Annotated in this window: 110 protein-coding genes, 2 tRNA genes and 1 other annotated feature (1 of these 113 only partly in view); of the genes, 3 read left to right on the forward strand and 109 right to left on the reverse strand. The window is 29.9% G+C overall.

The window, feature by feature from the left end:
* The 88 genes from CPJCM30710_RS02680 to CPJCM30710_RS03115 all read right to left on the reverse strand — a co-directional run.
* Nucleotides 1-708: the 5' portion of an MFS transporter gene (locus CPJCM30710_RS02680; RefSeq protein WP_407644970.1), read on the reverse strand. 90 nt of this gene lie to the left of the window's left edge; 708 of the gene's 798 nt are visible here — the first part of the coding sequence; its start codon is at nucleotides 706-708; its stop codon lies off the left edge, out of view.
* The gene (locus tag CPJCM30710_RS02685) at nucleotides 705-1,106 is read right to left on the reverse strand and encodes a hypothetical protein (RefSeq protein WP_212902632.1); all 402 of its coding nucleotides are present in this window, start codon (nucleotides 1,104-1,106) and stop codon (nucleotides 705-707) included. The genes CPJCM30710_RS02680 and CPJCM30710_RS02685 overlap by 4 nt, the downstream gene beginning before the upstream one ends.
* A 317-nt stretch (nucleotides 1,107-1,423) precedes the next feature.
* Nucleotides 1,424-1,828 carry a poly-beta-1,6-N-acetyl-D-glucosamine biosynthesis protein PgaD gene (gene pgaD / locus CPJCM30710_RS02690; protein WP_212902633.1) on the reverse strand — a complete coding sequence of 135 codons (405 nt, stop codon included), beginning with the start codon at nucleotides 1,826-1,828 and terminating at the stop codon, nucleotides 1,424-1,426.
* Complete coding sequence (gene pgaC, locus CPJCM30710_RS02695; protein ID WP_212902634.1) at nucleotides 1,825-3,057, reverse strand: poly-beta-1,6-N-acetyl-D-glucosamine synthase; 1,233 nt, start codon at nucleotides 3,055-3,057, stop codon at nucleotides 1,825-1,827. The genes pgaD and pgaC overlap by 4 nt, the downstream gene beginning before the upstream one ends.
* A 227-nt stretch (nucleotides 3,058-3,284) precedes the next feature.
* On the reverse strand, nucleotides 3,285-3,881 hold the full coding sequence (locus tag CPJCM30710_RS02700) for a sugar O-acetyltransferase (protein WP_212902635.1): 597 nt from the start codon (nucleotides 3,879-3,881) through the stop codon (nucleotides 3,285-3,287).
* A 13-nt stretch (nucleotides 3,882-3,894) separates the two neighbouring features.
* Nucleotides 3,895-4,926, reverse strand: coding sequence for an ROK family protein (locus CPJCM30710_RS02705; protein ID WP_212902636.1), 1,032 nt, complete (start codon nucleotides 4,924-4,926; stop codon nucleotides 3,895-3,897).
* A gap of 514 nt (nucleotides 4,927-5,440) precedes the next feature.
* Nucleotides 5,441-5,516 (reverse strand) — tRNA-Pro (locus tag CPJCM30710_RS02710).
* Between the two features lie 55 nt (nucleotides 5,517-5,571).
* The gene (gene spoIVA, locus CPJCM30710_RS02715; protein ID WP_212902637.1) at nucleotides 5,572-7,050 is read right to left on the reverse strand and encodes a stage IV sporulation protein A; all 1,479 of its coding nucleotides are present in this window, start codon (nucleotides 7,048-7,050) and stop codon (nucleotides 5,572-5,574) included.
* A gap of 93 nt (nucleotides 7,051-7,143) precedes the next feature.
* Entirely contained in the window at nucleotides 7,144-8,136 is a 993-nt protein-coding gene (locus CPJCM30710_RS02720; RefSeq protein ID WP_212902638.1) for an NAD(P)H-dependent glycerol-3-phosphate dehydrogenase, read from the reverse strand.
* A 4-nt stretch (nucleotides 8,137-8,140) separates the two neighbouring features.
* Complete coding sequence (der, locus tag CPJCM30710_RS02725) at nucleotides 8,141-9,457, reverse strand: ribosome biogenesis GTPase Der (protein WP_212902639.1); 1,317 nt, start codon at nucleotides 9,455-9,457, stop codon at nucleotides 8,141-8,143.
* 2 nt (nucleotides 9,458-9,459) lie between these two features.
* The gene (locus tag CPJCM30710_RS02730; protein ID WP_212902640.1) at nucleotides 9,460-10,794 is read right to left on the reverse strand and encodes a DUF512 domain-containing protein; all 1,335 of its coding nucleotides are present in this window, start codon (nucleotides 10,792-10,794) and stop codon (nucleotides 9,460-9,462) included.
* Nucleotides 10,795-10,984: 190 nt separating this feature from the next.
* Nucleotides 10,985-11,641, reverse strand: a complete 657-nt coding sequence (gene phoU, locus CPJCM30710_RS02735; RefSeq protein ID WP_212902641.1) for a phosphate signaling complex protein PhoU — start codon at nucleotides 11,639-11,641, stop codon at nucleotides 10,985-10,987.
* 21 nt (nucleotides 11,642-11,662) lie between these two features.
* Nucleotides 11,663-12,412, reverse strand: coding sequence for a phosphate ABC transporter ATP-binding protein PstB (gene pstB, locus CPJCM30710_RS02740; RefSeq protein WP_212902642.1), 750 nt, complete (start codon nucleotides 12,410-12,412; stop codon nucleotides 11,663-11,665).
* 11 nt (nucleotides 12,413-12,423) lie between these two features.
* Nucleotides 12,424-13,323, reverse strand: coding sequence for a phosphate ABC transporter permease PstA (gene pstA / locus CPJCM30710_RS02745; protein ID WP_212902643.1), 900 nt, complete (start codon nucleotides 13,321-13,323; stop codon nucleotides 12,424-12,426).
* Nucleotides 13,323-14,213 (reverse strand): phosphate ABC transporter permease subunit PstC, encoded by an 891-nt coding sequence (pstC, locus tag CPJCM30710_RS02750; protein ID WP_212902644.1) that lies wholly within the window; start codon nucleotides 14,211-14,213, stop codon nucleotides 13,323-13,325. The genes pstA and pstC overlap by 1 nt, the downstream gene beginning before the upstream one ends.
* A gap of 68 nt (nucleotides 14,214-14,281) precedes the next feature.
* The gene (locus tag CPJCM30710_RS02755) at nucleotides 14,282-15,181 is read right to left on the reverse strand and encodes a phosphate ABC transporter substrate-binding protein (protein WP_212902645.1); all 900 of its coding nucleotides are present in this window, start codon (nucleotides 15,179-15,181) and stop codon (nucleotides 14,282-14,284) included.
* Nucleotides 15,182-15,502: 321 nt separating this feature from the next.
* Nucleotides 15,503-17,203 (reverse strand): two-component system histidine kinase PnpS, encoded by a 1,701-nt coding sequence (gene pnpS / locus CPJCM30710_RS02760; RefSeq protein WP_212902646.1) that lies wholly within the window; start codon nucleotides 17,201-17,203, stop codon nucleotides 15,503-15,505.
* A gap of 2 nt (nucleotides 17,204-17,205) precedes the next feature.
* Nucleotides 17,206-17,904 (reverse strand): response regulator transcription factor, encoded by a 699-nt coding sequence (locus CPJCM30710_RS02765; protein WP_212902647.1) that lies wholly within the window; start codon nucleotides 17,902-17,904, stop codon nucleotides 17,206-17,208.
* Nucleotides 17,905-17,916: 12 nt separating this feature from the next.
* Nucleotides 17,917-18,636 carry a peptidoglycan editing factor PgeF gene (gene pgeF, locus CPJCM30710_RS02770; RefSeq protein WP_246503434.1) on the reverse strand — a complete coding sequence of 240 codons (720 nt, stop codon included), beginning with the start codon at nucleotides 18,634-18,636 and terminating at the stop codon, nucleotides 17,917-17,919.
* A 326-nt stretch (nucleotides 18,637-18,962) separates the two neighbouring features.
* Nucleotides 18,963-19,415 carry a transcriptional regulator NrdR gene (nrdR, locus tag CPJCM30710_RS02775; RefSeq protein ID WP_212902648.1) on the reverse strand — a complete coding sequence of 151 codons (453 nt, stop codon included), beginning with the start codon at nucleotides 19,413-19,415 and terminating at the stop codon, nucleotides 18,963-18,965.
* 59 nt (nucleotides 19,416-19,474) lie between these two features.
* Nucleotides 19,475-19,735, reverse strand: coding sequence for a YlmC/YmxH family sporulation protein (locus CPJCM30710_RS02780; RefSeq protein ID WP_212902649.1), 261 nt, complete (start codon nucleotides 19,733-19,735; stop codon nucleotides 19,475-19,477).
* Nucleotides 19,736-19,886: 151 nt separating this feature from the next.
* Complete coding sequence (gene sigG / locus CPJCM30710_RS02785) at nucleotides 19,887-20,660, reverse strand: RNA polymerase sporulation sigma factor SigG (protein WP_212902650.1); 774 nt, start codon at nucleotides 20,658-20,660, stop codon at nucleotides 19,887-19,889.
* Between the two features lie 85 nt (nucleotides 20,661-20,745).
* The gene (gene sigE, locus CPJCM30710_RS02790; protein WP_212902651.1) at nucleotides 20,746-21,453 is read right to left on the reverse strand and encodes an RNA polymerase sporulation sigma factor SigE; all 708 of its coding nucleotides are present in this window, start codon (nucleotides 21,451-21,453) and stop codon (nucleotides 20,746-20,748) included.
* A 12-nt stretch (nucleotides 21,454-21,465) separates the two neighbouring features.
* Nucleotides 21,466-22,272 (reverse strand): sigma-E processing peptidase SpoIIGA, encoded by an 807-nt coding sequence (spoIIGA, locus tag CPJCM30710_RS02795; RefSeq protein WP_212902652.1) that lies wholly within the window; start codon nucleotides 22,270-22,272, stop codon nucleotides 21,466-21,468.
* A gap of 215 nt (nucleotides 22,273-22,487) precedes the next feature.
* On the reverse strand, nucleotides 22,488-23,594 hold the full coding sequence (gene ftsZ, locus CPJCM30710_RS02800) for a cell division protein FtsZ (protein WP_212902653.1): 1,107 nt from the start codon (nucleotides 23,592-23,594) through the stop codon (nucleotides 22,488-22,490).
* 13 nt (nucleotides 23,595-23,607) lie between these two features.
* Nucleotides 23,608-24,909 (reverse strand): cell division protein FtsA, encoded by a 1,302-nt coding sequence (gene ftsA / locus CPJCM30710_RS02805; protein ID WP_212902654.1) that lies wholly within the window; start codon nucleotides 24,907-24,909, stop codon nucleotides 23,608-23,610.
* A gap of 144 nt (nucleotides 24,910-25,053) precedes the next feature.
* The gene (locus CPJCM30710_RS02810; RefSeq protein ID WP_212902655.1) at nucleotides 25,054-26,328 is read right to left on the reverse strand and encodes a glycosyltransferase family 2 protein; all 1,275 of its coding nucleotides are present in this window, start codon (nucleotides 26,326-26,328) and stop codon (nucleotides 25,054-25,056) included.
* A gap of 467 nt (nucleotides 26,329-26,795) precedes the next feature.
* A complete protein-coding gene (locus tag CPJCM30710_RS02815) occupies nucleotides 26,796-27,848 on the reverse strand; it encodes a type IV pilus twitching motility protein PilT (protein ID WP_212902656.1) in 1,053 nt (350 codons plus the stop codon).
* 93 nt (nucleotides 27,849-27,941) lie between these two features.
* The gene (gene sigK, locus CPJCM30710_RS02820; protein ID WP_212902657.1) at nucleotides 27,942-28,640 is read right to left on the reverse strand and encodes an RNA polymerase sporulation sigma factor SigK; all 699 of its coding nucleotides are present in this window, start codon (nucleotides 28,638-28,640) and stop codon (nucleotides 27,942-27,944) included.
* Between the two features lie 66 nt (nucleotides 28,641-28,706).
* Nucleotides 28,707-30,329 carry a penicillin-binding transpeptidase domain-containing protein gene (locus tag CPJCM30710_RS02825; RefSeq protein ID WP_212902658.1) on the reverse strand — a complete coding sequence of 541 codons (1,623 nt, stop codon included), beginning with the start codon at nucleotides 30,327-30,329 and terminating at the stop codon, nucleotides 28,707-28,709.
* Nucleotides 30,330-30,385: 56 nt separating this feature from the next.
* Nucleotides 30,386-31,603, reverse strand: a complete 1,218-nt coding sequence (locus tag CPJCM30710_RS02830) for a peptidase U32 family protein (RefSeq protein WP_212902659.1) — start codon at nucleotides 31,601-31,603, stop codon at nucleotides 30,386-30,388.
* A gap of 4 nt (nucleotides 31,604-31,607) precedes the next feature.
* Nucleotides 31,608-32,252, reverse strand: coding sequence for an O-methyltransferase (locus CPJCM30710_RS02835; protein WP_212902660.1), 645 nt, complete (start codon nucleotides 32,250-32,252; stop codon nucleotides 31,608-31,610).
* Nucleotides 32,253-32,369: 117 nt separating this feature from the next.
* A complete protein-coding gene (gene mltG, locus CPJCM30710_RS02840) occupies nucleotides 32,370-33,386 on the reverse strand; it encodes an endolytic transglycosylase MltG (RefSeq protein WP_212902661.1) in 1,017 nt (338 codons plus the stop codon).
* Nucleotides 33,387-33,463: 77 nt separating this feature from the next.
* Nucleotides 33,464-35,284, reverse strand: coding sequence for a translational GTPase TypA (typA, locus tag CPJCM30710_RS02845; protein ID WP_212902662.1), 1,821 nt, complete (start codon nucleotides 35,282-35,284; stop codon nucleotides 33,464-33,466).
* Nucleotides 35,285-35,386: 102 nt separating this feature from the next.
* Nucleotides 35,387-35,743, reverse strand: coding sequence for a YlbF family regulator (locus tag CPJCM30710_RS02850; protein ID WP_212902663.1), 357 nt, complete (start codon nucleotides 35,741-35,743; stop codon nucleotides 35,387-35,389).
* Nucleotides 35,744-35,762: 19 nt separating this feature from the next.
* Nucleotides 35,763-37,430 carry a ribonuclease J gene (locus CPJCM30710_RS02855; RefSeq protein WP_212902664.1) on the reverse strand — a complete coding sequence of 556 codons (1,668 nt, stop codon included), beginning with the start codon at nucleotides 37,428-37,430 and terminating at the stop codon, nucleotides 35,763-35,765.
* Between the two features lie 69 nt (nucleotides 37,431-37,499).
* Nucleotides 37,500-37,952 (reverse strand): Fur family transcriptional regulator, encoded by a 453-nt coding sequence (locus CPJCM30710_RS02860; RefSeq protein ID WP_212902665.1) that lies wholly within the window; start codon nucleotides 37,950-37,952, stop codon nucleotides 37,500-37,502.
* 17 nt (nucleotides 37,953-37,969) lie between these two features.
* Nucleotides 37,970-38,230 (reverse strand): DUF1292 domain-containing protein, encoded by a 261-nt coding sequence (locus CPJCM30710_RS02865; protein ID WP_212902666.1) that lies wholly within the window; start codon nucleotides 38,228-38,230, stop codon nucleotides 37,970-37,972.
* Between the two features lie 54 nt (nucleotides 38,231-38,284).
* Nucleotides 38,285-38,701, reverse strand: a complete 417-nt coding sequence (gene ruvX, locus CPJCM30710_RS02870; protein WP_212902667.1) for a Holliday junction resolvase RuvX — start codon at nucleotides 38,699-38,701, stop codon at nucleotides 38,285-38,287.
* A 42-nt stretch (nucleotides 38,702-38,743) separates the two neighbouring features.
* Nucleotides 38,744-39,001, reverse strand: a complete 258-nt coding sequence (locus CPJCM30710_RS02875) for an IreB family regulatory phosphoprotein (protein ID WP_212902668.1) — start codon at nucleotides 38,999-39,001, stop codon at nucleotides 38,744-38,746.
* A 175-nt stretch (nucleotides 39,002-39,176) separates the two neighbouring features.
* Nucleotides 39,177-41,816 (reverse strand): alanine--tRNA ligase, encoded by a 2,640-nt coding sequence (alaS, locus tag CPJCM30710_RS02880; protein ID WP_212902669.1) that lies wholly within the window; start codon nucleotides 41,814-41,816, stop codon nucleotides 39,177-39,179.
* 46 nt (nucleotides 41,817-41,862) lie between these two features.
* Nucleotides 41,863-42,038, reverse strand: a binding site (T-box leader).
* A gap of 61 nt (nucleotides 42,039-42,099) precedes the next feature.
* Complete coding sequence (locus tag CPJCM30710_RS02885; protein WP_212902670.1) at nucleotides 42,100-43,125, reverse strand: AI-2E family transporter; 1,026 nt, start codon at nucleotides 43,123-43,125, stop codon at nucleotides 42,100-42,102.
* Nucleotides 43,112-43,609 carry a PRC-barrel domain-containing protein gene (locus CPJCM30710_RS02890; protein WP_212902671.1) on the reverse strand — a complete coding sequence of 166 codons (498 nt, stop codon included), beginning with the start codon at nucleotides 43,607-43,609 and terminating at the stop codon, nucleotides 43,112-43,114. The genes CPJCM30710_RS02885 and CPJCM30710_RS02890 overlap by 14 nt, the downstream gene beginning before the upstream one ends.
* Before the next feature lie 202 nt (nucleotides 43,610-43,811).
* Nucleotides 43,812-44,888, reverse strand: a complete 1,077-nt coding sequence (mnmA, locus tag CPJCM30710_RS02895) for a tRNA 2-thiouridine(34) synthase MnmA (protein WP_212902672.1) — start codon at nucleotides 44,886-44,888, stop codon at nucleotides 43,812-43,814.
* 14 nt (nucleotides 44,889-44,902) lie between these two features.
* Nucleotides 44,903-45,334 carry a Fe-S cluster assembly scaffold protein NifU gene (gene nifU, locus CPJCM30710_RS02900; protein ID WP_212902673.1) on the reverse strand — a complete coding sequence of 144 codons (432 nt, stop codon included), beginning with the start codon at nucleotides 45,332-45,334 and terminating at the stop codon, nucleotides 44,903-44,905.
* Between the two features lie 2 nt (nucleotides 45,335-45,336).
* Nucleotides 45,337-46,521, reverse strand: a complete 1,185-nt coding sequence (nifS, locus tag CPJCM30710_RS02905; protein WP_212902674.1) for a cysteine desulfurase NifS — start codon at nucleotides 46,519-46,521, stop codon at nucleotides 45,337-45,339.
* Entirely contained in the window at nucleotides 46,514-46,975 is a 462-nt protein-coding gene (locus CPJCM30710_RS02910; RefSeq protein ID WP_212902675.1) for an RrF2 family transcriptional regulator, read from the reverse strand. The genes nifS and CPJCM30710_RS02910 overlap by 8 nt, the downstream gene beginning before the upstream one ends.
* Before the next feature lie 135 nt (nucleotides 46,976-47,110).
* Entirely contained in the window at nucleotides 47,111-48,379 is a 1,269-nt protein-coding gene (locus CPJCM30710_RS02915) for a replication-associated recombination protein A (protein ID WP_212902676.1), read from the reverse strand.
* Between the two features lie 195 nt (nucleotides 48,380-48,574).
* The gene (locus tag CPJCM30710_RS02920) at nucleotides 48,575-49,090 is read right to left on the reverse strand and encodes a flavin reductase family protein (RefSeq protein ID WP_212902677.1); all 516 of its coding nucleotides are present in this window, start codon (nucleotides 49,088-49,090) and stop codon (nucleotides 48,575-48,577) included.
* A 452-nt stretch (nucleotides 49,091-49,542) separates the two neighbouring features.
* On the reverse strand, nucleotides 49,543-50,211 hold the full coding sequence (locus tag CPJCM30710_RS02925; protein ID WP_212902678.1) for a Type 1 glutamine amidotransferase-like domain-containing protein: 669 nt from the start codon (nucleotides 50,209-50,211) through the stop codon (nucleotides 49,543-49,545).
* 184 nt (nucleotides 50,212-50,395) lie between these two features.
* Nucleotides 50,396-50,707, reverse strand: coding sequence for a hypothetical protein (locus CPJCM30710_RS02930; RefSeq protein WP_212902679.1), 312 nt, complete (start codon nucleotides 50,705-50,707; stop codon nucleotides 50,396-50,398).
* A 216-nt stretch (nucleotides 50,708-50,923) separates the two neighbouring features.
* Entirely contained in the window at nucleotides 50,924-51,469 is a 546-nt protein-coding gene (locus CPJCM30710_RS02935) for a DUF402 domain-containing protein (RefSeq protein WP_212902680.1), read from the reverse strand.
* 728 nt (nucleotides 51,470-52,197) lie between these two features.
* On the reverse strand, nucleotides 52,198-53,502 hold the full coding sequence (locus CPJCM30710_RS02940; RefSeq protein WP_212902681.1) for a pyrimidine-nucleoside phosphorylase: 1,305 nt from the start codon (nucleotides 53,500-53,502) through the stop codon (nucleotides 52,198-52,200).
* Between the two features lie 295 nt (nucleotides 53,503-53,797).
* Nucleotides 53,798-54,427 (reverse strand): stage II sporulation protein M, encoded by a 630-nt coding sequence (spoIIM, locus tag CPJCM30710_RS02945; RefSeq protein ID WP_212902682.1) that lies wholly within the window; start codon nucleotides 54,425-54,427, stop codon nucleotides 53,798-53,800.
* Nucleotides 54,428-54,527: 100 nt separating this feature from the next.
* Entirely contained in the window at nucleotides 54,528-55,052 is a 525-nt protein-coding gene (locus CPJCM30710_RS02950; protein WP_212902683.1) for an NUDIX hydrolase, read from the reverse strand.
* A gap of 149 nt (nucleotides 55,053-55,201) precedes the next feature.
* Nucleotides 55,202-55,606: a YkvA family protein gene (locus tag CPJCM30710_RS02955; RefSeq protein WP_212902684.1), complete on the reverse strand. Its 405-nt coding sequence runs from the start codon at nucleotides 55,604-55,606 to the stop codon at nucleotides 55,202-55,204.
* A gap of 375 nt (nucleotides 55,607-55,981) precedes the next feature.
* Entirely contained in the window at nucleotides 55,982-56,797 is an 816-nt protein-coding gene (gene spo0A / locus CPJCM30710_RS02960; RefSeq protein WP_212902685.1) for a sporulation transcription factor Spo0A, read from the reverse strand.
* Nucleotides 56,798-56,988: 191 nt separating this feature from the next.
* Nucleotides 56,989-58,179 (reverse strand): SpoIVB peptidase, encoded by a 1,191-nt coding sequence (spoIVB, locus tag CPJCM30710_RS02965; protein ID WP_212902686.1) that lies wholly within the window; start codon nucleotides 58,177-58,179, stop codon nucleotides 56,989-56,991.
* A gap of 187 nt (nucleotides 58,180-58,366) precedes the next feature.
* Nucleotides 58,367-60,061: a DNA repair protein RecN gene (gene recN, locus CPJCM30710_RS02970; RefSeq protein ID WP_212902687.1), complete on the reverse strand. Its 1,695-nt coding sequence runs from the start codon at nucleotides 60,059-60,061 to the stop codon at nucleotides 58,367-58,369.
* 22 nt (nucleotides 60,062-60,083) lie between these two features.
* Complete coding sequence (locus tag CPJCM30710_RS02975) at nucleotides 60,084-60,536, reverse strand: arginine repressor (protein WP_212902688.1); 453 nt, start codon at nucleotides 60,534-60,536, stop codon at nucleotides 60,084-60,086.
* An 11-nt stretch (nucleotides 60,537-60,547) separates the two neighbouring features.
* Nucleotides 60,548-61,387 (reverse strand): NAD(+)/NADH kinase, encoded by an 840-nt coding sequence (locus CPJCM30710_RS02980; protein ID WP_212902689.1) that lies wholly within the window; start codon nucleotides 61,385-61,387, stop codon nucleotides 60,548-60,550.
* Between the two features lie 12 nt (nucleotides 61,388-61,399).
* Entirely contained in the window at nucleotides 61,400-62,209 is an 810-nt protein-coding gene (locus tag CPJCM30710_RS02985; protein ID WP_212902690.1) for a TlyA family RNA methyltransferase, read from the reverse strand.
* A gap of 14 nt (nucleotides 62,210-62,223) precedes the next feature.
* Nucleotides 62,224-64,083, reverse strand: coding sequence for a 1-deoxy-D-xylulose-5-phosphate synthase (dxs, locus tag CPJCM30710_RS02990; RefSeq protein ID WP_212902691.1), 1,860 nt, complete (start codon nucleotides 64,081-64,083; stop codon nucleotides 62,224-62,226).
* 389 nt (nucleotides 64,084-64,472) lie between these two features.
* A complete protein-coding gene (locus CPJCM30710_RS02995) occupies nucleotides 64,473-65,342 on the reverse strand; it encodes a polyprenyl synthetase family protein (RefSeq protein WP_212902692.1) in 870 nt (289 codons plus the stop codon).
* Nucleotide 65,343: 1 nt separating this feature from the next.
* The gene (locus tag CPJCM30710_RS03000; protein ID WP_212902693.1) at nucleotides 65,344-65,559 is read right to left on the reverse strand and encodes an exodeoxyribonuclease VII small subunit; all 216 of its coding nucleotides are present in this window, start codon (nucleotides 65,557-65,559) and stop codon (nucleotides 65,344-65,346) included.
* Between the two features lie 10 nt (nucleotides 65,560-65,569).
* Nucleotides 65,570-66,769 (reverse strand): exodeoxyribonuclease VII large subunit, encoded by a 1,200-nt coding sequence (xseA, locus tag CPJCM30710_RS03005; protein ID WP_212902694.1) that lies wholly within the window; start codon nucleotides 66,767-66,769, stop codon nucleotides 65,570-65,572.
* Entirely contained in the window at nucleotides 66,759-67,607 is an 849-nt protein-coding gene (locus CPJCM30710_RS03010) for a bifunctional 5,10-methylenetetrahydrofolate dehydrogenase/5,10-methenyltetrahydrofolate cyclohydrolase (RefSeq protein WP_212902695.1), read from the reverse strand. Before CPJCM30710_RS03010 ends, xseA begins: the two co-directional genes overlap by 11 nt.
* 19 nt (nucleotides 67,608-67,626) lie before the next feature.
* Entirely contained in the window at nucleotides 67,627-68,031 is a 405-nt protein-coding gene (gene nusB, locus CPJCM30710_RS03015; protein ID WP_212902696.1) for a transcription antitermination factor NusB, read from the reverse strand.
* A gap of 106 nt (nucleotides 68,032-68,137) precedes the next feature.
* Entirely contained in the window at nucleotides 68,138-68,530 is a 393-nt protein-coding gene (locus tag CPJCM30710_RS03020) for an Asp23/Gls24 family envelope stress response protein (protein ID WP_212902697.1), read from the reverse strand.
* An 86-nt stretch (nucleotides 68,531-68,616) separates the two neighbouring features.
* On the reverse strand, nucleotides 68,617-69,120 hold the full coding sequence (locus CPJCM30710_RS03025) for a SpoIIIAH-like family protein (RefSeq protein WP_212902698.1): 504 nt from the start codon (nucleotides 69,118-69,120) through the stop codon (nucleotides 68,617-68,619).
* Nucleotides 69,121-69,157: 37 nt separating this feature from the next.
* On the reverse strand, nucleotides 69,158-69,751 hold the full coding sequence (spoIIIAG, locus tag CPJCM30710_RS03030) for a stage III sporulation protein AG (RefSeq protein ID WP_212902699.1): 594 nt from the start codon (nucleotides 69,749-69,751) through the stop codon (nucleotides 69,158-69,160).
* Nucleotides 69,752-69,763: 12 nt separating this feature from the next.
* Nucleotides 69,764-70,324, reverse strand: coding sequence for a stage III sporulation protein AF (spoIIIAF, locus tag CPJCM30710_RS03035; RefSeq protein ID WP_212902700.1), 561 nt, complete (start codon nucleotides 70,322-70,324; stop codon nucleotides 69,764-69,766).
* Between the two features lie 2 nt (nucleotides 70,325-70,326).
* Nucleotides 70,327-71,487: a stage III sporulation protein AE gene (gene spoIIIAE / locus CPJCM30710_RS03040; RefSeq protein ID WP_212902701.1), complete on the reverse strand. Its 1,161-nt coding sequence runs from the start codon at nucleotides 71,485-71,487 to the stop codon at nucleotides 70,327-70,329.
* A gap of 9 nt (nucleotides 71,488-71,496) precedes the next feature.
* On the reverse strand, nucleotides 71,497-71,880 hold the full coding sequence (spoIIIAD, locus tag CPJCM30710_RS03045; RefSeq protein WP_212902702.1) for a stage III sporulation protein AD: 384 nt from the start codon (nucleotides 71,878-71,880) through the stop codon (nucleotides 71,497-71,499).
* Between the two features lie 8 nt (nucleotides 71,881-71,888).
* The gene (gene spoIIIAC, locus CPJCM30710_RS03050) at nucleotides 71,889-72,086 is read right to left on the reverse strand and encodes a stage III sporulation protein AC (RefSeq protein WP_212902703.1); all 198 of its coding nucleotides are present in this window, start codon (nucleotides 72,084-72,086) and stop codon (nucleotides 71,889-71,891) included.
* Between the two features lie 15 nt (nucleotides 72,087-72,101).
* Nucleotides 72,102-72,620 (reverse strand): stage III sporulation protein SpoIIIAB, encoded by a 519-nt coding sequence (gene spoIIIAB / locus CPJCM30710_RS03055; RefSeq protein WP_246503435.1) that lies wholly within the window; start codon nucleotides 72,618-72,620, stop codon nucleotides 72,102-72,104.
* Entirely contained in the window at nucleotides 72,613-73,527 is a 915-nt protein-coding gene (gene spoIIIAA / locus CPJCM30710_RS03060) for a stage III sporulation protein AA (protein ID WP_246503436.1), read from the reverse strand. The genes spoIIIAB and spoIIIAA overlap by 8 nt, the downstream gene beginning before the upstream one ends.
* Nucleotides 73,528-73,663: 136 nt before the next feature.
* Entirely contained in the window at nucleotides 73,664-74,032 is a 369-nt protein-coding gene (locus CPJCM30710_RS03065; RefSeq protein WP_212902705.1) for a CD1247 N-terminal domain-containing protein, read from the reverse strand.
* Nucleotides 74,033-74,093: 61 nt separating this feature from the next.
* Nucleotides 74,094-74,651 (reverse strand): elongation factor P, encoded by a 558-nt coding sequence (efp, locus tag CPJCM30710_RS03070; RefSeq protein ID WP_212902706.1) that lies wholly within the window; start codon nucleotides 74,649-74,651, stop codon nucleotides 74,094-74,096.
* 279 nt (nucleotides 74,652-74,930) lie between these two features.
* Nucleotides 74,931-75,329, reverse strand: coding sequence for a hypothetical protein (locus CPJCM30710_RS03075; protein ID WP_212902707.1), 399 nt, complete (start codon nucleotides 75,327-75,329; stop codon nucleotides 74,931-74,933).
* A complete protein-coding gene (locus tag CPJCM30710_RS03080; protein ID WP_212902708.1) occupies nucleotides 75,326-75,754 on the reverse strand; it encodes a hypothetical protein in 429 nt (142 codons plus the stop codon). The genes CPJCM30710_RS03075 and CPJCM30710_RS03080 overlap by 4 nt, the downstream gene beginning before the upstream one ends.
* Complete coding sequence (locus CPJCM30710_RS03085; RefSeq protein WP_212902709.1) at nucleotides 75,744-76,406, reverse strand: hypothetical protein; 663 nt, start codon at nucleotides 76,404-76,406, stop codon at nucleotides 75,744-75,746. Before CPJCM30710_RS03085 ends, CPJCM30710_RS03080 begins: the two co-directional genes overlap by 11 nt.
* A 161-nt stretch (nucleotides 76,407-76,567) precedes the next feature.
* The gene (locus CPJCM30710_RS03090) at nucleotides 76,568-76,954 is read right to left on the reverse strand and encodes a hypothetical protein (protein WP_212902710.1); all 387 of its coding nucleotides are present in this window, start codon (nucleotides 76,952-76,954) and stop codon (nucleotides 76,568-76,570) included.
* Nucleotides 76,955-77,039: 85 nt separating this feature from the next.
* Nucleotides 77,040-77,489, reverse strand: coding sequence for a hypothetical protein (locus CPJCM30710_RS03095; protein ID WP_212902711.1), 450 nt, complete (start codon nucleotides 77,487-77,489; stop codon nucleotides 77,040-77,042).
* On the reverse strand, nucleotides 77,473-77,964 hold the full coding sequence (locus CPJCM30710_RS03100) for a prepilin-type N-terminal cleavage/methylation domain-containing protein (RefSeq protein ID WP_212902712.1): 492 nt from the start codon (nucleotides 77,962-77,964) through the stop codon (nucleotides 77,473-77,475). Before CPJCM30710_RS03100 ends, CPJCM30710_RS03095 begins: the two co-directional genes overlap by 17 nt.
* On the reverse strand, nucleotides 77,910-78,938 hold the full coding sequence (locus CPJCM30710_RS03105) for a type II secretion system F family protein (protein WP_212902713.1): 1,029 nt from the start codon (nucleotides 78,936-78,938) through the stop codon (nucleotides 77,910-77,912). Before CPJCM30710_RS03105 ends, CPJCM30710_RS03100 begins: the two co-directional genes overlap by 55 nt.
* Complete coding sequence (locus CPJCM30710_RS03110; protein WP_212902714.1) at nucleotides 78,935-80,344, reverse strand: GspE/PulE family protein; 1,410 nt, start codon at nucleotides 80,342-80,344, stop codon at nucleotides 78,935-78,937. Before CPJCM30710_RS03110 ends, CPJCM30710_RS03105 begins: the two co-directional genes overlap by 4 nt.
* Before the next feature lie 185 nt (nucleotides 80,345-80,529).
* The gene (locus tag CPJCM30710_RS03115) at nucleotides 80,530-81,543 is read right to left on the reverse strand and encodes a hypothetical protein (protein WP_212902715.1); all 1,014 of its coding nucleotides are present in this window, start codon (nucleotides 81,541-81,543) and stop codon (nucleotides 80,530-80,532) included.
* A 116-nt stretch (nucleotides 81,544-81,659) separates the two neighbouring features.
* On the opposite strand from CPJCM30710_RS03115, the gene CPJCM30710_RS03120 reads away from it, so the two are divergent.
* Nucleotides 81,660-83,381 (forward strand): Rqc2 family fibronectin-binding protein, encoded by a 1,722-nt coding sequence (locus tag CPJCM30710_RS03120; protein WP_212902716.1) that lies wholly within the window; start codon nucleotides 81,660-81,662, stop codon nucleotides 83,379-83,381.
* A 63-nt stretch (nucleotides 83,382-83,444) separates the two neighbouring features.
* On the opposite strand, the gene CPJCM30710_RS03125 is transcribed toward CPJCM30710_RS03120, so the two are convergent.
* The 20 genes from CPJCM30710_RS03125 to rsmH all read right to left on the reverse strand — a co-directional run bounded on the left by CPJCM30710_RS03125 (nucleotide 83,445) and on the right by rsmH (nucleotide 101,528).
* Complete coding sequence (locus tag CPJCM30710_RS03125) at nucleotides 83,445-84,569, reverse strand: THUMP domain-containing class I SAM-dependent RNA methyltransferase (protein WP_212902717.1); 1,125 nt, start codon at nucleotides 84,567-84,569, stop codon at nucleotides 83,445-83,447.
* Between the two features lie 26 nt (nucleotides 84,570-84,595).
* Nucleotides 84,596-85,135, reverse strand: coding sequence for a bifunctional pyr operon transcriptional regulator/uracil phosphoribosyltransferase PyrR (gene pyrR, locus CPJCM30710_RS03130; RefSeq protein WP_212902718.1), 540 nt, complete (start codon nucleotides 85,133-85,135; stop codon nucleotides 84,596-84,598).
* 14 nt (nucleotides 85,136-85,149) lie between these two features.
* Complete coding sequence (locus CPJCM30710_RS03135) at nucleotides 85,150-86,067, reverse strand: RluA family pseudouridine synthase (RefSeq protein WP_212902719.1); 918 nt, start codon at nucleotides 86,065-86,067, stop codon at nucleotides 85,150-85,152.
* Between the two features lie 46 nt (nucleotides 86,068-86,113).
* On the reverse strand, nucleotides 86,114-86,725 hold the full coding sequence (locus CPJCM30710_RS03140; protein WP_212902720.1) for a TraR/DksA C4-type zinc finger protein: 612 nt from the start codon (nucleotides 86,723-86,725) through the stop codon (nucleotides 86,114-86,116).
* 247 nt (nucleotides 86,726-86,972) lie between these two features.
* Entirely contained in the window at nucleotides 86,973-87,575 is a 603-nt protein-coding gene (locus CPJCM30710_RS03145) for a DivIVA domain-containing protein (RefSeq protein ID WP_212902721.1), read from the reverse strand.
* A 16-nt stretch (nucleotides 87,576-87,591) separates the two neighbouring features.
* Nucleotides 87,592-88,359 (reverse strand): YlmH family RNA-binding protein, encoded by a 768-nt coding sequence (locus CPJCM30710_RS03150; RefSeq protein ID WP_212902722.1) that lies wholly within the window; start codon nucleotides 88,357-88,359, stop codon nucleotides 87,592-87,594.
* 2 nt (nucleotides 88,360-88,361) lie between these two features.
* A complete protein-coding gene (locus tag CPJCM30710_RS18205; protein WP_407644971.1) occupies nucleotides 88,362-88,628 on the reverse strand; it encodes a YggT family protein in 267 nt (88 codons plus the stop codon).
* Nucleotides 88,629-88,652: 24 nt separating this feature from the next.
* Nucleotides 88,653-89,099: a cell division protein SepF gene (locus tag CPJCM30710_RS03160; protein WP_212902724.1), complete on the reverse strand. Its 447-nt coding sequence runs from the start codon at nucleotides 89,097-89,099 to the stop codon at nucleotides 88,653-88,655.
* Nucleotides 89,100-89,122: 23 nt separating this feature from the next.
* Entirely contained in the window at nucleotides 89,123-89,776 is a 654-nt protein-coding gene (locus CPJCM30710_RS03165) for a YggS family pyridoxal phosphate-dependent enzyme (protein WP_212902725.1), read from the reverse strand.
* Between the two features lie 74 nt (nucleotides 89,777-89,850).
* Nucleotides 89,851-90,582, reverse strand: a complete 732-nt coding sequence (locus tag CPJCM30710_RS03170) for a DUF881 domain-containing protein (RefSeq protein WP_212902726.1) — start codon at nucleotides 90,580-90,582, stop codon at nucleotides 89,851-89,853.
* Nucleotides 90,583-90,594: 12 nt separating this feature from the next.
* The gene (locus tag CPJCM30710_RS03175) at nucleotides 90,595-90,933 is read right to left on the reverse strand and encodes a small basic family protein (protein ID WP_212902727.1); all 339 of its coding nucleotides are present in this window, start codon (nucleotides 90,931-90,933) and stop codon (nucleotides 90,595-90,597) included.
* A gap of 13 nt (nucleotides 90,934-90,946) precedes the next feature.
* Complete coding sequence (locus CPJCM30710_RS03180) at nucleotides 90,947-91,660, reverse strand: DUF881 domain-containing protein (RefSeq protein ID WP_212902728.1); 714 nt, start codon at nucleotides 91,658-91,660, stop codon at nucleotides 90,947-90,949.
* Nucleotide 91,661: 1 nt separating this feature from the next.
* Entirely contained in the window at nucleotides 91,662-92,420 is a 759-nt protein-coding gene (locus CPJCM30710_RS03185) for a cell division protein FtsQ/DivIB (RefSeq protein WP_212902729.1), read from the reverse strand.
* Nucleotides 92,421-92,717: 297 nt separating this feature from the next.
* Nucleotides 92,718-93,839, reverse strand: coding sequence for a stage V sporulation protein E (gene spoVE, locus CPJCM30710_RS03190; protein WP_212902730.1), 1,122 nt, complete (start codon nucleotides 93,837-93,839; stop codon nucleotides 92,718-92,720).
* Nucleotides 93,840-93,860: 21 nt separating this feature from the next.
* Complete coding sequence (gene mraY, locus CPJCM30710_RS03195; protein ID WP_212902731.1) at nucleotides 93,861-94,823, reverse strand: phospho-N-acetylmuramoyl-pentapeptide-transferase; 963 nt, start codon at nucleotides 94,821-94,823, stop codon at nucleotides 93,861-93,863.
* A 37-nt stretch (nucleotides 94,824-94,860) separates the two neighbouring features.
* Nucleotides 94,861-96,228 (reverse strand): UDP-N-acetylmuramoyl-tripeptide--D-alanyl-D-alanine ligase, encoded by a 1,368-nt coding sequence (locus CPJCM30710_RS03200; protein WP_212902732.1) that lies wholly within the window; start codon nucleotides 96,226-96,228, stop codon nucleotides 94,861-94,863.
* Nucleotides 96,228-97,694 carry a UDP-N-acetylmuramoyl-L-alanyl-D-glutamate--2,6-diaminopimelate ligase gene (locus tag CPJCM30710_RS03205; RefSeq protein WP_212902733.1) on the reverse strand — a complete coding sequence of 489 codons (1,467 nt, stop codon included), beginning with the start codon at nucleotides 97,692-97,694 and terminating at the stop codon, nucleotides 96,228-96,230. The genes CPJCM30710_RS03200 and CPJCM30710_RS03205 overlap by 1 nt, the downstream gene beginning before the upstream one ends.
* A 98-nt stretch (nucleotides 97,695-97,792) precedes the next feature.
* Nucleotides 97,793-99,988: a stage V sporulation protein D gene (locus CPJCM30710_RS03210; protein WP_212902734.1), complete on the reverse strand. Its 2,196-nt coding sequence runs from the start codon at nucleotides 99,986-99,988 to the stop codon at nucleotides 97,793-97,795.
* A 70-nt stretch (nucleotides 99,989-100,058) separates the two neighbouring features.
* A complete protein-coding gene (locus tag CPJCM30710_RS03215) occupies nucleotides 100,059-100,568 on the reverse strand; it encodes an FtsB/FtsL family cell division protein (RefSeq protein ID WP_212902735.1) in 510 nt (169 codons plus the stop codon).
* Between the two features lie 24 nt (nucleotides 100,569-100,592).
* Nucleotides 100,593-101,528, reverse strand: coding sequence for a 16S rRNA (cytosine(1402)-N(4))-methyltransferase RsmH (gene rsmH, locus CPJCM30710_RS03220; protein WP_212902736.1), 936 nt, complete (start codon nucleotides 101,526-101,528; stop codon nucleotides 100,593-100,595).
* Nucleotides 101,529-102,239: 711 nt separating this feature from the next.
* Between rsmH and CPJCM30710_RS03225 the strand changes: the two genes are divergently transcribed.
* Nucleotides 102,240-102,336, forward strand: a tRNA-Sec gene (locus CPJCM30710_RS03225).
* 103 nt (nucleotides 102,337-102,439) lie between these two features.
* On the opposite strand, the gene ychF is transcribed toward CPJCM30710_RS03225, so the two are convergent.
* Nucleotides 102,440-103,537 carry a redox-regulated ATPase YchF gene (ychF, locus tag CPJCM30710_RS03230; protein ID WP_212902737.1) on the reverse strand — a complete coding sequence of 366 codons (1,098 nt, stop codon included), beginning with the start codon at nucleotides 103,535-103,537 and terminating at the stop codon, nucleotides 102,440-102,442.
* A 170-nt stretch (nucleotides 103,538-103,707) separates the two neighbouring features.
* Here ychF and pdaA point away from each other — a divergent pair, with 170 nt between their 5' ends.
* Entirely contained in the window at nucleotides 103,708-104,487 is a 780-nt protein-coding gene (gene pdaA / locus CPJCM30710_RS03235) for a delta-lactam-biosynthetic de-N-acetylase (protein ID WP_212902738.1), read from the forward strand.
* Nucleotides 104,488-104,644 lie beyond the last annotated feature (157 nt).

The following is a 104,644-nucleotide window of genomic DNA, read 5'->3' on the forward strand; positions in this document are numbered from 1 at the left end:
ACTTCCGAACTTGTCCCTAAATATACCTGAGATAGAAACTCCTAATACTGCTCCTACTCCATAGGCAGTAAAAATAAAGCCATAATTCTTACTATAGTGTTTTGAACCAAAAAATATTGCTGTAGCTGTAGGTTCTATAGCTAACCAACTTCCAAGGGTCATCCAAAGTAAAGCAAAAGAAACTACATACAGACCTACGGTTCCTTCCCTTGCCATCAGCATTAAACCTGATGAAACCATTATTGTTATATATGCTATTATAGAAGCCTTTAGAGGAGACAATTTATCTGTAAGCCAACCAAATAAAGATCTTCCAATGCCGTTGAAAACTGCAAACAATGACACCATAAATGCAGTTGTTTTAGAATCCATTTTAATAATTTCTTCTCCAACAGAGCTTGTTATTCCCACTGTCATAAGTCTAGTCAATGTTCCTATAGCATAGCATGTCCAAAGACCATAAAATTTTGGTTTGGTAAGCATTTCTTTTGTACTAACATCTAAAACTTTCAAATTATTGTTATTTATTGTTTGTTGTTTATCAAACAAATTTTCCTTAGGAAATCTAAAAGGTAAAGCTAATACTAAAATAATTACTAAAAATAGTGTTCCCAAAACTTTAAAAGTGTGAAGTGGACCATAAATATGTATGAACCATCGTGCTAAAGGTGCGGTTATCAAAGGGGATACTCTAAAAACACTCTTTATTCCTTATTTAATTTTATTAAATCCTTAAATATATCTTCTATTGCTTGTTCATTTATAAAATAATAACTTTTCGACTGTACGTTACAATTCATATAACTTACAGTAAACATACGACCTTTAGCAGATAACGATATCCAAACGTCACTTTTTTTATCAACGCTAAACCATTTTAATGAAAAAGCTACATTTTTACCTTTATCATCGTATTGAATTTCTATTCTTGCATAATTTTCAATTTCTACATAGCTATATAAATCTGATGAAACCACTTTATTTATTCCATAACTATCAAAATATTTTTTTATTTCATCTATAGTATTTTGAATAGCTCTAATAACATTATTTTTATCAATCTTCACCACTCTAAAGTTTAATACTAATTCTTCTTTCGGGTTCATAATACCAACATCCCTTCACAAAATCTTATATCAATTATACCATAATGTTTATTGTTTTTTTACATAATAAGCTCTAGTATTCACATTTAAGCAGATACTAGAGCTTATTATTTAATCGACATTCTACCATTTTATTTGTTGTTGTAAATTATCTTCTCATTATACCAAGTTGTTGAAATAATACTAAATATAACAAAAATTCCTAGAGTGATCCAGAGCTTCTTTGTATTATAAGATGATATTTAACTTTTGTCATCTATTAAAAATATTATGTCACTATACATTAAAATGTTTACAGGTAAAATACTTTATATAAGTTATACTATAGTCTTTTCTAAAATAATAATCTTATCATTCTGCATTTTTTCTACAAGTGAAGATGGTAAACCAAAATATAGTTCGATTTCATCATTATTTACATTTTTGGAGAATTTCCTTCTATTTAAGTGTGCATATCTTTTATAGTTATATTTCCCCCAGAAATATATTAATATAAAAATACACATCGCAATAGCAACTGTAATTAGCAAAATATGTATTGTTGTCTGAATATTATCTAAAATAAATAACTTATGATAAAAATTAGATAAATTAAATAACCAAAGTACTATAGATAATAGGATTTGAAATATATATCCTAACATAAAAAGCCAGCCAATTGTAGTTATTAATTTTTCTAATATTTTAATAGTTCTCTTTTGCAATCCATCAATAATATTCATATTGAAATCCCCCTATCAGGACTATCCCATATTGCAAATTTTTTTCTTTTATCCCTGAATAATGTTTTAGGGATAGCTCTTAATATTACTAGAGCATTGAAATACCAATAAAAAATTGGATACCAAATAGCCCATAAATAATATTTAAGTAATTTTTCATCATATCGTTTATCTAAAGACATTGCTACAACGAATTGTACTAAGCACAATAAGGACAAATATTGACCCTGCCAAAACATAGGAAAAAAGGTCTGTTTTCCGGTAATAATCTGTATTATAGTTATTATGAATAATATACTCCATGCGATTGCCCAAAATATACTAAATATTTGTTCTATATATACAGGTAACAAACGTCTATATCTCCAATCTAAAAATATATCCCAATGACGCATTATAACTTCAAGACCACCTTGAGCCCACCTTACTCTTTGCTTCCACAACCCAACAATTGTTTCCGGTACTAACATCCAACAAATAGCTCTAGGCTCATATCTAATATCCCAAAAACGTTTCTGAAGTTTCCACGTTACTCCTATATCTTCGGTAATTAAGTCTCTGTCCCATAATCCACAATCTATTAATGCTCTCTTTCTAAACATTACAACAACACCTGAAACAGTCATTACTTTACCTAGTAGCCTTTGTGTGCGTTTAATCAAACTAATAATACTTGAAAATTCGCATAACTGAATTCTTGCTAGTAATGAACTACGATTCCGTACTCTCGGATTTCCCGTAACAGCACCAACTCTCTCACCATAATGAGGTGTAATAAAATGAGGTATCATGTAACTTAAAGCATCTACGTCAAGATAAGCATCTGCATCTAATCCAACTAAAAACTCTCCTTTTGATGCAATCAATCCTAAATACAATGCATTTGCCTTGCCGGTATTAGTTTTAAGCTGAATAACTCTTAACTTTTTATATTTTTTTGATAGGTTTTCCAATATTAATTCTGTCATATCTTTGCTTCCATCATTAATAGTTATAATTTCATAGTTAGGATAGTTTAGTTCATTAAGTTGTTCTATTGTATTTTCTATTGTATCTTCTTCGTTATAACACGGTATTAAAATAGATACCATAGGAGTTTCAGTAAGAGGTACTCCAGGTTTTTTTTCTCTTCTATGATAAAATAAAATTCCACCAATAATCCAAACTGTACTCATTACAAGTGGATACCAAAATACAAACAATGAAACATACATCGTAAAGTTATCCATAAAGCCCCTTTCGATTATGATAAAATTTATATCAATATTCTACAGCATAGTGGACAACTTTGAAACTTGATATTTCTGTAAGAATTACTGCACAATAAATATTTGCCCGGTTTCCTTGCAAGAAACCAATTCTTACTTCCTCACTAAATGTAAAGAGGCTGGCACCTTACTATACAAAATAGCACAATTTCCTAATAGATTGTGCTATTTCATATAATGAAAATTTGTTATTTAATTGTAAGATTTTTAAAGTATTTATTTTTATCCTCATCAGTAATCGCCCTTATAATCTTGCAAGGATTCCCTGCAGCAATAACATTACTTGGAATATCTTTTGTCACTACACTCCCAGAACCAATTACAGTATTGTCACCAATAGTAACACCTGCATTTATAATAACGCCACCACCAATCCAAACATTATTACCTATTGTAATTGGAAAGGCATATTCAACCCCACTATTTCTTAACTCAGGATGTACGGGATGACCTGCGGTAAAAAGACTTACATTTGGTGCAAACAAAACATTATCTCCAATTGTAACTTTGGCACAATCTAAAATAGTACAATTATAATTGGCATAAAAATTCTCTCCAACTGAAATATTATAACCATAGTCACAACGGAAAGGTGGCTCAATAAAAAATTCATTTTCCGTTTTACCAAAGAGTTTTTTAATAATTTCATTACGCTTTTCAATCTCAGTTGGACGTAAACCATTAAAATCAAACACCAATTCTTTAGCATATTGGCGTTCTCCTAGAAGCTCCTTACCAAAAGCTTTATATGGTTTACCAGCTAACATTTTTTCTTTCTCTGTCATAATTACTCACTCCTTATATTCTTTTTTCAACCAATTGAATATTATAGCTCAAACTTTCTAATGTAATAGAAATAAGCCCATTCATATAATCATCATGTATATTTTCTCGCAAAAAAATTTGTGGCATATGTTCTTTTGGTATTATTTCAAGACAATGATTATAAATATCGTCTAATTGATCAGACTTAAACAATTCTCCTGTTAAAGCTATTGTTTCAGGGTTAATAATTGCTATTATAGATACAATTGCTTTAACTGCTAAAGGTATAAATCCATCTTCACTATTTAATCGTTTTAATTGTTCTTCTCGTGATAGATCTAAAGGCAAGAAAGACAATTCACCTGCAAATTTAGTATTTCCTTTTAAAATATGTCCATCAACAATAATACCTGCACCTGGAAAGTTACCTTTTGGAAAGAATACAATTGCAATTGTTCTATCTCTATCATAATTTTGTTTTTTATAGAAGCCATATACTGTAAAGTTCATATCATTTTCAATTGTAATTTCTAATTGATATTTTTCTTTAAGCTTATTTCCTAATGGAACATTGATTAACTCCTTAATATCGCAAACACCAATTACACCTTGGCGGACAACCCCAGGAACACCAATACCCACAGCCTTAATATTTTCATATCTTTCAATCAATTCCCCGATAAGACTGTCTATAACATCATAATTTATACTATTAAAAATTTTTGACCCTTCTTCAATAATTTCGCCGATCAAATTTGTAACAGCATAGTTAATTGTATAGATGCCACCCTCATTTTTTAAGTATAAACAAGCAATAAAAGCGTAGTTAGCATTATACACAAAACGTCTTGCTGGTCGTCCACCATTAGGTTGTTCTAATTCGATCTCGAGAACTTCTCCAGATTCTAAAAGCTCCTTTAGTATATTGCCACAAGTTGCTACACTTAGCCCTGTTGCATTAGCTATTGTTAGCTTAGTGCCATATGATAAGTTTTTTAATGCCACTTTAACAAGTTCAGTATTTATCTGTTTGACTCTAATAGTATTGTTAGTTATTTGAAGCATTTTCTCCCTCCCTAAGACTTTTGATAAGTGTTATTAAAAGTCTTATGTTAATATATATTATAATGTGCAAATAAATTATTGTAAACAATTAAATAACTATAAAGTGGAAATAATAAAAACAGTTAATAGATTAGTCATGGAACATTCTTATTCCTAATCCCTTAAATCATAGTATCCTATTCTGTTCATTCTAAAAGAAAAAGGACATCAGTTAAAGAGCACCCTAAAACTAACCTCCATAATTCTAACTTCTATTTTATGATTGGTCCAAAATCAATAGCAACTCTATCACTTTCTATTCTGATACTAACTTTACTAGAAGTAACAGCTCTATTGCAATAACACTAGATACCTATTCTCATGTGTTCCCAATCATATAGCAAATAGTAACAGAAAAACTAAATGGATATTCAATGTCCCACAAAAATTTGCTCCTATTTTGCTCTCAGGTGACAAGTTACCCCTCCCTATAAAAAAATAAAAACCTTGATGAAATCAAGGTTTTCATATGCTTTGGTCTGGGTAACAGGATTTGAACCTGCGACCTCTAGAACCCCATTCTAGCGCGCTACCACCTGCGCCATACCCAGAGATTATAATAATATTTTCCAATATTATTATAATCAATTATGAAAAATTTTACAACTATAAAATTATACAGATTAATCCACCGTTGCCCTCATTAATTATTTTTTGAAGAGTCTTTTGAATCTTAACCTGTACGTCTTCTGGCATCTTGTAGAGTTTATTTTGAAGGCCTTCTTTAACAAGAACCTCAAGGGACTTACCAAACATATTACTCTGCCAAAGTTTTGTAGGATCACTTTCAAATTGTTCTAATAAGGACTTAAATAATTCTTCTGTTTCCTTTTCAGTACCCATAATAGGTGAAATTTCAGTTTGAATGTCTGCCTTTATAAAATGGAGACTAGGAGCACTGGCTTTTAGCTTAACAACATATTTTCCACCCTGTTTTACAAACTCAGGATCTTCAAATTTCATTTCTGCAAGCTGTGGTGCTACAAGACCATAACCACTTTCTTTTACATCTTTTAAAGCTTCTTCAACCTTATCATATTCAATTTTAGCACGATTTAAGCCTTTTATAAGGGTAAGAAGTTCACTTTCTGAAGATATATCATGGTCACATATTTCACTTAAAATCCTGTAGAATATACCATGCTTTGGACTCATTGTTATCCTTGCAGTACCGTCTCCTAAATTCATTTCACATATTTCTGTTGTACCTAAAAACTCTTCTCCTTCATATCCATCTATGAAACTTTTTATATCTCTTACTTTAAATATGTTTTTGCACATATCCTTTACTATGTTTAAGAAATTCGTTTTTAACCAGTGTGATGGCTCAAGTTTTTCAATCCATTCAGGCATGTCTATGTTGATTTCCTTCACTGGGAATTCCTTAAGTACTTTTTTGAAGATTTTATTTATGTCTTCTTCATTCATATTTACTACATCCATAATTTGTACAGGAACATTGTGCCTCTTTTCTAGCTGAGCTTTAAGCTCTTTTGTCTCTGGATCATTTACTTTAGATGAATTAAGTACAATTATAAAAGGTTTATCAATAGATTTAAGTTCATTAATAACCCTTTCCTCTGCTTCAACATAATCTTCTCTGGTTATCCCTGTTATGCTTCCATCTGTAGTTACCACAAGACCTATAGTTGAATGGTCATTTATAACCTTTCTTGTGCCGATTTCGGCAGCATCTTCAAAAGGTATTTCATACTCAAACCATGGAGTAGTTACCATCTTAGGTTGCTCTCCTTCAAGATATCCCAGAGCTCCTTTTACGATATAACCAACACAATCAACCATTCTAACCTTAAATTTTAAACCCTCATCTAATGAAATTTCTATTGCTTCATTAGGAACAAACTTCGGCTCAGTGGTGTGTATGCTTTTACCTGAACCAGACTGTGGCAATTCATCCTTAGCCCTCTCCTTTTTATATGCATTTTCTATCTTTGGAATAACCATTAAGTCCATGAATCTTTTTATAAAAGTAGATTTACCAGTTCTAACAGGTCCTACAACGCCTACATAAATGTCTCCCTGTGTTCTTTCAGCTATATCTTTATATATGTTAAAACTGTCCAAGATATATCCTCCTGTATATATTATTAACACTACATATATATTAGATAATTAATAAAATTATACATAAAAAAAGAGATAGAATTTAATCTATCTCTAGTATGTCTCATCTTTTTTATCTCTTGACATAAGTTCTTTAACACCTTGTACTGCATCTTTACCTTCAAAAAGAACTTTATAAAGCAAATCTGTAATAGGCATACAGATATCAAGTTTTTCCTTTAGTTCGTAAAAGGCTTTACAGGCTTTAATTCCTTCAACAACCATTCCAACTTCTTGAATAGCTTCTTTAGCTGTCTTTCCTTGACCAATAAGTATTCCCGCTCTTCTATTTCTTGAGTGCATACTAGTACAAGTAACTATTAAATCACCCATACCTGTTAATCCATAAAAGGTTTCTATTTTCCCGCCAAGCTTTACGCCGATTCTGCTTATTTCCTTCATACCTCTTGTCATTAATGCAGCCTTTGTATTATCTCCATATCCTATACCATCAGATATTCCAGCTGCTAGAGCTATGATATTTTTTACAGCTCCGCCTATTTCAACTCCTACTAAATCATCATTAGTGTAAACTCTAACAGTTGAAGCCATGAAGAGATCCTGAACTTTTTCAGCATTGTTCATATCCTTTGAAGTTACAACTAATGTAGTTGGAATTTCAACTGCTACCTCTTCTGCATGAGAAGGTCCCGACATTATAACTACTGGATTTGGCAATTCCTGTTCTATAACTTCTGAAATTCTAATATCTGTACCTTCTTCTATGCCCTTAGCAATACTTACTATTATTACATCTTCTGCTAGTCTACCTTTTAATGATTTACAAACTAATCTAATAACATGTGAAGGAACTGCTAAAACAACACACTCAGTTCCTTCTAAAGCTCTATCTAAATCATTATAAGCTGTGACATTTTCAGGAATATTTAACCCCTTTATATATCTATCATTTTTTTTGTTTAGGTTAATATCGTCTACTACAGCTTTATCTCTATCCCAAACCTTAACCTCTATTCCCTTATTGGCTAGTAATATGGATAGTGCTGTACCAAAACTTCCTCCTCCTAAAAAAGTCACCTTATTCATCTATTTATTCCTTCCTTTCCCTATACTCAATTTCTATACCAGTACCCTTAAAATCAAAGCTTTCTCTTAATTGATTCTCTAAATATCTACCATATGAAAAATGTACTGTGTTAGAATCATTTACAAAGAATATAAACTTAGGTGGTTTATTAGCAACTTGAGTTGCATAATAAATTTTTAGCCTCTTTAAACCAACAACTGGTGGTTCTTTCATAAGAACTGCTTTATTAATAACTTCGTTTAATATGCCAGTAGATACTCTCTTAGAATAGTTATTATAACACATTTTAGCAATTTCTAAAACCTTATGCACTCTTTGACCAGTAAGAGCAGAAATAAATAAATAATGTGCATACGGCATAAATGATAGATTACTTTGAATATCTTTAAGGTATAGATTCATAGTTTTATCATCTTTTTCTACTAAGTCCCATTTATTTACTATTACCATTATAGCCTTATTTAGCTCGTGTGCATAGCCTATAATTTTCTCATCTTGATCAGTAACACCTTCTTGTGCATCAATCATAAGAATACATACATCTGCTCTTTCAATAGCAGCGTAAGTTCTTATTACACTATATCTTTCTATTTCTTCCTTAACCTTGCTCTTTCTTCTAAGCCCAGCTGTATCTATTAAAATAAATTTGCCTTCTTCTGTTTCAAGATAACTATCTATAGCATCTCTCGTAGTACCCGGAACATCACTTACGATAACTCTTTCTTCTCCAAGAAGCTTATTTATAAGTGATGACTTTCCTACATTTGGTTTTCCTATCATTGCAATTCTTATGTATTCGTCTTCTTCTTCATCTGCCCCTGCTGTATCGAAGTGTTTTACAACTTCATCAAGCATATCACCTAGTCCAAGTCCCTGTGAAGCTGAAATAGTTACAGGATCTCCGATACCTAAGTTATAAAATTCAAAGGCATTAGCTTCATCTTTCAATGAATCAATCTTATTTACAACAAGTACTACTGGTTTTTTACTCTTTCTAAGCATTTGTGCTACTTCTCTATCAGCTGCTGTTAATCCTTCCTTACCATCAACGATAAAAACTATAACATCTGCTGTTTCGATAGCTATCTGTGCCTGTCTCCTCATTTGTTTTACAATTGTGTTTTCACTTTCTGGTTCTATACCTCCAGTATCAATCATTGTAAAATTATGAGTTAACCATTCTGCTTCAGCATATACTCTATCTCTTGTAACACCTGGAGTATCCTGTACGATAGAGATTCTCTTACCTGCCAATTTATTAAATAAAGTCGATTTACCCACGTTTGGTCTTCCTACTATAGCTACTATAGGTTTTCCCATGATTACGCCTCCTCACAATGTTCATTTATTAATTTTATTAAGTCTTCACCTGTGTAATCACAAACTATGACTTTTACACCTAATTCTTGTTCTATATTCTTGATCTTTAAATCATCAAGCATAACTCTCTCTTTTATATTTCCCAATTCATACCCTTTTCTAAACATATTATCAGCCATAATGAGATATTTGGATGAAATCTTATTCTTTGTTTGATTAATTATATCTTGACCTGTTAAAAGCCCTGATACTGTTATGGTTTCACCAAAAAACTCATTGGTTATCTTAAAAACATCAATTTTTATATTTTGATTTTTTTTCATAATTTTTTCACTAACATTTTTTATTTCATTATAAGCAGATACACCAGTTACAATTGAAAAATGTCCTTTTAAATTTTGATTCAATATATCAAGATCACGATCTATCGTATCTCTAAGAAGTCTTATAACTCCAACACCATCTTCTAACTGCTCATAATTGTCATAAAAATTACCTTCAGGTAAATCAATTTTTGCTAAAACATAAAATTCATCAGAAAGTCTTACAAATGGAGTTCCTATTTCTTTTATGTATTTTTCTTGAAGTTTCTTCACATTTTCAATTTCAGCTCTTGCGGTTTCCTTATTAAATATATCTAGTTTTTGTAATCCTTCTCTATGTTTTGTTATCCCAACTGGAACTGCAGCAATGTTTTGAATTGAAGGATATAACTTATAAAGATCTTCAACTGTACGTTCTAATTCTTCTCCATTATTAACTCCTGGAACAACTACAATTTGAGTATTCATTTCAATGCCTGCCTCAGCAAGTTTTACTAATCTTGGATATATGTTACCGGCAAATCTATTACTTAGCATCTTAACTCTAAGCTCTGGATTGGTTGTATGTACTGAAATATTAATAGGGCTTATTCTGTATCTTATTATTCTATCAATATCTTCATCCTTCATATTGGTTAGTGTTACAAAATTACCTTGAAGGAAAGATAATCTAGAATCATCATCCTTAAAATATAACGTTTCTCTCATACCTTTTGGAAGTTGATCTATGAAACAAAACATGCACTTATTAGAACAGCTAATAGCCTTATCCATAATGGATGCTTCAAATTCTATTCCTAGATCTTCATGATATTCTTTTTCTATTTCATAAACCCAAATCTCGCCATCTGGTTTCTCTATTTCTACTTCAAGATATTCGTCAGCTAACAAAAAATTATAATCAATTATATCTTTAACTTCCGTACCATTTATGGAAAGAAGAACATCTCCTTTCTCAATACCAAGTTCTTCTCCAATACCACCTGGCAGTATATTAGTTATCCTATTTTTCATTTGCTCAACTCCTGTGTAATATTCTACATTAAGTAATATTACCCTATTAAATAATACTAGTCAACAATTTCACTTTATTTGCCAACAATAATAACAATATATATCAATCCTGCCCAATTTTAGTCAGATTTTACTTTATAAAATTGTATACAAACAAGAGCTAAGAAGGACTTCTTCTTAGCTCTTGATATTATTCATTTAAATCCACAAAGTTACCAGTAATTAGATAAATAGTCCATTCACATATATTCGTTACATGATCAGCTATTCTTTCAAGATATTTGCATACAAATAGAAGTTGTGACGCTTGAGTTACAAAAGCAGCATTATTATTCATATACCCTATTAGTTCGTTAAAAATCTTTTTATAAATTCCATCTACTTCGTCATCCATCTTACAGATTTCATATGCTTTATCAACGTTACTGTCTATATAAGCATCTATTGACATTCTTATCATTTTTTGAACTATATCTGCCATTTTAGGTATATCAACAAGTTCTTTGATATATTTTTCGTCCTTCAATCTTTTTGTTATTTTAGCGATATCAACAGCATGATCTGCCATTCTCTCTAAATCTGTAACAATTTTAGTAGTAGTAAAAATATTTCTTAAATCCTTAGCCAAGGGCTGCATAGTAGCAATAAGTTTTATACACTTATCTTCAATATCTTTTTGAAGATTATCTACTAAATCATCATTCTTAATGATCTTTTCTGCTAATTGTACATCCTTTGTTACTAAAGCTTCAACTGAACCATGAATTTGCTTCTCAACTATACTTCCCATCTTTACTAATTCATCATGTAGAACCTGTAATCCTGTGTCAAACGAACCCCTTGTCATACTATCACCTCATAATCAATTTTACCCAAATCTACCTGTAATATAATCTTCTGTTCTCTTATCTTTTGGTTTATAGAATATATCTTCAGTTTTTCCATATTCAACAACTTCTCCACTTAAGAAGAAAGCAGTCTTATCAGCAATTCTTCCTGCTTGTTGCATATTATGCGTTACAATAACTACAGTATAATTCTTCTTTAATTCATCCATTAACTCTTCAACTTTATTAGTTGAAATAGGATCTAATGCTGATGTAGGTTCATCCATAAGTAACACTTCTGGTCCTACTGCTAAAGTTCTTGCAATGCAAAGCCTTTGCTGCTGTCCTCCTGATAAGCCTAACCCACTCTTTTTAAGTCTATCTTTTACTTCATCCCAAAGAGCTGCTCCCTTTAGACTCTTTTCAACTATTTCATCAAGCTTGCTCTTATTCTTAATTCCATGAATTCTAGGACCATAAGCTATATTATCGTATATTGACATTGGGAATGGATTTGGTCTTTGAAACACCATTCCAACTCTTTTTCTTAATTGAATCTCATCATAATCTGCATAAATATTTTTTCCTTCAAAAAAAACTTGTCCTTCTATCCTAACAATACTAATCAAATCATTCATTCTATTTAATGTTCTTAAAAATGTAGATTTACCACATCCTGATGGTCCAATCAATGCTGTAACTGTATTTTGATCTATATCAAGATTTATATTTTTTAATGCATGTGTATTTCCATAATATAAATTTAAATCTTCTGTATGTATTATAGCCATTTTTTCCCCTCCTATTTCCCACTATATGACTTATATAATGCATTACCTAAAATTCTTGCACCAAAGTTAAATATAAGTACCATTATTATTAACACTGCTGATGCTCCATTAGCTATCTTTGATGCATCTGGAACTATGCCCTCTGAATTTAGCTTCCAAATATGAACAGCTAATATCTCTGCTGGTCTAAATAAGTTATAAGCTGATATTTTATCAACAGAAGACATACCTAGAATACTAATCTTATCAAACTTAAATAAAGGAGCACTCATCCCTGCTGTATATAAAAATGCAGCAGCTTCTCCAAAAATTCTACCAGAAGCTAATATAATTCCTGTTAGTATTTGTGGCATAGCTGATGGCAATGTTACATTTTTTATTGTTTGCCATTTTGTTGCTCCTAATCCCAAACTAGCCTCTTTGACCTTTTTAGATGCTTCTCTTATAGCATTTTCACTTACTCTTGTCAATGCTGGTAAGTTTAATATACTAACTGAAAGTGCACCTGCAAGTACAGAATACTTCCACCCAGCCAAAGTAACAAAAACAAGTAATCCAAACAAACCTACAACAATAGAAGGTAATGAGGCCATTGTTTCTATACAAAGTCTAATAAAGTTAACAAACTTACCTTCGCCAGCGTATTCAGATAAATAGATACCTGCACCCAAGCCTAATGGTATAGTAATTAATAATGATACTATAAGCATATAAAAAGAATTAAAAAGTTGTGGTCCTATGCCCCCACCTGGTTGATCCATTTTAGGCTTTCCAAATAAGAAATCGAAATTTAAAGAATCCATACCTCTATATATTATATATATGATAAAAACGGCTAAAAGTAAAACAATAAAACCTGAAATTAAATACAATATAGATGTTGCTATTCTATCCGCAGTCTTTGCCTTCATTATGATTCACCTCTGCTTCCAATCTTTCTGATTACAACAATAAATGTAAATGAAATTAGTAATAGTATAAGCGCTAATGACCAAAGTGCATTATTCCATGATGATCCAAAAGCGGTATTTGACATATCCATAGTAAGAACACTTGTTAATGTCGTTGTTGGGGACGTAAGTCCACTAGCAAACTTTACAGTATTACCAATAACCATTTGTACAGCTAAAGCTTCTCCAAAGGCTCTAGCAATACCTAAAACCACCCCTGTAAGTATTCCACTTTTTGATGCTGGTACTATTACTTTATATATTGTTTGCCATCTTGTTGCTCCTAATCCATAAGATGCTTCTACATAATCTCTTGGAATAGTTCTGATAGCATCTGAAGCTATCGATGCTATTGTAGGTAAAATCATAATGCTAAGCACTAAAACTCCGGCAAGCAAACTAAATCCTATTCCTCCAACTTTATCTTTAAGAAATGGAACTAAAACACTTACTCCAATCCAACCATAAATTACTGATGGAATTCCAACAAACAATTCAAGAGTAGGTTGAAGTACCTTAGATCCAAGCTTTGGTGAAATAATATTCATAAAAACAGCCAATGCAATGGCTATAGGTGCACTTAATAAAACTGCTCCTACTGAAACAAAAGTAGAACCCGCAATAAAAATCAAGGCTCCGAATTCTGGCTTGTCAGCCCCTGGATTCCAGTCTGAACTTCCAACAAACTTAAAAAATGAATAACCATCTTTAATAAATGTATTTATTCCTTTTGAAGCTATAAAGAATATTATTGCTAATGTTATAGCTACTATTAATATACCACAAAAAAACGCAAAACCTTTACCTATATATTCAGATCTAAACCTTTGCCAAAAACTTCTTTTTTCCATAATTCTTCCCTCAATAAAAAATATTTAACATCGTGTTTTTAGACTGGCGGTTGCCAGTCTAAAATTAATTATTTAACCTTCATTTCTCCACCGGATATAAATCCAAGCTTCTCCATAGTATCCTTATTTTCTGAACTTACCATATAATCTAAGAAAGCTTTTGTTAATCCTGTTGGTTCCCCCTTAGTGTACATATGGCCCCATGACCAGAATGGGTACTTTCCATTTGTTATGTTTTCCTTAGTTGCTTCTACATTATCTATAGCAATTGTAGTTATTGTTTCCTTAACCTTTGGATCTTGAAGATATCCTAAACCAAGATAGCTTATTGATCCCTTATTCTTTTCAATGGCAGTCTTAACAGCTCCATTTGAATCTTGTGTAATACCAATCTTATCATTTTCAAGTTCTTTTTTACCATCTAAAACAGTGTTTATAAATGTAGATCTTGTACCTGATGAAGCTGGTCTGTGAATTACTGTTATTGGCGTATCCTCTCCAGTAATATCCTTCCAATTAGTAGTTTTTCCTGAGAATATATCTTGTATTTGAGCCTTAGTTAAAGATGTAGCTTTAACATCTTTTCCTACTACTACTGTAAAACCTTGAGCTGCAACCTTGTGGTCTACTAAAGCTTTTGCTTCATCTCCCTTAAGTTTATCTTCTGCAAAAACATCTGAGTTTCCTATATCAACAGCTCCTTGTGATACTTGGGTTAATCCAGTTCCGGATCCACCACCCTGTACACTGATCATAGCATCTGGATTTTTTCCTTGAAAATTTTCAGCTGACTTTTCAACTAATGGTTGTAGGGCAGTTGACCCTGAGGTTGTAATAGAACCTGATAATGCTGCTCCGTTACCTACTTTTCCCTGCTCTGCTTCTTTCTTTGTACACCCAGCAAATGCAGCTGTAGTCATTGTCATTGCTAATGCTAATATTGCAAATTTTAGCCCTTTTTTCTTCATGTTTTCAACCTCCAAAATTGTTTTTCTTAACCTTACAATATATATATTAACTAATAAAAGTTAAGTCAATATTAGACTATTGTTAAGTTCTCTTAACATAAACATAAAAAATTTATAGCTTAAATCATAAAGAATAGTCTAGTATTATTTAACTTAACTTTCATAGATAGTATTAGCATCTAATAACCTTCTATTCATTTCATTTTCTAATGAAATTCATTTAGAACCCTAACCCTTAGAATCCTGTAAAATAACTCTTAGTACGATTTCCTATTATGTAAAAAAGAATACTGTCTAAAATTTTAAACTTTAGACAGTGTATTAACTTATACTTTTTAATATTATTATAAACTTTGTTCCTATGTCAAGTTTACTTACTACTTCAATAGATCCATTAAAGGCTTTAACTATATGTTTAACAATTGCTAACCCTAATCCGGTTCCTCCCTTAGCTCTTGACCTAGCTTTATCAACTCTATAAAAACGTTCAAAAAGTCTTGGGATGTCCTTTTGTGGTATTCCTATACCAGTATCTTCAACAGTTATAACTATATTATCATCTTCTGATCTAGTAGCTACTGAAACAGAATCACCTTCTTCAGAATATTTAATAGCATTATCAATTAAATTTATCATCATTTGTTTAAACTTGTCAGGATCTCCATATAAATTTTTATTGTTCTTTAAATCAACAGAAAGATTAATATGCTTCTTTTCAGCTTCTATCTTCATCATAGTGAATACATTTTCTATAATTTCTTCTCCACTAAAGGTTTTTTTCACATTTTCAACCTTCTGCTCAATATTGGATAATGTTAAGATATCATTAATTAATCTAGTTAACCTTTCTGCTTCTTCGTTTATAATATCAAGAAACTTTTGCCTATTTGCTTCATCCTCAACATATTTTAAGGTTTCTGCAAAACCTTTAATAGAGGTTAAAGGAGTTTTTAATTCATGTGACACATTAGCAACAAATCGAGATCTAATATTTTCAAGCTTCTTTATATCTGTAATATCTTGTACTACAGCTACAATACCAATACGTTCATAACCGTTAATAATCTCTGCAGTTTTAATTCTTAACTCTCTTTCTTGAGGCCATATAATCTTAATCTGTTTATAATCATTAGGCTTTTCAAAAACACTATCAAATTCAAAATCTCTAATATGATCCATTAACGTCTCGCCTATTATATCTGTTTTTATTCCAAATATCTTTTTTGCATAGGGATTTATCATTATTACTCTATGTCTTCTATCAACAGCTATTACTCCACTATCCATACTTTTTAAAATAGCTTCTAATCTGTTTTGTTTATCAATTAACTCTGCCATGGTAGATTGCAGTTGATCAGCCATATAGTTAAAAGTTTTTCCCAAGCTTCCCAATTCATTAATGGAACTAAGCCTAACCCTTCTATCTAGTTCCCCCTTTGCAATCCTTGCAGTTATAAATTCTAGTTCTTCAACTGGATTTACTATAAATTTAGTTAATTTTAGTGAAAGAATTACTGATAGAAGTATAACAAAAAGTAACGTTATAATATAATATTTTATATTCTTATTCTGAAATATCCTTACATTATCAAGAGGAATAGAAGTTCTTACTATACTCCCATCCTTTAACTTTGTTGCATAATAAACTAGATTCTTATTTAGTGTCTTACTATATCTAACACTTGACCCTTCACCACCATGTATAGCTTCAATTATTTCTGTTCTAGAAAGATGGTTATCTAAGTCTTGTAATCTAGTGTCAGTATCTAATATAACAACTCCATCTTTGGTTATATAAGTAAATCTGATCTCTTGATCAATTTTTTTTAACTCATTCAGTTTATCAACTTTATTTGGAACATCGCTTAAAATTAGTGCAGATAAAAGATCATTATAATGCTTTAAATTTCTCTTTGAATTTTCAATATACTGATAGTTTGATATAGCAATAAAAGAAGAAGTTACTACAACTAAAGAAAAGACTATAGTAATTATAACCGAAAGCATAATTTTTTTCTTCATATTTATTCACCACTAGAAAATCTATATCCTATTCCTCTAATAGTTTCAATAAACCTTGGATTTTTATCATCATCTTCTATCTTCTTTCTTAAATGTCTAATATGAACATCTACCGTTCTAGTTTCACCAATATATTCATATCCCCAAATTTTATCAAGCAGCATATCCCTAGTAAGTACTTTTCCTTTATTTTGAATAAGTGTTTCAAGAAGTTCAAATTCTTTAAGTGTTAAATCTACTTTTTCTCCATTCTTTAAAACCTCATGTTTCAAAAAATCTATTGTAAGATTTCCTATATTAAATACCTTCTCAAAACTTGTAGTATTAGTAGTTCTTCTAAGTACAGCTTTTACCCTTGCCACTAACTCTCTAATTGAAAATGGCTTTGTAAGATAATCATCTGCTCCAAGCTCTAACCCTAAAATTTTATCTATTTCTTCTCCTTTTGCAGTAGTCATAATAATCGGTATATTGGTCGTTAGAGAATCCCTTCTAATCTCTTTACATACATCATAACCATCTAGTCCTGGTAACATTAAATCTAATAAAACTAATTTAGGTTGTTCTGATTTTACTACTTTTAATGCATCAATACCGTTATATGCTGTTAATACTTTATACCCTGAGTTCTCTAAATTAAACTTTAAAAGTTCAACTATATTCTCCTCATCATCTACAATTAATATTTTTTCGTCTGCCATAACCATCCTCCGTTACTTTATAAAAATAAATGAGAGTAACCTTCCAGAATTTAAGTTATCCTTTCTATATGAATGTAACTTTGCAGTATTACTGCAGTAAGTACATAGATTAGTGTGATAAATTTTTTCTTTCGTAATACCTTCATCTATTAGTTGTGCTTCTATACATTTTTGCAAATTCAAATTTCTTTCTTGAAAAATATCAATATTTTTATAAAGTTCATCTTTTAAAAACTTCTCTTTTAATTCCTCACTAACTTCATAACAACAACCCATTATATGTGGTCCTATATACGCTTTAATATTTTCTCCTAAACAACCATATCTTTCTTTCATAGCTTTTACTGTTTCTTTAGTAATTTTATCAAAAGTTCCTCTCCACCCGCTATGAACGGATGCTATAACACCTTTTTCTTTATCCCAAAGGAGGATAGGAACACAATCTGCTGTAAAAACGCCAACAGCTATGTTTTCTTTATTCGTTATTATTGCATCTCCTTCAACCTCTCCATGTGGAGCACAATTCTCCTCTGCAATTATAATATTACTGCTGTGAATTTGTCTTAAATAATATACATCATCTAGGTTTAAAACTCTTTTAACTTCATTAATTTTCTCTTCTCCACAGTCACCCAACTTAAAGCTAAGGTTATTTTCTGCTGTAGAAAAAATAATATTAAAATTTCCATCAATATGATGAAAAAATCTCATTCCTTCTTTTTCAATAATCATAATTCCATTCACTTTCCTTTTTCTCAATTTTAACATTTTTAACTTTTAAATAAAACATACTGTAGACTATTTTAACTTACCTTAACTAACTTTTAACATATTTTATTCCACTGAAGGGTGTAAGGATTATTCAATTTTAGCGAGATCCACTTTATTAAACAGCAACAAATAATAGTGAAAGGGTATTAAATCCTTTCACTATTATTAAATTTCACCTTGTGAAATGACAGCAAATAAATCTAAGCAGGCATCGAGCCTGCTCACATTGAGTCAGATTTCACTTCGTGAAATGACAGCATATAAAAGAACTACTTTTGTATTTCTTCTCACATTCCCATCAGCCTCTTTATCTCTTCCATAAAAGTATTTATATCTTTAAATTGTCTATAGACAGAAGCAAATCTTACATACGATACCTCATCTACTTCCTTAAGCCTTTCCATTATCATTTCACCTATGTATTCAGACTTTACTTCTGTGAGCATTTTATTACTTATTGTTTTTTCAATATCATCTGCAATATCTTCAATCTGTTTTCTTGAAACGGGTCTTTTTTGACAAGCCTTTATAAGTCCATTTATAATTTTTTCTTTATTAAAATTTTCTCTAGTTAAATCCTTCTTTATAACTAATATTGGAATATCTTCAACTTTTTCATAAGTTGTATATCTCTTACCACACTTTAAACATTCTCTTCTTCTTCTTATGGTAGTATAGTCCTCTGTTGATCTGGAATCTACTACTTTACTTTCCTCATATGCACAATATGGACATCTCAAACTTTTCACGCCCTTCCAATTGAATGTATAAATATTATACACATTTTCAATTTGAAATTCTATACATCTCCAATTGTTTTATCTTTACTATCGACTAATATAACGTCTACACCTACTTTAATTACATCTTCCCATGGTATTTCTAGCATGTCCAACTTACCAAACCAATTATTTTTTTGTACAGGAATTAATATAGAAATTATTCTATTATCATCACAATCTATTTTAATGTCTCTTATAAATCCAAGTTTAGCGCCAACATTCATATCTATAACTTCCATAGCCCTTAAATTATTTATTGAAAACATATTTAACTCCACTTTAACCCCTCCTTTTCTTCTTATATAAAAATATATGATGAACCAATAGTATAAATTCCAAAATAAGAATGAAAGGATTCAATGCCCTTTCATTCTTATTCAGATTTTATTTTACGAAATAACAACAAATAAAATAGAGCTCAAATGAGCTCTATATGTATTTTTTCATGTGCTTAAGTGCTGTTTTTTCCAACCTTGAAACCTGTGCTTGAGATATTCCTATCTCATCTGCCACCTCCATTTGAGTTCTTCCATTAAAAAACCTTAAAGTTAGTATTAACTTTTCTCTGTCATTTAGTTTTTTCATAGCTTCTTTTATGGATATGTTCTCTAACCAACTTTCATCTTGGTTCTTATTATCTGAGATTTGATCCATAACATAGATTGCATCTCCACCATCATGGTATATAGGTTCAAATAATGACACTGGATCTTGAATAGCATCTAAAGCAAAAACGACTTCTTCTCTTGGTAATTTAAGCTCCTTAGCTATTTGTGAAATAGTTGGCTCTTTATTATTGTCATTTACCAACTTATCTCTTACTAATAGTGCTCTATAGGCTATATCTCTTAAGGATCTGCTCACCCTTATAGAGTTGTTGTCTCTTAAATATCTTCGTATTTCGCCTATAATCATTGGAACTGCATAAGTCGAGAATTTTACATTTTGCTCTAAGTCAAAATTATCAATTGCTTTCATTAAACCTATACAACCTACCTGAAATAAATCATCTACATTTTCTCCTCTATTGTTAAACCTCTGAATAACACTTAAAACTAATCTTAAATTCCCATTAATAAACTTTTCTCTAGAGAATCCATCTCCACTTCTCATTTTAAGAAGAAGTTCTTTCATCTCTTTTTCCTTTAAAACAGGTAGCTTAGAGGTATTGACACCGCATATCTCTACTTTATTGATTATCATGTGTAATCAACCCCTTATAAGTAATAAACTTACTGCATTAAAATTATTTCCTATTGAGGTTGATTTTATACGAAGCCAACCCTTACTAAATCATTCTATTTATTTCCTTCTTTAAACGCTTTATAATCTTTTTTTCTAATCTAGAAATATAGGATTGTGATATTCCAAGCATATCTGCAACTTCTTTTTGGGTCTTTTCTCTTGCACCATATAATCCGAACCTAAGTTTTACAATTTCTTTTTCTCTTTCACTTAAGTTCTTCATTGCCATAAATAAAAGTTGCTTGTCAACTTCATCTTCGATCAGATTATAAACTATATCATTATCGGTTCCTAAAATATCTGATAGCAAAAGTTCATTTCCATCCCAATCAATATTTAATGGTTCATAGAAAGATATTTCAGCTTTTACTTTACTATTTCTTCGTAAGTACATTAATATTTCATTTTCTATACATCTCGATGCATAGGTTGCTAGTTTTATCTTTTTTTCTGGGTTAAAAGTGTTAACTGCCTTAATCAATCCGATAGTTCCGACTGAGATAAGATCTTCTACACCTATTCCTGTATTCTCGAACTTTCTTGCAATATAAACTACTAATCTCAGATTTCTTTCAATTAAAACGCTTCGTACCGTCTCATCTCCGCTGATAAGTTTAAGTACAAGATTATCCTCTTCTTCTTTACTCAATGGAGGCGGGAGTGCATCGTTCCCCCCTACATAATAAAGAGTTTTAAGCAATATTTTGAATTTTGAAAAAATTCGGTTGATAATAATACTAACACTTAACATACCACCACACCCCTATAATACTGCTCTAGACAATAAAGCTCCGTAATCATTTGAGCTACTGAGTTTCTCATTGCATAAACATATTATTACATCCTTAGATACTAACTTTTTATTGTCCTTAAATAGATTAACTTTATCAACCTTATAACCTTTCAGATTTCCACTATGACCATTAATCGCTTTATATGGTACATAATATATACTTTTTTTATTTAATTCATGAATTTTAATAATTTTTTCTTCTACAATTATCACTGGTAGGCAGGTTGCTGGTTCAATAAGCTCATTTCCTGTGTCAAGAAAAGCTTTCACTTTATAGCATTCTCCTGATAAGGTAAATTCTATTTCATAAGTAAAATCAAATATAACCTTTCTATCTTTTATAAAAATCATTATCCTGTATAAAAGTAAATATATTATCATAATACTTAGCAGCATATACTTAAATGAGTAGCTTGTTATTATAAAACTTTCACTTATGTTATAATTATTTTGGTACATAGAAAAACCAAAACAAAAACCACACAAAAGCATAGATACCAAAATAAAAATAACTGAGGATTTTATTAAGAAGATTAAATCATTAATACTAGAAGCGACGTAAACCATTACCATGGCAACCAATAACTTAATAGGTAGGATAGTCAATAAGTAGAGCTTAGGAATAAATAATACTATAGTATATAAAGCTCCTAGTAATGCTGATAGAATTATTCTTTTATAATTACATTTACCTCTGACAATTTGAATAGTTACTAACAACAAAAAGGAATTAATTATAAAATTCTCAAACACTACTACATCTATATACACTTCCATATATTTCACTCCTTAAAACCATTATAAAACTTCATGTACTAAAATTTTGTCACATTATATTCCAAAGAAAAATTTTTTATAGTATCATTTTTTACATATTATCCCATAAAGTTAATAAAACTAAAAGAATTTTAAACTCATTTACCTTTAGTTAAATTTCAATTTATCAAATGACATAAAAAAAGACATGTATTAATACATGTCTTTTAACTTAATTATCTTTTTTGTCTTCTTAAAAATGCAGGTATATCTAATTCATCTGCAAAATTTGGAGCAGCTGCTGCCACTTCTTCTTCTTGAACTTTATTAACTTCAGGTTCATTAATTTCTATCTTAACTTCATCTCTGCTTTTTTCCTTGTTACCTTTTTCCTTTTCAAAGCCTGTTGCTATAACTGTTATTCTAATTTCATCCTTTAAGTTCTCATCAATAACAGCACCAAAGATAATATTGGCATCTGGATCTGCAGCTTCTTGTACTATTTCTGCAGCTTCATTTATTTCTAAAAGTCCCAAATCGCCTCCACCAGTAACATTTAATAATACACCAGTAGCACCTATTATTGATGTTTCAAGTAAAGGAGAAGAAATTGCTTGCTTTGCAGCTTCTTGTGCTCTATTTTCTCCATTTCCTCTACCAACACCCATATGTGCTAAACCTTTATCTAACATTACCGCTCTTACATCAGCAAAGTCAAGGTTTACTAGACCAGGAATAGTAATAAGGTCAGAAATACCTTGTACACCTTGTCTTAAAACGTCATCTGCAAGCTTAAATGACTCTAGCAATGTTGTCTTCTTGTCTACCATGCTAAGGAGTCTTTCGTTTGGTATTGTTACAAGAGTATCTACTTTTTCCTTAAGATTATCAATTCCCATTTCAGCATGCTTCATTCTTCTTCTACCTTCAAATGGAAAAGGTTTAGTTACAACCCCTACTGTTAATATTCCCATAGATTTTGCAATTTCAGCTACAACAGGAGCTGCACCAGTACCTGTTCCACCACCCATACCAGCTGTGATGAATACCATGTCTGCACCTTTTATAACTTCTGTAATCTCTTCTCTACTCTCTTCAGCAGCTTTTTTTCCTATCTCAGGATTAGCACCTGCTCCTAAGCCTTTAGTTAATTTTTCTCCAACTTGAATTTTTTGATTTGCATGAGAAAGCATAAGTGCTTGTTTATCTGTATTAACTGAGATGAACTCAACATTCTTTAACCCCTCAACAATCATTCTATTAACAGCATTGTTACCTCCGCCGCCGCATCCTATAACTTTTATATTTGCAAAATCTTGCATATCTACTTCAAAATCTAACAAACTAATTCCTCCTTTAGAAAATATCATCAATTATCCTTTTAAGATTATAAATAAATCCTCTTCTCTTTTTAGTTTCTTTTTTTATATTGCTTTTCATATTGCTCTTCATATTGCTCTTCATATTGCTCTTCTTATTGCTGTTCATATTATTACGAAGGGATTGCTCTTTTAAATTATCTCTATTAATTTTCTCACATATTAATTTTAACCTATCATAACCATTTTTAACAATACCAATTGATGTAATAATACAAGAATTTTGTAATCCTAGTTGATTTTTTGTCACAATAACTATCTTTTTACGCAACTTATCTTCGATAATATACCTAATATCCTCAAAATATGTTACTCCATCACCAATAACATATACAGCATCTATTTGATCTAAACATTCACTATTCTCAATATCCTCATTGATCAATGTAGCAATTTCTTCTAATCTAGCTCTTACAATATTCTTATAAAGTTTAATATCAAATTCTAATGTGCTAGATTTAGAAGCCCCTACAGCTTCTTCTCTGTACTTGGTGAAATAGTCGATACTATGTAACTTTTTCGTCCTTTCAGCCTCATCTCTAGAAACATTAGTGCAAACTGATATATCTCTTGTTATATTTTCTCCCCCTATAGGTAAAAATGAGAAATATTTTAAAGTATTATTTTTAAAATATGCAAGCTGGGTAGTTTCAGATCCCACATCAATAATAAGTATAGATGAAAGTTCTGTCTTATCACTTAAGAATATTTCTCTAGCTGCATTTATACTTAAGCTAAATCCATTAATCTTTAAGCCAGCTAAGTTTACAACACCTTTTAAGTCATCAAGTAAATCTCTCCTACCAGCTACTACATTAGATATAACTTCTAATCTTTTGCCCTTTAATCCAATAGGATTATGTATATTACTTTTTTCATCTATAACAAAAGATTCTATTATCACATCTACTATTTCTTCATCATCAGATAACTTAATATTTTTACAATCTTCTACAGCTTCTCTTATATTATCCATATCTATAGTATTATCCATTGAATTAACATAAGAAACACCAGTACTACTTATAAGTCTACATCCCAAAGCGCTGACTCCAACATATACTTCACGAAAAGACATGTTAGTTGATTTTTTAAGTAAATCAACACACTCTTTTATACTTTGAGCAGCTTCAGTTAAATTTATTATTTTTCCTTTTGAAAATCCTTTTGACTCTACATAAACACTCTGAATAATTTCAAAAGAATTATCATTACAACTTGAAAGGGTTGCACTTATTTTATTAGACCCAATATCTATTCCTACACATATATTCTGCATTTAAGTTCTGTCTTCCCTCCTTAATAGCTAAATACTAATAGTATATAGTAGTATTCAACATAATTAACATTTTTCCTTTTTTTTTAAACATTAATTTTATTGGTAATTTATTGAAAGAAACTCTACTGAATCCAGTAGAGTTTCTTAATTTGCCTTTTCTAATTCTCTTATATTTATACTTCTTGTATGAATGGTGTGAGACCATTCCTTATTATTTTTATTTAGTATGCCTTGTATAGAGATTGGCAACCATGTTAATGAAAAAACTGGATATATCAAATAATATAAAAATACTTTAAAGTTAAATTTTTTATCTAATATAAGTATAAACGGCGTATAAATAAATTGAAGTAATATTACCATAACTGTTCCTAATTTAGTTAAGTTAAAATTTGTCGTTTGTATTGTATTTATGGTTGATATAATCATATCTGGAGCAACTTTAAAATAATTTACAATGTTTAAAATCATCGCTATTCCGAGTAATATTATAATTATTGGTTGAATGCTATATAATGCGCAATCAAAAGCTATAAAACTACGATCCTTAAAAGCTTTCTTCATAAGATTCCAAAAATATCTTGATGAAACATCTGCAAATCCTTGCATCCATCTCCTTCTTTGAGCCCAGGATTGAGCTAAAGTTAAAGGTTTTTCATCGTATATAATAGCATCATGAGCCCATCCAACCTTATGACCATTTAATACAAGTTTACAGGTAAACTCTAAGTCTTCTGTTAAACATGTTGCTCCCCATCCTAATTGTCTTAATGTCTCAGTTTCAATGCAAAAACCTGTTCCTCCAAGCTGATTAGACAATCCTAGGTTACTTCTCGAAAGTTGAAGCATCCTATTAGATGACCAGAATGATATTGAATAGCTTCCAGTAATCCAAGTATCATTTGGATTTTTGCTATCTAAATACCCCTGAACAACTTTATAATCTTTAAGTAACATTCCATTCATCTCTAACAAAAAGTTTTTAGAAATAAGGTTGTCTGCATCAAATACAGCTACTGCATCATACTTCTTTTTCATTGAGAATATTTTACCAAACATCCATTCTAATGCATAGCCTTTTCCTCGCTTTGTCTTATCAAATCTCTCATATACCTTAGCACCTAAATTTCTAGCCTTTTCAGCTGTTTTATCCTTACAGTTGTCTGCAATTACAAAAACATCAAATAATTCTCTTGGATAATTAAGTTGAAATAAGCTTTCTATAATATCGCTTATAACCATCTCCTCATTATGAGCGGCAACTATTAAGGCAAAACTTTTTTGGGGATCTACCTTGTTCTTTGATTTTATTCTTATTATACCAAATAAAGAAAGGATAAGGTAATACATTGAGATTATGAATACTACATCTGTATAAATAACGGCAATTAATTGAAGTAAGTTTTTTATAATATGCATCAATAATTCCCCCTTAGTTCATAGTTATTTTAGCATAAAATTATGTTAAATACTATATATGATTAACAAAATTTGATATTATCAATTTAAAATGGTGATTTTTGGGTATAAATGAGTATAGTAACTAATAACGAAGCTTTATTTGATTTTATGTTTTATGGTATAATATTTTCAGAAGATTCAGTAAGGAGGTTTTACCATGTTGTGAACTTGTGAAAAGGGATTTAAAAAGTCTCTATTTCACAGATTTGATGAATCCTTTGGATAGCTTAAATGTTTTTTAAGCTTATCAAAATTTATAAGGAGGATTTATCATGAAAAAATATATGATAATACAACTACTAAAATCACTAAAAGATAATGAACCATCATTAGATAATATATGTATAAAAATTCTAGATTATATGTCATTCTAGATTATATGTCATTCTCATTATATAAGGCAACTCAAAAAGAGTTGCCTTTTGTTACATAGTAATTAATCTAGTGAGTAAGTCTTTATCAACAGAATGACTTACTGCAGTTTCTTCAGTAATAACGCCTTTTCTACAAAGTTCAGCAAGAGCCATATCCATAGTCTTCATTCCATACTTCCCACCTGTTTGGACTGAGGATTCTATTTGATACGTTTTACCTTCTCTTATAAGACTTTGTATCGCAGGAGTATTAATCATAATTTCTAGTGCAGATGTTCTACTATTATCTACTGTTGGTAAAAGTTGTTGTGATACTATTCCTTGAAGAACTGATGAAAGCTGCATTCTTATTTGCTGCTGCTGATGGGATGGAAAAACATCTACTATTCTATCTATTGTCTTTGCAGCACCAATAGTATGTAATGTAGATAATACTAAATGACCTGTCTCCGCTGCAGTAATAGCAATTGAAATTGTTTCTAAATCTCTCATTTCTCCTATAAGAATAACATCTGGATCCTCCCTCAAAATGGCTCTTAAAGCATTTTGATAGGACATACTATCTTTACCAATTTCTCTTTGATTTACTATACATTTATTATGCTTATGTAAAAATTCAATTGGATCCTCTAATGTAATAATATGAGCCTCCTTATTTTGGTTTATCTCATTTATTATTGCTGCAAGAGTAGTACTTTTACCACTTCCAGCATGACCTGTTACTAATATTAATCCTCTTTTCTTTAAAGCTAAATCCTTAAGTATCGGTGGATGACCTAATTCACTTAAGGTCGGAACTTTTAAAGAAATAACTCTTATCGCAATTGCATGGCTATTTCTTTGCTTAAAAACATTTACTATAAATCTTCCTATACCAGCAATAGAATATGATGTATCAAACTCTCCAGTTGTATCATATATATCAAAATTACTTTCTAGTATCTCCTTTGCATACCTCTCTGTATCTGATGCAAGTAGTTTATCATCACCTATTCTTACGAGACTACCATTTACTCTTATTACTGGTGGAATACCAACGGTAAGATGAAGATCTGATGCTCCTTGTTCAATAGTTGTTTCAAGTAATTTCTTTATCGTAACCATAATTTGTTCCCCCTTATATTTACCGTTCTTAAAAATTATTATTCTACAAAATTGGCTAAACTCCTCTTTAAATAGAAGAATTTAGCCAACAAATTACTTTCTATTATTTAACTCTTTAAAAAGCTTTTTTAATGCCTTCTTTTCAATTCTAGATACATAAGATCTTGAAATACCCAACAGCCCTGCTATTTCCCTTTGAGTTTTGGAATGACCATCAATAAGTCCGTATCTCATTTCTATAATTTCTTTTTCTCGTTTAGTAAGTATAGAATTCATTTTATTATAAAGAGACTTTATTTGCAAATTATTTTCTACAGCTTCTAAAACTGAATCATTTTCACTGCTTAGAACATCTATCAGACAAATTTCATTCCCTTCTTTATCAATACCTATTGGGTCCTGTAAAAAAACTTCTCCCTTGGACTTTTTATTATTTCTAAAAAGCATAAGTATTTCGTTTTCAATACATCTAGCAGCATAAGTAGCTAGTCTTGTTCCTTTTGATGTATCATAAGAATCTATAGCTTTTATTAATCCAACTGTTCCTATGGATATTAAATCATCTAAATCCCTATTCTGGAAAGAGTACTTTTTAACAATATGAGCGACAAGCCTTAAATTTCTTTCTACTAATATGTTTTTTGCATTTAAATCTCCTGTTTTTAATTTTTCAATATAAATTTCTTCTTCTTTTTCATCAAGTGGCTGAGGAAAAGAAGTATTACCGGTAACATAACCAGATAAGAGAACCATGTTGCCAATCACATCAATAAAGTAATTAAAAATAAACACAAGGTGCTCCTCCTATTAGTGCTTATTAATATAATATGATTAACAAATAGTAAAGTTTCCTTTTTGTTAATTTGTTTTTAATAAATTAACGACAATATCCTTAAAAATAGGAGCTGCTGCTGTATTCCCACTTTTACCTTGCTCACTATCAAATTCCCTCATATTAGGAACAAAAACAACCAAAGAGTAGTACTTTCCATTCATATTAAAATATCCCGCAAACCACCCATGGTAATTTTCTTTATTATTTTGTGGCGCTTCTGCAGTACCAGTTTTACCTCCAGTTTCAATCCCTTCAATTTTTCCATTTGTTCCTGTTCCATCTAAAACTACCTCTCTCATATCTTCTTTTATCTTAGCAGCAGTTGAAGACTTTATAACTTGTGTTTCATTACTACTGAACTTTTTTATTATCTTTCCACTATTATCTACAAATTCATCAATTATATAAGGCTTAATATACCCTCCATTATTTAATACAGTAGCAACAACAGCAGACATTTGGAGAGGACTTACAAGAAATGTCTGACCAATAGCTATGTTAACTATATTATTATCCTCTTCTGGCAATACACCTGGAGATTCATCCTGTAAACCTAAGTTTTTGGTAAAAAGTCCTTGTTTTTTTGCCAAACCTATAAGTTTATCATAACCTAATTCTATGCCTATTTTTCTAAAAACTTCATTACAAGACAATTTAAAAGCATCGTGGATATTTACATATCCATGGGCATGTGAGCAATACTGACCATTACAGTAAAACAACTCTTTTTCATCAAAATTTTCTTCAATTGCAGCAGCCTCTGCTATTATTTTAAATGTAGATCCGGGATCAAAACAGTAATTAGTAACTCCTAATGCTATATTAGGCTGTGTTTCGTCCTTTTGTACTAATGCTCTAACCTTTCCACTATCTGCTTCTATTATTACAACTCCTACATTCTGAAAACTTTTATATTTTTCATTTTTTAATATATTTCTAATAGTATCCTGCCAATCTTTGTTTAAAGTAAGCTTAACATTAATATTGGAATTGGGAATATTATATCCCTGCAGTTGGTAAGTAGAATCATTTTGAATTCTATACATTACATTTGGTGTTACATTATTATTTGTATAATCAAAAATAGTTTTCTCTAATGTACCGCTATCTTTAAGTTCTTTCTTATCGCTTTTATCTTGTGTATTGTTCTTATATGGAGAGATAAGCATGGTTTCTATCTTCCAAGCCTCACTCTTATTTACTTCATCAAAGATAAACATATACATTCCCTTCATGCCTTTTAACTGCTGAATCTTATTATAATTCTCTTCACTTACAGAAAAATATACCTTTCCATTTTTACTTAGTAAATCTTTAAATGAAAAGTCTGACTTCTCACTTTTCATTATAAAATTAAAGGCAAGAAGATTTTTTAAGTTATTCTCGGCACTATTTAACTTGAAGGACATTACATCTATTACAACAACATAACGCTTGTTATAATTTAATAGATCCTTACCATTTTCGTCTAATAGAAGATATTTAGTTTGTGAAATAGAATCTTGCTGTGTATTATTTTTAAATGATGTATTTACAGCTTTAGGATTATATTTATTCTGTAAGTAAAACAGCCTCCCAAATAACCCTACCAAAAGAAAAATTAGCATTATTCTTATAATATTAACCCTTCTACTGTTAAAGTTCATAAAAAAACACCTCACTCTAGCTAGATTCTAGCCTTATGCAAGGTGTTTTATGCAAATTACTTACTCTTTATCAACATATCTTTTTCTTTTAATTCAACATCAGAAATAATAGTAAAAATCATTTGCGCTCTAGGAGCTACATCAATTTTTTTACCAGCTTTGTCATGCATATTGTTTAACTTCACCTCAAAGTTAGCGCCTTCAGGTCTAAGTATTTCTACAACATCACCTTCAAATACTCTGTTTCTTTGCTCAATTACAGCTGTTTTTGTTTCTTTATCATAAGATTTTACTATTCCTACTATATCAAAATCTCTTATATAAGAAGATGACTCATATGTTTGTTTTATTTTCTCTCCAAAATAGAAACCTGTATGATAATTTCTATGACTAACTTTAAGTAGGTTATCCATCCATTCTTGTTTAAACTCATAATTTTCAGGATCATTCCAATAGTTATCTAACGCCTGTCTATATGCTTTTACAACAGCTGCTACATAATATGAACTTTTCATTCTTCCTTCAATCTTAAAAGAGTATATACCACTTTTTACAAGCTCTGGAATATGTTCTATCATACATAAATCCTTTGAGTTTAATATATAAGTTCCTTTATCATCTTCAAAAACAGGGAAGTATTCTCCTGGTCTCTTTTCTTCTACTAAATAATATTTATATCTACATGGTTGAGCGCATGCCCCTCTGTTAGAATCTCTTCCAGTCATATAATTAGAAATTAAACATCTGCCGGAATAAGACATACACATTGACCCATGAACAAAAGCTTCAAGGTCACAATCTTCAGGAAGTTTGTCTTTAATTTCCTCTATTTCTTTCATAGAAAGTTCTCTTGCAAGAACAATTCTTTTTGCACCCATCTCGTGCCATAATTTTGCTGACTTCCAATTTACGTTATTTGCTTGAGTGCTTATATGTATTTCCATTTCTGGCACTACTTCTCTGGCAGTTGCAAAAATAGCTAAATCTGAAACAATAATTGCATCAATATTTAGTTCTTTAAGATTAATTAAATATTCCTCTAGTCCTTCTAAATCCTCATTATGAGGAAAAACATTTAAAGTTACATAAACTTTTCTTCCACGTGAATGAGCATATTCTACACCTTCTTTAATTTGCTCATCTGTGAAGTTATCCGCGAAAGCTCTTAAATTGAGCTTACTTCCCCCCATATATACTGCATCTGCCCCAAAATCTATAGCAGTTTTTAGTTTTTCTAAACTCCCTGCTGGAGCCAGTATTTCAGGTTTTCTCATGTTATTACCTCCTTTTTGTAACAGCTATACCATCCCCCATAGGTATAACAGAAGTTATTAGACTGTTATCACCAGAAACCATCTCTAGATAACTTCTCATTCTTTTTACTATTGTGATTTTTCTTCTTTTAACAAGATCGTTTGAAGCAACCATACCTCTAAACAATACATTGTCAGCAATTATTATTCCATCTTCCTTTAATAATCTTAAGCAATGAGGTAAAAAATGATTGTAGTGACCTTTACCTGCATCCATAAAAATCAGATCATATTCTTCCTGTAACTTTTCTAGTACTTCTAGACAGTCTCCCTGTATTATCTTTATATTATCACTAAAATTGTAATTTAATATATTTTGCTCTGCTACGCTAATCATACTTTCATCTCGTTCTATAGTTGTGATATGGGGTTCACAACCTGATGCAAGATACATCAAAATTGAGGAATATCCAATTGCAGTTCCAAGTTCTAATATTTTTTTAGGCTTTTTCATGGATACCATAAACTCTAGAAATTTAGCTGTTTCCTTTTGTACAATTGGTACGTTATTTTCTTTAGCAAAATTTTCTAATTCTCTTAGTATACCTTCATTTTCAGGAATAAGACCTCTAAGATATTCCTCCATGTAGTCATGTGTTATTCCATTCATATAAATTCCTCCAAAACTATATAGATACACAAATTTATACTAAATTTAGAATTTTAAAAAAAGCATTAAACGCCGAAGCTATTTTCCAAAACTCATCATTGGTTCATCTTGTATATTTTAATAACCAAATTCCTTCTTTTTAATTAAGAAGTCTTTATAAGTGGCTGTAAAGTAATGACTATTGTCCTTCTTAAGAACATAATATAAGTAATTAGTATTGTCTGGTTTTATAGCAGCTAAAATAGAAAGTTTTCCTGGATTACATATAGGACCTATTGGTAGTCCTTTGTTTTTATATGTATTATACGGCGATTTTACTTCTAAATCTTTATATGTAACAACATCTTTATGTTGGCCAAGAGAGTAAATTACTGTCGCATCAATTTGCAGCATCATATTACTTTTTAGCCTATTTTCTATTACAGAAGAAATTAATGTTCTGTCTTTTTCTACCCTAGCTTCCTTTTCTATGATAGAAGCTACTGTTAATATTCTTTCATAGTCTTTTTCTTTTATTTCACGTCCTGTTTCTATTTGTACATCTTTCATGACTTGATTAAATCTAGTTATCATAGCAAGAATTATGTCATCAGCTTTAGCATTTTTTTGAAACGTATATGTATCTGGAAATAAATATCCCTCAAGATTATATCTTTTTTTATTATCATCTTTTACAAACCTTGGGATAGGATATTTTCTTAATGCATATAAAAATTCTTTCTTTGTTACTAAGCCAGTTTTTTCAACTTTAGTAGCAATATCTTCAACTGAAAAACCTTCAGGGATCGTTAACTTTACAGAGTATCCTCCCTGTTTTAAAATACTTATAAATTTTTCTAAAGACGTATCGATAGACACATCATATGTTCCAGGCTTAATTTCCGCACCTAAGTTATGCTTTTTAATATAATATTTAGATATATAGTAATTTCTTAATACGCCCTCTCTCTTCAGCCTTTCCAGTAAACCATATAAGGTTTCCCCTTCATTTACTACAATCTCAATTGTTGGACCTTTTGCTATTAATGGACTATCAATCGCTTTTTTATATTTTACATAACTACACCCTGAAATTACTAAAATAAATAATATAATTATAGAGACAAGTCTCATGGGTTTAACTAACTTTTTCATAATATACCCCTATATAAAAGTAAATAGCCAAAACTGGCTATTCACTTTATTATAATACTTATTTAGGAAATAATAAACTACTTGTTTCTAGATGCTCTTTTTCTCTCAGTTGGATCTAATAATTTCTTTCTCATTCTGATTGTCTTAGGTGTTACCTCAACAAGTTCATCTGAATTTATAAATTCTAAGCATTGTTCTAGAGACATTATTGTTGCTGGTGTTAATTTTAAAGCATCATCTGAACCTGAAGCTCTTGTATTTGTTAATTGCTTTCTCTTACAGATATTAACTTCAATATCATCAGCTCTTGAACACACACCACAAACCATACCAGCATATACATCAGTACCTGGTTCAATAAATAATATTCCTCTTTCTTGAGCATTGAAAAGCCCATATGTAACTGCCTCACCTGATTCAAATACCACAAGTGACCCTCTGCTTCTTCCTGGTATTTCACCTCTATATTTTTCATAACCTTCAAACACGTGATTCATTATACCATTACCCTTAGTATCAGTCATGAACTCACTTCTAAAACCTATAAGTCCTCTAGCAGGTATATTGAACTCAAGTCTTGTATAACCATTTACTGCAGATGTCATATTTACCATTTCTGCTTTTCTTGGTCCTAATTTTTCCATAACCGGTCCCATGAATTCTTCAGGTACATCTATAGTTAAGTATTCTATTGGTTCAACTTTCTTTCCATGTTCTTCTTTAAATATAACATTTGGCTTTGAAACTTGGAACTCATAACCTTCTCTTCTCATAGTTTCAATAAGAATTGAAAGATGTAGTTCCCCTCTTCCGCTAACCTCGAAGCAGTCTGGAGATAATTCATTAACTCTTAAGCTGACATTTGTTTCAAGTTCTCTCATAAGTCTATCTCTTAAATGTCTTGAAGTTACAAAGTCTCCTTCTCTTCCGGCAAATGGAGAGTTGTTTACCATAAAGTTCATACTTAATGTAGGCTCGTCTATTTCAACAAAAGGAAGAGCCTCTGGGCAAGCTGCATCTGCAATAGTTTCTCCTATATTTGCATCTAATATACCAGATAAAGCAATAATATCACCAAGTCCAGCCTCTTCAGCATCTTCTCTCTTAAGACCAGTATAAGTATAAACATTAGAAACCTTATACTGAACTGACGTTCCATCTTTTCTAACTACTGCTACCTGTTGGTTCCTTTGTACCTTTCCTCTAACTACTTTTCCGATTACAATTTTACCAACATATTCGCTTGAATCTATAGTAGTTACCAACATTTGGAAAGGTTCATCCATATATCCTTTAGGTGGTTCAACATATTTTAAAATTGTTTTAAATAATGGTTCCATATTTGAACTTTCATCTTCAACTTCATATTTTGCAAAACCTTCTCTTGCTGAAGCATATACAATTGGGAAATCAAGTTGCTCATCATCAGCACCTAACTCTAAGAAAAGTTCAAATACTTCATCAATAACTTCTGTTGGTCTAGCATCTGGTCTATCAATTTTATTTATTACTACTATTGGTTTTAATTTAAGTTCTAATGCCTTCTTTAGAACGAACTTTGTTTGTGGCATTGGTCCTTCATATGAATCAACCACTAGAAGTACGCTATCAACCATTTTAAGAACACGTTCAACTTCTCCACCAAAATCAGCATGCCCTGGAGTATCAATAATATTTATCTTTATACCTTCGTGAATAACTGCAGTATTCTTAGAAAGTATTGTGATTCCTCTTTCCTTTTCAAGATCGTTAGAGTCCATTACTCTTTCTTGTACATTTTCATTTACTCTAAAAACATTACTTTGTTTTAAAAGTGCGTCAACTAGGGTAGTCTTACCATGGTCAACGTGAGCAATAATTGCTATATTTCTTATATCATTTCTTGTTGTTAATTTCATCTTTATTCCTCCAAAAGTTTAATTCCAAAATAAAATTGGATACTGATGTATCCAATTTCATCAGATTAATTCTAATCTTTCATCAATAAAAAGTCAATGAAATTACTTGGAATCAGGTACTATTTGTTCCACGCCTATAGCGTCATTTAGTATCTTTAATAAATCATCCCAAATAACTGCAAATTTGGCTTCCGCTTGAAGATACTGAGCAATCTCTGGATTCATCATCACTATACTTCCAATATTTTTAAATTTTTCTTTGGTTGTATCGCTTATATTTCCATTATTTTGCATTTGTTCAGTATAAGCTTGAATTTGAATTTTCCTGAAATCCTCTACCATTTTTCTATGTTTATCATCTTCATTAATTTTTTTTGAAGCATTTCTATATTCTATAACCTCTGGTAGATTTTTTAACTCTTTTGCAAATTCATGTGCCTTATCGTAAATATTTGCCATACCAAATCCCCCTCTGCACTTATATTTCCATAATTATAGGAAGTATCATTGGTTTTCTCTTAGTTTTTTCATAAAGGAATATTCTAAGTTCATCTTTGATATTAGACTTCATTGTAGCCCAATCAGTAATTTTCTTTTCTTCACATTCTTTAAGAACTGATTTAACAATCTCCTTAGCTTCTTCCATTAAGTCTTCAGATTCTCTAACGTAAACAAATCCTCTTGAAATTATATCCGGACCTGCAATTACAGCGCCATTTTCTTTTTCTATTGTAACAACTACTGTTAGTATTCCATCCTGTGATAAGTGCTTTCTATCTCTTAATACAATATTACCAACATCTCCTACACCTAAACCATCTACAAAAACTTGGCCAGATGTAACAGTTCCATTTTTTCTTATGGAATCTCTTGTTATCTCAATAACATCTCCGTTATCAGGTATTAAAACATTCCTTTGTGAAAGACCAAGCTTTACAGCAAGTTCTGCGTGGTGCTTTAAATGTCTGTACTCGCCATGTACAGGAATAAAGAACCTCGGTCTTACAAGAGTATGAATTAATTTTAATTCTTCTTGGCATGCATGGCCTGAAACATGTAAATATGCTAAAGCTTCATAAATAACGTCCGCACCTTTTTTAAATAACTGATTGATAATTCTTGAAACAAGCTTTTCATTTCCTGGAATTGGTGTAGCAGAAATTACTACCATATCACCTTCTACTATATTCACCTTTCTATGTTCTGATGAAGCCATTCTTGTCAATGCAGACATTGGCTCACCCTGACTTCCAGTAGTGATTATAACGATTTTATCATTAGGATATTTATTTATATTATCAATACTTATAAAGGAATCTTTTTCCATCTCAAGATATCCCAACTCAGTAGCTACTTGGACAATATTCTCCATACTTCTTCCAGATACAGCAACTTTTCTACCATGCTTTTGGGCTACAGTTATAATCTGCTGTATTCTATGAATATTGGAGGCAAAAGTGGCAACAATTACCCTTCCTTTGGCCTTAGCAAACATGTTTTCAAAGTTATCTCCCACTATTCTTTCAGACATTGTATATCCAGGACGCTCAACATTTGTACTGTCTGCCATCATTACTAATACGCCCTTCTTACCCAATTCAGCAAACCTTGGTAAATCAATTACCTCACCATCTATAGGAGTATAATCTACTTTAAAATCTCCTGTATGAAGTATAACTCCTAATGGAGTATGAATTGCAATTGCTACTGAATCAGCAATTGAGTGATTAGTCTTTATGAACTCAACCGATGCACTGTCTAACTTAATAACATCCTTTGGTTTTACCCTTCTTAAATCAGTGGTACCTAATAAGCCATGTTCTTTTAATTTAGTCTCTACTATACCTAAAGTTAATTTAGTTCCATAAACCGGAACATTTAACTGCTTTAATATATACGGTAGTGCACCTATATGATCTTCATGACCGTGTGTAAAAAATATTCCCTTAACTTTATCTCTATTTTTAAGTAAATATGAAATATCAGGTATTACTATATCTATACCAAACATTTCTTCTTCAGGGAATTTAAGACCGCAATCTATTACTATGATATCGTCTTTAAATTCAATTGCGGTCATATTTTTTCCTATCTCATTAATACCACCTAAAGGTATTATCTTCACCTTTAGTTTTTCGCGTTTCATATTTCCCCTCCTTTTTTATGTAATAGTAGTACAGCATTCTTTTCTTTAGAAATCAATGTCTCTCCACTATTATTTTTCTCTACATTCGTTACATAATCCATAAAACTTTACGCTATGGTCTAGTATTTTAAACCTATATTTGCCTTCAATTTCTTGTTCTAATTCTTCAAGCAAATCATCTTCTACCTCGAAAACTCTCCCACAGCTATTACATACTAGGTGGTGATGTCTGTGATTTTCATGGTCATGAGCGAGCTCATATCTTGCACATCCATCATTTAAATCTAATCTATAAATAACTCCCATCTCCTCGAGAAGAAGTATTGTTCTATAAACGGTAGCTAATCCAATTTCAGGACAATCTGTTTTTACTTCATCGTATATCTCTTCTGCCGTTAAATGTTTACCCTCATTTGAAATAATAGTATCAACTATAGCTCTTCTTTGCGGAGTTAATTTATAACCCTTCTTTTTCAAGTCTTCTTTTAATCTATTTATGTCATTTGAAGTTATCTGTGGCATCTATAAAACCTCACTTCTTAATTTAAATCATCTGCAAATAGAGTTTCATAGGCTTCAGCAATCATTTCGAATTCATTTTCATCTTCTACTGTTACTAATACGTCATTTCCATCTTCATCTTTAATTATCTTTAAAGCGACAGCCTCTTCTTCGTCTCCATCCATTGGAGCAACTATTACGTATTCACTATCTTCTATATCAAGTTTTGTAACAACCTCAAATTCAATTTCATTTCCATCTTCATCTAAAAGTACTATTGTTTCCATATCTTTTTCCATTAATAAACACTCCTCTATTTAATTAATTTTACTTTAATTGATAATCCTTATCAATTAAAGTTTAGAAATTCTATCCAAATATCCTTGAAGAATATATGTTGCAGCAACCTTATCTACTAGTTTTTTTCTTTTTTCTCTTGAAAGATCTGCTTCCAGCATTGCTCTATGTGCTGCCACTGTAGTTAGTCTTTCATCCCAATACTCTATTTTAGGATTAAAACCCTTAATAATTTTTTCACAAAAATCTATCGCCATTTCCCCTGAAGGTCCTATAGTTCCGTTCATATTTTTAGGTAATCCTGCCACTATAAGTTCTGCATTATACTCATCATATATTTTCTTTACTTGTTCTATATCCGCTCTAAAGTTTTTTCTCTTTATAGTAGTAATTCCTTGAGCAGTAAGACCTAATGGATCACTTACTGCAACTCCTATAGTTTTGGTCCCTATATCTAGTCCTATTATACGCATAAGTCACTCCTTAATTAATAAAGAGTACCCTAAGGGCACTCTCTACTTTATCTCTAGATAAGATTTTATTACTTCTTCAAGAATTTCATCTCTCTCAAGTTTTCTTACTAAAGCCCTTGCCCCATTATAGTTCGTGATGTAAGTAGGGTCTCCTGATATCAAGTAACCAACAAGCTGATTAACAGGGTTGTAACCTTTTTCTATAAGTGAATTATAAACCTCTGTAAGAATAGCTTTAGTTAAATCCTTCTTGCTTCTATCGAAGTTAAACTGCATTGTATGTTCTAAATTGTTACCCATAATTCGCTGCTAATAAACTTAGCAACTTCACCCCCCTTACTCGTCTGAGATAAAACTTTATTTAAACTTATATATATTTAATATCTATATATTCATAGTATACACACTATATTAATTAATTATTCAACATTGATTATCTTAAATTTATTATAAACCAATTATATGCAAATGTACACTACTTTACTAAAGTTTCTACAATTTCGTAAGATTTTGAAAGGGCATCACTTAATTTTGAGGCATCTTTTCCACCAGCTTGAGCCATATCCGGTCTTCCACCACCGCCACCGCCAGTTATTGCAGCGACTTCTTTAATTATCTTTCCACAATGTATTCCTTTTTCTAATGCACTTTTGGTTGCCATAGCAACTAAATTCACTTTATCACCAGCCACACTGCCTAATACAACTACACCTACATTTAACTTGTTTCTAACCTTATCAGCTAAATCTCTTAACCCATTAGCATCTATGTCCTTTAAAGAAGCTGTAACCACTTGTACTCCCTTAACATCCTTAGAATTATTTATTATGTCATTTTCTGCTCCTTGCAGCAACTTAGCCTTTAATTCTGAAATCTCTTTTTCTTTATCTTTTACTTCTAATGCTTGAGCAGTTATCTTTCTTAAAACATCTTTTTCATTACATTTAAGTGCTGAAGCAGCTTCCTTAAGTACTGTATTTTTATTTTCTACAAACTTAATAGCATTAAATCCTGTAAGTGCCTCTATTCTTCTAATACCAGCAGCAACTCCTGATTCAGATATAATCTTAAATAATCCTATCTGACCTGAATTCTTTATATGAGTACCTCCACAAAGTTCTTTTGAGAATTCACCAATAGATACTACCCTAACTTCTTCATTATATTTGTCATCAAATAAGGCAACAGCACCACTATTTTTTGCTTCATCAATTGACATAACATCTGTAACAACTTGATATACTTCCATAACTTTTTCATTTACAAGTACTTCTACTTTTTCAAGCTCTTCTGAAGTTAAAGTTGTAAAATGTGTGAAGTCAAATCTTAATCTTTCATCATCAACATAAGAACCTGACTGATGAACGTGTTCACCTAAGACTATTCTTAAAGCTTCATGCAGCATATGAGTAGCTGTATGATTCTTACAGATATTATTTCTTCTATCTCTTTCAACTTCTAAGGTTGCTATAGTGTTAACCTTGACTTTGCCTTCTAAAACTTTAATTATATGGTATATCTTACCACCAACATTTTTTTTGCAATTTTTCACTTCTATTTTAAAATTATCACCATAAATGAATCCAGCATCTCCAACCTGGCCTCCCATTTCAGCATAGAATGGAGTAACTTCAGTAACAAGGAAACCTTCTTCTCCGGCACTCATTTCATCCTTAAGTTCTTTTTCATCTGCTAACATAAGAACTTTTGAATCAAGTTTTAAATTAGAATATCCATCGAATACTGTGTTTATGGAAGCATCTATTTTATTTACTGGACTCTCATCACTACCCATGTAGGTATTTTCTCCTCTTGCTGCTCTTGCTCTTTCTCTTTGTTCCTTCATTTCTTTATTAAAACCTTCTACATCTATAGCCATTCCCTTTTCTTCTAATATTTCTTCAGTTAATTCAAATGGGAATCCATATGTATCATATAATTTAAAGGCTTTGTTTCCTGAAAGAATTTTATTTCCTGAAGCTTCAATTTGAGCTATATAGCCTTTTAGTATCTCCATACCTGCATCGATAGTTTCGTTAAATCTTTCTTCTTCAAGAGTTATAATCTTCTTTATATAATCTTGTTTTTCTTTAAGTTCTGGATATGCAGCTCCATAGTTTTCTACAACTGTATCTACTATCTTATTTAAGAACACTCCATTAACACCTAAAAGTCTTCCATGTCTAGCAGCTCTTCTTAAAAGTCTTCTTAAAACATACCCTCTTCCCTCATTAGAAGGTTGAACACCATCACATATCATAATTGTAACACTCTTTACATGATCTGTAATTATTCTAAGTGACACATCCTTATTGCTATCCTTATTATATTCTGTATTTGTTACCTCACAGGCTTTGTTAAGAATGCTCTTAACTGTATCAATTTCAAAGATATTATTTACACCTTGCATTATTGTAGCCATTCTTTCAAGACCCATTCCTGTATCGATATTAGGGCTTGAAAGTCTATTATAGTTGCCTTGCTCATTCTTATCGAATTGAGTAAATACTAAGTTCCAGAACTCAACCACTCTATCTTCATCAGCTGCTTTAATAAATTCCTCAACTGAATTAATCTTTCCTGATCCTCTATCAAAGTGAATTTCTGTACATGGTCCACAAGGCCCAACTCCTATTTCCCAGAAGTTATCATCTTTGCCTAATCTAAAAATTCTTGAAGGATCAACATTTGTTTTCTTAGTCCATATTTCAAAAGCTTCATCATCCTCTAAATATATTGTAACGTAAAGCTTATCTTTTGATATTTTTAAAACCTCAGTTACAAACTCCCAAGCCCACGGAATGATTTCTTCCTTAAAATAGTCACCAAAGGAGAAGTTACCTAACATCTCGAAAAATGTACCATGTCTTGAAGTTTTTCCTACATTTTCAATATCTCCAGTTCTTATACACTTCTGGCATGTAGTAATTCTTTTTCTTGGTGGTTCTTCTACCCCTGTAAAGTATGGTTTAAGTGGTGCCATACCTGCATTTATTAAAAGCAAGCTCTTATCATTCTTAGGTACTAATGAAAAGGAAGGTAATCTTAAATGTTCCTTGCCTTCAAAAAATTTTAAATAAGATTCTCTTATTTCATTTGCTCCCATGTAATTCATATATCTTACCTCCATGTTTTTTACATTATAAAAAAGCTCTCATCCCTCAAGGGACGAAAGCTCAAACTTCTTCCGCGGTACCACCCTAATTATGTATAAAAATACATCACTCTCAAGATATAGCTCCGAGATAGCCTTCAAAATGTCTGCTAAGAAGTTTCCACCAACTACTTCCTCTCTTAATAGTCAAACACCTTTACTCCTTCTCTTCATCGCTTCTTATTTACTTATAGGCAAATTATATTCGAAATGGTGCTATAATGTCAATATTTACTTAAAAACACTAAAAAAGATGGTGGTTAATATTCTCATAAATTACTTTTGTAATTACTCCTATTGGTATTGCAAGTATCATCCCCATAAAGCCACCTACTTTTTCACCAATTAGCAATAATACGATTATAACAAGAGGATGAATACTTATACTACTAGCTGTTATCCGAGGTGCAATTATATTTCCTTCAACCTGCTGTATAATTAAAAATAATAATGTCGTCCAGATAGCTTTACTTGGAGATTGCATAAGTGCAACAAGTATTGCTGGTAATGCACCAAAAATAGGACCAAAGTAAGGAATTATATTTACAACAGCATTAAAAATTGATAACCATAAAGGAAATTGTACTCTTAGTCCTACTAATACTACAAAAGACAATATTCCAATAATTAAACATAAAATAAATTGACTAAAAATATATTTACCTAATATCTTATCTATATCTTTACTTATCTTTTTTATTAAGCTTCTCTTATTCATAGGTAATAATATTAAAATCTTATTACCTATTAACTCTCCATCTGCTAGAAAATAATAAGTAACTACCGGTACAACCGCAAGCGAAAGTATATTTTCACTTAAATCTATAATCCAATCAAATGTTTTTTCTGATAACTCTACAAAAATAACATTTATCTTTTCTGTTATCTGCTCATTTATAGTATTAAAGATTTTATAATTATTTATTTTTATTTTATTCGATATCCAATCAACAAAATTTTCACCTGAGTTTATTATCTGTTCAATATTAGAACTTTCTTTGAATAATGATGGTATTAAAAAAACAAAAGCTGCTATAAAAAGTCCCACTAACCCTAAAATTAATAATGCGGCAGTAATTCTTTTATTAACTCTTGCTTTTATAACTATTATTTTATATAAAGGTTTTAAAGAATAAGAGAGTATAAACGAAAATAGTAAGATTGAAATAACTTCTCTAATTATTTTTAATTTTATATACAGTATGATGCACAGCACTAATAAACCTACTATGATAATATTTACAACTAATTTTCTACTAAACTTTTTCATAATACCTATCTTTAATTAAATTATGAGGCATAGATTTTAATATAATGCTGCTATTTGCAAAGAATAAAATTGAGTCTTCTCCAAGAATTGTGTGGTTTATCAGTATTATGCTCTTACCTCTAATCAACCTATCTATAAATCCCGATGAAATAATTATTCCTTTTAGAGAAAAATCATATATATCAATTAATACATCCTCAACTACACCAATCATATTTCCACACTTATCTACAACATCCATATCTTTAATAGCACTAAAGCTTAGTCCATTATGCTGCATTGTAGATGTGACTATCATTGCTTCATTAAAAGATATAACACTTTCCACTGGAACATAATTATTTTTTGAAAAGCCTTTGGTTGTAATTTGAAATCCAATTACTTTGCTTTTATAGTAATCAAAAATAATATCCTTTATAGTACCTAACTTTTTTCCTGTTATATTATAAACATTAATATAATCAAAGTCTTTTCTTCTAAGCATCAGAACCATCCCTTCCTAAACATATCCTTAGTATTGACAATTGAACATAATTAATACCAAATTTATGTAAAAATCAGTAGAGTATATTAAACTACTCCGCTATAATTTATATGTATTTCACTCTTATGAAATTTCACTTTGTAAAATGACAAAAAAAAGACAATCCTTTCGGATTATCTTTTTAACTTAAATAATATAACTATTATATAATTTCGTCGATGATTCCTCCACCAACTACTACATTACCTTGATAAAACACCACAGATTGACCCTTAGTTATAGCTCTTTGCTTTTCCTTAAAAGATACTCTAACTTTTCCTTCACCATATGGTGTGATAACTGCATCTGCCGGTCTTGCTGAATATCTTATTTTAGCCTGAATATCTACAGCTCCTTGAACCTTATCGAACAGTATAAAGTTAACATCTTTTGCTACTAAATCAGTTTTAAATATATCTTCTTCAGCTCCTATAACCACCTCGTTAGTATATGGATTTATATCAGTAACAAAAACTGGCCTTCCCATTGCTAGACCAAGACCCTTTCTTTGTCCGATGGTATAGTAAACTATTCCTTTATGTTTTCCTAAAACATTTCCACGTTTATCAACAAAATTTCCTGACTTAACTTTACCTGGTGCAGCTATTTCTATGTAATTACCATGATTATTATCTGGTATAAAACAAATTTCTTCACTATCTTTTTTATTATGTACAGCAAGACCTATCTCTTTTGCAATCTCTCTTATCTTATCCTTTGTATATTCTCCACAAGGCATAAGTGTATGTGCAAGTTGATATTGAGTAAGATTGTATAATGCATAGGTTTGATCTTTTCTATCATCCTCTGCTCTTATCAAAAGATATCTTCCATCTTTTTCTTTTATTTTTGCATAGTGTCCTGTAGCTACATAGTCCGCTCCAAAACTCTGAGCTTTTCTTAAAAGTTCATCAAACTTTAAGTACTTATTACATGCAATACATGGATTTGGAGTTCTACCTGCTATATACTCATCTACGAAGTAATCAATGACCTTTTCTTTAAAACTTTTTCTAAAGTTTAATACGTAAAAAGGAATACCAAGCCTATCTGCAACTCTTCTGGCGTCTTCAACGGCTGAAAGAGAACAACATCCTCCTTCTCTTTCCTCATACTCCTCATCTTCTTGCCAAATTTGCATGGTAACTCCTATAACGTCATATCCCTGTTCCTTTAAAAGGTAAGCAGCGACAGAACTATCCACTCCGCCGCTCATACCTATAACAACTTTCTTTTTCATACGCTTCTCCAAAATTATTCTCCATGAACATGATCATGAATGTCATGTGAATGTTCTTTAAAATCCCAAGGCTCTAATCCTTGCTTTATTCTATAATCATTGATTGCTTTATGAATTGCTTCTTCTGCAAGAACTGAACAGTGCATCTTTACTGGTGGAAGTCCATCTAAAGCTTCTGCTACTGCTTTATTAGTAAGTTCCCAAGCTTCATCTACAGACTTACCCATTATTAATTCTGTAGCCATACTTGATGAAGCTATAGCAGAACCACAACCATATGTCTTAAATTTAACATCTTTTATTATATTATCCTCAACTTTTAAATATATCTTCATGATATCGCCACACTTAGCGTTACCAACTTCTCCAATTCCATTTGCATCTTGTATTTCTCCAACATTTCTTGGATTCTTAAAATGCTCCATAACTTTTTCACTGTAATTCATAATTATTTTTCTCCTCTCTTTTGAAAATCTTCCCAAAGTGGTGACATATCTCTTAATCTTTGAATAATAGGTGGAACCACTCTAAGTACATGTTCTACATCTTCTTCTGTTGTTCCATCTCCTAATGATAATCTTAATGAACCATGAGCGATTTCATGTGGTAATCCTATAGCTAATAGCACATGGGATGGATCTAAGGAACCAGAGGTACATGCACTACCACTAGATGCGCACACTCCCTCAAAATCTAACATAAGAAGTATTGATTCACCTTCTATAAATTCGAAACATACATTTACATTACCTGGTAATCTTTTTTCTCCTTTTGGCCCATTTAATCTTGTATATGGAATCTTTAATAGACCATCAATAAGCTTATCTCTAAGTTCAGTAAGTTTTTTTGCATGTTTATCGAGATTTACTGTAGCAAGTTCTATAGCTTTACCTAATCCTGCAATAGCTGCTACATTTTCAGTTCCTGCTCTCCTTGCTCTCTCCTGTCCACCACCATGAACTAAGTTATCTATTTTTATTCCTTTTTTTATATAAAGAACTCCAATTCCCTTTGGTCCATAAATCTTATGTCCAGCAAGTGAAAGAAGATCTATATTCATATCTTTAACATCTATGGCTATATTTCCTACTGCTTGAACTGCATCAGTATGGAAAAACACCTTTCTTTCCCTACAAATCTCACCTATTTCTTTTATAGGTTGAATGGTTCCTATCTCATTATTCGCAGCCATTATTGAAACTAAGATAGTCTTATCAGTTATAGCATTTTTTAATTCGTCTAAATCTATAAAACCTTCTTTATTTACGCCTAAATAAGTTACTTCAAAGCCATTTTTTTCAAGATATTCACAGGTATGAAGTACTGCGTGATGCTCTATCTTTGTTGTAATAATATGATTTCCCTTATTCTTATTAGCAAAAGCAATACCTTTTATAGCCCAGTTATCTGCTTCTGATCCGCCCCCGGTGAAATAAATCTCACTTGCTTCACAATTTAAAGCCTTTGCCACTCTTTGTCTGCCTTTATCAATAGCCATCTTAGTATCTCTTGAGATACTATAAAACGAAGATGGATTTCCAAACTTCTCTGTAAAGTATGGAAGCATTTCTTCTAACACTTCTGGTTTTACAAATGTGGTAGCTGCATAGTCCATATACACAACCTTATTCATTACAATCACTCCTATCCCCAATTTTTACTAAATTAATTTTTGCATTTATTTCTTCATAGTCATTTACTATATCTTGAAGAGTCACAGACTCCATAACTTCATCAATACTGTTTTTAATCTTTTTCCATAATAATCTTGTAGCACAGCAATCAATATTATCACAAGGTACACCGTCAATACATTCTGAAATTTCAATAGGTCCCTCTAATACCTCCATAATTTCAGCAATGGTAATATCTTTTGGACCCTTGCTTAAAACATATCCTCCTTGAGCACCTCTTATACTTTTTATTAACTTAGCCTTTCTCAGAGGACTAAATAATTGCTCAAGATAATACTCAGAAATATTTTGTCTTTGAGATATAGTCTTTATGGAAACAGGAGCTCCTCCATAGTGTATTGCTAAATCCACCATTGCCTTTACACCATATCTTCCCTTAGTTGACAACTTCATATTTTCACCCCTCAATATTGAGTAGAATTTAATGTTGAGTAAAATGATAAACTTTAATAATATAATACCAAATCCGACCTTATCTGTCAACAATAAAAGGAGACCTTTTTAGTCTCCTATCTAATTTGTGTTAATCTATTTTTTAATATTCTTCCAATAATCACTAGCTACTTTCTCATTCTTATTATCGCCCGGTAAATAATAACATGATCCTCTTAAATTACTTGGCAAATACTCCTGCTTAACATAGTTATTTTTATAATCATGGGGATATTTATATTCAATACCTCTCCCTATTTCTTTTGCTCCAGCATAATGAGAATCTTTTAGATGATTAGGAATATCTCCAATATTTACTTTTTCCAAATCAAAAAGAGCACCATCTATAGCTTTATACGCTGTATTTGATTTAGGTGCTGTTGCAAGTAGTATAGTTGCTTGTGCAAGAGGTATCCTCGCCTCAGGAAAACCAAGCATATTTGCAGCATCAACGCAAGACTTCACTATAGTTATAGCATTTGGATAAGCTAGCCCAACATCTTCACAGGCTATAACTAAAAGTCTTCTACATATTGAAGGTAAATCTCCCGCTTTAACAAGCCTAGCTAAATAATGAATAGCTGCATCTGCATCACTTCCCCTTATAGACTTTTGAAAAGCACTAAGAATATCATAATGACTATCACCCATTAAATCATAATTTAATATTTTACTTTGAGTACTTTCTTCAGCAATTGTTTTTGTTATATGTATAACCTTGTCTGAGTTAGGATTAGTAGAATAAAGCGCAACTTCTAATCCATTTATTGCCTTTCTTAAATCGCCATTCGAAGATGCCGCAAAATAATTTAACGCATCCTCATCCACATCCACTTGCATACCAGGATAAAAAGACTTTGATTTTTCAACAGCTCTCTTTAATGCATTTATAATATTTTCATCATTGAGAACTTTAAATTCAAAAATAGTTGATCTACTTAAAATAGCTTTAAAAATATAATGATATGGATTTTCAGTAGTACTAGCAATAAGAGTTATTCTTCCATCTTCAATGAATTCTAATAAAGATTGTTGCTGCTTTTTATTAAAATTTTGTATTTCATCAAGATATAAGAGAACACCCTCACGTCCCATAAATGTATCAAGTTCATCAACTATATCTTGTATATCCTTAAGTGATGAATTAGTTGCATTTAATCTATAAAATCTCTTGCTTGTTTTTCTTGCAATAATATTTGCCACAGTAGTTTTTCCCGTACCCGGCGGACCATAAAATATCATATTTGATATACAACCACTTTCAATTATTCTATTTAATATTTTATTCTTTCCTAATATGTGCTCTTGACCTACTACATCTTCTAACTCCGAAGGTCTTATCTTATCAGCTAAAGGTTTATGCATAATATCACCACTTTCTAAATTAAAATATACTTTAAACTTAAATAATATAAAATTAAATACATGAAAAAGGGAGACGAATGAAGTCTCCCTTTATAATGTGCTGTCATTTACAAAGTGAAATCTGATTAAAACTAAATAGGTTCGATGCCCTTTACTTTATTTTAATCAATCTGTTATGAATTGTACAACAATATATTATACTGCATCTGTAGCATTTTCGTATGCTGCTACTATTTCTCCAAAGTAAAGAACATGATAGTCATTATTACTATAAAACTTCTCATCAATTTCTGGAATTAATAATGACTTATCCATCTCTCCTTTATAAACAACCTTACATTCATAATACATATTGCAATTATCAACTATTGGAGAGTCAACTTCTTTTGAAGATGCAAATGATATATTTGCTTCCTTACATTTATCAGTATTCCTACCTGATTTTTTTCCACATAGAGCCAAAGCACTTTGAAGTTTATCTCCATAAGGAATGCTTACTGTAAAGTTATCAATCTTTTCTAGTAGTTCATAAGTATATCTTGATTTTCTAACCATTACTGTAAGAACTGGTCTACCCCACATATACCCTATACTTCCCCAACTTATTGTCATTGTATTTACCTTATCTTCATTTTTCACTGTTAGAAAAGCACCTGTTTTATGGAGGTTTTCCATTCCTTTTTCTAGTCCTTTAATAAAATCTACAGCCATTTATTATTTCGTTACCAAAAATCTATAAAACCCTATACAAAGAATATAAAAAGTCTATATAAATTTTGTTTCTTTCCTACTTCATAGTGTCCCATTTTGTCTAAGCTACTTTGGTTTGCTGTAACACTAGATAGGGTTTGCTACTTTTTAGTAGGGAATATAACAACTTCTCAATTATATATGTGTGCGTTGTGAAAAGCCTCCTGGGCACTTTCACATTCACAATCCTAAAGCACATATAAGTATATTCAAAGTTAAGAATTTTACACTAATTACATTAGATTTTCGTAACGAACTTCACCTCTCTTTCATTATAAATTTTTATAGGCTTTCTTTAAACTATTATTAGCCTACTTATAAATTATCGTTACATAATCTATATTTTAAGACTATACGTATATTCTTGCAAGTTTTTCCTTTGCATTTAATTTACTAATAATAAACTAAAAAATCTAAAAAACCTTATAATTTCCTTTATAAATAGATATATTTCCTTCATGTATTTTTACTATATCACCAAAAAATTCAATCTTATTATCAATAACTGCTATACCATATCCATCACTACAGCAATATATTTTTTTTCTGTGCTGTAATGAATAATCTATAAGCATAGGTAAATATTGAGTATTTTCTTGCCAGTGAGGAATGAAAGTAAAATCAACTAAAGATAGAAATGTTGCGTCTTTTACAGGTGGTTCTTCACCAACTATTAAGGATGCAATAGCTATATCTTCAGTCATTAAAATACCTCCAGCACTTACTCCGACTAAAATGCCACCTTGTGAAACATACCGTTTTAATATCTTATTCATATTTCTCTTTTTAAGAAGATATAGTAATTTATTTGTATCATCACTACATAGATATATTGCGTCACAATTTAAAATATTATCTGTTATTGTTGAATTAAATTCTTCTTCTAAATCAAAATATAATATATTAGATAGACCTAAACCCCTATAAAAAAACATATTACTATTAAAAACTTTTCTCATACTATCTGAATTGAATGAAATATAACCCACTTGAGCCCCTTTTTTACCTATGGTTGATAATAGGAGCTTATTTACAGAATCTTCTCTATGTGAATTTAATTTACTTAATAAAAACAATTTCATTTTTTTGCCCCCTAACCCCTAATATTTGATTGTATATTATTTATATAATTCTATAATATGTATGTTAAAATATTATTTATTACATATCGTTATACAATAATATTACTTCTGTCATTTCACTTTATAAAATAATAGCAAACAAAATAGCAAGCCAGTATTGAGAAAATCTCAATACCGGCTTATATCATTGTTTGTATATTCTACCCTCATAATATTCTTCATTATCATCTTGATAAACGTCAATCTCTATATATGCACCTTGAAGAGAAGTTACAGAATTCTCTATCTTAAACCCTTCTATGCTTATAGTCTCAATTTCATTATTTTGATTTATACAGGTTGCCAAAGTTATATACTGATCTTCCTCAGAATCATATGACGCAACAATCTTTAAAATTCTGAAATTTGCCTTCTTTAATAGCTTTTCACCACCATCTAGTAACTCAATTTGTTCCATTTCATAATTATTATATGTTTTATAACTTTTATGAAACATATTGCCTCCCCAAAACTAATGCTACTATTAAATATATGTTGAATAATATTACTTATACTTTTATCTTCTAAATATTTTTTTATTCTCCATACATGAATTTGAGCCGGATTTCACTTTGTGAAACAGCAGCAAATAAATCTTATTAAATATTGACGCCACTCAAATTTCACTAAATTTTACTTAGTAAAATAACAACAAGAAAAAAATAATTAATTTCTATATATATAAATCAATATTCTCCATATATTTCAACCACTTATTACATAAACAAGTAAGTTTTTTAGTAGAAATTATCCTTTCCAATATCTTTGCTTCCTTACAAGCTAAGTCGAATTCTTCTGTTGAAATATCACCGTTATTTAGTGCCTGATACAGTTCATCTTCATCTAATAGAAATATATCACCACTTGGCAACACTGCTAAATCTAATAAAAGATCATCCCAGTAAGCCATCCCTTGATCGGTCACCCCATTTTCTTTTGTAATATCAAAATACCATTCAATTATATTATCGTTATTATCAAACATAGTAGTAAGCGAATAATTTGCATTTAACGGAGTAATTTGAAGCCACTTGTATCCTTTGTCGGCTAGAATTAAATCTATACCTTGAATATTTTTAATCAAAGGCTCTTTTACCTTATCTAAATATATTAAAGATATATAACCATTAAACTCCTCATCATTTATACATGCAAGCTTAAATCTCTTTTCTAGCACTCTCTGCCATTGAGGTCTATTGGCATATTTTCTTGTTATCACATTGATACCGTTACCAAAAATCTATAAAACCTTATAAAAAAAATATAAAAGCCTATAAATTTTGTTTCTTTCCTACTATAGTGTCCCATTTTGCCTAAGCTACTCTGGTTTGCTGTAATACTCCATAGGCTTTACCACCTTTTAGTAGGGGATATAACGACTTCCCAATTATATATGTGTACGTTGCGAAAAACCTCATGGGCGTTTACATTCACAATCATTAAAGTACATATATAATACAAAATCAAGACTTTTATTTTAATCACATTAGATTTTCGTAACGGATTTCACCTCTCTTTCATTATAAATTTTTATAAACTTTATTTAACTGTTATTAACGTCCCAAACCATAATAAAATTAAATATAACACTAGTTTATATATTGTTATTCTACATTTCTTATATTTCTTATATTTCTACAAAACATATAAAATTCCTTTGTGAAATAAAACTTAATAGTCTTTATACATACTAAGTTTTACTTTGTGAAATGAAAACAAATAAAAAGAGATTACTCTCAAAGCCTAAAAATTGCTCTTGAGTTAATCCCTATTACCTTAATACTATGTTTTTTCTTTTTTTTAATCACCTTAAAATAAGTAAGTAGACTTATGAATAAAGCTAAGCATTCATAGAACCTACTCAGCTTTATCTAGATTTCGCTTTTTTAAATGATTCCAAATAAGAAAGTTAGAAATCATAATAAATATATACGCTAAACACCTATTCTAATATACAATATCGTAAATTAAAGGTATATTATTTTCCATTAAATCTGATATTATATAACTTTTAACTAAATCTTCAACAGCTTTTTTACCCTTATCTCTATCATTAGCATGAATAAATGCTAAAACATCTCCCACCTCTACTTTATCTCCTCTTTTTTTATTTAGTACAATTCCAACCGCAAGATCTATTACATCTTCTTTAGTAGTTCTTCCAGCGCCTAATTCCATTGCTATTAATCCTATTTGCTCAGCATGAATTTTTGTAACATATCCTGTCTTAGAAGCTACTACGGGAATTATATAATTTGCTTTCGGTAATCTTGTTGTATCATCTATACAACTTATATCGCCACCTTGTGCATTAACAAATTCCTTTAATTTATCTAGTGCCTTTCCAGAGACTATAGTATTCATTAACATTGTTTTAGCCTCATCTAAATTTGTAGTTTTACCAGATAAAATTACCATATTGCTACCTAATGTAATACAAAGCTCAAGTAAATCTTTTGGACCGTTACCTTTTAATGTATTAATCGCTTCTTCAACCTCTAGTGCATTACCTATGGCTAACCCCAACGGTTGATCCATATCTGAAATAACGGCTATTGTTTTTCTTCCCACCGCTTCACCTATGCGTACCATTTCTTTTGCAAGCTCATGTGCTGATTCTGATGTTTTCATAAACGCACCTTCTCCAACCTTAACATCAAGTACAATACTATCTGCACCTGCTGCAATTTTCTTGCTCATTACACTTGATGCAATCAAGGATATATTATCCACAGTTGCTGTAACATCTCTGAGAGCATAAAGCTTTTTATCTGCAGGTGCTAAATCTGCCGTTTGTGCTACCACAGCGATCTTTATTGAATTCACATTATTAATAAATTGTTGTTTACTAAGATTAACTGAAAATCCCTTAAAAGATTCTAATTTATCAATAGTTCCTCCAGTATGACCAAGACCTCTCCCTGACATTTTGACAACAGGAATTCCTAGTGCTGCTACCATAGGTGCTAATATCAAAGTGGTAGTATCTCCTACGCCACCAGTGGAATGCTTATCAACTTTTATTCCTTTTATTTGAGAAAGGTCTAAAGTGTCACCTGAATTAACCATAGCCATAGTTAAATCGGATGTTTCTTTGCTAGTCATTTTATTAAAAAATATAGACATTAAAAGAGCCGATACTTGATAATCTGGCACATCTCCCTTTGTATAATTTTCTATAAAATAGTTTATTTCTTCGGTAGATAATTCCTCACCATTTCTTTTTTTTAAGATTATATCGTACATTCTCATAATTTTTCCTCCACCCAAAACAACACGTTAAGTCTTCCGCATTTATAATAAAATATTTTAATATAATAAATTAAATATAAATACTAATAAATAACACTATAATTTTTAGAAATCTAAAAAAACAAAATTACTTATAAATCTCACTAGTAATTAACATTGTTTTTTATTAATATTTTCTCAATTTCTCTTATGATTAATACAGTGAGAATTTATCTTTTTTCCTTAGGTTCCGCCTTAAAAATATTAGAAAACATATTATTGTTTTTGTCTTTTCCTAAGCAATTATAAAAACCTCTTATACGTATATTTTAGTTATTATAAATTTAATTAAATTCGGTATTATATAAGTCTCTACAAAAACGCCCAAAATCAAGAGAAAAAAACAAACTATATAAAGATTAAAATATTGAGACATATATTCTTTTGTTTGGTGAGCTTTATTTATTTTACCTTTTAGTTTTACTATGGAAAGCTGTATAGAAAAAGCAGAACATACTATGAAACAAGGTACATATATTAAATTTTGAGGTATTACTGCAATTAAAGCTAGTCCTATTCCTTTTGTTCCTAAAATGTTTATTATGAGTGAGAATGTAAAGCCTATTAAAAAGCCCTTAAAAAGTATAAGAATCAAAATAATAGGTGCTCCAACTACCAATAACCCAATAACAAACACCCCAAGAAGAAGTAACAAATTATTTCTTAATGCCTCAGTTAACAAGAACTTGTAATCTATTGGTTTCTCACCAATTACCGTCATAAAATTATTAAAATACGATGCTAAATCATTTCTACTCAAATCACTCATATAAAATACAGTATATATTCCTAAAACTACACCTACGGTAAAAAACGTGAAAATAGTTAGGTATAATATTTTATTATCTCTTATATTTTCATTAATCTTATCAAGAAATGTGTTCATCTTTTTACCTCCCTACTACCCATTAATTAATACTATGTATTCAAATAACAAGTTATACTAATTTATGTAGGCTATAATATAAAAGATGAACACAGAAAAGTTAAGATATATAGATCAACGAAGCCATAGTTTTAGCATCTTCAATCTTTCCTTCTTTGATCATATTTTTTATTTCTTTAATTGAGTATATTTTTACATTTATAAACTCATCATCATCAAAACAAGCTTTTCCACTAGCTAATTTAGTAGCTTTAAAAAGATGAATATATTCGTCACAAAATCCTGGCGCAGGAGCAAATTTACCCAGATATACAAAAGAATCACTCTTGTAACCAGTCTCTTCTTCCAATTCTCTCTTAGCACATTGAAGAGGGTCTTCACCTATGTTAATTTTACCTGCTGGAATTTCTAATAAAATCTTTTCTACTGGTTTTCTAAATTGTTCAACCATAAGTATTTTGTCATCATCAATAAATGCTAATATTGCGACAGCGCCTGGATGTCTTATCATATCACGTTTAGCTTGTTTTCCATTAGGAAGTTCCACTATGCTATTTACGATTGTTAAATAGTCTCCCTGATAGACAAGTTCTTCCTTTATAGTCTTTTCATACAAATCTTCCATTACTTACCTCCCATTATATATTTCTTTTATTAAGAAATAAAGTACAATTGCTTTTTCTTAAATTTTACAACACCTAAATAACTATTTAATATACTTTAATCACAAATTTATATTAGATAGCTTTTTACTAAATATTCTAAATTAAAATTTTAAATTATCTTTATTAAAATGTAACTGGTTATTATAATCCAAATACATATTATAATACCTCCAGCAACCCAATTTTTAGGCTTACCTTCATTAAAAATATATTCTGATTGTTGTCTACATTCATTCATAATATCGCTTGGTATTAGTTTTATAACAAAAGCAATAGCAAGTGGTAATAGAATCAAATCATCAAGATATCCCAATATGGGTATAAAATCAGGTATTAAATCAATAGGACTTAAAGAATAGCCTACTACTAATATTGAAATTAATTTTGCATAAAAAGGTACGTCTGGTCGTTTAGATGCCAAATATAATGCTCCAATCTCTTTTTTTATTTTTTTGACTATTTGCTTAATCGTTGAAAACCAAGTTTTAAATTTTTTATTTAATTTATTATCCATAAAACCTCTCAAGATTAACTAATTTCTTATGCTGTAATAACTGCAATTAATATTAAATCATAGATTAATTATATACTAATTATAGCTTACCAAACTAGTTATAGGTTATTCTTTTGACAAATATAAATAGGTAAGAAGTTTTTGATAGTTGGCGATTTGGTGGACAAACCCCAAAAACTAAAGTCTTTTGAAAAACTTTATTAATGTAAAAAATCCTCCTTAATATTATATTATGTATAATACTAAGAAGGATTTTTCTTACATTCTTACTTTATTCGCTTCATATTAAGTGCTTATAAGCTTAATGCTCTTAAATCTAGATGTGTTTTTCAATCAGTACATCCGAACATACTAGAAATGACTTGAATACATCGCTTAGCTTACTTTATTTTTAAGTCTTAACTTATCAGCTACCATAGCAATAAACTCTGAATTTGTTGGCTTGCCCTTATCATTGTGAATAGTATATCCAAATAGCTTATTAATTGCTTCAACTTGGCCTCTTCCCCAAGCAACTTCAATTGCATGCCTTATTGCTCTTTCAACTCTACTAGCTGTAGTATTATATTTTTTTGCGATTGAAGGATATAGCTCCTTTGTTACTGCTGATAAAAGCTCCATATCATTCACTACCATGCTTATAGCTTCTCTTAAATACATGTATCCTTTTATATGAGCTGGCACTCCTATTTCGTGAATAATGTTTGTTATTTCTGATTCTAAATCAACTGGTTCTTTTCTTGCTTCTACCTTAACTTCTGGAGGTTCAACAAATGATATGGTTTTTCTATTTGTATCGCTAGATATAGTATTATTAAACATTTGTCTAATTCTCTTTGTAAAGACATCCATATCAAAAGGTTTTACAACATAATAATCCGCTCCAAGAGTTATTGCTCTTTGTGTAATTTTATCCTGTCCAACTGCTGAAAGAACTATAATTCTTGGCATTGGACTTAAATTCATTGTATTTAACTTCTCAAGAACACCTAAACCGTCCAGGTGAGGCATTATTATATCTAATACAACCAAATCCGGTTTCTTCTCTTCAATAAGTTTTAATGCTTCAAGTCCATCCTTTGCAATTCCAGTTACGATAATATCTCTTTGGTTTAATAAATAATCATTTAATATGTTACAAAATTCTTTATTATCATCTGCTATTAAAACTGATATTTTTGATTCTTGCATAAATTTCTCCCCTTCACACTCTATTCCAATTATTAACAATTATTTTATTCGACAAATCACCATTTATTCCTTCTTTTAATAAAAAAAAGTTTATAAAATTGTTGGATTCGATAAATTAAAAGATAAAAGATATCCGAAGGATACCTTCAAAGGATATCTTTATAAATTATAACACAATTCTTATTTTTTTATCAATTAATTATATTAGCATCTTTTAACATCCATTCAATATAAATACCATATCCCAAATCTGGCTTATTAATTAATACATGGGTTACAGCGCCTACAATCTTATCATTCTGGATTATAGGACTTCCACTCATTCCCTGAACAATTCCTCCTGTTTTAGATAGAAGTCTTGAATCTGTAACTTTTATAATCATACTTTTGGGACCAGGTTTCTCCTGTGGAAGCAGTTTTACTATTTCTATATTATATAAGCTAGGTCCATTTTCATCAACAGTAGTAATTATTTGTGCTTTTCCTTCTTTAAGTTCATGTCTAAGTCCAACTTTCAACGGTCTATTAATAGGTTTATTAACAATAGATTTGTCGGATGTCCCAAATATTCCACATATTGTATTATTAACAATATTACCAATTGGTTTATCTTCTTCTATAAAAACTCCTTTTAATTCCCCTGGTGTTCCTTTTTGTCCTTTTCTTACACTTATAACAGAAGTATCAACAATCTTTCCTTCTTTTATTTTTAAAATCGTATTAGTATCATAATCAGTAATTGGATGGCCTAAAGCACCAAACTTATTTGTTTTTCCATCATAAAATGTTAATGTACCGACACCTGCTGTAGAATCTCTTACCCATAAACCAATTTTATATTTATCATCATTTGTTGCTTTTACACCCTCTATTGTTTTATTGATTTTTTCACCATTTCTATCAATTACAATATCCAAAGATGACTTTTTTGCAGAATTTAACTTTCGTATAAGATCTCTTGAACTTTCTATTTCTTCTTCATTTACTTTTAAAATTATATCTCCAAGTTCAATACCTGCTCTTTTACTTGGACTTTCAACCTTTCCTTCTAAAGTTTCTATATCTGAAAACCCTACAACTAATATGCCTATGGTGTTTATTTTTACTCCTATACAAGATCCACCAGGATATAATTCTATGCCATCTACTTTGCTTGAAGAAACAGATTTTACGTCAAATAAACCTAATAATTTAACATTAGACTGTATTTGTTCTCTATTTAAAGTATTATATATATTAGAATAGGTAAAGATATTTTTGAAGGAAATAGTATTATTATTAAAATTTGTAGGTACTTTTTGTATAGAAGAGAATATACAAAAGCTTAATAAAATCACTGGAGCCAGAACATAGCAAAGTTTTCTTATAAGCTTTTTATCCATTTTATCTCCTCCTTTTCTGTTTTTAAGTTACCCACTTTTTACTTGCTATATGCTATAGTAACTTTGTTATTCTAGACAATTTAAATAAAAATATACTAATTTTATGATTAAGTTAAAAATTTAAGAAACAAAAAAATAGAACTTATTAATCAGTTCTATTTTTCCTATATTTTCAATATTTATGTATTTAGCATTTACGTATATTTTTCTTTTTTTGATTTGCCATCTTAGTCATTTCTGTTGCATTTTCTATAGTTGAACTTGTAACTTCAACTCCACCAATCATTTTTGCAATCTCTAATATTTTATCTTCCTCAGTAATTTTCTTTACTTGAGTAAAAGTTTTATTATTATGAATATGCTTTGATACTAAAAAATGACAATCTGACATACAGGCAATCTGAGGTAAATGAGTTATGCAAAAAACTTGATGTTTAGTGGATATCTCATACATTTTTTCTGCAACACATTGAGCTATTCTACCACTTATTCCTGTATCAATTTCATCAAATATCACTGTAGGTATTCTATCCTTGTTAACAAAAACAGTCTTTAAAGCAAGCATTATTCTGGAAAGTTCTCCACCTGATACAACTTTTTCCATAGACTTTAGCGGCTCACCAGGATTTGTAGATACTAAATACTGAACTTCATCTTTACCTCTTAAATTAAAATCTGAATGATACACAACCTCTATTTTAAACGCACATTTTTCTAAACCAACATATTTAAGTTCATCAGAAATCCTATTTTCAAGTTCATTAGCGATATCTAGTCTAATTAAATGGATTTCTTTAGAAAGTACTTCCATTCTATCTAAAAGCATATCTTTCTCAGCTATTAGCATTTTTATTGTAGCTTCAGAATTCAACAATTCATCATACTGCTTTAAAAGTTCATTCTTATAATTTAAAATATCTTCAATTTTTTCACCGTACTTTTTCTTATACAAACTTATTTTATATATTCTACTATTAACTTGTTCTAATTCCTTTTCATCATAAACAACATCTTCATTTAAGTTTCTAACATCTCGTGATATATCTTGTAAATTATAATAAATGTTATTTAAACACTGATTTATTTCTCTAACTTTTTCTAAATGCTTTTCAATTGAAGTTAATTCATGACATACATGAGAAAGATTATCTAAAATAGATTCTCCATCACTTCGTTCATTCAATAGATTATAGGCTATCGTTAAACTATTATTTATCTTTTCTGCATGTGATAATAAATTATACTTTTCTGCTAACTCTTCATCTTCTCCAACTTTAAGATTAGCTTCATCAATATCATCCACTTGAAATTTCAAATAATTCAATAGTTTTTCTCTATCTTCATTACCTTTTAGATTTTGAATCTTCTCATCTAAATCTTTTAACTTTTTAAATAATACATAGTATTCAGATATTTTTTCATGTATTTTATCTTCACCATAACTATCTAGATATATAATATGATTTGCTTTATCTAATAGAGCTTGGTTTTGATGCTGACCATGAATATCTATTAATTTTTCTGTTAATTTTTTTAATGTTGATAAAATAATAGCTTTACCATTTACCTTCACAATACTTTTTCCATTCTGGAAGGTCTCTCTAGATATTATTACCAAGTCATCATATTCTATATTTAAATCATCTAAACATTCCTTTATCTTTTCATTTTCTATGTCAAATACTGCTTCAACAAAAGTTTTCATTTCTCCAGTTCTAATTAAGTCTTTATTGAACTTACTACCTAATACATAATTAATAGCATCAATTAAAATTGATTTACCTGCTCCTGTTTCACCAGACAAAATATTAAATTCTTTTTCAAAGGAAATTGTAAGCTTTTCAATCAGAGCAAAATTTTCAATAGTTAGTTGTAATAACATTTTACCCCACCTTAAAATACTATTAATATCTAATCATTTTTTTCATTTTTTCAACAAGCTCTTCTGCTTTCTCATTAGTTCTAACTAAAATAAAAATTGTATTATCACCAGCAATAGTTCCAGCTATTTCACCTAGGCTTAACAAATCTATAGCTTCGGCAGCTGCTGATGCTGATCCTGAGAGAGTCTTGACAACAACCATCTTATCAATATTTTCTACATGAAGAACGGTATTTGCAAAAATACTGGTCATTTTATCGGTTATTTCATTATTTTCTGGCTTTATAGAAGAATATTTATATTTTCCATCTGCTCCTAAAACTTTGATTAGTTTCAATGTTTTTATATCTCTTGAAACTGTGGCTTGCGTTACATCAAAACCTGCCTTTTTTAACTCATCTGCTAACTCTTCTTGAGTCTCAATCACTTTTTCGCCAATTATTTCTAGTATCTTCAAATGTCTCTTTGATTTCAAAGTTATTCACCTTACCATTCACCATTTTTATTTAAAATTTTATTTCTCAAAACTTCAAAATAATCGAAATTATCAAAAACCACCAAATTACAACTTGTAGAAAATTTATTTACAATAATTTGTGATGATTTTGATAACTTTATAGACTTTTGGCCATCAACAGTTAAAAATAATTCTTCGTCAAAGTCCTGTGAAATAATTTTTATAGTACTTTGAGCGCCTACAATAATTGGACGCATTGTCGGAGTATGAGAACATATGGGAATTATTGATATAAGTTCTAAAGATGGTACTATTAAAGGTCCTCCAGCTGAAAAGGAATATGCAGTTGATCCTGTAGGTGTTGAAACTATAATTCCGTCACCTTTAAAAGATGAATATACTTTATCATCAACATATATTTGAAACTCTACCATTCTAGAAAGTGTTCCTCTTGCTACTACTATATCGTTTAGAGCAAGATTACTATATTCATTCTCATTATCATAAACAGTACACTTAAGCATCATTCTTCTTTCATACTTTATTCGACCTTGCTTTATCTTTTTCAAAGCCCAGTCTATTTCAGCAATTTCTACACTAGTTAAAAAACCTAAATGACCTATATTGATACCTAAAATAGGCACATTAATAGAAGGCACTATATCTCTTGCAGCTCCTAAAATTGTTCCATCTCCCCCTAAAACGAATAAAACATCTAAGGGTGACTTTAAATTTTCAACATCATTTTTAGAATTAATAATATAAGTATGTGAGTTGTTAAAATAGAATTTAATTTTTTTTAAAATCATAGATAGAATTAATCCATCTTTATCTTTTGACGGATTAATAAAGATTCCTATATTTTTCATGATTCCTCCCAATTATAACTGCTCATGAGATGCTTTAACAACTTCAGATATATCTTGTTTGTCAAAAGATATATTAATTGAACTATCTTTAGTAAAATAAATTAGGTATTCAATATTTCCTTCTGGTCCCTTTATAGGAGAGTAACCTACGCTTATAATCTTAAGACCTGATTCTTCTACATAATCTGCAATATCAGTAATCACTTCTTCATGGGTTTTAGGATCCCTAACAACCCCTTTTTTCCCTACTTTTTCTCTTCCTGCTTCAAATTGAGGTTTAATTAAAGCAACAACTTCTCCTTGTTCATTAAGAAGACTTACAACTGCCGGAAGTACTTTTTTCAATGAAATAAATGACACATCTATTGATGCAAAATCTGCTTCATCATTAATTTGTTCAGGAGTTACATATCTTACATTAGTTCTTTCCATGCATACAACTCTAGGATCAGTTCTCAGTTTCCATGCAAATTGTCCATACCCTACATCAATTGCATAGACCTTTTTCGCACCGTTCTGAAGCATACAATCTGTAAATCCTCCCGTTGAAGCTCCAATATCCAAGCATATTTTATCTTTTAATGAAATTAAAAAAGATTTAATAGCTTTTTCTAGCTTAAATCCACCCCTACTAACATATGGCAAATCTTCTCCTTTTACTTCAATATGTGCCTCTATCTTAACTTTTTCTCCGCATTTATCTACTCTTCTACCATCTATAAAAATATTTCCTGCCATTATATTAGTCTTTGCTCTCTCTCTTGATTGAAAAAAACCTCGTTCAACTAATAATATATCTAACCTTTCCTTTTTCTCTGACATTTTTATCTCCTCTGTTATAGTAATTTAAGAATTTCGTGTTTTATACTTTGAGGGTCTAATTTGAACAGTTTATAAAGTATACTTATCTCTCCATGTGGAATAAACTCATCTCTGTACCCTAAATTTATAACCTTCCTACTATGTGAAATTTTATTCAAATATCCTAAAACTTCTGAACCTAGACCACCTTTTACCATGTTATCCTCAACTGTTATTATATCGAACCCTTTATTGGATAAATTTCTTAATAACTCTTCGTCTAAAGGTTTTATAAAACAAGCATTAATTAAAGTAACTTCTTCTTTTTTATCCTTTAATAAATTGATAGCTTGAATAGAATGCTGTACCATTTTTCCTGTTGCAATAACTGCAATCTTTCTACCGTCCTTTAGAACTTCCCATTTTCCTTTTTTAACTTCTTGTACAGGAAGTAATTTTATATTATTATTATCTCCTCCACGTGGATACCTTATAGCTATTGGAAAATTTTGAACTAAAGCCCATTTAAGCATTACCTGTAATTCATCAATACACTTAGGTGAAATTATTGTCATATTAGGGATATGTGATAAGTATGAGATATCAAATACACCCTGATGAGTTTCTCCATCTTCTCCAACTATCCCAGCTCTATCTATTGCAAATACTACTGGCAATTTTTGAATGCACACATCATGCAATATTTGATCATAGGCTCTTTGTAAGAAAGTTGAATAAACTGCAAATACAGGTCTTAAACCTTCTACAGCCATTCCTGCTGCTAAGGTAACTGCGTGCTGTTCAGCAATTCCAACATCAAAAAATCTATTTGGAAACTCATTGGCAAAATTCTTTAACCCAGTTCCATCAGGCATAGCAGCTGTTATTGCTACTACATCTTTCTTCTCTCTAGCAATTTCAATTAAAGTCTCTCCAAAAGCTGAAGAATATGTTCTTCCAGATGTTGTACATATCTCTCCACTATCACTATCAAAAGGCCCTATACCATGAAACTTTTTTGGATTTTCCTCTGCAAAGTTATAGCCTTTACCTTTTTGAGTTATTGTATGTATTATAACAGGACCTTCTAATTTTTTTGCTTTTGTTAATATTTCATTTAATTCCTTTAAATTATGTCCATCTATAGGACCCAAGTATTTTAGTCCCATGTCTTCAAAAATCATACTTGGAACAACTAATTGCTTTATACTATCTTTAATCTTACCTAATGATGTTACTATATTTTTTCCTACATTACTATGACTTAAGGTACTATTTATTTCATATTTTATTTTATTATAATTTGGATTTAATCTAAGCTTATTTAAATATGTAGATAATACTCCAACATTTTTCCCTATAGACATCTGATTATCATTAATAATAATAATAATGTTAGTTTTATTATACCCAGCATCATTTAAAGCTTCCAAAGCCATTCCACCAGTAAGAGCTCCATCACCTATAACAGCAATAACATGATAATCTTTTTTTAATAGATCCCTCGCTCTAGCAATACCTAAGGCCGCTGAAATTGAAGTACTACTATGTCCCGTATCAAAAATATCGTACTTACTTTCACAACGTTTAGGAAAACCGCTTATACCGCCAAATTTTCTTAAAGTATCAAAATCATCTTTTCTGTTCGTTAATATCTTATAAATATAACACTGATGTCCTACATCCCATACAATTTTATCTTTTGGGAAATCAAACACCTTAGATAAACTTAATGTAAGTTCTACCACTCCCAAATTTGATGCCAAATGTCCACCATTCTTTGACACCTTTTCTATTAAAAAAGCCCTAACTTCATCTGATAGCTTTTTCATCTCAATTTCATTTAGACTTTTTATATCATTTAGATGGGATATACCATCAAATATTTTATCCATATATATTCATTCCTTCTAATAATTATTATACATACACAAGGTTACACTAAATTAAGAATTATAGAAAAAGGGTTGAATGCCAGACCTGTTTATAGATATACACCTTCTTGCTCCAATGCATATAGATAAACAACTTCATAACTGAACTTATAATTCAGATATAGAAGTTCATAATTGAATTAAGAATTTTACGAAAAGTATTGAATGCCGAAACTTTTCCCTAAAATTCGTTAATGATTGAACTTATATATCTTTAGAAAAAGCATTGCATGTTGAGGCTATTTGCTTTCATTGGACTTTGTGAAATCTGACTAAAATTAAGTAGGTTCGATGCCTATTAATTTTATCTTTCATGAATTGTTTAATGATTGAACCTGTGTATTTTTAAATTAAAATTCTCTATTTAAAAGTTCAATAGTAATTTTTCTTAAGTTGCTACTATTTAAAGGAAGTTCGTTTAATATTTCTATACAACGATTAGTTAAACTTTCGCATAGCTGTTTACACTTTCCAACTCCATATACGGTAACAAAATTAGTTTTATTGTTGTATATGTCACTTTTTACATTTTTCCCTAATTTTTCTGTTGAACCAATAACATCAAGTATATCATCCTTTATTTGAAATGCTAATCCAAGCTTTTCACCAAACTCACTTAACAGATTAATATGTTCTTCTGGTGCTCCTCCAAGAACAGCTCCTGCTAAAATAGATGCTTTAATTATCTCTCCTGTTTTTTTAAGATGCATATATCTTAACTCATCTTCATATATATTCTTACCTTCATTTAATATATCAACCACTTGTCCTCCAATCATACCATCGGCACTAGCAGCTTCAGATATGATTTTACTTGCTTTTAATGCTCTAATTCCATTGTCTATACTGAAATTTATCATAATATTCATAGCTTCATTCAATAACCCATCACCTGCAAGTATTGCTATAGCTTCCCCAAAAACCTTATGGTTAGTAGGCTTACCTCTTCTCAAATCATCATTGTCCATAGAAGGTAAGTCATCATGTATTAATGAATAAGTATGAATCATTTCTATAGCAGCTGCCATTGGCATCACTTTATGTATATCTTGTTGATACATTTCATAAGTTAATAATAACAAAATTGGTCTTATTCTTTTACCACCAATATTTACACTATAAGCCATTGATTCATAAATTAATTTATTATAAGTACCTTTATTTTTAAAATATTCTTCTAGGTAAGTATCAATGTTCTTCTTTATTTGAAAAATACTCATTTTATACTCCTTTTATATCTATCTCTTGGTCATCATTAATAACCTTTATCTTCCCTTCAAAATTATTTAAAGTTTTATAAAGCTTATTTACGAGCTTTACTCCTTCCTCATAAACTTTCATTGATTCTTCTAAGGAAAGCTCATTGCTTTCTAACTTATTAACAACTTCCTGTAACCTAGAAAACATGTCATTATACGATTCAACTTTTCTTGGCATTAATAACACCTCATTCAATAGAACTAATAGTTATCTTTGTACTTCCGTCTTTTAATGTTATCTTTATTTCATTCTCTTTTCTCAAATGTTCTAAATCTCTAATAATCCTATCTTTACTATCTTCTATTATAGCATAGCCTTTATTTAAAACGTTAGTTGGATTAAAAGCTACAAGTAAATTATTTGCATTTCTTAATTCAAGATACGTATTATCAACTCTTTTATGGATAGATTTGTTCAATTTATCCTTTAAATTATCAATTTTATTATATTCATTAACAATCAATTCTAGAGGACTATAAGTTTTTAATAATTTTTCACAGCTTCCTATTCTGTTTTTTTCCAAAGATAGTATTCTACTAATACTTCTTTTAAGAATATCTGAAGTGTTTAAAATTTTATCAATAATCTCACTTAATTGTGGAACTGCTATCTCTGCAGCAGCAGAAGGGGTAGCAGCTCTAATGTCACTTACAAAATCAGCTATTGTAAAGTCAACCTCATGTCCTATACCAGAAATTATAGGTATTTTGGATTTGAAGATAGTATAAGCAAGGTTTTTATCATTAAAAGCCCATAACTCTTCAATTGAGCCTCCTCCTCTTCCAATAATAATAATGTCAACTGTATTATTTTTATTGAAAAATTCTATTCCTTTAATTAAATCCTCACTAGCTCCTTCACCCTGAACTAAAGATGGATATAATACTATATCAACAAATGAATTTCTTCTCTTTACCACATTTATAATATCTTTAATTGCAGCTCCTGTAGGTGAGGTTACTACTCCTATCCTTTGAGGAAATGAAGGAATTGGCTTTTTGTATTGTTCATCAAAAAGACCTTCCTTAAAAAGGTCTTCCTTCAATAGCTGAAATTGAACAAACAAATCACCAATTCCACCCTGTTTTAATTGTCTACAGTATAATTGATAAGTACCATCCTTAACATATGTAGAAAGTCTACATTTCATTTCAACCTTCATACCATCTTTAGGCTTGAAGGTTAGAGATGCTGCATCACTTCTAAACATTATACAGTTAATCTTACAGAGATCATCTTTAAGAGAAAAATAAATATGTCCACTAGAATGTACTTTTAAGTTGGAGATTTCCCCCTTAACATTTAGGTTATTTAAAATAAAATCATTATCTACAATTTTTTTTAAATAATTATTAACCTCAGTTACACTAAGGGTTTTAATTATCATCTCTTCTCGCTGCCTCGCATGCATTTAATAATAATAGAGTAGTAGTTAAAGCTCCAACTCCCCCTGGCACTGGCGTTATATGAGATGCTATATCTTTAACTTTCTCAAAATCCACATCTCCTGTAATTTTTCCGTTTAAAGAAGAAGTACCTACATCAATAACTACAGCACCTTGTTTTACATATCTGTTATCAACGAAATTAGGTCTACCTATTGCAGCTACTAATATATCAGCTTCCTTACAAACCTTCTCTAAATCTCTAGTTCTAGAATGACATATAGTAATAGTACAGTTTTCATTTAATAAAAGCTGGGCAGCTGGTTTGCCTACTATATTACTTCTTCCAATAACTACTGCATTTTTTCCTTCAAGTTCTATATCATAATACTTTAATAGCGTTAATACACTTTTAGGTGTACATGGAACAAAACATCTATCTCCTTGATAAAATCTACCTATACTTATATCCGTTAGACAATCAATATCTTTTTCAGGAGATATTGCAGCAATTATATTTTTGTCATTAAAATTTTTCGGAAGAGGTAATTGAAGAATTATACCATGCACTTCTTTATTATCATTTAACCCTTTAATAGTACTTAAAACCTCTTCTTCTGAAATATCACTAGGTAGGCATATCTTCTCAAATTTTACCCCTAACTCCTTTGCTACCTTTTCTTGACTGTTCTGATAGTAAATTGATCCTGGATCTTCTCCCACTAAAATTGACGCTACACAAGGTATTGTTTTTCCTTTTAGTTGTCTTTCATTAACGAAAGATTTTATTTCCTCTTTAACATTTCTTGCAACTGCTCTTCCATCGATTATTTGCCCCATAATAAATGCCCCCTTAAAATTAATTACTTTTTAAAATTTTATCTAATATACCATTTATAAATGATACTGATTTTTCATCTGAAAATATTTTAGCAAGCTCTATAGCCTCATTTATAGAAACCTTCTCTGGAATATCATTCATATATAGCATTTCAAAAATAGCCATTCTTAAAATTGATATATTTACCTTTGGTATTCTATTAAATTTCCAATTAACTAGATACTTCTCTATAGTAGCATCAAGTTCATCCTTTTTTTCATCTATACCAGTAATAATTCTCTTAATATATTCTAAATCCAACTCATTTAAGTCTTCTTCATAATTTTCAATTAAGCTCTGTATTACCTCTTCTGCAGATTCCTTATTCATAAGCATTTGATATGATAGCTGTACAGCTACTTCTCTTGATTTAACTCTATTCATTTTATCCTCCTATGTTTTTATTAATATTATAGTCATACTTTAACATTATTAAACGTTAATACTATTTTTACACAATGAAACACCCTCTGTAAACAGAGGGTGTAAATTATCCTTCAGCTTCTTCTACTTTTTCTTCGTTCTTAGTAACAACTATGTTCTGAACATAAACATTTACTGATGAAACTGACAAGCCCGTCATTGCTTCTACGGTTTTCTTAACATTTTCTTGTACTTGCGATACAACCTCTGGTATTCTAATTCCATAATAAACGGCTATAGTCATATCAATTGAAGCACTTCCATTGTCTACAGCAACCTTTACACCCTTACCTGCAGTTTTTTTACCAGTAAGAATCTGGGTTATGCCACCCGTAACACTTGAATTAGTCTCTACAATTCCATTAACTTCTCCAGCAGCGATACTAGCTATAACACTAACTACTTCATCAGAAATCTTTACAATTCCTATGTTAGTAACTTCTCTGTTTAGCTCATCCATTCTGTTACCCTCCTTAAGTCTTGCATAGCAAAACTTGTTAATCATATGATTATTATAACAAATATTAAGTTATATTACAATTGTATTTATTTCACCTCTATAAGTATATCCTTGATTTTAGCTACACTTGTAACTGAATCCTGAATTTGAATACTTTGTTTTTCAGTTAAAGGTTCTTTAGATTTAACTATAACTCTAGCTTTATTTCCTTCTATTAGACAAAGAGCATCTTCAAATCCCTTACTCTTTATACTTAGTTCTATTCTTGTTTCATAATTCATAGCCATAGTTAAATTCTGAAACTCTTGTGTTGCCTTATCCTTTTGCTCTTTAGAAGTGTTTTTGTCTTCCATTATTGATTTAAGATTTTGAAGTGCTTGAGAGCTTGTTTGTTCCCTTTCATTTCTTGAATCATAGAAGTAATCTGTAGTAGTTGTTGTTGTGTCTTTACTATCCTTATTAAAGGATAGTGATGAACTAAGACTGCCTGTACCATCATCAACCTGTCCATTAACTCTAGCTGCTAAAATACCGGCACATACAATAAGTGCCAAAAGCGTTAATATTATACCTGCTTGCTTTCTATTCATAAAAATACCTCCCATCTATTTTCTACTGAATTATATGCTATTTTTTCATAGGATATACATTCACTTTATCTAGAGGTAGATTATAAAGATTTGAAACAGCTTTACCTATGTCATATTTAACTTTGCTATTTTCTGCGCCTTCAGCAACAACTACTACCCCAATAACCTTTGGTTTATATGTTTTAACAATAAGTGGTTCATTACCCTTACTACTAGTAGTAACAACCACTTTACTGCCATCAGTCTGTTGATTAGTTATTCTCTTTCCTCCTTCCTTATCAGTCTCATCAGTAGTAACTTTTTGAGCATTAGTATCTACTGCTGGAACCTTAGTTTCATCACTTTCAAAAGTAATCATTACGTCAACCTTTCCAATACCCTCCATTTGTTTTAAGATACTTTTTAAATCATTCTTCTGCTGTTCCTCATAATTAAAATTAGATACATTTTCATTTGCATTTTCCTCACTCTTTGAAGTGTCTGATGAAAAAGTTTGCGTTACTGGTTTATTTGAAAAAAAAGATATTGCAATATATACAAAAATTAATATTAAACATCCAGCAATCAGCTTTAAAATCTTTTGCCCATCAGAAGACTTGTTGAATTTTTCAAAAAAATTTTTTATATCCATATTTATCCCTCTCTACTCCATTTCAAAAACTTTTATTTTATCCTCTGAAGTTTTTAGCTCTTGAGAAAGAATAGTTTTAATATCTCTGCTCAAATTATTATTAACCTCTTTCTTTTCAGAATTATTTTTATTGATTACTACTTTTTCTATTTTTTTTATGCCGCTAGTAATTATATAGACATTTAAATAATTAACATCTAATGTCATATTTTCAAAATCAAATTTTCCATCTATTTCAACTTTAAATTTATTATTCTTAAGCTTATCTTCAAGTATTTTTTCACAATTTTTTTGAAGATTATCGAAAAACTTCTCCTCAGTTTTATTATTATCATTCTTTTCACTTATGTTCATATTGGTAGTATTCTGATATTTATCAATTGCAGTCGAAATTTCTATATCTGAACTAGTAAGTAACTTAATGATAGGATTTAATATGACTGCCATCAATATAAGCCCTAAAACAAACTTTACATATTTTTTCAAACTATTGTCAGGTAGTATTAGTTCCACTGCGGTTATAAAAATTAATGTAGCACTTAAAGTTAATACCCAGCTTTTAAGAAACTCCATTTTTATCCTCCAACAATAAACTTTCCTGCACTAGCCATTATTGATACCATAATAAAAAACATAACTGTAATACTTATAACACATGACATTAATAGTATCAGTGATTCACTTGCTGATACAACACAATTAACAATTCTTTTATCAGCAATAGGTTCAATTAATGCAGCAGATATCTTATATACAAAAGCAATAATTGCTATCTTAATTACAGGAAAAAGCATCAAAATTATTATTATGAGAAGTCCTATTGAACTTATAGCATTCTTTAAAAGTAAAGAATACCCTGCCATAGTTGCAATAGTATCTGAAAGTGCTTTACCTACAATTGGTATAAAATTGTCTACAGCAAATTTTGCAGTCTTTAAAGTAACCACATCCAGTGTATTAGATGCTATACCTCTTACCGTTAGAAGACCAATAAATATAGTCATTATAATCCCCTGAAACCAAAGTATATACTGCTTTAAAACCTTACATAATCCATTAATTTTATGTTCTTCTGAAAGATTATTTACAAACCCTAAAACAAATCCAGTAAGAATTATTGGTATTATTATGTCTATATATAATCTTGGTGTAAGCCCTACTGCTGCAACAACTATAGGGTCTGCAGTGGCCGCTTGAGTTAATCCCCCTACTGTGGCAAGTAAAAATACTAAGCTTGGCAATAATACCGCAGTAAAATCTGAAAGTTTAGTTATAGTTTCCTTGGCTAAGTTTAATGAAATTAAGAAACTTTTTGTTAACAACATAATCATCACAGCATAACATGCGTAAAAAGCTATATTAGAAACACTTTCACCACTGAAGGAACTTTGTAAGTTGCGTAGAAGAGCACTTATTATTGCAAGTACTATTAATGAAATCATAAGTTGTAGTGTTGATCTTACTTCTTTTAATAATAATGCTGTGCAAGCCTTTATCAATTGACCAGTAGATAAGGATCCTTGTCCATTTTTCATATAGTTTGTGATATACTCTCTAGCATCAAGACCATTTAATATTTCCTCATCTGTTTTCATATTTTGAATATAATCGTATAACCTTTCAATTTTAGGATTGTCCTCTACTTGCTGCTTATCTTGTTTTTCTATAGCTAAAACTAAACTTGAATTAAAGAACAATAGCAGCAAGAATATTAAAAAAGTGAAGTACTTTTTCATAAATAACACCTACATTATTTTTAAAATTGATTCTAATACTGCCATTAATATCGGTATAGCAAGAACAAGGATTATAATCTTTCCTGAAAACTCCACCTTAGTAGCTATACTTCCAGCACCTGCATCTTTACAAATTTCACTACAAAAAGAAGTCAAATAAGCTATTGCTACAATTTTTAAAACAATCTCAATATAAATAATATCTATATTAGCCTTTGTAGCTATATCTTTTATAAAGTTGATTATTTCACTTATTTGTGGCACTAGTATAAGAAAAATTAAAATTCCTGCTACAATAGAAACATAAATTGCAGTCTCACTTTTTTGCTCTTTTAATATTAGGTAAAGAAATAAAGTAATGAAACAAAATGAAACTATTTTAATAATAAGCATATTTCCTCCTAAAGCATAAACATAGTCTTTACTGAGTCAAATAGCCTACTTATTAAAGTTATTACCATCATTAATATTATTACTATACCTGCAATATTGGCGATAGTAGCTATCTCCTTTTTCCCACTACTATCTAAAACCTTCTCAATAATAACTAACAATATACCAGCACCAGCTATCTTGAAAAGTAAAGATAAATCTAACATAGTCCCCCACCTCACTTATACTAAACATATTGCTATCATTAGGCCTGCACAAACACCTAAATATTGATACATTTTTGAATATTTATCACTTTCCTTTTCTGCTTTTAAAAGATTATTTTTGATCCTTTCAATTGCTAAAGTAAAGATTTTAACTTGTCCATCTATTCCAGTTCCTCCGATAGACTTACATAAATCTAACATTATTTCTGTATCCTCTTTTAATAAACTTAAATTAACATCACACTGCATTATACTCAATTTACATGCACTATATACATTGTCTGCTGAATTATTTTCCAAATGATAGCCAATAAGTCTGGTTATTTCATTGATTGGTTCTTTTGCTTTAGTAGAAATAGTGATAAATGCTTCTGGTAAAGGAGTTAAGGTATATGTTATTTCATTTTGAAGATCAATAACACTCTTTAATAGTTCATTTAGTTGAAAAGCTCTCTTTCTAAATCTATTACCGTAAAGGTACCCTATATAGCTTGATGCTACAACTATGATTAAAAGTAAAAAGAACTTAAACACATTCTCCCTCCTTTCTCCCTGATATAACATTAATAATATCTTCTACTGTCCCAATACCTTTTCTATTACTTAAAACAATTACTCTTTCAATAACTTTATTGTCTAAAAGCTCCTTAAATACTATTCTTTTATATAAATCTTCAATATTATTTCCATGTATTGTTGTAATAATATTTACACCACAATTATAAGCACTAAGTAGTGCTTCTATATCTTTATTAGTACCTATTTCATCGCATATTATAACCTCTGGAGCCATGCTTCTTATTGCCATCATCATTCCTGAACTTTTAAGACAATTGTCAAAAACATCTGTCCTTATACCTACATCCATTTGAGGAATGCCGTTATATGAAGCTGCTATTTCACTTCGTTCATCAATAATTGAAACTTTTTTACCTGATATTTTTAATTTAGGGAATCCATTAGATAAGTTCCTTGAAATATCTCTTATAAGAGTGGTTTTTCCACATTTAGGTGGTGAAATAATAATAGTATTATAGATTCTTTCGCCATCTACAATATATTTCATTAAAGAGTTTGAACAACCAATAACTTCTCTACAAATCCTTATATTTAATGAATACACTGACTTTATAGTTTTAACGCAACCATTTTCTATTACCCACTGACCTGATAAACCAATTCTATGTCCACCTTTTATAGTTATAAATCCTTGCTTAATCTCTTCTTCAAAGGCATACAGTGAATAGTTACTTATTTTTTGAAGTATATTTTTCACATCATCTATTGAAGGTACATAATTAAGTATTATTTCTTTATTATTAACACTTACTATTATTGGTTTATTTATTTTTATTCTGATCTCTTGAAGTTTGTCCATTTTTTCCTCTGCATTAATGATTTCATACATTTTAAATGGCAATATACTTCTTATCTCCTCCAAGATTTCCCCTTCTTTCTATCCCTTAGCTTTTAAAAATTAAATATAATGAGTAAACTAGTATATATATAATTCTTATTAAAATTTTAAAAAAATTATTACTTAAGGAATAAAAAAATACTCTCAAAAATTGAGAGTATTAAATCACTATATTCTCCGAGCAATAAGGACAAGGAATAATTTCATTATTATTAATTGCTTGTGTTTCTATAAATATAGTCTTTTTACAATGATTACAAGTTACTTCAACATATTCATCTTCATAGGCTTCTAAATCCTCTATAGATACTTCTTCAAATAAATCTTCTTGAATCTCCGAAATATCTTCATTTAAGAAACTAATAGATTCCTCAAGTGCCTCTTGATTTACTTGAAGAGCTTCTACCTCATTACATAGTTTATCTAATACATTTACTACTAACGAATTAAATTCTATGCTTTTATTAGATTCTTTATTATCGTCTAGTAATTCATAAAGATTTTCAATAATATTTCTTATTTCCTTCACGAATAACACATCCTTTATGCAAAACATGCTAAGTTCATTTAGAACTTAGCATATAAATTGCCTATACTCTTTCCATGTATTCTCCAGTTCTTGTGTCTATTCTGATCATGTCCCCTTCATTTACGAATATTGGAACATTAACAATTGCACCAGTTTCAACTGTAGCTGGCTTAGATATATTTGTTGCTGTATTTCCCTTAACTCCTGGTTCAGTTTGAGTAACTTGTAATTCAACAAAGTTTGGAGGTTCAACTGAAAAAGCTTCTCCTTTATAAAACTTTATGATGGCAAACATGTTCTCTTTTAAGAACCTTATAGCATCTTCAACTTTTTCATGGTTTAAAGGAATTTGTTCAAAAGTCTCTTGATCCATGAAATAGTATAACTCTCCATCTGAGTAAAGATATTGCATTTCTTTTCTTTCAATAACAGCTTCTTGTAACTTTTCAGTTGGGTTAAATGTTCTATCTGTAACGCCTCCTGAAATAACATTTCTAAGCTTTGTTCTAACGAAGGCTGCTCCCTTACCAGGCTTAACATGTAGGAAGTCTATAACTGTAAACACTTGTCCATCTAAATCAAAAGTTGTACCTTTTCTTAAATCACTTGCTGATATCATTTTAAGTATCCCTCCAAAATCTATTAATTCATTTATATTATAACCCTTTCAGGTAAATTAATACCAAACCACTATAAATAATATAATTACTTAAGTATATTTTCAAGCACTTTTATTTATAAACATTTTTTTACTATTATGTAATAATTATTGTAACTAGTATGAAAATATTATAATTACAAACAATAATCGCTGTAAATATAACAATGCTATTTTATCAAAACAATACATCAAATGCAATTATTTTCATTAAAATTGGTTAATGATACTATATCTAAACTATAACTTGTTACCTTCACAATGTAGAATTACGCTGCAAGATAAACTATTTTGATTATAATTAAATTCACAACTTGATATCTTAATATGATTATCTTCAAAAAACTTCATTACCGTAATTAATCTATCAAATTCCATATTTAAATTTAAAGTGACATCAGTACCTCCAGCATTATCATTAATTTTAATTATTCTAGCATCTTTTATGTCCTTTGATAAAACATAAAGTACTGTCTCTATATCTGTTTGTTTGTTCTTAGTATCTAAATTTACAATCTTCTCTGAAGTCTTTTGATTATTTATATCTTTTCTATAATTAACTATAATTAGTGACACTTGAAAAAATAGCAGTATATTTAACAACAATAATACAAAAACTGAGTATTTATTGATTTTCATTTACTAATCCTCGCACTTAATCTGATTACTTGATCTTTTTCTTGTATATCTATAGATAAAATCTTAATTTTATAAGTTTTCAAAACATCGATAAACTTCGCTATATCTTTTTCATTAGCTAATATTTTAAGCTCATCTTCATTTAATGTAAGCTCGATTATATTTAATTTACAAACGAGATCTCTAATCTTTTTTAACTTTTCACTATTTAAAATTACGTCCTCATTATTTATAGTAATGTTGTTTTTCATTTCATAAGTTTGTTCTTTTTTATGCGAAATAAAATTATTCATACTTATTGGTAGCAAAAATAAATTAGCAATTAATATGTATATAGTGATTCGTTTTATAATCTCAGAGTAATATTTATTTTTTCTTTCAATATACCTAGAGGGTAAGAAATTTTTATATTTTTTATAAAACATTGTAATCCTCTCTTTTTAACATAACAATTTCTTTATCTTTGGGAACTCCATCAATAAAAATGGGCAATACATCACTAACTATAAAAATCTTATAATCTTCAAAGTCTCTTTCAATTAACTTCCTTACTCCGTTTATAACCTCTTCAAAAATATTCTTAAAACTATCTACTTCTTTATTATTAATAATATGATTTGATACAATTACTTTTGTCCAAACGCCCATTACATATGTATATTCATTTAAAGTAAAAATTATAAAATTAAGTTCCTTGTTAATATCTTTTAATATCTTTTTTAAAAATAAAAATTGTACTGGTATTATTTTTATATTACCAGTATTTTGTTCTAACTTATCTATAATCAAATTATTTTTTATAGTATATATAAATGCCATCTTTTCTCTTTTATTCTTTATAATTAAATAATGAAATAATAAATTATCCCCTTTAAAAAACTTATTAATTTCTAACGAGATAAGCTTCTCGACATTCTTATATTTTTCATTTAGTTTTATGATTTTTATAAATAAATCAGAATTTAACATTACTATTTTACAATTATCCTTTTTACTATTAACAATATCACTATAGTCAATATTATTTTTTGTGTACTTAAAGCCTAAACTTGAAACTAATACAGTATTCCACCTCATTATATCCTCCTACTTAATAACCTTAGTTATTTCCTTCAACAAAATTTTTTGCTGTAATTTAGATTTTTCTAAGCAATTCTGAGAAGACCAAAGAAGTAGCGAACTTAACACAAGTGTAGTTCCTAAGATTATTAGAACACTTAAACAAATATTTCCACACCTTACTCTCTTAATATCAAACACCTAGATAATTGCTCCTCTCCTTTTATTTTTATAGTTAAGTAAACCAACTTATTTTTTTTAATAAATTCCACTTTTTCAACATTCTCTAATAGTATCTTTGTTGAACTAACTAAAATATTAGTATTATTTATATTAATCTTATATGCTTTAAACACTGATGATGAAAATGAAAACATTTCACCTTCTATCTGTTGAACATCTCCTTGTGAGTGGTAAATAATAATTTTATTATTTTCAATTAAATATATTTTTGTGGGCGATATATCTAATTTATTTTCTATAAAATTAAAACAATTAAGTACATTATTTTTATTGATTTCTGTTACATTACTTTTGTGTATATTTTTTAAAACAAAATAAAACACATTAAAAGCTACAGCTAATATTACTAAGCTCAGAGACATATAAATTATTAGTTCAATAAGTGCATACCCTTTTTTATTACTTATCTTAATTGATTTTATTAATTTGTATAACCTTGTTATATCTTCCTTGCCCCCTTTCTAGCTTTATATTCAGTTGTAAGATAACTCCTGATAAGTTATCACTATGAATTATCAACTCAATATAATTAGATTCATTTTCCTTATATCTAGAAGCTACAGAAAATAAATCTTTAATTTTTAAGTCCTCATAATTAATTTTCTTCGGTTGAAAATAATATGAACTACCATTCACAGAAATTTTGTTCAATAAATCATCTTTGCTATAGTTGTATTTTAACTCTTTAACTAAGATGTCAATAATACAATTGCTTTCTTTAAGCAGTTTTTCATTTGTAATATTATTTAGATATACATCCAAAGTGAAAAAAATAGCTGATGTTAAACCGAAAAGGATTGCAACCGCAATCAAAACCTCAAGCAAAATATTCCCTTTTTTACTACCGCACTCTAACATAGCTATTGTCCGGTTGTATAGTTATATTAGCTTGCTTATCTCGAGGTCCCTTGATAGATATTGTGCCTGAGGTATATATATTTCCCTTAGAACTTATTACAAGGATATTATCTATATCTGTATTAATATATACATTGTATTTTGGAGGAATAATTAAAGTTTTTATTTTTCTTTCTTCTGTTTCTAAACTTATCGTCCCTCTTGTATTTACTATTCTTGCAGATTTATCATTTGCCTTACAAAAAAGTTCACTATATGTAATTAAACTGTGTATTTGCTCAACATACCATTCCATTTCTTTTTTTTCTTCATACCTTTTATACATCGTTCCAATAGACATAAAGCTAGACATAATAATTACAAGAATACATAAATAAACCATAAGTTCAATTAATGTAAAACCTTTTTTTCTGGTTGTCTTTATACATTTACTCCTGAATAAATAGGTAAAATCATTATTATTATTAAAATGCATATTATAACTCCTATAATTAAAATAATAATTGGCTGAACTAGACATATTTTTCTATCTAAGTTCTCATAAAACTTTGTTTGAAGCATTTTAGTAAGCCTTAAAAGATTATACTCAAGTTTACCTGATTCTTCTCCTGACTTTATCATGGATAAGCTTAAATTTGAGTATCGCTCTAACATTTTAATTGCTTCTAATAAGCTTAATCCCTCATTAACATATTCTATTATTTTTTCAAAATCTTTTTTAATAACCTTGTTAGTAATATTGTACTTACAAATTTCAAACCCATTATAATAAGATATTCCACTACTAATAATTAAATAAAGGGTGTAAATAAAAAGCATTTCATTATATTGCTGAACTATTTTAATTTTATATAAAAACTCTTGTATTCTTACAGAACTCAAAATACTACTAATAATCAATATTATTCCTAATCCCCATCCAATTAGATAACCAAAAAATATATGTGGGCTTTCTATGATGTAATCACTAAAACTTAATATTTCATTTGTATACCATGGAACATTTGTATTCATACTTAATATAAAACCTTTCATAGATGGAACTATAAATAGCAAATAAAAATTTAACAGTAAAATTACAGAAATTAATAATATAATAGGATAGGTTAAAATATTCTTCAGTTTACTTTTCCAACTTTTTACCATATCATAGTATTCTGTGATCTTATCTAAAACATTAATAAGACTTCCACTCTTTTCACCAATTAAAATCATTTCTACATATAGCTCTGGAAAATCTTTGGAATTTACCATAAAAGCTTCTCCTAAACTATTACCTTCACTTACTTCTTTTTGAATATTCATTATGATAGTTTTATACCTCTCACTAGATAAACAGTCTATTAAAATTTCCAGAGTACTAGATAAAGGTATACCGGAATTTAACAACAAAGATAGATTTGATGTAATCATAAGTATACTTTCATAATCAACTAATAGGTTTCTCAAAATGCCTCCCCCTCAACGAAATCTACATATTCCTCAAAAGAAATTCTTCCATCTAAAAGTAAACTCCTACAAATTTTTATTAATCCATTATTAGATGTAGAGCTATTATATATACTGTCACTTTCACCTGAGAAAGCCTTTAATTTATCATCTATAACCAAAACCTCACTAACTAATGTCCTGCCTTTGAAGCCAGTATAATTACACTTACTACATCCAACAGATCTAGATAATCTAGAACCTATCTTAATACCATACTTTTCAATTTGTTCAGATGAAATAACATAACTTTCTTTGCAATTATCACATAACTTTCTTACTAATCTCTGAGAAATAATACCTTTTATCGCATCCTTTACTAGGTACTTTTCAACTCCCATATCATAAAGTCTTGTGAAGACTTCTAATGCAGAATTAGTATGAATTGTTGAATATACCTTGTGACCTGTAATAGATGAACGTATTGCTATTTTAGCAGTTTCCTCATCTCTAATCTCTCCAATCATTATCACATCAGGATCCTGCCTTAATATGCTTCTTAAGCCGCTAGAAAAAGTTATTCCAGCCTTTATATTAACATTAATCTGATTTATACCATCTAAATAAACTTCTACGGGATCTTCTACTGTTGTAATATTTAAATTATTAATGTTTAACGTTTTTATAATTGAGTATAATGTAGTAGATTTCCCACTCCCAGTTGGTCCACATACTAAAACTATTCCGTGTCTTAAAGCAATTAACCTCTTAATAATCTCTAACTGCTCCCTTGGAAAACTTAAAGAATTAATATCTAAATTGAAACTTTCATTATATAATATTCTTATGACTATCTTTTCGCCATAGATAGTAGGTATTGATGAGACTCTTAAATCATAACTTCTATCTTGATACTTAAAGGAAATTTTCCCATCCTGAGGCTTTCTTTTCTCAGTAATATCAATATTAGATATGAGTTTTATTCTAGTACAAGCAGCTAAATATTGATTATTATCTATTTTTGCCATTAAATAAAGCTTTCCATCGACTCTAATTCTTATTATCGAATTACTCGCCATAGGTTCTAAATGAATGTCACTTGCTTCTTGTTTTATACTTTGCTCTATAATGTTATTTACCAATCCTGTTGTCGTTTCTATAACAGTATCATTGTTTATATTGTTCGAAAATCCACTATATACAGATTCAATTAGTTCTCTAATATTATCTTTATTTAGTAAAATTATTTTTATATCCTTTTCATAAATAAGTTTAAGGTAATTATTAATCTCTGATGTCTCTTTTACACACCCTATATAAATACTCCCTAATTCTTCTTTAATAGGTATAATATTAAGCTCCTTTGCTATTTCTTTAGGAATATATCTTGATAACTTAATATTTACATCCTGCAAACTATATTTCATATCTTCACCTCATATAAAGATAAACAATTTCACTTCTTAATCAATTCAGAAAAATAGCCTCGACATGTACTATTTTTTCTAAAAACATATAAATTCAGTTACAAAGCTGTTTATCAATATTATATTTATTACCATATTTTTCCTAAGATAAACAAAAAAAGTACTAGTTTTTTACTAATACTTTTTCAATGTACTCTATATTCAATTTGCCTTGAAGAAATAACTTTTACATACCTTTCCTTAACATTATAAACATATACCTCCTGTTTCTGATAATCTTCTTGATAACCAATAAAAATCAAGTTTCCATCCTTATCACAAACTATCTTTTGTTTTTCAGATAATATTTTAGGAAAGTCATAGATTAACCTATTTATTTTTCCTGCTTCTGTTATTTCATAAATACTATATTTATTATTTTTCACATTTCCTTCAATATAAATAGTACCTCCAAAGGACACCGCAGAATCAACTCTTTCAACACGATTAGTTAATTCTTTCTTACTGTTATTTTCTAAATCATATAGAATAAGTTGTTTATTATTATTTAAATCATTTTTTAAAACTAATAACTTATTATCACTTACAAGAGAGAAAAACTCTAAGTATCCTTGTACTGTATATAATCTAATTAATTTATCATTGATTATATCATAAATAAAAATTCCACTTGCCTGTGAATTATCCACTCCGTAAAAAATTATTTTTTCATCGTCTAGCCATTGATACATATCCCCAGAAATAATAATATCTTTTCTTAATTCATTCTTAGACTCTTGAAGAATATCAAATATATAATATTGTATATTATCATTATTCTCTTCATTATAAATAACTTTTTTACCATCCTTAGAAAGTTTTAGGGCATTTATAGTATTTGAATTTTTTATAAAAACTTTTTTGTTTTTAGATATCAAATAATATTGAATATTTTTATCCTTTGTTATTTGCTTAAATAAAATTGTATTATTTTGTTTTGTAAAATCAATTATCTCATCTTGAAAACTAATCTTTGTTGGAGTTAGGTTTTGCGAATTATATTCATAAATTCTTGTTAAATTATTCTCCAAACCAAGAATCGTAATTTCAGGCAGAACTATTTCTTCTGTTTTCTCTACATCCTTACTTTTTTTACTATCGTTACAACCAAAAAAGAAAAAACACAAAATAATTAAAAGTATTGCTGAAACCTTTTTCATACTAACCTCACATATTTAGTTTATTGATATAAAATGGTGAAAAATGCTATACTAAAGATAATTACTATAATCCCTATTCAAAATTAGATTTATTTGTCTTTAGAAAGGAAGATATTATGGCACTAGACGGAGTTTTTTTATCAACTTTAATCTCAAATTTAAAATCTCAAATACTTAATTGTAAAATTGATAAAGTTAATCAACCTGAAAAGGATGAAATAGTTCTATCAATACGTGGAAATAAGAATTCAAAACTTCTAATCTCTTCCAGCGCTACCTATCCTCGAATTCATTTTACAAAACATTCAAAAACAAATCCACTTAAAGCACCTATGTTTTGTATGGTACTTAGAAAATATTTAATAGGTGGACGAATAATTAATGTTCATCAACAAAACTGTGACAGAATTATAATTATTGATATAGAAACCTCTGATGAATTAGGTTTTAATAGCATTTATTCATTAATAATTGAAATAATGGGCAGACATAGTAATATCTCACTTGTTAGACAAAGAGATAATAGAGTTATGGAATCAATTAAACATATAACTCCTGACATTAACAGTTATCGTTCTCTTTATCCTGGAGTTACATACATTTATCCACCTGAAAGTAATAAGTTAAATCCCTTTTGCTTTTCAAAAGATGATCTAGACAATATGCTTACATCTTGTTTAACTCCAGATGAAAATTTCTTTAGTAAGATTTTTATGGGTACAAGTAAAATTTTATCACAAGAACTCTTCGTACTCTTTACAAAAAAGTATAATTATAATTTTTCATTAGATAATTTATTTGTATTTATCCAGGAATTCTTTAAAATGCTAAATTCTAATATATGTAACACTATCTACTATGAAAGCAGCACTAATAAATACAAAGATTTTTATTGTATAAAACTTGAAAGTCTTAAAAATTATGATTTAATAAACTACAATGATCCATCTCAATTGTTAGACGATTTCTATTCAGAAAAAGATAAACAAGATAGACTCCACGCACGTTCTATTGATCTACAGAGATTAATAAATACAAATATAGAAAGATGTATAAAAAAATCAAAGATTTTAGAAAATACATTACAAGAATGTGGTGAAAAAGAAGACCTTAGAATAAAAGGTGAACTTCTTACTTCTTATATCTATGAAATAGAAAAAGGTGCTAAAGAAGTATCATTGTTAAATTATTATAGCGAAACTACTGAATATATTGCAATAAAATTGGATGAGAACAAAACCCCTTCTGAAAATATCCAAAATTATTTTAAAAAGTACACTAAGTTAAAAAAATCTGAAGAAACAGCTGTAGAACAACTTAAAAAAAATAAAGAAGAGCTTGAATACCTTAATTCTGTTATGACTAATTTACTTAACACTGAAAGTTACAATGAAATTGAAGAAATTAAAAATGAGCTTATAGAATCTGGTTATATTAAGTTCAAAAGAAGCTCTTCAAAAAATCCAAAGCCTTCTAAGCCGTTACATTTTATATCAAGTGACGGTATTGATATATATGTTGGTAAAAATAATATACAAAATGATTATTTAACTTTAAAATTTGCTGACAAAAATGATACTTGGCTGCATACCAAAGATATTCCAGGATCTCACGTAATAATAAAAGGAACAAATTTACCTGATAAAACCTTAGAAGAAGCTGCTTTATTAGCTGCATATTATAGCAAAGCAAAAAACTCATCTAAGGTACCAATAGACTATACTCAAGTTAGAAATGTTAAAAAACCCTCTGGTTCAAAGCCTGGTATGGTAATTTATTATACAAACAAAACAATGTATGTAACACCAGTAGAACCCAAAATTAAGAGAGTGCAGTAGCACTCTCTTATTTGCTGCCATTTCACAAATTGAAATCTTATAAAACTTCTTATCTACTAAGCTTTATCTTAGTTCATTATCAAAATACTGATAATAATAACATAACAATCTTCCATTATATAACTTTCTATTTTTTGTTGCTTTCCTACCAAACAGTTTTTCAAATCCTAAATAAGAAGTAAGGATATTAAAATCCCATGTATTAAGGCCTTCTTTTAAATTACCTAACCTTTTGTATAATAATTCAACTTCAGACTTTTCTCCTATTCTCTCACCATACGGTGGATTTGTAATTATATAACCATACTTTCTCTTTGAAGAAAAATCTTTGAAGTCTAACCTCTGAAAATCTATGTAATTTTGAACTCCTGCTTTTTCTGCATTTCTTCTTGCTGTTCTAAGTACTCTTTCATTTATATCGTATCCTATCAGCTGCATTTCATTTTTCTTGATGGAATTCTTCGCACCCGCTCTAACCTGATCCCATAGACTTTTACTCATATTTGGCCACTCTTCACAGACAAAGTTTCTATTAAGACCTGGAGCCATATTTGAACCTATCATAGCAGCTTCTATTAGAATTGTTCCTGAACCACAGAATGGATCTACAAGTAATCTATCTGCTTTCCATTTAGATAATAGAACTAAACTAGCAGCAAGTGTTTCTTTTAATGGTGCCTCACCTGCATTTTCTCTATATCCTCTTTTATGTAATCCAGATCCGGTAGTATCTATAGTTAAAGTAACTATATCTTTTAAGAGAGCAACTTCTATTTTATACACAGGCCCGCTTTCAGAAAATATCTCTTTATTATATTTTCTCTGCATACTCTTTACTACAGCTTTTTTTACTATAGACTGACAGTCTGGCACACTAAATAAAGTGGATTTTATTGACTTTCCAACAACATGCATTTTACCATCAACAGGTATAATATTACCCCATTCTACAGCTAAAGTACCCTGAAAAAGTTCTTCAAATGTTATAGCTTTAAACTCAGCAACTTTTATAAGTATTCTATCAGCAGTTCTAAGCCAAGTATTAGTGATGGCTATATCCATTTCATCCCCTTCATAGCTTACTTTTCCATTTTCTATCTTTAGATCTTCATATCCTAATTCTTTTAATTCCTTCGCAGTTATGGATTCTATACCAAAGGTTGTGGTGGCAATTAAATCATAATTCATGTTAAAAACTCCTTGTAAAATTAAATCTAAAATTTTTCATATATCTTTACAGCGTCTACTCCATCTATTTCATTTATTTCAACTCCAATGACTTCATTTTTAGAAGTTGGAATATTTTTCCCCACATAATCTGCTCTAATTGGAAGTTCCTTATGTCCCCTATCTATTAACACAGCAAGTTGTATAAAAATTGGCCTGCCACAATCCATTACAGCATCAATAGCAGCTCTTACCGTTCTACAAGTATACAGGACATCATCAACTAATATTACCTTCTTATCTCTAACTGTTACTTCTATATTTGTTCCTTTTACCATTGGTCTATCACCAGTATTACTCAAATCATCTCTATATAATGTAATATCTACACTACCAACGGGAACCTCTACACCTTCTATCTTTAAGATTTGCTCTGAAATCCTTTTAGCTATAGGGTACCCTCTTCTTTTAATACCTATTAATACAATATCATCAACACCCTTATTCTTTTCTATAATTTCATGAGCAATTCTAACTAAACTTCTTCTTATAGCATTTTCATCCAGCAAAACCGCCTTCAAATTCATAATATATCCCCTCCCTATAAACTTTCTCCTCTAAGCTTCTCTAATATTCTTATAAAGTGATTCGGTAGCTCTGAAGAAAATTCCATGTACTTTCCTTTAGTTGGGTGGATAAAACCTAAAATCTTAGCATGCAACATCTGTCCTTCAAGATTAAATCTTTGTTTTTTGAACCCATATACTGGATCGCCAACTAGGGGATGACCTATAAAAGCCATATGTACTCTTATTTGATGCGTTCTTCCTGTTTCTAACTTGCATTTTACAAGGGTATTTGCTTTGTACCTCTCCATAACCTCATAATGAGTTATAGCCCTTCTTCCCCCCTGAACAACAGCAATCTTTAATCTTTCTGTTTGATGGCGCGCTAAAGGTGCATCTATAGTTCCGCTATCTTTATTTAGTCTACCTTCTAAAATTGCATAGTACTCTCTATTTATAGAGTGGTCCTTAAACTGCTGCGCCAAGTTATTATGAGCAAAATCATTTTTTGCTACTACAAGAAGTCCTGATGTATCCTTATCAATACGATGAACAATTCCTGGTCGAATTACACCATTAATTCCTGACAAGTCCCTACAATGAAATAATAATGCATTAACCAGTGTTCCTGTATAATTACCTACCGCTGGATGAACCACCATCCCCTGTGGTTTGTTTACTACTATAACATCTTCATCTTCATAGACTATTTCCAAAGAAATATTTTCTGCCTCAGCAGTAAGTTCTATAGGCTCAGGAATGTCCACTAAAACTGCATCTCCTTCTTTCAGCTTATAGTTACTTTTAATAGCTTTACCATTGACAAGTACATTTTTTTCCTCAATCAATCCCTGAAAGAAAGATCTAGACTTATCTTCTATAATAACTGATAAAAACTTATCTACTCTTTCACCAGAATCTTCTTTTTTTACTTGAAAAACTAACTCTTCCATATATCAACGTCCTTTTCAAAAAATCCTTCCCCATCCCTAATCAATATTAATCTGGAAGTTGGTTTCTATACTGTTGATTACTAATTTTCTCGACATCTTCAACATACATATTATCATCATCATAATATTCTACAATATTTCTTAACCTATTAAAACGTTCTACAGACTGATATGAGTCCTCTGCATCAAATGGTACCTGTTGATCAACATCGTAATCATTATATCCATATCCAAAAGGAGGTCCTATTACAATTTCTTCAATTGGTCTTTGTTCACTGTTATACGTTTTTATAGTAGAAATCTCATTTTGACATTTAATACAGTTTTGCGCATAAGGTAAGAAATCTAATCTTTCTTTGGATATCTCTCTCCCACATTTTTTGCATACACCATAAGTACCATCATCTATTGATTTAAGAGCATCCTCAACTTTTTCTAACAAATAATTCTCATTGCCCTTTAATGCCCTTCCTCTTTCCATGATAAATATCTCAGCACCTAAATCTCCATCATGATTATCGTAAAATGATAATTCAGAATCTATGAGTTTTGTAGTATTTACTTCACCACTATCTTGTAACTGCTTGATAAGATCATTAATCCTTTGCTTTTCTTTATATAATTTCTCTTTATAATTATTCAATTCTTTTTGTTCCATATATCTCATCCTTTCAAAATAATACATATTACTATTTTTTCAAAAGGACGGATTTTTATAACCTATTAAGGTTTAGCAAGAAAATAAATAACCTCATTATTATATAATAATTTATAAATATAGTTTAAATCAAGATAATATACAAAAATAAAATTGAATAGATATGAAGCCTATTCAATTTTATTCAGATTTCACTTTGTAAAATTGCAACAAATTATAAAATCCCACTCTTTTGAGTAGGATTTTATTACTTATTGGCAAAAAAACTTTTAATTTCATCTATTTCTTCACTAATTATTTCTTCTTCACTAAAATTCTTAGTTTTACATTCTTCTTCTTCATTCTGTATGTCTTTTTCACTTATTTCTTCTACTGGACGTGATATATTAAAATTCTTAATGAATTCTTTTTCTAAATCATCAAAGGTTTCAAGTTGTGTATTCATAAAATTTCTAAACTTTGATTTAAATTTAACAAATTCGTGTCTAACTCTATCATACTCATCATTTACTTGAATTACATCATGGTGAGCTTTATCTAATATCTTCTGTGCAGTATCATTTGCACTTCTTATAGTTATATCTGCTTCCTTTTGAGCATTAGCCTTTGCCTGTTCAGCAGTATTTTGTGCTAATAACAAAGTATTTTGAATAGTATTTTCTATCTTTACATAATGGTCTACTTTCTCAGTCATTGAAGCTAACTTTTCTTTAATTAAAGCATTTTCTCTAAAAATTTCTTCATAATCTTCAACCACTTTATCTAAAAATCCATCTACCTCTTCTATACTATATCCTCTTAATACCTTTTTAAATTCTTTATTGTTAATCTCCATTGGTGTAAGCTTCATGTAGTTCACCTCAAACTTATATATATTTTTTTATAATCAACTTTAACTTACCACTCTTACTTTTTCCAAGTTGTTCATCCACAATAAATTTCCCATAACCTCTTACTGTTACTTTGCTTTTTAATTTAACTTCAAAGCTTTTATCTATAACAGTTAAATAATTTATCAAAACCTTTCCTCCACTAACCATGTTAACACCTTCATTTCTTGATAAATTACATATTGAAGAAACAAGGGCATCAATTCTCAATGAAGGTACTAACACAATTACTTCTTCGAACCTTGGTTCTGGTAATTCACTTAAGTTTATTATATTGGTTATTGAACACGGATATTTTCCGACACTATTCAAATTACACTGTACGTAATCACTTATATCCTCATGTACAGCTAGAAAACATGAGTCATTATAAACAACTAGATCTCCTATTTTTTCTCTTTTTACTCCTAAAGCTAAAATAGCTCCAAGAAAATCCTTATGCTTTAAAAGACCAAACTTAGAATTATAGGAAATCTTAAACATTTTAAAAGGCCATTCATAATACTCACAATAATTAAAACAGATTATTCTTCTTTCACTCTCATTAAAGCCACCAAAAGCTTTACAATTTATACCCTTGGAGTTGCAATAAACTGTAATTGATTCACAAATGCTTGGTGGATAAAACTCATTCGTAAAAACTGTTATATCTTTCTCTAGTGCCAGTTTTATTTTATTATAGATGGCATCAAAATCATTAACTTCAGCAACTTTAATAACAGATAAAAATTCCTTTTTATTCATTTTTATAAAATAGAATATATTAATTTTTCAACTATATTTAAAGTAACTAATGCAAAAAACGGAGAAAAATCAACTGGCACATTTGGAATTAGTTTTTGCTGTATTTTTTTAAATGGAGATAAAATAGGCTCAGTTATAAGCCTTATAAAATATAATACTTTGTTAGGTTTCGACATAAAAACTAATGCTAAAATCACATCAGCAAAGATTACAAGTTCTATAAAATTAAATAGTAAATCTATTGAGGTTCTTACTAGTGCTATTTTAATCCCCTCCTATTTATTCTCACCAGTTTATTTTGACCAATTAAAAATTCCCTTGTTAGTTAATTCTGATTTCAACTCATTTGTAACTTCTACATTTGAAGGTGAAAGAATATATACTCCTCTTTCTACTTCTTGAAGTTCTCCTGTTAACGCATAACAAGCTCCACTAATAAAATCTAATAATCTTTGAGCAATCTTTATTTCTAATCCACTTGTATTCACTACAATAATCTTTCTATTCTTTAATGCATCACATATCTCTGTTGCATCCTCATATGCAGCAGGTTTAGTGATCATAACCTTAGCAGAAGTAGCAGTGTGTATATTCACAACTTTATTACTTTTCTTTGATGGAATAACAGGTTCTATATCCTCCTCTTCCACATTATTATCTTCTTCACGTTCATCTAGTTCTTCTTCATACTCTTCAAAACCTAGAATTTCTTTCATTCGACTAAACATCTTTGCTGCCATAATAATTCCTCCTTAACTTTATTTTATATCCTCTTTCCAAAAATACCTTCACCAACTCTAACCATGTTGGATCCTTCTTCTACTGCTATCTTAAAATCATTTGTCATCCCCATAGATAATATTTCCATACAAAAATTCTTATACGAAGTATTCTTTAAGTCCTCATAAATCTTTTTTGTCTTTTGGAAATAATATCGATTACTTTGTTCATTTCCTTTGGGTATTATAACCATTAATCCTCTTGCTTTAACAAACTCACAAGATTCTAATGCAGAAATAAATTCACTTAAATCTTCTACAAGCATTCCCGACTTGGTTGCTTCTCGCCCTATATTAATTTGAATAAGTACATTAGCAACCTCATTAGCTTTACCAAAACTTTTTTCAATCTGATTTAATAACTTAACGCTGTCTAAAGAATGAATTAAGTGTACTTTTCCTACTAAATATTTTACTTTATTTGTTTGTAAATGTCCAATAAAATGCCATTTTACATCACTATGAAAATTCTCATGTTTTTCTAATAATTCTTGCACTTTATTTTCAGCAAAATCCTTTATTCCACATTTATATGCTTCTTCCATTAACTCTATAGGTTTAGTTTTCGAAACTGCTACAAGGGTTACCCCTTTGGGTAGTTGTTCTAAAATATAATCTATATTTTCTTTAATATTCAAAGCTATCTCTCCTTCTGAAATTATATATTCTCCAAAAGTAGCAAAAATCCTTCATAAAATATGAAACCTTACACTTATTTACTACTAAGTGTAAGATTATCATAAGAAATAGTACCTATCTCTGCCGGCATTATCATTTCGTTTTCTTTTGAAATTTCTACTTCTATACCTCTATTAATAAGTGTTCTTATAAATCCGTCGTCTCTCATTAAAGTATTTTCTAATACATCTGGATCCCCAACGACATTAACTACAAATGGTGCTGGTATCTGTTCACCATTTATTCTTAAAAAAGCCCAACTACAAAATATTTCAGTGTTTGGTAAAACCCTCTGATTGTTAATAGCAATTGCTTGTGCTCCTGCAACCTTTAATTCATTAACAACTTTTATCATATCATCATCATGTAAAGTTCTTAATAAGATTAAAATATTATTTTCATCTCCTTCTGGAAATTCAGTACTTCCATCTCTGATAATCATTTTTATTCCTTTTCCTTTTACAGAGCTAAATCCTGCAATCATCTTATTATAATTAAGTTCCTTATTAACATCTTCAATTAGTTTTTCTGCTTTTGAATCACTATATTTATATTTATTGATTTTATTTGTCATGTTATGATTTGATTCTCTTAAATTTGAAATTTCACTATATAACTTATTTCTTTGATTATATGCTTCTTGATATTGTTGCGCACTTATCTGAAAAGAATTTGATGTTCTTTTAAAATTAAAATTTAAAGAGATAAGTACTCCTATTATTATGGAAGCAATAAATACAAAAATCATTGATTCATTATTTTTCATCTAATCACCTCATCAGCGTGATTTAGCCTTTTCTATAAGAAGTCTTCTTACTATAGCAAAGTTATCAAATATTCTTCCTCCAAATACAATAACTGCTGCTATGTAAATTGGAATACCAAGCTTATCCCCTAAATATGCTAATGCTACTGCTAATACTGAATTACCAAAAAATCCAGAGATAAAGATATCTGCTTGAAAGTTTTTTGATAAGTTAGCTCTTATAGCACCGAAAACTGAATCTAAACAAGCAAGTATTGCAACGGACATATATGGAGAAAATTTTTCAGGAATATCTACATTCCATATTACACCCACAATTACTCCTATTAACAGACCAATAAAAGCTATCAATTATATTCACTCCTTATTTTACAGGTTTAATAAAATCATTGCTTATTACCTGTGAAGACTTTGATATAGTAATGTTATTATTAGTTTCTATTTTTGTATCATAATTTGATAAAACTCCATAGTTTAACGCACCAGCAAAACTCAAACCACCATACAGCTTAGTTTTATCCCCTATAGCCTTAATCACAATATTTTTATTTGGAGGTATTCTCTCATTGTTACCTATCCAAATATAGTTACTTGCATTTTTAACTCCAGTCTGAGGAGTTATTCTAATATCATTTATTGAAACAGCTTCAGCACCTGAAAAATTTAATATATTAAGTATATGAACAAGTTCATTTTCTGAAATATAATCTGCATTATTTGCTTTAAAAACTGGTGACTTAGGTGTTAGATATAATATAACCCCTGGTCCATTAACGTCAACAGTTCCTAAAATCATTCTAGTCCTATCTAGCTGCTGCTTTATCTCCTTAGTTACATCTCCAACCTTTGTAGCAGACTCTTCTATTTTTTTTAGTTCCTCACTTAAAGAATTATTCTGCTTTTGTAGTTCTTCCTTCTCCTTTTTAAGTGCATCAATTTCTGCTATTACATCAGTTTGTTCATACCTTGGAATAGCTTCTTTTTCTTTGCTATTTACAAGTTTAAACTGATAAGCTAACAAAAACCCTAATAATGCACAAACTAAAGCCAAAACAACCTGAGAGGCTATCTTTTTCATGTCAGCTTCCTCCTTCTTGTTTAATTACAGGACTACCATTAAAGCTAACATCAATGTATCCCTTGGTAAGTCCAATATTTTCATCTAAAAGTACATTTATTGCTGTATTCAACTTAGGCTTTAAATTCTCGTCATTACCAACTAAAATCTTTATATCGTTATAATTTAAAACTATACCCATTGGATTTTTAATATCTACAGACGAAAATACAACATTACTGTCATTTATCTGTAAGAACTCTCCAATATTTTCAGATATCATTTGTTGCTTAACATTTGAAGTTATATTTTCACCAACATTAGTTGGTTTTCCATCTACACCAATTAATTCAATAAGATTTAATCCTTCAATATCTTGCCTTTTTTCTAATATGGTTAAATTCGGACTTAAAACATATATGCCATCACTTAACTTTATATAAAAAATAGCCTTTCTTTCCTCAACTTTCACCACTAACTTATCAGGTAATATTCTTGATAAAGCAACATTTTCTATATATGGATTTGTTTTTATGTTATCTGTTAAATCTTTTGTATTTATATAAAAAATATTTTTTTCATATACATCACAAAGCTTTAAAATTTCTTGGGTATCAATAATCTTATTATTATTAATTATAATCTGTTTAACATTAAAAAAAGGAGCCTTGCCCAATAATAGTATAAATAATGCTAAAAACAAGATAAAGAATAACATAGCTTTTTTTATTTTTTTACGTTTTTTTCTATTATTAATAAACTTACTAATATCCTTATCCATACTACCCCTTCTTTTTGAAACAATTTAGTTATCAAGATAAACAACCTGAATTCTTAAATAATTCATGAAAATAAAATTTAATGTAATCCTTAGTAAAATAAAAAAATTACTTCTGAATTTATATCTTTAAATTCTTAAACTTAATTAAAACTTATTAGTATATTTTTATTGTCAATTATTATAATATCATTAAATTACACTTTTTTCATCAGAAATTTATTAAATTGAGCCTTTAGACTAACTTAAGTTTATCACAACTAAATAACTTAAAGAAAAAGCGTTACCTAATAAGTAACGCTAAACTTTTAAATTTTTATTATTCTCTACCTGTCTAGAAATATTGATGAGTATACCCATTGCTAACATATTTATTACAAGCGAACTTCCTCCATAACTTATAAAAGGAAGTGGAACTCCTGTAACAGGCATGGAACCAGTAACAACTGCTATATTTATTATAGCTTGAACTGCTATTACAGATGTTATCCCCGTAGCCAATAGTTTTCCATAGGTATCTCTTGCGTTCATAGCTACTCTAATACCTCTAAACACAAATATTACGAATAATAATATTATTAATGTACATCCGATAAGACCAAGTTCCTCACCAATAATTGCAAAAATGAAATCATTATGAGGTTCGGGCATATATAGCGTCTTTTGCCTTGACTGACCAAGTCCTAAACCTGTAATTCCTCCTGCACCCAAAGCATAAAAGGATTGTATTAATTGATATCCATTATTAACTGGATCTTGCCACGGGTCAAGAAAATTTAGTAACCTTGCTTTTCTATAAGGTTCACTAAAGATAAAGAATAACGCTGCTGCTACAAATGAGGGAACTACCCCAAAGCACAATGTAGTTATCTTTGCACCTGCTATAAATAATACAATTAATGTTACAATCATTATTACAGAAGCTATACTTAAATTTTTTTCTTTAAGAATTAACGCAGCATAAAAACCTGAAACTATCAGATAAGGTAAAATACCACCTCTAAAGGATTTAATCTTTTCACCCCTTTTTTCTATGCTCATTGCCATAAATAATACAACTACATACTTTGTTATTTCTGAAGGTTGAAAAGATAGTGGTCCGAGTTGTATCCATCTATTAGCTCCATTTACATCTTTAAAAAAGAATACTGCTATTAAAAGAGGAATACACGCTACCATCATCAATCTAGTATATTTCTTCAAATAATGATAGTCAATGGACATCATTACCATCATAGCACTTATTCCCAATAAAGACCAAAGAAGTTGTCTCTTTAGAAAAAACATACTATCATGCATTTTATATATTGAGTAATATGAGCTAGCACTATAAACCATAACTACCCCAATAGCTAAAAGAAAAAATACTGTGTAAAAAATAACATAATCTATTTGTCCCATTCTAGGCTTTGCCTTTTTCATTTCTCAATCCTCCTAAAATTACTATAAAGACAAGAAAGCAATAAGGCATAATAATACTGTTATAATAGAAAAGATTGAAACTATTTTTGTTTCACTCCATCCTAGCTGTTCAAAATGGTGGTGTATAGGTGCCATCTTAAAGACTCTTTTACCTGTAAGCTTAAAAGACATAACCTGTATTATTACAGAAAGAGTTTCTAATACATAAATTCCACCAACCATTAGCACTATCAATTCCATTTTCAACATCATTGCTACTGCACCAACTGCTCCTCCAAGAGCTAATGAACCTGTGTCTCCCATAAAAACTCTTGCTGGAAAAGCATTAAATCTTAAAAATCCAAGTAAAGCTCCTGCTAAAGCTATACAAAAAATTGATAATGTATAATGTCCCATACTAATACTTAAAGTCGCTAAAAAGGTTATAACAAGTACAGTTACTGACGTGGCTAAGCCATCTAATCCATCTGTTAAATTAACTGCATTGGTTGTTGCTGCAAAATAGAATATTATAAATGGTATAAAAAGAATTCCTAAATTAAGTTGCTGTCTCGAAAAAGGAACAATTATACTAGTACCTAAATTAACATATGCATAGTAAGCCAGTGCCCCTGACATAATTAATAATAGGATCATCTTTTGCCATGCCCTTAAACCAAGATTATTTTTATGAATTATTTTAAGTATATCATCTAAGAATCCAACAAAACCATAAGCAACAAATGCATACAATACCACCATTGCTTCATCAGTAACGTCTGATACCATAATTAGCATTGTAATTATAGTGGAAAATATAAAAATTACTCCTCCTATTGTTGGAGTTCCTGCTTTTTTTAAATGGGTTTGTGGCCCATCCTCCCTTATGTTTTGTCCAAATTTTAACCTATGTAATAAAGGAATAACTACAGGACCTACTATTGATGCACCAATAAAACTTATTAATATTGAAACTATTAATGCTGTATTTGTTAAATTACTCATTGAATGCTACTCCTAAAGAGTAGCCTCACCTCCTTCGTTATAAATTTAACCCCTTTAGTTCTTTAATAATATCTTCAAATTTCATACCTCTAGATGCTTTTACTAAAATTATATCTTCTTTTTTCAAATTGTTTTTTAATGAATTTATTAACATTTCTTTTGTATCAAATAGGATACAACCCTCTTTTCCAAATCCTTCTTCATATCCTTCTGAAAACTCTCCACATGCTAATATTAAATCAACCCCTAGAACTTTTGCATATTTTCCAACTTCCATATGCGCATTAAAAGACTCATCCCCAAGTTCTCTCATGGTACCTAAAATAGCAATTTTTCTTTTGCCCTGTATATTTTTTTGTACATCCAAAGCTGCCTTTATTGATGATGGACTCGCATTATAACAATCATTAATTATTATAAAATCATCCTTTTTTATAATCTCTAGTCTCATTGATGTTGGTACTATGTTATTTAATCCTTTATTCATATCTTTAAGGGACATTCCAAGTAATCTTCCAGCTGCAATACCTAAAAGACAATTTTGAACATTGTGTTTTCCTAACATAGGTAAAACAAATCTATATTCTTCACCTTCAGCTTCTACTGCAAATTCAGTGCAATCTTCCAATAGCTTTATATCTTTTGCATATATATTAAAATTATCATTTGTACCGGTCTTTATAATTTGATAATTATCAGGCATTAGATCTGCAAGAAAATCATCATCTCCATTTACCACTAAGAAATTATCTTTATTAAAGAAATCTACAATCTCCATTTTTGCCTTTAAAATATTTTCTCGGCTTTTTAAATTCTCAATATGAGACATACCAATGTTAGTAATTAAAGCAATGTCTGGTCTAGAAGCATCTGCAAGTACGTGAATTTCATTAAAGTTACTCATCCCCATTTCAAGTACTGCTACATCATAACTTCTATCCAGTTGAAAAATCATAAGAGGTAATCCAATCTCGTTATTATAGTTACCAATAGTCTTAAAGACTTTAAATCTTTCACTCAATAAAGCTGCTAAGATATCCTTAGTTGATGTTTTACCTGTTGAACCAGTAACTCCAATAATCTTTATTCCAAGCTTCTCCCTATAGTACTTTGCAAGATTAAGTAGTGCTTCTCTTGTACTATTAACTTTTATAATAGTACAATTAACAGGTGTATTTTCTGGTATTTTAACTTCATCCACAATACATATTTTTGCACCCTTACCCGCTGCCTCTAACACATAATCATTACCATTAAAATTCTCACCTTTTAATGCAAAGAATATACTATTTTCTTCAATTTTCCTAGTATCTGTGTTTACATTACTAAAAAAATAATCCTTTCCATCTACGATTATTTCTCCATTTATTGCTGAAAGTATTTCATTGATTGATAGTAATTCCATTATTTCACCTCAAATTTTTCTAAAATTTTTCTAACCACTTCTCTTTCATCAAAATCAATGGTTTTATCTTTTAAGATTTGGTAAGTTTCATGACCTTTTCCTGCTATTACAATTACATCACCAGGTAATGCAATCTCAATAGCTTTCTTTATTGCATCATACCTATTTTCAATGACAATATAATTGTCTTTTTCTACACCATTTAATATATCATTAATAATTGCCATTGGGTCTTCACTTCTTGGATTATCAGAGGTGATAATAGCTATATCACTTAACTCAGTTCCTATTTTACCCATAATTGGTCTTTTAGCTACATCCCTATCACCACCACAACCAAAGACAGTGATTAATTTATTATTAGTAAATCCTCTGGCAGTTTTTAAAATATTTTCAAGGCCATCTGGCGTATGAGCATAATCTATTATAATATCATAAGGCAATTTAAATTCTTTTGCTGTTATTTCACATCTTCCAGGTACTGTTACTTTACTTAGTCCTTCTTTAACTTTTGAAATTGGTAATTGTAGCGCTATTGATGCACCAATACAACCTAAAGCATTATAAACATTATATAATCCTGGTATTTCTACCTCAAATTCACTTATATTACCATTATAATTAACTTTAAATAATACTCCCTTTGATGTATTTGTTACGTCTATAGCTTTTAAATCTCCTTCATTATTAATACATACAGTTAAGGTGTTGCCTAGTACACCTCTATACTTAATATCTTTTATTGCCTTTCTACCGTACTCATCATCGATATTAATTATATGATTCTCAGCTCTCTCAAACAACTTAAATTTAGCATTATAATAGTTTTCAAAAGTCTTATGAAAATCTAAATGATCTCTAGTTAAATTAGTAAAAACAGCAGCATCAAATTTTACACCATATACTCTTTCTAGTTCTAATGAATGTGAGGAAACCTCCATTACGCAATATTGTACCTCTTCATTAACCATATCATTAAAAAGCTCTTGAAGTTCTAATGATTCCGGTGTAGTTCTCTCTGCCTTAAGTATTCTGTTACCTATATAGTTTGCAATAGTTCCAATTAAACCAACTTTATATCCACATTCCTCAAGAATTGATTTAATCATAAAAGCTGATGTGGTTTTACCATTAGTTCCTGTAATACCTATCATCTTCATTTTTGATGATGGATTTCCATAATAATTACATGCCATCTTAGCAAGGGCAATTCTTGTATTTTTTACTTTTATTATAGTGATTCCATGAGCAACTTGAACTTCATCTTCACATACTATTACTTTTGCTCCATTACTAATGGCACCCTCTACATATTTATGGCCATCTGTTTTGAATCCTTTTATACAAATAAAGATATCACCATTTTTAGCTTTCCTATTGTCATATACTATTTTGCCAATATTTACTCCAATATCACCTTTTATAAGCTTATAATCTAACCCTACCAATAAATCTTTAAGTAGCACCCTAATTCATCTCCTTAACATAATATGCTTATCTAAACACTTAAATTCACTCATTATTTTCACAAAATACTAGCATGTGGCTCTATGCCACATGCTAATTAGTCACCAAGGTCATTGCTTAACTGACACTTTATTGTAGTACCTTTTTGAACGAGTTCTCCTGGCTGTATGCTTTGTTCTATAATCATTCCTTCTCCCTCAAATACAGCCTTTACTCCAATACTATCTAATAGCTTTGTTGCACCTTCCCTAGTATATCCTTTTAAATCTGGCACAATTATATCTTTATTATAAATAGCCGTATTACCAGTGTAAAGATTTATCTTACTATCTTCTCTCACTGAATAACCTGGCTTTGGACTAACATCAGTAACATATTGACCATCACCGTCGATATCAAAATTCAACTTGCCTTCCTTTAACTTTTTCTTAGCTTCTTCAACTCGTAAACCTCTTATTTCAGGAATTATAACATCTTGAGCTAACAACTGCTCATCCTTTGGAAATTCACTTGGATCAAAATAGTTGAATATATCATTAAAAAGAATCTTAGCTATCGGTGTTACGATAACCCCTGCATAATATTCCCCAGCTGATGCTTCATCTATAGATACCATAACTGTTACCTTAGGATCACTTGCTGGCGCCATCGCTACAAAAGATGATATATATTTTCCACTCTCATAGGTACCATTCTTAGAGTTAACCTTTTGTGCAGTACCTGTCTTACCAGCTATATGATATCCCTCAATAAACGATCTTTTTGCTGACCCTTCTGAAACAACTCTCTCTAGATATCCTCTTAATTCTTTTGTTTTTTCTTCACTAACTACCTTAACAGTTTTAGGTTCAAACTTTCTATCTACTATCTTAGTATTATTATCATCTATATGAGAAACTTCCTTCATAACATGTGGTTGTATCCACGTTCCACCATTAGCTATAGCGTTAAAGGCTGCCATAAATTGAATTGAATTTACTGTATTGGTTTGTCCAAAGGAAATAGTAGCTAAATCAACATCAGTAATTGAATTTGTACTCTTTACTATTCCCTTAGCTTCTCCTGGTAAATCAACATTAGACTTAGTTCCGAATCCAAATTTTTTAATATATTCATTTAACTTTTCTTTGCCTAACTTCTTTCCTACCTCTATAAACGCTACATTACAAGAATTCTTTAATATATCTGGGAAAGTTTGACTTCCATGTCCTCCTCTTTTCCAGCATTTAATTGTTCTACCTAATACAGTTGTACTACCATTACAATTATAAGTTTCACTTCCTCCACCTGTACTTTCCTCTAAAGCTGCTATGGCTGTAAATACCTTGAAAATTGATCCTGGCTCAAAGGAGTCACTGACTGATCTATTTCTCCACATTTTTTGGAGCTTTTCCATTGAATTGTTTCCTTCAAAGTTTTCAGCTCCTTCTGTTGGTTTATTAGGATTAAAATCTGGCTTATTTGCCATGGCAAGGATTTCACCATTTTTTGGATTCATAACTATTACACTAACAGCTTTTGCTTTATTATCATTTAAGGCCTGTTCAGCTGCCTTCTCAGCAAAATATTGCATCTTTTCGTCTATAGTTAACGTAATATCTTTGCCTGGAATAGGTGGAGTAAAATTTGAAATTGTATATGGTAGTTCCTCACTTCTTCTATCAATTTCAGCTATCCTTACACCTGGAACCCCTGCTAATTCGTTATTATATATAAGTTCTACACCATTAAGTCCATTCCCATCTACATTAGTGGTACCTAAAACATGAGCAAGAAAACTATTATTAGTATAATACCTCTTGGTATCTGGTGACACTAGTACTCCATTTATTTTTAATCCCTTTACTTTATCTGCTTGATCCTTTTCTATTCTTCTTGCAAGATATGCACTACCCGCTGGAGCTCCACTTGCAAGTCTTGTATTTAATTTTTTTAAAACTTCATTATTATCCATTTCTAGTGCATCTGCAATTTTAGGTGATATATTTTCATTAGTAAGTGAATTCTTTTTTAGGTATTCTCTTATTGCATTTAAATCTAAGTCAACTCTATATACATTTCCACTAACCGCTAATTCAAATCCATTTCTATCTAATATTTTTCCTCTGACAGCATCAATTTTTACTCTACTTGTCCATTGTTCAATAGCTCTTGCAGAGTATTCTTTACTTTTGAATATCATTATATACGATAACCTTAGCGTTAACACAAAGAATACAGTTGATATCAATACAATAGTCACCCACATCCGTTTCTTAGATGTAGCATTATCCCTATAATATTTTTTTATCACTTACTATACCTCCATAAGACTTGTTACTTATAAATATATGGATGCACCTTAAAATATATATGGATGCACTTTAAAATAGTGCATCCTTTATTTTTGCAAGTAAGTTCTTATCTTGTTTTTTTTGCTTTATAGCTAGCATTGTATCATCTTTAAAGTAATCCTCTGTCACTGCTGCTTTTACTATATCTTCTTTCTCAGGTACAGACATCTTTAGATTGTTTTCTGCAATAGTTTTAATATTTTCAAGTGAGGATGACTTTATTATTTCAATCCTTAATGCTTCATTTTCTGAATTTATATCTTTTATTTGTTTATTGGTTATAGATAGTTGATTTTGCAAGTTATATACCTTAGAATCTCTCCAAATAGTAATTAAACCTAAAACAAGTATTAATAATATTACTTGCGTAGCAGCCTTTCTACTGGCTTTTTGCTGTTCCTGCAACCTATTTTTACGTTCAATTTTTGACCTTCTTAAGCTCTCATATTGCTTATCATGATTGGGTCCATCAATCTTTCTCTTTGGATTAAAAGCAACGTTCCCTTTTACATCATAATTCTTCATAACCAATTTATTCACTTCCCCATCCTAATATAACTTAATCTAAATAATTTTTTCTACAACTCTTAACTTAGCACTTCTACTTCTTGGGTTTTCTTCAACCTCTTTTTCTGTAGGATCTAATGGCTTTCTAGTTATTACTTTCACCTTGGGAGTATTTCCACAAATACACACAGGAAACTCCTTAGGACAACTACATGGGTTCTCTAGATTCTTAAATACATTTTTAACAATTCTATCTTCAAGTGAATGAAAGGTTATAATTGCCATTCTTCCGCCCTTGTTTAATCTTTCTATCCCATCTCTTATAGCTTTATTTAAAATTTCTAATTCTTTGTTTACTTCTATTCTAATAGCTTGAAAAGTTCTTTTAGCTGGATGTGGTCCTTCTCTTCTCATTTTTGCGGGTATAGCAGCTTTTATTATATCAACTAATTCAAAGGTTGTTTCTATAGTTTTTTTCTCCCTTTCTTTAGTGATAAAATTTGCAATTCTCTTAGCAAATCTCTCTTCGCCATACTCCTTAATGATTCTATATAACTCATCCTCACTATAATCATTAACGATTTCAAAAGCTGATAATGAATTTTCTCTATTCATTCTCATGTCCAGTGGTGCATCCTTCATATAACTGAAGCCTCTTTCACCAGTATCAAGCTGGTATGATGAAACACCTAAATCCATAAGTATTCCATCAACTTTTTCTATTTCTAAATCATTTAAAATAGAATCTATATTGTAAAAATTATTATGAACAAAAATTACATTATCAAAATCCTTTAATCTTTCACTAGCTGCCTTTAAAGCATCTTTATCCTGGTCTATTCCTATCAATGTTCCTTTAGATGATAACTTTTTTACTATATGGGATGAATGTCCTGCTCCACCTAAGGTACAGTCCACATATATGCCATCTTGTCTAATATTAAGTGCATCAATGCACTCATTTAACATTACTGAAATGTGTTTAAAACTCATGTTTATTCTCCTTATACTTCTAATTAACTCTTTTTCTGATGTACATTATAACCATATTTAATTTGTTTTTAGGCCTTTTTTCCTACTTGATATTGATTAAATTTTACAGAGTGAAATTTTGATAAAAGTTAATAGGACAATTCCTATCAAGTTTTATCAATACTTCACAATACTTACTATTTCCTTATCAACTACTGCATATTCAGTATAGTTCTACGCTATGATGCGTATATTTTATAGAGTTTTTTAATTATCTAAAGATAAACAACTTCACTCCTTAAACAATTCCTTAAAAAGCATTGCATGTCGAGGCTATTTTTATGAATTATATATCTAATTATGAAGTTGTGTATCTATAGCTATATTCTACCTTTAATAATTTAAAGGAAATTCTCTATACTTTCAACCATCCTTAACCACTTTAGATATATTATTCTATGGAAATTTTAAAATCCCTTTTTTTATTAGATACTTTTTAATAAGTTTTCAATTTTGTTACAATATGCTACTTTATTCACGGAACTTCGCTATAAAAGATACATATATACTACCCGTCCCCAGCCTCTTAAGAAGAAGATGGATTCACTTGTTGCTAGTCAATTATTTGATGTATAATCGCCTAAATATTGGAGATAATACTAATGCATTCTTTGCTAACTGCATATTGACTTTCTAAACTTTCAAATGTAGAATGTAAAAAATAAAATATATGGGGGTAGATAAGGACCGGTGTCCTTGCCGATCTTCAAAATCGAGTTGTCGTGCTAATACCACGACTGGTAGGTTCGATTCCTACATACTCCCGCCAAAAAAGGCTTTAAAGGAAATTCCTTTAAAGCCTTTAAATTTTAAACTGAGCTGGAATCTAACTTAACCATTTTTAGTTAAAATGCATCAAAAGAAAATTCTTCTTATACATTAAATCTAAATTGTACAACGTCTCCGTCTTTCATAACATATTCTTTACCTTCTAGTCTGTAAAGCCCATTTTCTTTTGCAGCTGCTTCTGAACCACAAGTAACTAGATCATCATATCCTATAACCTCAGCTCTTATAAAACCTCTTTCAATATCTGAGTGAATTTTACTAGCTGCTTGAGGTGCTTTTGTACCATTAACAATTGTCCATGCTCTTACTTCTTGTACTCCTGCTGTTAAATAGCTTATTAAACCTAAAAGCTTATAGCTAGCATGAACAAGCTTATCTAGTCCAGATTCCTCAAGACCGTATTCTTGAAGAAGCTCTTTCTTTTCTTCCTCTTCTAATCCTGAAAGTTCTTCTTCAAGTCTAGCACATACTACAATAACCTCTGCATCTTCATTAGCAGCATATTCTTTTACTTTTTTAACATAATCATTTTCTAAGTTACCTTCCATCATTTCATCTTCTGAAATGTTACAAACATATAAAACTGACTTTGAGGTTATAAGGAATAATCCTTTTATAAACCCCTCTTCATCTTCGCTAACCTCTAAAGTTCTAACTGGCTTACCAGCTTCAAGGTGTGCTTTCATTCTTTCCATTAAAGCATATTCTTCCTTAGCTTTCTTATCCCCTGATCTAACCAGTTTTAAAGATCTTTCCATTCTTCTTTCTAAAACTTCTAAATCTGAAAATATCAACTCTAAGTTAATTGTTTCTATATCTCTTATTGGATCTACTGAACCTTCAACATGAACAACATTTTCATCATTAAAGCATCTTACCACGTGACAAATCGCTTCTACTTCTCTAATATGAGAAAGGAATTTATTTCCTAATCCTTCTCCTTTACTTGCTCCTCTTACAAGCCCAGCTATATCATAGAACTCAACAGATGTATAAACCTTTCTTTTAGTATTATACATCTTTTCAAGAACATCTAATCTCTTATCTGGTACACTCACCACTCCTACGTTTGGTTCTATAGTACAGAATGGATAGTTCGCAGATTCAGCTCCTGCTTGTGTTATAGCATTAAATAAAGTACTCTTACCTACATTCGGTAATCCAACTATTCCTAATTTCATCTATGTACATTCCTTTCTTTTATATAAACTGACACCTTATAAAATTATACTCTAGTAATACCAACATTTCAATAATTGTATTATAGGCCTTCTATCAATTGCCAATTATACCTTGAAAATCACAGTATCTATATTCTTTATACGATTACACTAAAATTGAGGTGATTACTTTGATATATAATATTATTTCCTTATCCTTATCAGCGTTATTATCATTTAACTTTTTTTCAGTGTTTCAAAATAATACTAATTTGAGTATAGATACCAAGGAACACAGTTGGTATTATTTATGGAAAAAAGAAGGTCCACCAGATCCACCTAAAGAAACAAAGCATTTTATCTTTAAATATGATTGCTACTTTCTTGGGAACACTGAGGACAAGGAACTATATCTTACTTTTGATGAAGGCTATGAAAATGGCAATACTAATAAAATATTAGATACACTAAAAAAACATAATGTTAAAGCTGCTTTCTTTGTTGTTAAACCATATATTACTCAAAATGAAGATATAGTAAAACGAATGGTAGAAGAAGGTCATTTAGTATGCAACCACTCCTCTAAACATCCATCCATGGCAACAATTTATGATGATGAAGCATTTAATAAAGAATTCACAGAAGTTGAAGATGCATTTGAAAAATTAACCGGCAAGAAAATGCCTAAGTTTTTTAGGCCTCCAATGGGCAAATACAGTGAGCTTTCACTATCGAAAACTCAACAACTAGGTTATAAAACTATTTTTTGGAGCTTTGCTTACAGAGATTGGTTAGTTGATAAACAACCATTTCCATCCTACGCTAAAAATAAAATAATATCGAAAACTCATAATGGGGGTATAATTTTGCTTCATGCAGTATCTGATACGAATACCCAAATTCTTGATGAAGTTATTACTGAATGGAAAGCACAAGGATATAAATTTAAAAACTTAGATGAGCTAAAATAAGCCTAGAAATATAACTTAAAAAATAACCCTGCATAAAGCAGGGTTATTTTTTCAGTTTGCTGAAAAACCCCCTGTTTAAAAAACAGAGGGGTTTTCTAGCAAACTTGTGGATAAATTTTAAAAGAGAGCTTTTCTATTAATTTGAATAAAATTTTAT

Source organism: Clostridium polyendosporum, from assembly GCF_018332455.1.
GTDB lineage: Bacteria > Bacillota > Clostridia > Clostridiales > Clostridiaceae > Clostridium_AY > Clostridium_AY polyendosporum.

What these genes read in the sequence shown, in the direction of transcription:
- spoVE (WP_212902730.1), bottom strand. Translation starts at nt 93,839, where the DNA reads ATGAAAAAGGCAAAGCCTAGAATGGGACAAATAGATTATGTTATTTTT.
- spoIVB (WP_212902686.1), bottom strand. Translation starts at nt 58,179, where the DNA reads ATGGATAAAAAGCTTATAAGAAAACTTTGCTATGTTCTGGCTCCAGTG.
- CPJCM30710_RS02810 (WP_212902655.1), bottom strand. Translation starts at nt 26,328, where the DNA reads ATGCATATTATAAAAAACTTACTTCAATTAATTGCCGTTATTTATACA.
- mnmA (WP_212902672.1), bottom strand. Translation starts at nt 44,888, where the DNA reads ATGAAAAAGAAAGTTGTTATAGGTATGAGCGGCGGAGTGGATAGTTCT.
- typA (WP_212902662.1), bottom strand. Translation starts at nt 35,284, where the DNA reads ATGAAATTAACAACAAGAAATGATATAAGAAATATAGCAATTATTGCT.
- pyrR (WP_212902718.1), bottom strand. Translation starts at nt 85,135, where the DNA reads ATGAATTTGAAGGCGGTTTTGCTGGATGAAAATGCTATAAGAAGAAGT.
- spoIIIAF (WP_212902700.1), bottom strand. Translation starts at nt 70,324, where the DNA reads ATGGAGTTTCTTAAAAGCTGGGTATTAACTTTAAGTGCTACATTAATT.
- CPJCM30710_RS03120 (WP_212902716.1), top strand. Translation starts at nt 81,660, where the DNA reads ATGGCACTAGACGGAGTTTTTTTATCAACTTTAATCTCAAATTTAAAA.
- CPJCM30710_RS02980 (WP_212902689.1), bottom strand. Translation starts at nt 61,387, where the DNA reads ATGAAAAATATAGGAATCTTTATTAATCCGTCAAAAGATAAAGATGGA.
- recN (WP_212902687.1), bottom strand. Translation starts at nt 60,061, where the DNA reads ATGTTATTACAACTAACTATTGAAAATTTTGCTCTGATTGAAAAGCTT.
- CPJCM30710_RS02700 (WP_212902635.1), bottom strand. Translation starts at nt 3,881, where the DNA reads ATGACAGAGAAAGAAAAAATGTTAGCTGGTAAACCATATAAAGCTTTT.
- der (WP_212902639.1), bottom strand. Translation starts at nt 9,457, where the DNA reads ATGGGAAAACCTATAGTAGCTATAGTAGGAAGACCAAACGTGGGTAAA.
- nifU (WP_212902673.1), bottom strand. Translation starts at nt 45,334, where the DNA reads ATGAATTACAGTGAAAAAGTTATGGAGCATTTTAAGAATCCAAGAAAT.
- CPJCM30710_RS03020 (WP_212902697.1), bottom strand. Translation starts at nt 68,530, where the DNA reads ATGGATGAGCTAAACAGAGAAGTTACTAACATAGGAATTGTAAAGATT.
- CPJCM30710_RS03200 (WP_212902732.1), bottom strand. Translation starts at nt 96,228, where the DNA reads ATGGAATTACTATCAATCAATGAAATACTTTCAGCAATAAATGGAGAA.
- CPJCM30710_RS03000 (WP_212902693.1), bottom strand. Translation starts at nt 65,559, where the DNA reads ATGCCAAGAAAAGTTGAATCGTATAATGACATGTTTTCTAGGTTACAG.
- rsmH (WP_212902736.1), bottom strand. Translation starts at nt 101,528, where the DNA reads ATGAGTTTTAAACACATTTCAGTAATGTTAAATGAGTGCATTGATGCA.
- CPJCM30710_RS02855 (WP_212902664.1), bottom strand. Translation starts at nt 37,430, where the DNA reads ATGAAACGCGAAAAACTAAAGGTGAAGATAATACCTTTAGGTGGTATT.
- CPJCM30710_RS02940 (WP_212902681.1), bottom strand. Translation starts at nt 53,502, where the DNA reads ATGAGAATGTACGATATAATCTTAAAAAAAAGAAATGGTGAGGAATTA.
- pgaD (WP_212902633.1), bottom strand. Translation starts at nt 1,828, where the DNA reads ATGAATATTATTGATGGATTGCAAAAGAGAACTATTAAAATATTAGAA.
- sigE (WP_212902651.1), bottom strand. Translation starts at nt 21,453, where the DNA reads ATGTTAAGTGTTAGTATTATTATCAACCGAATTTTTTCAAAATTCAAA.
- CPJCM30710_RS03145 (WP_212902721.1), bottom strand. Translation starts at nt 87,575, where the DNA reads ATGAAGCTTACACCAATGGAGATTAACAATAAAGAATTTAAAAAGGTA.
- spoIIIAG (WP_212902699.1), bottom strand. Translation starts at nt 69,751, where the DNA reads ATGGATATAAAAAATTTTTTTGAAAAATTCAACAAGTCTTCTGATGGG.
- CPJCM30710_RS03075 (WP_212902707.1), bottom strand. Translation starts at nt 75,329, where the DNA reads ATGAAAATCAATAAATACTCAGTTTTTGTATTATTGTTGTTAAATATA.
- CPJCM30710_RS03180 (WP_212902728.1), bottom strand. Translation starts at nt 91,660, where the DNA reads ATGAAAAAGATAGCCTCTCAGGTTGTTTTGGCTTTAGTTTGTGCATTA.
- CPJCM30710_RS03160 (WP_212902724.1), bottom strand. Translation starts at nt 89,099, where the DNA reads ATGGCAGCAAAGATGTTTAGTCGAATGAAAGAAATTCTAGGTTTTGAA.
- CPJCM30710_RS02930 (WP_212902679.1), bottom strand. Translation starts at nt 50,707, where the DNA reads ATGTTTCATAAAAGTTATAAAACATATAATAATTATGAAATGGAACAA.
- phoU (WP_212902641.1), bottom strand. Translation starts at nt 11,641, where the DNA reads ATGACAAGGGGTTCGTTTGACACAGGATTACAGGTTCTACATGATGAA.
- CPJCM30710_RS03085 (WP_212902709.1), bottom strand. Translation starts at nt 76,406, where the DNA reads ATGAGGTGGAATACTGTATTAGTTTCAAGTTTAGGCTTTAAGTACACA.
- CPJCM30710_RS03110 (WP_212902714.1), bottom strand. Translation starts at nt 80,344, where the DNA reads ATGAAATATAGTTTGCAGGATGTAAATATTAAGTTATCAAGATATATT.
- CPJCM30710_RS03140 (WP_212902720.1), bottom strand. Translation starts at nt 86,725, where the DNA reads ATGGAACAAAAAGAATTGAATAATTATAAAGAGAAATTATATAAAGAA.
- CPJCM30710_RS03170 (WP_212902726.1), bottom strand. Translation starts at nt 90,582, where the DNA reads ATGAAAAATAATGAATCAATGATTTTTGTATTTATTGCTTCCATAATA.
- CPJCM30710_RS02720 (WP_212902638.1), bottom strand. Translation starts at nt 8,136, where the DNA reads ATGAATAAGGTGACTTTTTTAGGAGGAGGAAGTTTTGGTACAGCACTA.
- CPJCM30710_RS03125 (WP_212902717.1), bottom strand. Translation starts at nt 84,569, where the DNA reads ATGAATTATGATTTAATTGCCACCACAACCTTTGGTATAGAATCCATA.
- CPJCM30710_RS03095 (WP_212902711.1), bottom strand. Translation starts at nt 77,489, where the DNA reads ATGTTAGAGTGCGGTAGTAAAAAAGGGAATATTTTGCTTGAGGTTTTG.
- spoIIIAC (WP_212902703.1), bottom strand. Translation starts at nt 72,086, where the DNA reads ATGTTAGATTTATCTTTACTTTTCAAGATAGCTGGTGCTGGTATATTG.
- CPJCM30710_RS02875 (WP_212902668.1), bottom strand. Translation starts at nt 39,001, where the DNA reads ATGGGTAACAATTTAGAACATACAATGCAGTTTAACTTCGATAGAAGC.
- CPJCM30710_RS02860 (WP_212902665.1), bottom strand. Translation starts at nt 37,952, where the DNA reads ATGCCACAGATAACTTCAAATGACATAAATAGATTAAAAGAAGACTTG.
- nusB (WP_212902696.1), bottom strand. Translation starts at nt 68,031, where the DNA reads ATGAATAGAGTTAAATCAAGAGAAGTAGCTGTACAGCTATCATATCAA.
- CPJCM30710_RS03150 (WP_212902722.1), bottom strand. Translation starts at nt 88,359, where the DNA reads ATGAATAAAAAGGAATTTTTATCTGTTATTAAAGTTGCTGAAGTTAAT.
- CPJCM30710_RS02910 (WP_212902675.1), bottom strand. Translation starts at nt 46,975, where the DNA reads ATGAAGTTGTCAACTAAGGGAAGATATGGTGTAAAGGCAATGGTGGAT.
- spoIIGA (WP_212902652.1), bottom strand. Translation starts at nt 22,272, where the DNA reads ATGGAAGTGTATATAGATGTAGTAGTGTTTGAGAATTTTATAATTAAT.
- CPJCM30710_RS02890 (WP_212902671.1), bottom strand. Translation starts at nt 43,609, where the DNA reads ATGCTTAGAAGAAAAGACTTTGATTATATTAATGTTTATAATATAACA.
- CPJCM30710_RS02995 (WP_212902692.1), bottom strand. Translation starts at nt 65,342, where the DNA reads ATGAGTATTTTTCAAATAAAGAAGAACATTGATACTTACCTAGAAGAA.
- spoIIIAD (WP_212902702.1), bottom strand. Translation starts at nt 71,880, where the DNA reads ATGCTTATTATTAAAATAGTTTCATTTTGTTTCATTACTTTATTTCTT.
- CPJCM30710_RS02920 (WP_212902677.1), bottom strand. Translation starts at nt 49,090, where the DNA reads ATGGCTGTAGATTTTATTAAAGGACTAGAAAAAGGAATGGAAAACCTC.
- CPJCM30710_RS02835 (WP_212902660.1), bottom strand. Translation starts at nt 32,252, where the DNA reads ATGAATGGAATAACACATGACTACATGGAGGAATATCTTAGAGGTCTT.
- CPJCM30710_RS02925 (WP_212902678.1), bottom strand. Translation starts at nt 50,211, where the DNA reads ATGAAATTGTTTTTATTAAGTAAATTAAATTCACATAGAGAAGATTCT.
- CPJCM30710_RS03185 (WP_212902729.1), bottom strand. Translation starts at nt 92,420, where the DNA reads ATGGATAAGGATATTAGTAAGTTTATTAATAATAGAAAAAAACGTAAA.
- pnpS (WP_212902646.1), bottom strand. Translation starts at nt 17,203, where the DNA reads ATGAAGAAAAAAATTATGCTTTCGGTTATAATTACTATAGTCTTTTCT.
- pstC (WP_212902644.1), bottom strand. Translation starts at nt 14,213, where the DNA reads ATGGAAAAAAGAAGTTTTTGGCAAAGGTTTAGATCTGAATATATAGGT.
- CPJCM30710_RS02815 (WP_212902656.1), bottom strand. Translation starts at nt 27,848, where the DNA reads ATGGTTACGATAAAGAAATTACTTGAAACAACTATTGAACAAGGAGCA.
- CPJCM30710_RS02885 (WP_212902670.1), bottom strand. Translation starts at nt 43,125, where the DNA reads ATGAAAAAGTTTAGTAGAAAATTAGTTGTAAATATTATCATAGTAGGT.
- CPJCM30710_RS02705 (WP_212902636.1), bottom strand. Translation starts at nt 4,926, where the DNA reads ATGCTTCAAATAACTAACAATACTATTAGAGTCAAACAGATAAATACT.
- CPJCM30710_RS02955 (WP_212902684.1), bottom strand. Translation starts at nt 55,606, where the DNA reads ATGGATAATAAATTAAATAAAAAATTTAAAACTTGGTTTTCAACGATT.
- nifS (WP_212902674.1), bottom strand. Translation starts at nt 46,521, where the DNA reads ATGAATAAGGTTGTGTATATGGACTATGCAGCTACCACATTTGTAAAA.
- CPJCM30710_RS03100 (WP_212902712.1), bottom strand. Translation starts at nt 77,964, where the DNA reads ATGCATTTTAATAATAATAATGATTTTACCTATTTATTCAGGAGTAAA.
- efp (WP_212902706.1), bottom strand. Translation starts at nt 74,651, where the DNA reads ATGATATCAGCAAGTGATTTAAGAAAAGGTACAACTTTTGATTTAGAT.
- pgaC (WP_212902634.1), bottom strand. Translation starts at nt 3,057, where the DNA reads ATGGATAACTTTACGATGTATGTTTCATTGTTTGTATTTTGGTATCCA.
- CPJCM30710_RS02765 (WP_212902647.1), bottom strand. Translation starts at nt 17,904, where the DNA reads ATGGCAGACGAAAAAATATTAATTGTAGATGATGAGGAGAATATAGTT.
- CPJCM30710_RS03115 (WP_212902715.1), bottom strand. Translation starts at nt 81,543, where the DNA reads ATGAAAAAGGTTTCAGCAATACTTTTAATTATTTTGTGTTTTTTCTTT.
- CPJCM30710_RS03010 (WP_212902695.1), bottom strand. Translation starts at nt 67,607, where the DNA reads ATGGGGCAAATAATCGATGGAAGAGCAGTTGCAAGAAATGTTAAAGAG.
- spoIIM (WP_212902682.1), bottom strand. Translation starts at nt 54,427, where the DNA reads ATGAACACATTTCTTGATAAGATTAATGAAAATATAAGAGATAATAAA.
- dxs (WP_212902691.1), bottom strand. Translation starts at nt 64,083, where the DNA reads ATGGATAAAATATTTGATGGTATATCCCATCTAAATGATATAAAAAGT.
- CPJCM30710_RS02950 (WP_212902683.1), bottom strand. Translation starts at nt 55,052, where the DNA reads ATGGAAGATTTGTATGAAAAGACTATAAAGGAAGAACTTGTCTATCAG.
- pstB (WP_212902642.1), bottom strand. Translation starts at nt 12,412, where the DNA reads ATGGCTATAATACATACAGAAGATTTAAATTTATATTATGGAAATACA.
- CPJCM30710_RS02985 (WP_212902690.1), bottom strand. Translation starts at nt 62,209, where the DNA reads ATGTCAGAGAAAAAGGAAAGGTTAGATATATTATTAGTTGAACGAGGT.
- mltG (WP_212902661.1), bottom strand. Translation starts at nt 33,386, where the DNA reads ATGAAAAAGTTAGTTAAACCCATGAGACTTGTCTCTATAATTATATTA.
- CPJCM30710_RS02755 (WP_212902645.1), bottom strand. Translation starts at nt 15,181, where the DNA reads ATGAAGAAAAAAGGGCTAAAATTTGCAATATTAGCATTAGCAATGACA.
- pgeF (WP_246503434.1), bottom strand. Translation starts at nt 18,636, where the DNA reads ATGATTATTGAAAAAGAAGGAATGAGATTTTTTCATCATATTGATGGA.
- xseA (WP_212902694.1), bottom strand. Translation starts at nt 66,769, where the DNA reads ATGATAATTAAAACCCTTAGTGTAACTGAGGTTAATAATTATTTAAAA.
- CPJCM30710_RS03080 (WP_212902708.1), bottom strand. Translation starts at nt 75,754, where the DNA reads ATGTTTTATAAAAAATATAAAAATTTCTTACCCTCTAGGTATATTGAA.
- CPJCM30710_RS02830 (WP_212902659.1), bottom strand. Translation starts at nt 31,603, where the DNA reads ATGAGAAAACCTGAAATACTGGCTCCAGCAGGGAGTTTAGAAAAACTA.
- CPJCM30710_RS03025 (WP_212902698.1), bottom strand. Translation starts at nt 69,120, where the DNA reads ATGAATAGAAAGCAAGCAGGTATAATATTAACGCTTTTGGCACTTATT.
- CPJCM30710_RS02915 (WP_212902676.1), bottom strand. Translation starts at nt 48,379, where the DNA reads ATGCATAAACCTTTAGCTGATAAGATAAGACCTTCGGAGTTAGAAGAT.
- CPJCM30710_RS02850 (WP_212902663.1), bottom strand. Translation starts at nt 35,743, where the DNA reads ATGGCAAATATTTACGATAAGGCACATGAATTTGCAAAAGAGTTAAAA.
- ftsA (WP_212902654.1), bottom strand. Translation starts at nt 24,909, where the DNA reads ATGCAGAATATATGTGTAGGAATAGATATTGGGTCTAATAAAATAAGT.
- CPJCM30710_RS02730 (WP_212902640.1), bottom strand. Translation starts at nt 10,794, where the DNA reads ATGAAAAATAGGATAACTAATATACTGCCAGGTGGTATTGGAGAAGAA.
- CPJCM30710_RS02825 (WP_212902658.1), bottom strand. Translation starts at nt 30,329, where the DNA reads ATGAACTTTAACAGTAGAAGGGTTAATATTATAAGAATAATGCTAATT.
- CPJCM30710_RS03135 (WP_212902719.1), bottom strand. Translation starts at nt 86,067, where the DNA reads ATGGAAGAGTTAGTTTTTCAAGTAAAAAAAGAAGATTCTGGTGAAAGA.
- CPJCM30710_RS02685 (WP_212902632.1), bottom strand. Translation starts at nt 1,106, where the DNA reads ATGAACCCGAAAGAAGAATTAGTATTAAACTTTAGAGTGGTGAAGATT.
- sigG (WP_212902650.1), bottom strand. Translation starts at nt 20,660, where the DNA reads ATGATAATCAATAAAGTAGAGATATGCGGTGTCAATACCTCTAAGCTA.
- pstA (WP_212902643.1), bottom strand. Translation starts at nt 13,323, where the DNA reads ATGAAGGCAAAGACTGCGGATAGAATAGCAACATCTATATTGTATTTA.
- spoIIIAE (WP_212902701.1), bottom strand. Translation starts at nt 71,487, where the DNA reads ATGAAAAAGTACTTCACTTTTTTAATATTCTTGCTGCTATTGTTCTTT.
- alaS (WP_212902669.1), bottom strand. Translation starts at nt 41,816, where the DNA reads ATGAATTACATGGGAGCAAATGAAATAAGAGAATCTTATTTAAAATTT.
- ruvX (WP_212902667.1), bottom strand. Translation starts at nt 38,701, where the DNA reads ATGCGTATAATAGGACTAGATATAGGGACCAAAACTATAGGAGTTGCA.
- mraY (WP_212902731.1), bottom strand. Translation starts at nt 94,823, where the DNA reads ATGAGTAATTTAACAAATACAGCATTAATAGTTTCAATATTAATAAGT.
- spo0A (WP_212902685.1), bottom strand. Translation starts at nt 56,797, where the DNA reads ATGCAAGAATCAAAAATATCAGTTTTAATAGCAGATGATAATAAAGAA.
- ychF (WP_212902737.1), bottom strand. Translation starts at nt 103,537, where the DNA reads ATGAAATTAGGAATAGTTGGATTACCGAATGTAGGTAAGAGTACTTTA.
- CPJCM30710_RS02865 (WP_212902666.1), bottom strand. Translation starts at nt 38,230, where the DNA reads ATGGAAAAAGATATGGAAACAATAGTACTTTTAGATGAAGATGGAAAT.